The sequence below is a fragment of the Paenibacillus litoralis genome (assembly GCF_046244365.1).
Lineage (GTDB): Bacteria > Bacillota > Bacilli > Paenibacillales > NBRC-103111 > Paenibacillus_V.
Map to the genome: position 1 here is coordinate 6,529,079 of NZ_CP176395.1, position 115,343 is coordinate 6,644,421.

Sequence of the window (115,343 nt, forward strand, 5' to 3'; positions counted from 1 at the left end):
GCCGACCTCTTGTTGCCAAAAAAGACTATGCCGCCGGCTTTTGCGAGTGAAATACCCACAGACGGCTTCCCGCAAAATTTACGACCAGCGTACAAGCTGTCGCCACGATCTTTCCGAGCCCTGCGGGCATCCCCATTCGTGTGACCAGCACGTAAAGCAGGCCGATTGACAGCAGCAGCGTTGCGCCGTTCAGGACGATAAAACGCACGATTTGCTTCCGTTCCGACTTCGGATGGTTGCCGGCGCTTCCACCCGCTTGGCGGAACGTCCAGTTCCGGTTCCACAAGTAGCTGTTGAGCATCCCGCATGCGTAGGACAACGTCTGCGCAAGGATGTAACCGACTCCCAATCCGGTCAACGCAAAAAAAACGGCCATGTCGATTCCGGTGTTGAGCAGCCCGACGATGTTGAACTTCAAAAATTGCAGCAAGCCATGCCGCTTCGTCTGCGGCTTGTTAGAATCCATTGCGTCCATTGCGTCCCCTGTCCCTTTTCCCTTTTCCCTTTTTCCTTGCGCGCCGCCCCTCCCTCTTTGCTTTCGAAGACAGCGGCTTTTTCCCGATTTTCCCGTAACCTCAAATCAGTACATTTTCGACTTACTTTATCTTATATGAAACGTTGATGCAGAGCAAACGGCATTGCCCTCTTTTGCCTGTCCTCTTTAAGCAAAATGGCAAGCGATGATCACGACTGGCCGGAAACGACCGTAAAAAAGCCGCTCCTGCACATAGGTACAGAGCGGCCCTTCCGTTTGCCGTATCGAATCAGCGGATCAGCTATAGAAAAACCATGTCGGGAGCCACCGGAGCACGTACATCGCATACGATTTGCTTACGATCATCCCGGACAAAATCGGATAGAACAGGACAAAGAGCGCAACGGAGATGCCGACATAAGCGTAAACGGCTTTTTTCCAGCCCGGTTTCTTCTCGATCAGCGTCTTCAAGCAGTAGGTGATGCACAGGATCATGAACGGCACCATCGCGAAGTAATGATAAATGAACGTAAGGCGCGTCACCAGCATCCAAGGTACGTATTGCGAGAAATACGCGATCAGTACGACGATCATGCCCTTGTCCCGGCTCCGCGAGACCAGCCAGATCGTAACGGGCACCGCAATCAGCCCGACCCACCATACCGCCGGATTGCCCATCGATACGATGCTGGAAATCATGCCTTCCGGCAGCAGCGCCTGCCCGCCGAAATACCAGATCGGCTTGACGATGACCGGCCACTCCCACCACGGAGAGCCGAAGGAATGCGTCGCGACCAGCTTGCTGTGATAATCGAACATGCTTTTCTGAGCGTCGATCAGCCCTTTAAGGGTGTAATGCCCGCCGTCAGCCGTCAGCCATGGAATGAAGGACAGCGCATAAATGACGATCGGTATCGCCCCGAAAAACAGGCAGCACCAGCCGAGCGTCGCCAGCGTCCTGCGCGGAAACCCGCGGATCATCGAACGGCACTGCTCCAGCACCGATTCATCGTGCAGGGCCGTCTTCGCATAGGCGGACGCCAGCGCTCCTTTAGCCGCCTCGTATTCCCGGTACCTTTCGTACAGCGACAGGAACAACAAGAAAGCAAGGCCGGCTCCCCCGTAAATGACGATCCATTTAGCCGCGGCTCCGATTCCGAAAAACAATCCGGCCCAGAACAGCGGCACCAGCGTCTTCCGGAACGGCTCCCGGTAAAAATTCATCGTGAAGTAACGGTACATGAAATAGTACATCAGCATGATGAAAAAGACGCCGTACACGTCGATCGTCGCGATTCGCGTTTGCGCGAAATGCATGAAGTCGGCCGCCAGCAGCGTAGTCGCCATGATCGCATAAGGCGTGCGGCGGAATATCCGCTTGGCGAATACGTACATCAGCGGCAGCATGGCGATCCCGACGAGCGTGCCGACGATCCGCCAGCCGAACGGATTCATCCCGAACAGCCAAATTCCGACGGAAATCATCAGCTTGCCGAGAGGCGGATGCGTGTTCTCGTAAGTCGGCAGGCTGTTCAAATGCTCGAATGCCGTACGGGCATGATAAATCTCGTCAAAATACGTGCCGTCGAGGTAACTCGGCTTGTATTTCACTTTCGCCTGCTCGTCGAACATCTTCGCCGCATTCTCGTCAGCAGCCGCTTGGCCCTCTGCCGGCTTGACCGTCGTAAACGGCAAAGCCGCTTGGCCGTCCTTCTCGAAGAAAGCCAGCTCGTACAGCTCAAGTCCCGGAGATTCGACCGTCAGCTTGGCATAGCGGGCGTCCTGGCGGATCTGCAAGCTCGTCCAAGTAAATACCTTGACATAGTTGATGTCCGCCAATTGCGCCCCCGTCTCCGGCCAGGACGCCAGGGTCGGCGAAAACTCCACCTTCAGCTTGCCGTCGCCGATGCCGGTGTACAGGTTGACGCGCTCGATCGTTTTGGGAGCGCCGAAGTCGACGATAATCGTTTCGCCGCTTTTTTCGGGCTTCCACATCGTGGACGGAGCCGTCGCCGAGCCGAGATTGACGAAAGCGACGATCGCGTAGATGACCGTTATGACGGCCATCCAGAGCCCGTCCTTGCGCGTAAGCCTAATGTCCCCGCGGGAAGCGGAAGCCGGACCGGAAGGAGCGCCCGCCCCTTTCTCGCCTGCGGCCTTAGCCGGGGGACCGGCTTGCTTCTTCTCTTTGCGGCCGCGCTGGCCGGCTGCGAGCGAGCGTCCTTTGCCCGTTTCGTTCAGTTGAACGTCGCCTTGCGCCCTCGCCGCCCAGCCGTCCTCCGAAGGAACCAGCTGCAGCGGCTGGACGACCAACATGCGCCCTTTGACATACATATCGACGCACACATAGATGAGGTACGCATACAGCAGTACATTCGCCAGCGACGAAATCATCAGAATCCCGTTCAGCTTGTCGATGGCCGTTTGCTTCTGCATGCTGGCCTCCAGCACATACGCCACATTGACGAAATGGGTTAAGCCGAAGCCTAGGAACAGCTGCAGCACCCGCCTGTCTCGCGTGAAGATATAGAGCAGAGGCAGTAGAATGAGAGCCGGGAACATGTACCGCTCATGCATCCGGACGCCCAGGACGAACATCGTGACGATCAGGAGCAGCGCCCCCGCAAACATAACGGAACGGTTCGTGTGCAGTGCCCGTCCGCGGTACGTGACATATAGCGTAACCGCAAGAGCGGCCGCGATCGCGACATACCCCCAGGTCTGATACGACAAAAACAAGAGCTTCGCATGCTGATCGACCCAGTTGCCGCCGGTAAGAGCGAACAGGTTGAACGCATTAAGGGTTGCATACGGATAAGAGCTTAGCGTTTCGCCGTACAGCTTAAAAATCCAGCTGGCCGGCATATGAACCGCGAACGGCAGCGCGAGCAGCACGAAGGTGCCGAGCGAGAGCAGCCCGCAGCGAAGCAGTTTGCCTGCGGCATGGCGAAGCTCGTACCAGCCGAACAGCAGCACCGGGGTGAAGATAAGCGCCTGCGGCTTGATTAATACAGCCAGAGCAAACAGTATGGACGCACGCTCGTATCGGCGGTCGAACAAATCGCGAAGCGTCAGCAGCAGGAACAACGCGAAGAACGAATCCACCTGTCCCCAGACCGCCGAATTGACGCCTACGGCCGGCGCGAACGCATAGAGCAGCGCCAAGCCGAAGCCGATTCCGGCGGACAAGCGGCTTCTCGCGATCTTAAACAGCATATAAGCCGATAGAATATCGGCTATGATCGCCGGCAGCTTGATCAGCAGCAAATAAGCCGGCGCATCGAACCCGAAGCCGAACGCTTGGCGGATCGTGCCGATCACATAAAGAACGTACATATACCCGGGCGGATAGTCGGAAAATTGCTCGCCCGTATAGAAATGCGAAAGGCCCACTTCCGCAAGCCGGTCCGCCCAAGCGCGGAACGTCATCGTGTCTGTCGCATACCCGGTCGTAGTCGGCGCGATCAGAAGACGAATGAGGAATGCCGCAGCCAGCGAAACCGCGACGAGCGCATGAATGCGTCCCTCCGGCGCGGCTTCCAGCCCTTTGCGTCTGATCAGAACGATATATACGAATCCGAACAGCAGAACAAATAAACCGGCAAACAAAAGGATCGGCGTCAGCGACACCGAGACGTGATCATTCGGTCCCGTTTGCGAAACGGCAACCTCCTGCGGCTCGAACGAAACCGTCTTGAAGCCGGACGGAACCGAACGAACTTCCTCCAGCATGATGTCGTCGAACGAGGCCGTGCCGGTGTTCAAGCTGCCGTAGCCGCCAAGCCGCACCGCAACCTGAAGCTCCGTTTGCTTGGCGCCCGTTTTGCCGTACAGCGTCACTTGCTGCCACTGCCCGTTCGTATCCTTCACGTCCGCGGACGTATCCAGAACGCCGAGCACAGAGACGTTAGCCCCCTTGGCCGATGCGCCAACCTGCGACGCTTTCACCCAAGCCGACAGCTTGTACTTCGTATTTGGCTTGACGGCCTGCTTCTGGATGAGCTTGGCGTCGTTCGGCCTGACGTTCTCGATAACGGCGGAACGGCTCCCCGCATGGACCTGTCCGGTATCCATGCGGAATTTCGTCACATCCGCCCCCTTATCCCAAACGTCCTGCTCCCAGCCTTGCGGAGTTGAGGCGTCCGCAGCGCCTTCCTCGAATCCTGCGTTTAGCACCATGTTGGCCGTCGGAGACTCGCTGTCCGCAGCCCAAACCTGTTTCTCACCCGGCAGCGCCCCCATGCTTGCCGCCGTTCCGAACGCAACCGCCGCCAGAAGCAGCGACGCGAGTACGATCCGTTTAACGAATGTCATTGTCACGATTCCCTCTCACCTGTCCCGCATGAAACCGGTATATTTTTCTTTCTTTGTATATAGCCCTCGTTTCTTTCCCTATTATGCCAAATTCCGTCGTAATAGGATAGTAAAACCTGCTTAGAACATCTGACGCAGACGGAGCGCCTTTTGTTTCAGTCGCGGCCTCCGCAAAGCGCTGCCAAAAAACGTCCGAAAGCATGGCGCGCCCTCTTTTGATGTTCCGGATCCGTAGACTGAAAGCGGCTTAGGAACGGGAGAAGTTCCGGGTGCGGTTACGGGTGCCTGACGTCTGCCGGACGACTCCTACGACGATCCGTATGCCCGGGCATAGCGGATTTTTGAGGCGTTATTTATGGCAAATCGTCCTTTTCTCGTGGGATAGCGGATTTACGCGGTGTTATTTGACCGACTTGGACCGGACGTTCACCGGAAATGACGAAATAACGCCCCCGGAGTCCGTTATCGCATCATGAGTGAGAGTTCGCCGGCAATAACGACTCGCCAATCCGCTATCTCTCATTCGAGCGAGTTCGCGAGCGATGACGATCGCCGCTTCCGTCTCAGCCGCTGCAGCATCCGCCGAGACGATGCAGGCTCGATCGTTCTATGTATGCGGTAACGTCAAAAAGCCGACTTTTCAGTCGGCTTCGGATTTACAAACCTCGAACGCAGCAGCTTCCGTTCATTCCGGTAACGCCGCCGGCCCCAGCCGCAGCAGCTCCGTACCCTGTGCATAGTAGATCCGTCCGTACCGGTCGAGCGTCATGTTGCCGACGACGGAATCGTTCAGAATCTTATGCTCCATCGTCTCCGGCCTTACGACGACAAGACGCCTGCCGAGCGTCGTATACAAGAGACCGTCCGGTCCCCAGCGCAAAAAAATCGGTCTCCATTTGCTGTATCGGTACTCGCTTGGAAGAATCACTTTGCTTTTGACCACCCGTCTCGACGCCGGCTCCATCGCGAACAAGGTTCCGTCCGCCGCTCCCCAAATCAGGCCGTCAGGGCCGGCCGACAGCTCGCCGATCATCCGCGGCGGCATATCGATCCCGGGAATGTCCGGGACGAACTCGCCGATCTTGCGGTTCGCCTTCGCGTCCCACACGAACATCTTCGCCGGGCCGTCCGAAGGGGGAATGCCCAGCCCGCCCCAGAGCGTCGTCCCGCCGTATACGTTGCCGTTCAGATAAGCCAAGCCGATGACGCTCTGATCTTCCACGATGTCGGGATGTACGCTCCACTGTTCCGTGCAAGGATCGTACACGGACAGAGCCCCTCCCCGGATGCCGTAATCGGCGATCGTACCGACGAACAGCTTCCCGCCGCCGGAAGCGATGGCGAACGGCCGGTCCTGCCGATGACCGATAACCCCGATCCTGCCCGGATTGTGACGGGGCGTCTCCCCGTATCGGAACGGCAGCTCCGGATCGTACCGGTACATGCGCGCCTTCGTGTAAGTGCCAAGGTATACGTTCCCGTCCAGGAATCCGATTCCTTCGGTTTGAGGGAACGTTTCGACCGTCCGCTCGATCCGTTCCGCTTGAGGATCATAAACGGTGAAGCCCCGGTGATAGCCTCCGATGTACAGCTTGCCGTCAGGCCCCGTCTCCAGGCTCTGAATTTCGATCGGCTGCGCTTCCACTGAGAGTTTATATGAAATTGCCCGGCCTTCCGCTCCTCCTTGCGTCTCAGTCCACGCCGCTTCCGCGTGTCCCGTCACCAAGGCAAGATTGCGGTCTTCCCCTTCGAGCCACTTCATGGCTTTCACTCTGCCCTCGGGGAAAACGCCTAAGCCGGCCTCCGCGGTTTCCCCCGTGAGAAGGTTTCTCCGGTAGACGGACGTACCGGACTTGTAATAGACCGTTCCCGGTTCCTCCGGATGCTCGAGCAGCTCGTTGTCGCATACGAAAGCTCCCGCAGGCTCTAGCGTATGCTTGCGAAACACCCGCACCTCGGAGAAGTCGGACGACACGAGCAAATAATCCCGCAATGCCCAGATCCGGTCGACAAAGCCCTGCCGTCCGGTTATGCCGGGCAGCTCAAGCTCCTCCCTGGCTCCGGTTATCCGGTTCACTCTGACCACATGCCGGACGCTGCCGGTTCCCGCATAGATCCACTCCCCGTCCACCGTAAGTCCCCGAGCGTACTGCTCGCCGGGCATCACCGTTCCGTAATCCCGCACCTCACCGGACACGCAGTCGTACTCGAATACCGCACAATCGGGATAGGTCGCTCCGTAGACGCGTCCGCCGTCGCAGCGTAGCTGCCATACCCATCTGTCTGCAGGTGTCGCCCCTGCCGGCTCCAATTGCCGCTTATCCGGGCAGTAACGATACAGTATGCCGTCTTCGGTTCCGGTTACATAAACGGTTTCATCGGCGGCCGAACTTATTCCCCAGCAGCAGTCGGTATTCGGCACCGGAGCCCGGAATAGCGTTTCTCCCGTCAACAAGTCGAATTCCTGGAAAATCGCAGGCGCACCGTTGCTGACGAAGCATACGGTATGCCGTCCTCCCCTGTGCAGAATAACGGCAGCCTGCCCGAAGCGGGACTTCACCATCGTGCCTAACGTCTCGGGTTGCGGCATAACCGCCTCTTCCCCTTCCCGATCCGGCAACTGATACTGATTCATTGCCGCAGCCTCCTTTTTACTCTCGTTGCTTTCTATCCTAATAAAAAATGCCGCGGATCTTACTCCACGGCATGAAAAATCCGATCTTCCGAGTCGATGCTGCCTACTTCAACATATACAGGGCGATCAACGCCACATCGGCGATATCGATGCGCCCGTCCTGGTTGAGATCGTAATGTTTGTTGCCGTCGTTCAGCGGCTGCCCTACCGTTTTGGCCACCGCGGTCAGATCCGATAACGTTACGCTGCCGTCTCCGTCCACGTCCTCAAGCAGACCCACTTTGTAGGCATGCGTCAATGTTTGGCCGAGCGTATGGACCGTACCCGTTTGATCCGCGTCGTTCGCCGCGAGCTCGGATTGGCCCGATACCGTAATTTCGCTGGTACCGAGCTTGCCCTTCGGCTGAAAGACCAGGCGCGCCACGACCTCTCCCTCTTGGATGGCACCGCTTCCTGTCTTCGTCGCGATCAAGGTTACCTTGCCGTTATCGTCGCGCCAGGTAAAATAGCCGTTGCCGTCCGTCGCTATGTCCGATTTAGCCGAAGCCAGCTGAAAATACGCTGGATCGTAATTCACAACCGCTTTAACGGCATACAGACCGTTTACGCTAACCGCTTTGATAGCCAGCTCGGCCGGCTCGCTGCCGGATCCGGCATTCTTCATTTCCATCTTCAGACCGCCCGGCGAGGAAGGCTCCTCCAAATCGTCCGGAGATGTAAGCGTAATATCGTCATAGTAAGCGTCGATCAAGCTCCATCTCGAACTGTAAGCCATGATGGACAGATGAGTCGTTCCTGCAGGGGCAATCCCCGTCACGTTCACCTCGCTCCAGCGATTCGGCGTTTTATCGGAGAACGGACTGGATTTGGAATCGAGCTGCTTCCCGTCTTTATCGTAAAAATAAAGGAGCAGCGCAGCGTCGTCGGGTTGGCCTCCGTTTACGTACACGCTCATGCCGGCCGTATACGTTTTGCCCGGCTTCGCGGCTATTTTGTCGGATTGCAGGCCTCCGGAAAGCTCTCTTGCCGTATCGACGACTTTTAAGCTTCGCGTTCCGGTCCGGCTTTTTGCATCCGTGACGGTGAATGGAATGCCTTCCGGATAAGGATTCGTCCAGCCGGGAATGCTCCCGTTCGCGCCCTGCTCCTCAAAGCCGCCGTTTCTCACCGGAATTTGCCGCACAGGCTTTTCGCCTTTCGTGACCGGGATCATCATGAGATGAGCGGTATCCGTGTAGTACATATTTTCGTTCCCGTTCGCATCCTCCGCAATCGCGAAAAACGCGATTTCTTTCCCCGTAGGGCTTAACTGGACAAAGTCCATCGTCTTCGGATCGACGACCGTCACGATATCCGCCAGATCGACGTACAAGAGTCCGTCCTTGCCCCACCGCGGGTGATACGGCCGCCAGAAGCCGTAATTGTTTACGCCCGGATAAATGTCTTTGTAGCCGGCGATTTGGTACGTGTCCGGATTCATTTTGAACACGATGCCGTCCACCGTCCCCCACAACAGACCGTCCGGCCCGAACGTCAGCCCGGTAATCATCGGAGGCTTATCCAGCTCCGGCAGGTCCAGCGTGAATTCGGCGAGCTTCTTCTCCTGCGCGACATCCCAGACGAACATCTTCGCTTCGGTTTCCGTCTGCGGGATGCCGAGACCTCCGTAAATGGTCGTCGAACCGTAAATGATGCCGTTCCGGTAAGCCAGGCCGGTAATGCTCTGATTATGGACGATATCCCGGTACACCTTCTTCGTTCCGGTAGCGGGATCGTAGATCGTCAGGGCGCCGCCGAGCTTTCCGTAGCCCGGGATCGTCCCGATCATCAGCTTGTTGTCGGCTGCGATCATAATATACGGACGGTCCTGGTCTTCTCCGATTTGAAACACTTGTTCCGCTGCAGGGACGGGCGTGCCGACTTTGCTGCGGTAAACGATCGCGCCCGGATAAACGCCGTAGTACATATAGTCGCCCAGTCCGACCATCCCTTCGGACTGTCCTAACGTAAAGTTGACGAACTTCCCGTCTTTCGGGTCGTAAACCGCCCCGGTTCCGCCCGGATAACCGCTCATATACAGCTTGCCGTCCGGTCCCGGCTCGAGATTATGGAGCGGATTCGGCACACCTTTTACGACCGGCGGCATATCCTTCCGCAACTCGTCCTTCACGTTCAGGATCGTAATCTTCCCGCTGCTCTGAACGGTGACAAGCGACTTGCCCGGAAACTTCGGATCGTCCGTAAATTCGATCCACTCCGCTCCGCGCAAGGAAGAACCGTAGCTGATTTTGGTGGAGCGCGCTTCGAATGTCGTCATATCGAGCTCCGCCAGCTTACGGTTCCCGATAATATACAGCTTGCCGTTCATCGAAGTCAGCTGATTGAAGCCGAACACGCCGATTCCCGTTTCCCCGCTAATCGTGGAGCCGACCTTCTTGTTCAGCCAAACTTGATTTTTCAAATCGTAAAACAACAGCTCGTTAAGCGTGTCATAGGCGAACCGGACCATCAAATAGCCGTCTACGACCGCCATGTCGTACGCAAACGGAACTTTATCCGCAGCGAGCCCCATGATGCCGGGAACAGCCTGGGAAATGACCGTTTTTTCCCCCGTCTCCACGTTCAGCTTAACGACATTGCCGACCGATCCGATTCCGGTGTACAGAAAGCCTTCGTAGTAAGCCATAGAACGAACGTATTCCTGCCCTGGAATCATGGAGCCGTAGTCTCTGAACGTTCCCGCGACCGGATCGTATTTGAACACTTTGCCGCTTTGGAACGTTCCGCCGTAGACGTTGCCCTTCTCGTCCGTCGTCATCGACCAGAGCGATTTCTCCCCCGGAAGGGGCTCCCCTATTTTCCGCACCGACTTCGTCGCGGGGGAATAGCTCCATAGCTCGCCGCGGCTTCCCGTAGCGATACCTGCAATATAAACCGTGCCGTCGGGCGCAATCGCGTGCCGCCACGACTGCTGCACGCCAGTCAGCGTAAAGGACCGGAGCAGCTTATTATCGCGGACGTCCACGATATTGAAGACCGCGTTATCGGCTGACACGGTCATATACGCCACTTCCCTGCCGTCTTCCTTGCCGAATACGGCATCATTAATCGATATGGCGTACGTCGGAACGCCGAGGTCGACCGGGTCGCCGAACGTTTTGCCGTTCCACGATTGCGCGGCCTGAACCGGCGGCGCGCCTGCGGCCAGCAAAGCGAAAATGCAGATAAGGGCGGTCAGTAATACGATTGGCTTGGTTCGCAGCAATCCTCCCAATTGTTTTCCTCCTCACAAGATAATCTTCGAATCTTATTTCTGTTCCTTTGCGGGGAACACCGAAACAGGTATGGTTGATCGAAATAGTCGGGGCCGCCGCTACAGCCGGCCCCAGCAGGTACTCCTTCTATTGCAACAGCCTCAGCGCAAGCGCAGCCACGTCCTGTACGTCCGTCTTCCCGTCGTTGTTTAAGTCGTATTTGACGTTATAGGCCCCGCCGACCGATTTGGCCAAGACAACCAGATCGATCAGGTTCCGGCTTCCGTCTTCATTCACGTCATATAAATCTTTGATGATCGTAACTGTAGCCTTCAGATCGCTCTCCGGAGAATACGTCTTTTTGGTCTCGTCGGCATCGATTTTTGCCAATTGCGACGTCTTGGCCAGAACGATCTCGGTACTTCCGTCCGTTATCGCTTTGAGCTTGACGACGGCAATATCCGCATTTCCGCTGATCACATGCTGGCCGAGCTGCGAAGCCACGAGCTTCACTTTCCCCGGCGTTTCCGAGGTGTAGTTGAAGGAAACGTCATTCCCCGCTTTGAAAGAATCGCTGAGCGTCACGCTCTCGACCGCAAATTTCGCAGGATCGTAAGAAAGCTCCGCGACTACCGAATACAGCTGGTCGGCAGCCTCCACCCTTACGGTTACGGGGACGACTCCGTTCATTTCGGTTCTCGTTACGGGCACATTCAGCTTGAAGACGCCGGCAGGAACTTCGGCAGCCGGAAATTTTCCGGTCAAGTTAAAATCGTCGTAATAGGCCGTCGTTATATAAAGCTGCGAGACGGAGGCGAACAGTCTTGCCGTTTTGGCGTTTGCGGGCGCCGTACCTGTCAGTTTGACCTCCTGCCAAGTTTTAAAGGGACCGGAAGTAAGATGGGTGAGCACGTCGCTGCCTGTCTGCTTGCCGCTCTCGTCGAAAAACCTCATCAAGAAGCTCGTTCGGCCCGAATCGATGTACAATCTTACGGACGCCGAATACGATTCGCCGGGCAAGACGGCAATGGGATCCGCTCCCATCAAAATGGATTCCGTCGTAGACGTGTCGGTTACCTTCAAGCTCTTCTTACCGCTGAATGCCTGCTCGCTGCTGACGGAGAACGAGGTGTTCGGACTCGCTTGCGAAAGTCTGCTCCACCCGGGGATGTTCCCGTTGTCCAGCTCCGCTTCGAAGCTTCCGTTGCGAATGTTGAGCGCCGGAACGGTCGGGCCGCTGTTGTCTCCCGGCGTGACCGGAATCATCATCAGCCGGGTCGAGTCCGCATAATACATATTTCCGTCGTTGCCTAGCGTAAATAGCGGCGTCGCGATGTTCAGGCTTTTGAATTCCATCGTAAGCGGGTTGACGATCGTCAGCTTGCCGTAAAGATCCGTGTACAGCAGGCCGTCGGCGCCGAAACGAAGATGGATCGGACGCCACATGCCGTATTTTTGAACGCCGGGGTAGATCGTTTTGCTTTTGACCACCGCTTTGGTTGCCGGATCGACCGCGAAAATCGTACCGTCCGCAGCCGCCCACAGCAAGCCGTCCGGTCCGAATACGAGACCGCTGATCATGATCGGCGCCGTAGCGGAGCCCGGAATCGCCGGCGCGAATTCGGCGGTCTTCGTCTGCGTCGCCGTGTCCCAAATGAACATTTTGGCGGCGGTTGCCGTCGGCGTAGCGTCTAGTCCGCCCATGACGGTCGTCGAGCCGTAAATTTTGCCGTCCTTATAGGCGAGGCCGACGATGCTTTGGTCCTGCACCACATTCCGGTAAACGCGGTGCTTCGTTTCGGAGGCCGAGGCGGAATCGTATTCCACCAGCGCTCCGCCAAGCTTGCCGTAATCCGGAATCGTCCCCATATACATTTTGCTGCCCGCCGTCACGTTGACATAAGGGCGGTCTTGTTCTTCCCCGATGACAAAAAGCTTGACGGGATTGCCCGCGGCGATCGGTTTGGCCGTATCCAGTTCGTAAATTTCCGCATGGGGATACGTATTGAATATAATCTTGCCGCCGATATGCCCGATGCTTTCGGGCTGACCCATCGTGAATACCGTGTTTTGCTTCGTCACCGGGTCGAATGCGGCGGCGGAGCCTCCCGGATAACCGCCCATGTACAGCTTGCCGTCCGGCCCCTTTTCCAAAGAATGAATCGGAATCGCCTGGCCGGCTACAATGGCCGGTTTCTCGATCCGTTTCTCGGTTTGGATGTTGAAGAAGCCAATGCTGCCGTTAAACAACGTGTTGACGAGCGTCGGACCCGGCAGCTCCGGATCGTTCGCGAACGTCGCCCAGCCTCCGCCCTTCATGGAGAAGCCCTGCTCCATCGCGGTCGCTCTTGTTTGGAACGTAGCCAGATCAAGCTCGATCAGCTTGTTTGCGCCCGTAGCGTTCAATTTGAAATACGCTTTGCCGTTCATCGGCTGCGATACGCGGTTGCCGTGGAAATTCGGGAATTGCTCGGGCCTCCACTGCCCTTGCACCAGATCGTAAGCGATCAGCGTGCTGATCCCGCCGCCGCTCAGATGGGCGAACAAATAATCGCCGACGACATCCAAATTGTAAACGAACGGGTAGTTGCCATAGGTTACCCCCGTTACCGTAGGCAACGGTACCGGCGTTTTCTCTCCGGTCGCCGGATTCAGCTTGACGATGGCTCCGGCCGTGCCCAACCCCGCGTATAGCGAGCCGTTATGATAAGCGAGCGAACGGACATAGCTGTTCGTCTCCGACATCCGGCCGTAATCGCTGAACTTTCCGGTTGCAGGGTCGTATTTCCAAACGAGCGCGTTCGGATACGTTCCGCCGTACACGTTGCCGGCCTCATCCGTGACAAGTCCGTAGATGGCCGTCTCTCCGGCGCGAATGATGCCGAGCGGCTCGATTTCCTTCGTTGCCGCCGAATAACGGTACAGACGTCCGCCCGAAGAGGAAATGTATACGCTGCCTCCGTCCGGCGAAACCACGAGCGACCACGAGTCTTTACCTTGCGGCATCGGAATCGCCCGCAGCACCGCGTACGTGTCGAGATTGATGACGTTGAACTGTGCGGGCTCGCCCGCCAGCGCCGTATACAAGACGTTGCTTCCGTCTTCCTTGCCCACGACGCTGTCATAGATCGCGACCGACGAAACCGACTTGATCGGCTGGCCCAAATCGACCGGCTGCCCGAACGTCGTGCCGATCGCGGCCTGCGCCCGAAGAACCGGGAATAGCGATAACAGCAGCAATGCAGCAAGCAGAATCGCAGTCATTCTTGCCGTCTTAGCTTGAACCATTGGAAAAACCTCCTTCGTAGAATGGGTTACTTCTCTATACGCATGAGTAGCTTGTCGATCAGAACGGCCATATCCGCACGGCTGGACGCCTCTTGCGGAGCGAGGCGGTTTTCTCCGACGCCGTTGACGAGTCCGAGCTTTTTGGCCTTATATACCGAGGCTTTGGCCCAATCGCCGATCGCGTCGTCGTCGGCAAATTTCTCGTTTCCATCCGCTTCGGTTGCCGCTTCGTTACTCGCATACGCCCTCATCAGCAGCGCGATCATTTGCTCGCGGGTAACCGGATCTTCCGGATGGAAGCGGCCCTCATAGCCTTCCGCCACTCCCGCTTTATGCGCCGCTTCCACATAGCCGGCGAACCATTCGCCTTCCTTCACATCGCCGAACGCACCGCTGTAAGGAGCTTCCTGCCAATCGAATACGCGGGCAAGGAGCGTGACGAATTCTGCGCGCGTCATCGTCTTGAACGGCTCGAAGCGGTTTGCGTCCGTCCCTTCGACCACATGCCTTGCGCTCAAGACGTCGATCGCTTGCCGGGCTTCCGCGTAGACGGACGATACATCGTCATAATGCCCGGTAAATTCCATGACGGCATATCGGCTGAAGTGCGATACGTCCGCGGTAAACATGCGGTTTAGGCTGTCATGCTTGCCGCTGCGCAAATAATCCCACTGCCCTGCCGCCTCGTTGAAATGGTACAATCCGAGCTTGCGGGCCGAAAGAGTTCCAGGCTCATACGCCATGCTGACGGTAACCGGCGGCTCGAAGGAAGCGATACGCTGCCGGGACCCCTCTCGGACTCGCTCGGCTTCAAAGGTAAAGACGGCGGCCGGGCGGAGCGTATGTCTGCTGTCCTTCTGTTCCCATCCTTGCTCCTGCCTGACGGAGATGACGACGTCCTCGCGATCGCCGCGGATCGATTCGATCGGGAATCGCAGCCTTACGCCCGGAGCGACGATGCTCACATCCGTCTCCGCGGCAGCGAGCGCTTCGATCGCCAACGAGTCGATAAGCACCGGATGGATGGCCTGTTCCGTTACTCGAATGCTCACAGACTCCGGACGAGTTACGGCTATCCCTTTCCCCTCGGCCGCTTGCTTAAGAGCCATTATCGTTTGGACGGCGCTTCGTACGGCACTCTCGCTAATCGTCAAGAAAGTCTCTTGATTCCGCTCCGCCGTCACGGGAGTAAGGGTGAATAGCTTGGCCATAACCGCCTCGGCCAATTGAATCACATCCTGCTTTTCCTTCGCCGTTAACGATTGGGGCAGCTTTGCGATAAGATCGATCGCTTGCTCGGCCGCTTTCCGCGCATCTTGCTCCTTCAGGATGTCGCGAATGGCCTCAGCCAAAGGAGGTGCGCTCGGTGTCGGCGAAGGCGAATCCGTCGGTGCTGCGCTTGATGTCGGCGTCGGTGTCGGCGTCGGTGTCGGCGTCGGCGTCGGTCCCCCGCTTCCGTCGGAAATCGTCAGCTTAATCGGGCTACCCGGCTCGATTGGGATCGCTTCGAGATCGTCCCTCCCCGACTGGTTCACGAACGTTCGCGTCGAAACGGCTTTAAGCCCCCCAAGAGCGATTGCGGTCGTTCCCGGCTTGTTGGCGCGGAACGTAAACGTTCCGAGAGCAACCGTTTCTTTAAAGCCTCTATCCCCTGCATTTTCCCTTATTAAAGGGTATAGGGTCGGCAGCTCCGTATCCGGCCGAAAATCATTGTAACCGCTTGCAATCGATTTGCGGATTAACGTTAACGCTTCCGTATCGAACTGAAGCTCGAATTGAATGCCATACAGATCGGCGACGTTCTCGGCCTTCGCATCGATCGTGAACGTATCGCCGACCTTAACGGAACCGCTATCCCTGACGAGCGTTGTCGTTGGCGTTACTGCCGCCGCCTCCGCAAATGCGATTATCGGGGTGAATGCGTACAGGCACAGGATGATAGAGCATGCTGCTGCAAAAAATGTTCGGGTCAAGGGAACAACTCCTTCGTTTGGGTTATTCATGATTTAAGGGCTCGCTGTGCGACCCGCCCCCTTTCCGGCTATTCGTACGTCATACAAAAAAAACCTCTCACATGAGAAGTTTAGGGTAGAGGCCGTCTATCAACAATGAGGTGATTGTTCGATTTGCAGGGGGATGTTATGAAGATTGCGAAAGCTCGCTCTTTGCGGCAAAAACGGGTGCGATAACGCCCAGTAACTGAGCGAAATCGACAAAAAAAGCGGCCTTCCCGAAAGGCCGCAAGCATCCTTGCACGTGCGGAACTAGCTCTGCATCCGTTTTTTATATTCCATCGGGGTCAATCCGTAATGATCCTTAAACAGCTTCGAAAAATGAATGCTGTCCTCGTACCCTACTTGCAAAGCGATTTCATAGCTTTTCAGAGAACTGTTCAGCAGCAGCTCCCTCGCATGACGCATTCGAACGGAAACCAAGTAGTTCCATATCGTGTTGCCCGTTTCCTGCTTAAACAGGTTCGCCAAGTAGGTCCGGCTCATCGCTACCGCGTCGGCTACCTCCTGCAAATTGATTTTTTCGGCATAATGCCGCTGCAAATATAGCTTGACCTGCTCCACCGTACGCAGCGTACCGTTATTTTTGGCCCCGTTCATGAGCCGAAACATTTGCCGCGCTCCCTTTTCCAGCATGCCTACGCATACCAGACGGAAAAAAAAGCGCATTTGCTCCCTCGCGATGACCGCAGGCTCCAGCTCGAGCTCGATGTCCTCTTCGGGCGCCCATTCGGTCGTTTCCTGTTTCATCCGTTCGAGGACAAGCCCAAGCCAGGTAGCCGACAGTTCATGCAGCAAGTAATAATGAGCGCCTACCCAGCCTTCCATCATTTCCAGCGTGTCCACGACAAGCTGCTCCGTTCTCTCCATCTGCTGCGTCTGGAGCATGGACACCCATCGTTCCAGCATGGCCGTATGCTGCGGAAGCTTCTTCATAAGCAGCGCGACCGCCTTGTCCTTCCGCGTCTGCTTGATCCGCTTCACCGCCAGCTCGAGCGCATCGTTCAGCACGCTCTGCTCCACCGGCTTCATGACGTAATCGACGGCGTTCAGCTGCAAGCTTTTGCGGACGTAAATGAAATCGTCGTGACTGGAGACGACGATGCAGGTCATATACGGATATTTTTCATTGATCAAATGAATAAGCTCGAGTCCGTCCATATGCGGCATCCGCACGTCCGTAATGCAAATATCCGCGTAGTGCCGTCCCAGCCAATCGAGGCATTTTACTCCGTTGGCCGCGCTTCCTGCAGCGATTACGTTGCGGCATTCCTTTAATTTGTTCGTCAAGCTGGAACGAATCAAGTGCTCGTCGTCGACGATGACTGCGCTATAGTGCATCGGGAATTACCTCCTGCTTCGCATGGATTTGCATCGGAAACACGATTTCAACGACCGCTCCGCCTCCGTTTTCCGCATTGTATAAAGTCATTCCTGCGTAGGGGTCCTCCTGGTAATGCATTTTCAGCCGAAAATGGATATTGAGCAGCCCGATGTTCGACCGCTGGCGATGCAGAGGCGAGACGTTGATTTTCCGGATTTCGGCATCGATCCACTCGAGCTGCTCTTGCTTGAACCCTTTGCCGTTGTCCGTCACCCGCAGCATCATATAGGGCGCATCGCCCATCGTCACCGTGCCGACTGAAATGCCTATCCGCAGCGGCACGTCCATAACGTCGGCATGCTTGATGCAATTTTCGACGATCGGCTGCATGACGGCTTTCAAGCCGTAAGCTTCGCCCCGCTCGGGGTCGAAGCGAAGATCGTATTCCAGATCGTCGCCCAAACGTATTTTCATGATATTCAAATAATTGATCAGATGCCGCACTTCTTCGTTAAGCGTAACGACGGTGCTTTTGTAGTCCGAAGTGTAACGAAGCATCTTGGATAAGGCGATCGTCGCTTGTTCGATTTGCGGCTGGCCGGCCAGATTAGCGAGCGAATTGATCGATTCGAGCGTATTGTACAAAAAATGGGAATCGATCTGGGATTGCAGCGCCGACATGACCGCTTTTTGCTGAATCAGCTTGGACTCCGCCAGCTCATTCACCGTAAATTCCAGATCCTCCAGCATGGCATTGTAGGCCGCCCCGAGCTCGGCGACTTCATCCGTGCCTGCGATATCGACGCGAACGTCGAATTTTCCGCGCCCGGTTTTGCGCATGCTGCGGCGCAGCTTAGCAATCCGGCTCGTGAAGGACGACGAGATGCCGACGGCGGCGATAATCGCCAAGACCAGTGCAAGGAGGGCTGCCGCAACCGTAATCTCGCGAATGATGTAAATGCTGCGGGCAAATTCGCGATAGGGAACGACGACGACGGTTTTCCAAGCCGACGACTGGATCGACCCGTAAATAACGAATTCGTTCGTCCCCTTCCGAAAGAAGCTGCCTTCCGCTCCGCTTTGAATCGGCTCCCACAGATCGTTAGCGAGCTGCCGGGTGATCACAGCCTGGTTGGGATGCATGAGCACCCTGCCGTTTTGGTCGACAATCAGGCCGTAGCCGGTGTCTCCGATCCCCAGTTCGTTTACGATTTTGAACGCCGGGTTCAGATCGACGTCGATTTTCAGAAAGCCGGTGTTTTTCCCGTACCGGATCTTCTTCAGCATCGTCAGTACCGGTATATGGAGCTCGTTCCCGTTCGTGTCGACATAGTTCCGGCTGTACATGACGTCTACGATAAACGCTTCTTCATTCTCATATTCCTCCAGATCGGCCGTTGAAAATTTATAATCTTTGTTGAAGCCGGTCGTAAACGCCGTTCTCATTTCATTGCCGTTGCCGTTGTACAGCGTAATCGACAAAATCTCGGGATGCTGGAAGAAAAAAGACTGACCGTAGTTGACTTTTATTTTCTGAAACAGCTTGAAGGAATCCAAATATTTGCCTTCTTCGACTTGAAGCCATTCCTGCAATTCGGGAGAAAAAGAGATCATCAGAAATCCTTGCGTATAGCTCTTGACATACCGCTCCAGATTCAAATTGGCCTGCTTCAAAATTTGATTGCTCTGCTTCTCGATATCGCGCTTGATCGTACGCGAGGTTTGAAGATAGCTCACGGCGCCGATCGTGCTGACGACCCCGACAATCAATGCCGACAGCACGGCGATCAGCTTCCATTTCAGCGTGTTTCGAAAACGTTTCACTATACGCATGCCGCTCCGCTCCCAAAACCGTCACCGTTTTGCTCATTGTATCACGCCTGTGAAGCCAAAAAAACGAAGAAAACGGAAGCAAGGAGATCGCAGATCTCCTTTTTCCGTAACCGCCGCATTCCTTGCCGCTTACTTTTTCTTGTTTTCTTTTACCCACTTGGTCATTTGAGCGATCAGCTCCTGACCGCCCATAGCGCGCCAATCTTTCAGGAATTTGTCCCATGTCGCGTCGATCGGCGCGCCTTCCACGATGATTTTGGAAGCCGGCTCGTAAAACTCGTAGTACAGGTTGAACAAATTTTGGCTGACCGCAGGCATCCCCATCGTCAAGCTGGTTAACCCTTCCTTGTTCGAAATATCGATGGCGGCCTGCATTTTATCCCGCTGTTGACCGGTATATCTCGCGTTGAACGCTTTTTGATTGTAGGCGTGCATTTTGAACAAGGCTCTCCACTCGGTTTTCTGCTCCTGCTCCGACGCTTCCTTATAGAAATAATTGCCCGCTTCTTCGCCGTAATTGATTCCTTTGACGCCGAGCTCCGAGAAAATTTGCCCTTCCTCGCTGAACAGCCAATCGAAATATTTCACGACGGCTTCCGGTTCTTTGGAGCTCTTCATCACCAAGTACGTTTTGTTGACCGGGAAGTTGACCGAGCCGATCGGACCCGTGTAACCCGTCCCGCGAGGCGTCGGAATGGTGACGACGTCCACCTTCTGGCCCGGTTGCCCGTCTTGAACGACTTTATGATATTCGTAGCCGCCTTGCGGTGTGAAGCCCCATGATCCGGCCAAGCCCGATGCGATCTTTTGCTTCCAGATGGAGGATGAATTCACTAGGAATTCGGAGTCGAGCAAGCCCTCCTTATACATGGTGCGCATGAATTCGAGGCCTTTCTTGAAGTTCGGATGGACGAAGCCCGGGACGATTTCGCCGTTGTACTCGATTCCTTCGTACGGCGAGATCCCCCACATGCCCCAGATCATATCCCCCGTCCAGGAATATTTCTCGCGCATCGTAAACGCGATTTCGTCCTTCTTGCCGTTCCCGTTCGCGTCGCCGTCCCGGAATTTCCGGAACATGTCCAGCAGCTCGTCCGAGGTGGCCGGCGCCTTGGTAATACCGAGCTTATCCATCCAGTCCTTACGCACGTACAGCAGACGGGACGAAGGGGTGTTGCTCGGCTCCGGAATCCCCATGATTTTGCCGTTGATGGTCACGGCATCCCATGCATACTGAGGGATATTCTTTTTCAGATTGGGGCCGTGCTTCTCGATCAGCTCGTTAAGCGGAAGGATCAAGCCGTTGTCGAGCGCTCCGTCCCCTTGCGTCAGCCCGAAGCCCAGGAACACGTCGGGAAAGTCGTTCGCGGCGAATTTCAGCTTTAACTGGTCTACGTAATTCGCGTTCGGCAGGAACGAAATATTCAGATTGACGCCGGACTTCTCCGCCATATACTTGACGGTTGGATCCTTCATCGGGTCGCCGGCAGGCACCGCCTTTGCCAGGTCGGGCGCAAAAATTTTGATCGTTGACACTTTGGCTGCGGCCGGACTGGCCGCCGAAGACGGCGAGCCGGCCGCGGGCGAAGTCGATCCGGCTGCTTCGCTCGATGGCTTCGTATTGCCGCTGCATCCGGCGGTCGCCATGAGCGCCGCCATTGTCGTGAAGCTTATCCACATTTTCCCTTTTTTCATACGTGTTCCCCCTTTTTGATGGATACCTATGTCAGGCGCATCGCCGTTGACAACCCCGCTTGTGCTTTATTCCTTCAACGAACCGAGCATGGAGCCTTTGATGAAATGTTTCTGCACGAAAGGATAAATTAGCAGAATGGGAACGGTTGCAACGATGATCGTGGCCATTTGCAAACCCTGCGGAGAGACGTCCGAGCCGGTCAGATTGCTCATGAACGATTGCGAATCGTTCGCGTTGTACTGGGAAAGCAGCATATATAGATACAACTGCAGCGGTCTCAAATGCGTATTCGTGATGTAGAGCAAAGCGGACGAATAATTGTTCCAATGCGCAACGGAGTAGAACAAAAGAAGCGTTACGACAATAGGCATCGATAAGGGAAGCGCGATGCGCCATACGACGCGGTATTCCGACATGCCGTCCACGCGCGCCGCTTCGAAGAGCTCCTCGGGCAGGGAACGGAAGAACGTGATGCAGAGAATCATGTTGAATGCGCTGAGCGCACCGGGGATGATTAGGGACCACAAACTGTCGAGCATGCCCAAGTATTTGACCAGCAGATAGGAAGGAATCATGGGCGCTTGAAAAATCATCGTAAAAATGACGACTAGCATGAAAAATTTGCGTCCCTTGAAATAGGTCTTCGACAACGGATATGCGGTTAGAATCGTCAGCACCATGTTGAGAATCGTGCCGACGGCGACGACGTATACGGTCACCCCGAACGCCCGCCAGAACGTCGTATTTTGAAACACGAGCTTGTAGTTGTCCAGATGAAATCCGACCGGCCATAAGCTGACTTGGGAATGGATCAGGGCGTTCGTCGTGCTCAGGGAGCCGGCGAGTACGTGAAGCACGGGCAGGATGACCAGCATGCATGCGGCAACCAGGACCGCGACGTTCGCGACATCGAACGTTCTTTCGCCTAAAGACGATTTGATTCTCATGCATCGGCTCCTTTCTAGAATAATGCGTTTTTAGCGCCAACTTTTCAAACCTTCGCTAGTAAAGCCCTTCGCCGGTCGCCGCTTTGCTGGCCCTATTCGCGATAACGAGCAGCAGAAAGCCGATGACCGATTTGAACAAGCCGATGGCCGTGGTGAGGCTGTATTTGCCGCCCAAAATACCGACCCGGTACGCATAAGTATCCAGAACGTCTCCGGTGCTAAGCACGAGCGGATTCAGGAAGAGATAAATCTGCTCGAAGCCGAGGTCGAGAATATGGCCGATTTTCAGCAAAAGAAGGATCATGATGGCGGGCAGCATGCCGGGAAGCGTAATAAACAGCAGCTGCTTGAATCGGCTCGCTCCGTCGATTTTGGCCGCCTCGTACAAGGAAGGATTGATGCCGGCAATCGCCGCCAGGAAAATGATCGCACTCCAGCCCATTTCCTTCCAAATGCCGCTCGATATAATAATCGTCCGGAAATAATCCGCTTTCTGGAGAAAATTGACGGCCGTGCCGCCCATTCCCGTTATCGCCTGATTGACGAAGCCCGTTTGCACGGACAACAGCATATAGACAAACCCGAAAACGATCGTCCAGGACAAAAAGTGCGGCAAATACAAAACGGTTTGCACTACGCGCTTAAACGCCATTTGCTTGACTTCGTTCAGCAGGAGAGCAAGAAGGATCGGAGCCGGGAACGTAAAAACGATTTGATAAAGGCTGATCATAAGCGTATTCATCAGCAGCCGCTTAAGATTCGGGTAGGTAAGAAACTGCTCGAACCATTTGAAGCCTACCCAGTCGCTGGCCAGAAAGCCTTTGAAAATGTTGTAATCTTTAAAGGCAATCATGCTGCCCAGCAGCGGAACATATTTGAACACGAGAAAATAAAGCATGCCCGGAATAATCATGATATACAGCGCGCGATGCCGGACGACGAACTTTGCGGCCGCCTGCATCCTGTCCATCTTCATTCTAGCTCCGGTTCTGCGGGCTGAGCGATCTCCCGCGGCATAAGGCTGCATCAAGCGGCACCGCCCTTCATTGGGATATTGCTATTGTATAAGCTATGCCGCCTCTCCAACAATGAGGTGATGTTCGGATTTGCTGTTCGATGTTATGAAGTTGGGGCGGACCCGGAAATCGGATCGTCCCTCGGCAGCAGTCCGCCCGCGTTGATGTGGGGGAGGGATGAGCGATTGAGGGGCGGTCTGTCGGGCGGAGTGAGGCTCGGTTTGAGGAGCAGAGCATAACGGACTTTCGGGGCGTTACTTCAAGCAAATGGTGAATCACCTGAGAAATAGCGGATTTTCGAGTCGTTATTTCAAACGAAAAGCATAGAATCGGCACATGTGGGGTCGTGCGGAGAAAAATAGCGCCCCGAAAGGGCGCTATGATTAAAAATATCCGATTTTGCGAGGAAATAAGAACCTGAAAATCCGTTATGCAAACGGCTCGATTTATCAGAGTTCCTGCGGCGTCCATACTGTTCCGACCGAGCTTTACGAGTCCTAAAGTTTACTATTCTATTATTTCCACTACGAGTTTCTCGTTGGACGCCGATGACGATATCGCTGATCCCGAATGAAAAACGCTCGCACTATTGGCGGTGAGTCGATCACCGCCAATAAGCGCGAGCGCTATCGGCTTGCAAAGCTCGATTTTGCGTCAGGATGGCATGTCTGGCAGAGGCCTCGCCAGATAGGGTTAACACCCTTTCCGCTCCATCCATCCGCCGCAGGTTTATGGATGCAGCACCTTCAAGAGACGTTCCATGAACACGGCTGTTTCGGCGCGCGTAGCGTTGCCTTCCGGATTCAAGCGGCCGCCGTCTCCTTCGATCAAGCCAAGTTTAGCCAATTCGGATACGCTTTGGACTGCGTATTCGGCGATTTTACCGCTGTCCGCGAATGAGACATGCGGTGCGCGTCCCGCGTCCGCTTGAACGTTCGCTGCCGTTAGCGCCCTTGCCGCAATGGTAAACAAATCTTGGCGGGAGATGGCTTCTTTTGGCTTGAAAGTATTGGCGCCCGAACCTATGACGATGCCCAATTGCTTGGCGGTTCCCAGTGCATCGTAATAGTGGTCGCCTTTCATGACATCGCCGAAGCTTTCGCTGAAGGATGCCTTCAGCTCCATCGTTCTAACCAAGAGCGTAACGAAATCGGCTCTTGTGATATTCGCGGCCGGGGCAAACGTATCCGCTCCGGTGCCTTGAATAACCTCTCTCACCGCCAAAGCTTCGATCGCAGCTTTTGCCCATACATGGTCTCCGATGTCGGCAAACGTTTTGTTGACGAATGCGACCGCGTAGCGGCTGAAATGGGTAACCGTAAAACGTACGGTTCCCGTCATTTTGTCGTATTTGCCGTTCGGTACGGCTACGGCCTTGCCCGCTCCGTCAATATACCAGATGACGATGCCGTTCGGATTTTCTTGTTCCTTTGCCGAAGGCTTATACGGAATGGCGACTTGAACCGGTGCATCCGGATTGCTCCATGCGCGCGAAACGCCGTCCACTTTAATCTCCAAATCGATGACCGGACGATCGCCTATCCGCTCGCGTACATCCTGAGGCAACGAACCCTTGTCAGCCGTTCCTATTACTAGACTGAAGGATTGCGCCGACTTTGCCGAAGCGTCGTCCTGAAGGAATTGGGATGGCAGCGTGACGACCGCTTGCGCGGATACGATCTCGAATATCGAATCCGGCTTGCTTTGCGCAAGCGCCTGGGCGGGCAGCGAAATTTCCAGCTGCATCGCGTTCGAATCGCTTTTTACATCGATACGGACTTTTTTGGCGCCGCTAGCGCCAACGGTTGCCTCTTTCAGCGCCAGCGCAAGTGTATCCGCGTCAATGGCGGCTTTCGCCGTCGCATTCGACGCATCCGGTTTGACGGTAACCGTCACATTTCCTTTTTCCACTTTAGGAGCATCGGGAGTTTCCGGTTTTTTCGGCGGCTGCACCGTTTCCGGCTTTTCGTTCTCCGTTGGCGGCTGGACCGGCTTCTGGTCTTCCTCCACCGTAAGCTTGAAATCCGCAAACTTGGTCGCATCATACTTGCTGAGTGCGCGGATAACCGCAGTACCCGGCTTCATGGCGGTGACGAGTCCGTCTGCCGATACCGATGCCACGCCAGCCGACGAAGCGCTGTAGACCGACCAAGTTACGGTCTTGTCGCTGACATTTCCAGGAAGCACCACTGCAATCAGCTTCTGAGTGCCGCCGACTTTGAGCTTGCCTTCTTTATGATTGAGGCGGACTTCGTCGACTTGCGGTTCTTCCGGTTTCTCTTCTTTTACCGTGAGCGTAAAATCGGCATAAATAGTTGCATTCGCGTTGCTAGTTGCCCGGATGACCGCAGTCCCTGGTTTCAAAGCGGTGACGAGTCCATTCGCCGATACCGTTGCCACGCCTATCGGCGAATCGCTGTAGACCGACCATGTTACGGTCTTGTCGCTCGCATCCGCCGGAAGCACCGTTGCATTCAATTGCAGCGTGCCGCCGACTTTGAGCTTGCCTTCCGTATGATTAAGTTTGACTTTTTCAACTTGCGGCTCGGACGGAACATCCGACTGCTTTACAGTAAGGATCAATTCACCGTATTTCTCGGGATCCATGACGCTCGTGGCGCGTATTTTCGCGATCCCCGGACGAAGAGCCGTTATGAGACCGTTCTCCGTCACATTTGCGACGGCTTCCGAATCCGTGCCTAACACCGACCAAATGACCGATTTGTTGCTTACCTGCTCAGGAAGCACTGTCACTTTCAATTGCCGCGCTTCGCCTGCCTTCAATTCCAATTCCGTTTTCTCGAGTCGCACTTCCGACACTTGCGGCTCAGTCGGCTTGTCCTCTTCCTCCACCGTAAGCTTGAAATCTGCAAACTTGGTCGCATCATACTTGCTGAGTGCGCGGATAACCGCAGTACCCGGCTTCATGGCGGTGACGAGTCCGTCTGCCGATACCGATGCCGCGCCAGTCGGTGCGGCGCCGTAGACCGACCATATCACGGTCTTGTCGCTCGCATCCGCCGGAAGCACCGTCGCATTCAATTGCAGCGTGCCGCCGACTTTGAGCTGGCCTTCCGTGAGGTCGAGTCGCACTTCATCGACATTGACTGTCTGAAGCTTGTCGACGGTAACGATGCTATCCGCATACACGGAATCGATGACCGATTGCGCCCGAACGGTCGCTTGGCCCAGCCCGTGCGCCGTCACGAGTCCGTCCGTGCCGACGCTGACGATTCCTTCCGACGAAGCATTGTATACCGACCAGGTCACGCTCTTGTTGAATGCATGGCTAGGCATTACCGATGCATGCAGCTTAACGCTCTCGCCGACCGTCAGGCTGACCTTCGGCTTATCGATCTCCACGCTTTCCGGCGGTATTTTCATAAGCGTGAACTGATCCACGACCCGGTCGTTGATCGTCTTCACGACGAACCGCATTTCGTTGCCGTCGATCTCGCCGGCTACGTACATTTGCACGTTTTCGTCGTCCGTCACCTTATGCCAGCTGCGTTCGACGACCTGATAAAACTTCGGTCCGCTCGAGCCGCCGACGATGTAGGTGGTGCCTTCGCCATCGGGAACGATTTCGTTTCCTTTGAGCGGATAAGTCCGCAGATAAATATGATCGTGGCCGTTCATGACCAGATCGACGTTAAATTCGTCGAAAATCGGTGTCCACACCGTCCGAATATGCTCGGAATCGTAGATGCTGCCGTAAGGCCCACGGTGAAACGCTACAAGCTTCCACTGTTTATCCGTGTTGGCCAAGTCGTTGCGCAGCCATTCCTTCTGCTGCTCAAAGTCGTATTCGCTGTTCAGCACGACGAAATGCGCGTTCTTATAGTCGAACGAGAAGTTCGTGCCCTTCAGGCTGTCGACGCCGTTCTGCGGATGATTGAAGTGAGCCAGGAAATCGTCATTTTTCCGGGTACCCGTCACTTCGTGGTTGCCGACTACCGGAACGACCGTCGTCTGCATCAGCTGTTCCTGAGCGGCGCCGAACCACATGTTCCACTCGTTTTCCTTAAACCCGTCCTCGACGAGGTCGCCGCCCTGTACGACGAATTCCGCATCCGGATGGTCAGCCATCGCCTTTTTCAAAATATCGCCCCACAGCTTGAACCCAGGCTCGTTCGTCGCTTGGGAATCGCCGAGGAACAAAAATTTGGTCCGCTCGCCGGTTGCGGCAGCCGTTTGGAAAGAGCCCTGCGGGCTGTAGCTGCCGGCTCCGTTGCCGACGCGGTACACATAAGCGGTTCCCGGCTCCAGTCCTATCGCAGCCGCTTTATGGACTCTGACCGTACCGGTGTCCCATGTATTGAACAGGTAGCTGCCGCCGGTGAACTTCACAACATTCGCCTGGTTAAAATCCGTGAATTCGGATTTCTTGGCCACCTCCACGACCGTTCCTTCCGTCGCCGGATTCGTATGCCACGTAAAGGCGCGGGATACTGTCGGATCCGCTCCCATCGTCACGCTAATGTTGCTCGGGACAGGGCTTCCCGCCAGCTTCGACACTTTGAACTTTTCGATCGCGCTGTACATGGCGCCCTTGGCCGCCTGCAGCCGGTATTCCTTCACTTCCGCGGTAAGCGAACTTGTTTGCAGCACGCCTGCCGCATTCGTCACGCCGATTTCGGTACCGGCCGCATGCCGGATGCTCGCACCTTCTACCGGCGCGCCGCTTTCATCCGTAACCTTGAAGGTCGTCGCCATGCCTTCGACAATGCCGTGCTCGTCCCAGGCCAGCTTCAAATGGTTTTGAATCGTTGCGACAGCCGGCAATCCGAAAAACCCGAATTGCGTGTCGCCCTTGTCCAGAAACCGGATCGAACCGGACCGAAATGCCGAACTAAGCGTACCGGCCGCATCCGATTTGACACGGAAGCGAATTTGCCCCAGCGTATCCTGATCCGTCAGCCCTGCCTGACCGATATCGCTAAATTGGACGCGAACGACTCCAGATACCGCATCTACCGCGGACGTCAACTGATGTTCTGCCAGCTTGTCCCCCTTGATCACTTGCAGCCCTTCGACCTTCGACAGATCGAATCCGAATTCGATATGGCCGTCCCGGATATTAGAGGCTTTTACGGCTTTGAGTGCGAGTGAATACGTATTTCCCGCATAAACCTTCTCCGGACTTTCGTACGCCAGCTTCGACGAACCCGTATCGACGTTGAACGTCCAAACCTTCTCCGTCCGGTTTCCGGAAAGGTCGCTGATTTTGATTTTCGCCTGATGGACGCCGTCCGCCAGCGGAACGTTCGGCGTATAGTGAATTTGACCTTTAGGCGGATAAAGCGTATGCGGCACAAGCACGCCGTCTACGTAGAACCGGATTTTGTCGGGATCGATCAGCGTCGTTCCCGGATGGGCGGCAGGATCGTACCCGAAGTCTTCGCCGAACGCTTGAATTTTAGGCGTTCCGGTATGTACCGTACTGCCTTCGGCAGGCGTAATGTCCTTCAGCACCGGCGCATCCATATCGTCCTTGGTCGGTCCGTAAACCGCCCGGATCTGGTCGATATAGAGGACGCCGTCCGTCTTGTTGTCGTTCTTCGTCTCCATGTACCGGATCGGCTGGTCCATGCGCAGCGGCAGCGGCCTTCCTTTCGGCACGACGGCCTCCATATACCGCCAGCCCGTAAAATCGACCCCGATCGTCTGATCCACGAAATCGATGCCGACGGCGGAGCCATTGCCGTCCCGGATTTGTCCGCGAAGCCAGTGCTTTTTGCCGTCTCCGTATACCCAAGCACTTATTTTCTCGGGATATCCGGGAATTTGGATGTTCGTGCTCAAGTCCGTCGCCGTAATATAAGCGCCGGAAGTGCCGACTTGTTCCGTGAAGTCGTACTCCAGCTTGGCGGCTTTGTTGCCGAAACGGACAAAATCTTCGTTCGTTTCTTCGCTAAGCTTGACCGATTTGAACCTCGCGCCGGATGTCGTCATATATTGGCCTACGCCGTTTTCGAAATCCTCAAGGATGACCGGAGGAAGCCCGACGTTGACGTCCATTGACGTTTCGACGTTCTTGTACTTGACGTAAATTTTCCCGTTCTTCTCCGTTTCACCGGTTGCCGTGTACACGCCGTTTGCGTCGATCGATCCGATCGGCCCTTCCGTCCGCCATTCGAACTTGGCGTTGTCCGCACGAACCGCTTGTCCGTCACGCAGTGCCGCTACCGAGAGCTTAAACGACTGCCCGGATGCCAAAGTTTTCACCGCGTCGGGAAGCTTCAGCTCCGTCAATTCCTCGATTACCTCGACTTTGCCCCTTCCCGACAAGCTGCCCGCCGTTACGGTAATATCGGCGGTTCCCGACGCACTCCCCGCGGTAAAGGTACCCGTTCCGTCAATCGCGCCGAGCGCCGGATTAACCGTCCAGACCGGCGTTCCGTCAAGGGCGGCCGGATGGCCGTTCGCATCGACGGCAGCGGATTTGAAGGCGACGGACGAGCCTACCAGCACCCGCTCCATATTCGGCTGGACGACCAGCTTGACGGCAGGCCCTTCCGGCATTTTGTTCACCAGCAGAAGGCCGTTGGCCGTTTTCCGCTCGCCGCCGTCCGAAGGCCGGTTCAAAATTTTGCGCTTCGTTTCTCCCGGCAGCTTCGCCACGAAGGTCGAGGAACCGCCGCCGTCCAAGCAAAGCGCATTGACGACACCCATATCCTTCATGATTTTGCCGAGATCGTCGTATGAAACGCCTTCGCTGAAGCCGGGCGCCCGTCCGTCGATTTCGACCATGACGATCGAACCGTCGGCTTTCGTGCCGATTCCGACGCGCGGATAAAGCGCTTTGTCTTCATGCGTTTTGGCTACGCCATCCTCGACGAGCATAAACACGCCGCCGATCGCCATTTTCACGTCTTTCCACTTGTCTTCCAGCTCAAAGCTTGCCGTCAGCTCATCGCCGATCTGCACATTCGCCAGCTCCGCCCGGTATTTGCCCGAGGCCGACAGCACGACCTTCCCCGGTTCGAGCGGCGTATTTCCTTTGTCCTTATGAATGCCGGACACCTTCAGCCTCAAGCTTTGTCCGCTCTTCACTTCGCCTTCCAGAACGTCCAGCACCACTTCATCGCCCAGATCGTTCGTCATCGTCGAAGTATGAAAGGACGAGGTGTAAAGCATGAGCGCTTCCGAGTTTTCGCGCATCCGGTTGATGTGCGAGATGTTCACCGTTTTTGCCCCGATCGCGAGCGTTCGCTTCAGGACAGGACTGAGTCCGTATACGGTCGATCCGTCTTGTTTCAAGCCGAAGGCTAGCCAATCCGTCGGCGCCGGTGGGCTCGTCAATATTTCGCCGTCGCCCATGAACAACCCGAGCGGCACCCCCGTCGACATATCGTAAAAATCCCCGTTGATTGCGGCGATAACCCGATTGCCTTCTTTGTCGGCATCATCCGCCATTTTGGTGACGCCCGTCATGCCGTACACTTTGCCGTCCGTTTTGCCGGGCTGCAGGTCCAGCGCCGGATTTTTCGGATCGAACTCGATAGCGTGCACCTTCTCCAAGCCTTGCGCCAGCTTCATATCATACCAGGAATAGTTTGCTCCGGGACCGATCTCCATGCTGCGTTCGTCCAGCACTTGCCCGAAAGAAGGCTGCGCACCCGCGCCCAACGCCTCTCCAAGCGGAGCCACAATCGAGAAAACCATCCATATCGCCATAAATAAAGCAAGCCTGCGCTGTTTTCGTATCATTGCTGTCTTGAACCTCCTGCTTCTAGTAACCTGTATTCGATGATTGCAAATGCCAAAAACGGGGTTTCACCTCCTGAACATGTTTCAGTATAAAGTCGGGACAAACATAAGTAATGGAACGAAACGACTTTTTCTTCGCCGATTTTGCTCTTAACGAAATCTTAAAAAGCTGCATGACCGAAAAAAGCAAAAAAAAAACGTGCGGCGTTCCCGGAAGGAACGTGCACGCACGGCGGCTTCATCCGAAGCCATGGTCGGCCATAGCGGTGAGAAAAAAGAGCGGGAGCTGGCCATAAACGCCGAGCTTTTTGCGGAACTCGCCCGGCGTCATTCGGACGGCGTTCTTGAATATTTTGTTGAAATACTGCACGGTTGCAAAGCCGACCTCGTGAGCGACCTCGTACACCATCACATTATGCCGCATGAGCAGCTCCTTCGCCTTGCCAATCCGGATCGCATTCACGTATTCGATAAACGAACAGCCTGTCGTCCGTTTGAATTGGGTGCTGAAATACGACGCGCTCATCCCGAACCGTTCGCTGATTTCGGTCAGCGTGAACGAATCCCGGTAATGCTCCCGAATATAGTCGCAAGCCATTCGGATCGCCGTTTTACCCGTATTGGCCTCAGGCGCGTTCGGGGCTTCGATCCCCGCATCCGGTGGCTCTGCCAGCCGAGACCGCTCGTCGTGCGAACATCGGCATTCCTCTAATCGTCTGGCCGCGCGACGCAGCGCATAGACCAATTCGTCCTCGTGTACCGGCTTGGTCAAAAAATCGACCGCACCGCAGCGCATCGCCTGCCGGATAGCCTCGGGATCCGCCCGATCGCTTACGGCAATCGTGGCAACCGGCATATTTCGTTCATCGATCTGCCGAATCAGCGACAAACCGTCAAAAGTCCGTGATCCGATATCCGATATCAGAACGACCCGTTTGCCTTTCTCAACTTCCTCCCAAACTTCCGCAGAACCCCTCGTTTTGCCTTCGACGGCATGGCCGAATGCCTTAGACACCTTTGTAATCGTTTGTTGTACCGACCTGTCGTCGCTTGAAATCCAAATATGAAGCATCCTGCCCGCCTCCACGAACCGAACTTAGCATAGATCGCGAAACGAGAACACCTTCTGACGAGAATCTTCGCAATATCTTTACATTCATGAAGCGAATGGCAATCGATTGCACAAAAATAAACCCAATACCAGCCACGAGGGCGGGTATTGGGTTTGGTTCGTTAGCAGGGCGATCGCTCGTTTACATTTACAATCCGTCTTTCTCCGACTGATAGGACAACGCGATATCCAGCACGCCGTCCGTCATGCCGAGCAAGCCCAGATCGCTCTTGCCGTTGCCGTCGAAATCTTTCACGACCAGACGTGCCCCGTCTTTGCCCCAAGGGCCGAACCGCGACACGACGCGGTACTTGCCCTCGTCGTCGCGCTCCATGATGGCAGCCGTCTTCTCGCTATCGTTCCAGAACAGTATATCTTCCTTGCCGTCTCCGTTGAAGTCGCCGAGACGCAGCTCGCCGTCATCCTCGGGAACGTCCAGCTTCTCCCGATTTACCTTCCACTGAAGCGCAACCGGATCGAACTCGAAATCGATGTAGCTGTTCGAAGCGGTTTTCGGCATCCACAAATGCTCGGAGGTTCCTGGTCCTCCCGCTTTGCTGATCAGCCACTTTTTGTCCGAAACCGACCGGATTTTAAGCGGCGCCGTCGCTTTCAGCTCGCCCTTGGACAAATACAGTCCTTGCAGCTCGCTCTTCGCTTTGGAAACGCCGGTAACGACCCAGCTCCCGTCAGCCTGACGGAGCGGATATACGTCCAGCCAATCGATCGGCCCGGCTGTTTTCCAGGTATGGTCGATAACGAAAGAATCCCCAGTCGAACGATAAGCCTCCACCTGTCCGGTTGCCCGCAGCAGCCATAAATCGCTCTTGCCGTCTTGATTATAGTCGAATAGCGCGACCTGATCGCCCTTGTTGAATGCGACGTTCAACCAAGCCTTAGCCGCCTGCGGCTGTTCGTTCCGGCTTCCGCGGTAGCTGCCACTGGTTACGTTAAACGTACCGTTCTGGAAATCGCGAACGACGATATCGCATTGCCCGTCCCCGTCCGCATCGCCCAGCCTTACGAGCGATTCTTTGTCATTGCGGAAACGGACGCTTTGCGCCGGCGTGAACGGAACGTAATCCTGAAGCGAATAGAACGAAAAACCCTCTTCCCGCACGCTTCCGATCAGCTTCTGCAGGATCGACTTCGCTTTCACCGGATAAGTAAATTCGGGCAGTCCGTCCCGAAGAACGGGGTTGCCCTCTCTGTCCAGCACCGGCTGCAAATGCTTGAATTCCAGGAACGGGTGATAAAAGAACGACGCCAGCCGCTTTCCCTTGCCGGTCTGGTTCAAAATAAGCTTCTCGTCCCGATTGTAAGGGATAAACGAGAACGGTGTCGGCACATAGGCCGCTCCGAGCGTCTGCGTGCTCAATCCGGTATTGCGGACGTTTTTGTAAAAGGCCGTTTGCTGGTTCGGCTTGCTCTTGTCATTCTCGTAAATGATACCGAAAAAAGAACGGAACATATCGTCCTGTCCGACAGCCGAATGATAATGCGGCGCCTCCCAAAATTTAGGCGAAATGTCCGCAGCCTTCAGGATCTGGAGACCCGCTTCCAGACGTTCCTTGGCATACGCGGGCTGGCTCGTTTCCGGCAAACCGGCGACGTCGAATTCATTGCCGATTCCCGATTCCTGATGCCCGTCGGAGCGGCGCGTTTGGCCGACTTGATGCGTGTAGCCGTGCATGCCGATGACAGCGCCGTTCTGCTCGGCATTCTTAAGCACGCTCGTGAACGAACGGATATACGGAATGTCCTGGCGGTCGAGCGATTGGTCATATACGGTCATATCGGGCAAGAAATCGAGCCAGCGCGGAATGACGCCGATCTGGTAGCGGACATGCTGCTCCCCCAAATATTCAAGCACGCAACGCAGCTTCCCCAGCTGCTCAGGCGTATCGTACTGCCCGCCCGGTCCAACGTCCTCGAGACGCATCAGGACGACTTTCGGTTCTCCGGATTCGCCCTCCACAGTAAAAAAACGGTCAAAAAAGCTGAGCGTAACCACTACTAATAATAGGGCCATGCTGTAACGGGCCCATGCGCGCTTGTTCATGCTTTTAGGATAACCTCCGAGAAGTAAAAATAAATATTAAAATAAATGAGGAGATGATACGAAGGGGTAGTTAAACGCTTTCATAAGTCGGTATACATTTTATTGTAGCATTTAAAAGCGGTTGTGCATACGGGAAATCCCTTGACGAATCAGGAAAAAAGAGGTATTTACCGGGTCGCATCGCTCAAGAGGCTGTTATCGGAATCGTGCAAATTTTGATGATCCGAATCCATTGGATTTGGCGGCGGAATCATGTAAGGTTAGAAAAACGCATTCGATATAACGCGGAAAGCGAGCGAACGATATGAAGCCATCCGGAACGAAGCTCCAAAAATCCATTACCTGGCTCGAGGGCAGCGCCATGACCGTCGCCGCCGTGGTCGGCACCGGCGTGCTTATCCTGCCGGGACTTGCCGCGCAGCTGGCGGGACCCGCATCGCTTCTCGCCTGGCTCGCCATGGGCATCTTGATCATTCCCATGGCCGTCACGCTCGGCATGCTTGCCGCCCGCATGCCGGATGCAGGCGGCATCGCCGCTTACGCCAGGCGCGCATTCGGGCGGCGGGCAGGCGCCGTTACCGGCTGGCTGTACCTCGGCACCGTGCCGATCGGAGCGCCGATCGCCGCACTGATCGGCGTCAGCTACATCGGGACGGTGATCGACTTGTCGCCGCTAGCCGGATGCATGATCGCCGCTCTCATGATCGCCGCATCCGCGCTCCTGAACATGCGCGGCATTCAGCTTGCCGGCTGGGTGCAGACCGGCATCGTAGCCGCTATCCTGCTGATTCTCGTCTCCGCTATCGCGGCAGCTTTTCCGCACGTGTCGGGCGAAGCATTCCGGCCATTCGCGCCGAACGGCTACTTGCCGGCGGGCTCCGCCTTAACCGTACTTTTCTGGGCGTTCGTCGGCTGGGAAATGATGTCCCATCTGACCGAAGAATTTCATAACCCGCGGCACGTCATGACAAGCGTCTGGGTGACGATCGTGCTCGTCAATGTCATTTATTTCGGCGTCGCTTTCGTCACCGTCGGCACCGGCGTGTATAGGGGCGACAATCCGGCGTCGCTAGCCGGGCTCATCGGCTACGGCTGGGGAAAGCAGGCCGGCGCTATCGTCGGCGTACTCGGCTTTCTGCTCAGCTTCGGCTCGATCCATACGTATTTCGCGGGTTTTTCGCGGCTTATTTACGCGCAAGCGCTAAACGGAGACTTCCCGCGCTATTTCGGAACGCTGCATGCCCGTTTTGCAACGCCGCACCGCGCCCTTGCCGCCGTCGGCGGCGCGGGAATCGCCGTACTGTTGGCCGCATACGCGCTCCACATCGATCTCGTGCCGCTCATGCAGCTCCCGAGCTCGGTGTTCATTTGCCTGTACGTTGTCGCCATGGCAGCCGGAGTCAAACTAGCCCGCGGACTGCTAAGTCCCAAGCTGAAGCGGCTCTCCTTCTTTGGGCTAATATTGTGCCTCGCGATCGTCCCGTTCGCAGGCTGGGTCATCCTGTATCCGGCGGCCATTGCCGGAATCGGCTACTGGTACAGCCGCAAACAAGCTGCGAAAATAGCGGTGCGGGAAAGCATGGAACGCTTGCAGTGAAACGCGGTCGCGATAAGCGGGAAGAGCAAGAGAGTATTCCCGTGATTCGTTGGCGGCGTGGTTGCGGTAATTGCCGCTGCGTGAAGATTAAGAGCCTTTCGGGGCTTCTAAATTGCTCGTTCTCGCCTAAAACGAGCAAATAGGAGCCTCCACGGACTCTTAATCCCGCCGCTTTGCCGGATTTAGCCGGCTGCGTGAAGACTAAGAGCCTTTCGGGGCTTCTAATTCGCTCGTTCTCGCCTAAAGCGAGCAAATAGAAGCCTCCAGGGGCTCTTAATCCTGCCGCTATGCCGGATTTAGCCGGCTGCGTGAAGATTAAGAGCCTTTCGGGGCTTCTAAATCGCTCGTTCTTGCCTAAAGCGAGCAAATAGAAGCCTCCAGGGGCTCTTAATCCCGCCGCTATGCCGGATCTAACCGGCTGCGTGAAGATTAAGAGCCTTTCGGGGCTTCTAATTCGCTCGTTCTCGCTGTATAGGAGCCTCTAGAGGCTCCTATTCCTCTTCGAGCCCCTATACCGCTGCACGCACGCTACGCCGGGGCACCGTCGCGGCTCGATCAAGCCGGCTTCTCCGCGACGATGCGCAGCCGCTTGTAGTCGGCGGTCCAGACGCCGGACGCGGCGTCGAACAGCTTGCTTCGCGCAGCTTCTTCCGCGTTAGCGTAAGCTTCCCGCTTCGCGGTTTCGCTCATGCCGGCGAAGAAAGCCCCGGCGAAGGCGTCGAGCCAGTCGCGGAAGCCGTTCTCCCCGTCGGCGAGCTGCGTCGGACGGTCCCAGTGGAGCGCCATGCGGACGATGAAGCCAGCTTGCCCCAGCAGCGACGCGTATTCGCCCACCGTCGGAAAGTACCACGGGCATCTCGCAGCAGCATCAATCCCCTGTGCGGCGAGCGCATCCCGGATCGAGTGCCGGATAGCCGCAACGTTGCCGGCGCCGCCGAATTCCGCCACGAACCGTCCGCCTGGCTTCAGCGCCGCCATTACGCAGCCGATCACATCGGCGGGCCGCTTCATCCAGTGAAGCGCCGCGTTCGAAAACACCGCATCGACCTTTTCCTCAAGCGCGAACAGCTGCCCGTCCGTCGTTTCGAAGCGCAGCCCCGGATATTTATTACGGGCCCTCGCAATCATTTCCGGCGACGCATCGATGCCGTATACGAAGGCGCCGCCTTCCGCGAGACGCTGCGCCAAGTCGCCCGTGCCGCAGCCCAAATCGAGAATCCGCTTCTCCTCAAGCGGGCCCAGCAATTCGATCAGCTCCGACCCAAGCTGCGAAACGAATGCCAGCTTCTTATCGTATTGCTGAGCATTCCATTTTTGTCCTAAAGGATGTTGCGATTTCATATCTCCCACTCTCCTTTGCCGCTAATTATCCTCCTGCATCAGTTATAAGTCCAATATATAATTAAACTCGACATAATAGTTATTACCTATATATTTAGCATAAGTACTCTAAAAACAGTATTTTTCCTATGACTACATCACAACCCTTTATTCGGTTAGTTTGTACGCCAATACGCCTCGATCGCATCGCAGCATCGCAGCATATGCCGCCCCCAATTCCACACCGAAACGGCCTATCACCGCAAAAAAACCTCCAAAACCGCTAAAAAGCGGGAATTGAAGGTTAATTTTTGCAGATCCTATATCCAATCCATTAACTAACGGACTTCAGCACGCCGTTCCTCCTTACACGAACCAAACGGATTTTACAATATGTTTTTCATTAATTTGCAAGTTAGTTGAGAAAACGGCAGGCGATCTTCTGGCCGGCTGCTGTTTTGTTATTATTTGAGCTATCGTTCCTCGTCAGCGTAATAGGATATATCAACGTTATTTATCAAACAATCCTCTGCCAATCAAGTTTGCAGTAACCGGCTTCTTTCCGATTTCTCGTGACCATATAGACAATTGACCGATGTGGTTGTTAAGAGATAATAAAGAAATAGACCGGGACACCTTGTACATAGGCAGCCCCGGTTTATTTAATCGCCTAGATAATATATAAAATTGTGTTAGACTCAATGCCATATTGGATTACTTCCCAAGTTTAAATCGAATAATTAATTTGTAGACTGCCATTCAACTATCGATACCCGTTAAATCCCTTGCTTTCCATCTTGATATGGATATCTACGCAAGAATACCCCCTGCAACTGCTTCTGCATTCATCTGTTTAAAGTCATCAAGTGAAAGCAGACCTGCATCTACTTCATTCACAATAAATCCTAATTCAACCAGTACAGACGCGCCTTTAAACTCTCGAACCATGTGCAGATTCGCTTTTTTCTTTCCACGATCTTTACGCGCATTTCTGGTCCATAGTTGAGCACCAAGGGTATGAATATCATCTTGCAGTGCAGCAGACTTACTATCTGATCCATCCGTTGTATAGATAAATGTTTCAAAGCCGTTTGCACTTGGATTTGTTGCACTATTGATATGTACAGATACAAGGCCCGCAGCACCTTGTTTATTTGCCCATGATGTACGTTCTGATAGGCTCATAGTTTTATCGATATCACGCGTCAAGCGTGCATCAATACCATGTGCTTTTAAGATATTAGCAATGCGTTTGCTAATATCTTAAGTTAAGTTTTTCTCTTGCAGACCATTTCCAACGGCACCTGAATCTGTACCACCGTGACCAGCGTCAATAATAAATGTTTTCATGATTGTTTTCCCTCCTGATTATTTAGCAACTACTTGCCAAGATAATCCATTCACATTAGAGATACCGTTATAAGTTAAATCTATATCCAACAAGTATCGAGTAGTTGCTGATGTAACTTCAAGCACAACATCAAACTGTAATACTGTAGTGTTTAAAGTGTTTCGAGTGGCATTAGTGGCAGTTGTTAAAGTACCTGTTGTGACTACTTTAAGATGTCCAGCCATATTACTTGCGTTGTAGTCCATCGCGGAGCTAATGAGTATCTGCCCTGATTTCTCATTTGTGTTATTACCACCTTTGTTGATTGGTAATGCAGTAACTACCGCAGCAATCATGTTGCCTTGTGACAAACCTTCTGATAACAATCCACCAAACAAAACAAGTTTTTGCGTGGTTGGGTCAATCAGTGCTTTCCCTTTTCGGGTTTTAACACGTGGGTATGAAATCGAATTAGCACTTAATGTTAGACCAACTTCACCTGACCTTCGTGTATCAGAACCAACAGAAACATTGTCGATCTTTGCACCAACAGCAGGTAGTTCAACAAGTCGTGAAAAAGCTCGGTTATTCATTTGAGGATTGTTTAAAGACACTCCACTTCCGTCACCACTGACAACATGAATCTCTTTATCCGTACTGACTTTTAGATCATTAAAAATAACCGATCCAAACGGTGTATTCGGCTTCTTAATAATTCCAAGCAACGTAGTATCGTTATTTGTAATATAAACCGCATAATTTTCAACAACAACGTTTACAACGGAACTAGCAACTATATCAGAGAAGTCAAATATGTACTGTCCCTTCGGACGTTCACCGCCCATAGTTTCAGTTGTGATGCCAGCACAACGCCCGAATTTAAATAGAGAACCGTCTGCACCACAATCATCGGCTGCATGGCTACTGAGGTGAGAGTAAGCATAAGGGATGCTAGGGATAGATATCACACCATTTGCGTCGGCAGCGTACCCAATCATAAAAGGGCTTGTGCACCCATTCGCATAAGGATTGTTAACATCTGTCGATGTACCATACATTGAATAAGGGTATTTACACGCTCGAAAAACTTCACTCTTAAATGATGAATTCCACGTATGAGACGAACGACCAATTAACCAACCGCGATAGCTCACAGATTCAAAATTGATTTGTTCTGCACCACCAGATCCAATATAAAACCCGATTCCAGTTTGATTGTTATCTTTATTTACAATCTGCAAATTTCCTAAAACAAAGTCACGGAAGAATGTATTTGATGCAGAATAAAAACCTTGACTACAACCAACAAAATCGAAATAAGATGATTCAGTTCCATCGCCTGTGATCGTAATACCTAGGGTTTGTCCGACTTTAAACTGATCAATATTAATTGGTGAGAGACTGAGAATTCTTCCAGAAAAGTGGATATTTTTTAAAACTTTTAGTGCTGCAACAATAGCTGAGTAATCATTTGTTGTCCCATCTAGTAATGCGCCAAACCATTCAAAATAACCTTCTTTTGAATCATAAAGACGAGAAAAAACACCACCATCTACACATGAAATAATTGTCCCGTTGTTGTCAGTATCTGTTGAGTTTTCAATATAAATAAAATCTCCACCGCCCTTATTTGTTCCAGCCTTATGTGATTTTAATGTAATGACCTGTCCATCTTGACGAGGCTTAAATAAACGTAATGCAGATACAGATTCAACTACTTGTGTGATTTTATTGTTAACATTTTGATTAACCGTTCGATTGTCACTCGGATCGGCGTATGCTTTCATGACCGTCCCGTTAGCAATCGCGCTCGCGGCGACAGCGACTCCCGCCATCCCCAGTGAAGCTAGCAGCTTCCTTCTGCTTATAATGCTTTTTTCTTGCTTTTCTTCTTGCAGTTCCGTTACATTCGTTCTTTTTTCCTCTAACATGTCAGATTCCTCCTCGTATACTGATAGCCTCTCGGCATTCGCCGAGGCTTACGGGACAAGGCTTTGCCTTATCCATCCAAACGGCTTTCCTCCTACTTTCGCAGGGGGATTTTTTCATTCAGCCACAACCCGAACTGGAAAAAAACCTTTCAGAATACGGCTGATTTTTTGTCGAAATCACTTGACTTTTGGAAATTGCCCCAATAATCGCGCGGGAGGGATATGTATTCCCTTACTACCGACTGCGGGGTGTTTTTTTGAAACCTGACTTTATTCCTCATCGTCTTTATCAGGATTTCGAAGTGGAACAGCTTCAGACCCATTACACTGGCGGCATCCTTGTCATTACTAATAACCAATGGGCACTCATTTCCAAGCTCTGGATTACCGACTTCTCTCGCATGACAACCATGCTTCGTCCGCTTTATGACGATAAGGGACCTAAGCCTCGCGACCCGGCTTCCATGCTTCGTTCGTATCTCTTAAATCTGCTTATTCGTCCCCAACTAAGCGTCACCAAGTGGGTGGACGAAATGCATACCGTTCCGCTTTACGCTATTCTTAGCGGTTTTGAACCTGGCGATATTCCTGGCGTCGGCACCTTCTACGATTTTTTCCGGCGTCTTTGGGCAGCTGAGCGAAAACACTACACGCCCAAAAGGAAAAGTGCCGCCCGAAAGCGCAAACCCAAGAAGGGAAAGAAGGGAGAGAAAGCCCCTACCGCCACACCCGGTCGCGTCAAGCGAATGGTCGAGTGGATCCTGCCTCGGCTTGATCAGAAGAAGCCTTTGCCGTCGGATCGCCTGTTTGATTTTTTTCAATCCCAAATCCTTGCGGTTTCGGCGAATTTAGGTTTGCTGGGGGACATGAGTCGTCTGAACGCTGCCGGTGATGGAACACCGGTAGTCACGTCCGCCCGTCCCCGCAGCAAACCGTTGGTACACGCACCGCAAGGACGGACTCAAAACATTACGAGAACGAATCTTCACACAAGTTGCATAACGCGTTTTAAAAAATACCCTTCAAAAATTGGGATAGTCTGCCTTTTTTCGAAAATGGTTTTCAACATCCAGTTTTTCCAGCCCATCTCTCCAATTTTTCAGCAAACCCGCCCCTTTCAGCCCAAGTAATCCCGAGAGGCTATGAACCTAGCTTCCGCCGCTCCGTACGGACGCCGGTCAGTTCGCTGCCGTCCTTCGCCGCCCTACCATCAAGCTTGCAGTTCGGACAACGCGATTTTACGCACCTTCAGACGCGTTAAGCAAATGCCGTCGTCCGCTTCGCCCGCACAATAAGCAAGCAGCACGGCGCTGCCGGTAAAATGAATCGATACATAGCAGCAGCCGTTGCCGTCCTCTTCCCGTTCCACGGCGAAGTGGCCGCTCCACGTCCTGCCCTCATCCTTGCTGACCGCTCCGATCAGAGGCGTCCGGCCCCAGCTGTGCTTCTCCAGCTTGCGCGTATTATAGACCGGAATCGGGTTCCATACCGCGAGGAGCTCGCCGTTAAGCGGATTGCGCTTCATGGACAGCGGCGAGCAAGGCGAAGTAAAGGCCGACGGCATAGGCACGCTCCACGACTCGCCTCCATCATGGGAGAACGTCTCGTACTGGCAGCCGAGATCCGTGCGCGCCCAACCCCAGAGCGTTCCGTTCGCAAGCTCGATGACGCCCGGCTCCTGCATGTCGCTCCGCGAATTTGGCGATCCGATCGAGCAAAAATTACGCGCCTCGCGCCAAGTTGCGCCGTCGTCGTCGGACAAGAAGAAGAACGTGATCGCTCTCCCGTCGAATTTGCCCCATTCGGTATCGCTCGTTTTCATCCGGTGCATGCCGGCAGGGACGACAAGTCTTCCGGATGATAAACGCACCACCCTGTCGTTATTCGTCACGTAATAGCCCGCTCCGGGCACGCAGCATACCGGATCTCCCCAAGTCGCTCCCTCGTCGGACGAATGGCGCAGATGCAGGCGCATATCGTGCCAGCCGAAGCGCAGCAAGTAAAACAAGCCGATGCCGCCGTCCGACATCCGCAGAAGCGAAACGCTCATAATGTTGAGCGCGTCATGATCTTCCGGTTGCGCGATGACGGTATCGTCCGTCCAAGTATCGCCCCCGTCGGGCGAATAGCGGACTGCTATGCACGCTTTGGCGAAGTCGTCATGCGAATCTCCGGTAAACCGGCTGTACGCGAACATCAGCCTGCCGTCCAACATGTCCAGAAAAGCGCCTTCGCTGTTCCGCGGATTTCCTGCGCCGGGACGCAAATCAAGTACGATCGTTCCTCTTTGTTCCATCTTTTTCTCCACTCCCTCGGGTTAATAAATGATTTAGCCTTTCAGCGATCCGGTAAGGACGCCTTTGACAAAATGCTTTTGCAAAAACGGATAGACGAACAAAATCGGCAAAGTCGTCACCACGATCATCGCGCCCCGCAAGCTTTGCGCCGTCGGCTTGTTCGCCACGCCGTTCATCATCTCCGCATCGAGATCCTGACTGGAGAAGGAGAGCACGATTCTCCGCAGCAGCACCTGCACAGGCATCAGTTTGGAATCGTTGATGTAGATGGTAGCGTCGAACCATGCGTTCCAATGCCCGACGGCGTAGAACAAGCCGATCGTAGCGAACGTGGGCAGACTGAGCGGAAACACGACGCGCGTTAGAACGGTCAGCGGCCTGGCTCCGTCGATCGTGGCTGATTCGATCAGGCTCTCCGGAATTTGCCCGAAAAAGTTTTTCATGATGAGCAAGTTCCATGCGCTGATAAGCCCCGGCACGATCATGACCCAGAACGTATTGGTCAAATGCAGGTACTTCAACAGCAAGTAAGTCGGTATCAAGCCGCCGCCGAACAACATGGTTATAAAGACGACCGTAATGAACCCATTCCGTCCCGGCATATCCTTTCTGGACAAGCCGTAGGCGAGCATCGACGTAAAAAGCAGGTTGAGCGCCGTGCCGACTGTGACGCGCAGGATCGTAATGCCGTAAGCGTGATACAGCATCGACCCTTCCGACAGCAGCACCTTATACGCGCTCAAATCGAGCTTTTCGGGTATAAGAATGAAGTTCCCTCTGCGGATAAGCTCGCTTTCCCCGACGAACGACGTAGAAACGATCGCCAGAAAAGGAACGATAAACGCAAGCGACAGCAGGACGAGAAAGACATAATTGAAAGCTTGAAACGCCGTTTCGCCGCCGCTCTGGCGGCTTCGGACCTTAAGTACCGCCATACTACCAAATCCCTTCCTGACCGAACTTTTTGGCCAAATAGTTGGTGCCCACAACGAGAATGAAGGCGATCACCGATTTGAATAAACCGACTGCAGAGGCAAACGAATAGTTGACTTCGACCAAGCCTTTCCGGTATACGTAAGTATCGATAATATCGGCGACCTCGTATACTGGCGGCGAGTAGAGCAGGAATACCTGCTCGAAACCGGCGTCCATAATATGCCCGATCGATAAAATCAGCAAAATGATCGCGATATGGCTTATGCCCGGGAGCGTAATATGGCGAATTTGCCGGATGCGTCCGGCGCCGTCGACCTTCGCCGCCTCGTACAGCTGCTGGTCGACGCCGGCGATCGCGGCCAAATAAATGATCGTGCTCCATCCGACTTCCTTCCAGATGCCCGAAACGACGAGCACCGAGCGGAAATAAGCGGAATCGTTCAAAAACGGAATCGGCTCGATGCCGAGCTGCTGCAGCAGTCCTTTAATAAAGCCGTCGTCGGCGCTAAGCAGTGCGGTCAGCAAACCGGCCACTATGACCATCGACAGGAAGTGGGGCAAATACGAAATCGTCTGCACGACCCGTTTGAATACGGCGTGCCTCACTTCATTGATCAGCAGCGCCAGCAGGATTGGAGCGGGAAATCCGAAAACGATCCGATAAAAGCTGATCGTCAGCGTATTCCCCATGATGTCCCAGAAATAATACGACGAAGCGAAATCGCGAAAATGCTTGAGACCTACCCATTCCGAAGAAAAAATACCCTTCAGGCCGTCGAACGGCGCTACTTGCTTGAACGCGATAATGACGCCGTACATCGGTCCGTAATGAAAAATCAGGAAATAAAGCATACCCGGAATGACAAGCGCGTAATGCAGCTTATGCTTCTGGATTAATCGTAACGTCTTAGCATTCAATGGCTGACCCTCTCCGTTTCCTCCCGTCGGAGCCGGCAAAATCCCGTCCGGGGGAGCGCCGCCGATCGCTTGCGCCCCCTCCGAACGAGGCGTTATTTGCCTTTCACCCGGTTATTCTCCGCTGTATAGGCATCGATCCACTTGTCGAGCCCTGCTTTATAGAGCTCCTCGATAAACTTGTCGTATTCGCCGATCGCTCTTGCCCCGGTAATGAACTTGATCGTTTCTTGCTCGATCATGCGGGTGATGTCTCCGGATGTCGGCACCTTCTCGTTGATCGCTTTCGTGTCGAACTTGTAATCCACGTCCGCGAGCCCGATCTTTTTCACCCGGTCCATGTTCGTTATATATTTGCGGATGAAATCGAATTGCGGTGTGAACGAAGGGTCGTTCTTCTCGTACTGAACCGTGTAGGCGAACGACAAGCCCGGAATGAGATCCCCCATGTAGTCGGTATTCAAGCCTTCGATGATCCGTTTCGCTTTGTCCGTATATTTCCAATGCTTGCCTTCGATGCCGAAAAACAGCGTGAAATAATTTTCGATATCCGAATGCACCCAGTCGATCAGCTTGATGGCCGCTTCGGGATTTTTCGCGTTTTTGTTGATCATGATGCCGCTCGTGGCCACGCCGCCCAGCGTCGTCACGTTGCCTGTCGGCCCCTTCAGCTCCGCGGCTACGCCGTATTTCGCCTCCGGCACGTTCTGTCTGAGCAGATGCTCGTTGGCGGTTATCGTCGTATTCCAAACGATGCCCGAAGCGACGCGGTTTTGTTTCACCAGCTCGATTTGACGAGTACGGTTGGAGGAGAACGCTTCCTTGAAAAGGTAGCCTTTCTTGTACCAATCGGCCATTTTCGCGACAAAATCGCGGTATCCCGGATGCAGCTGCGGCGGCTTCACCTTGCCGTCCTTGTCGACCCAGTTGCCGTAGCCCACATCCATGAAGCCTGCGGCGAATCCGCCGTTCAGGGAAGCAAGATCGGTCAGCAGCGGAATCGTCTGTCCGGAGCCGGCCGGGTCCTGATCCTTGAACGCCTTTAATACGTTCTCGAATTCGTCGATCGTCTTCGGCATTTGCAGGTTAAGCTTCTTCAGCCAATCTTCACGGAGAAGCACGCCGTTGCCGGCAACAGGCGCTCCGGTCGGAATACCCCATATTTTCCCGTCCGACGTAGACAGAGCGTCCCACGCCATTTTCCAATCGGAAGGCCACAGCTTGCGGATGTTGCTCCCGTATTTGTCGAGCAAGTCACCGATCGGCCGGGCGGCTCCGTTCGCCTGATGGGTCGCCATGTTGCCGGTGAATATGTCCAGCGGCTCGTTGGAGCTGAGAAGCACGTTTAGCTTATCCGTCTCCGACCCTTTGGGCGGAATGATCGGCACGATTTCGATGCCGATTTTGTCCATGACGACTTTCTTGATTTCTTCCACCGCTTCCGGCTTGCTGACCGTATTGCTGCTGGCGAGATTGCCGAAGTTCGCGTATACGTAAACCTTTTCGATCTTTTTGGCCGCGCTCGGACTCGCCTCGTTTCCTTTACTGTCCGCCTTGCCTTCTTCTTTGGAGGAACAGCCGGCGACGGCTCCCGCTAGCAGCAGAGCAGCCGCGGCCGAAATCCCGATTTTTCTTTTGAACACGTTCGTAGCCCCTTTCGTAATCGTTTTCAATCGATCCAGCGATGCGTTCCGCGACAACGCACAGTGCACTGTGATTGCAAGTATAGGCTTACAGGGCTACAAATAGGAATGCCGCAGCTATGACACGCACCTCACTGCGGTGACATTTCTCATCATATTGGTATGCACGTCATCGTTGTGGTATCGCCTCTACATGCCGCTTCGCGCCTTGCGGTACTCGCCGGGCGTCATGCCGATGCACTCGCGAAACAGCTTGATGAAATAGTCGCTTTTTATATAACCGACCCTTTCGCCGATTTCCTTGATCTTCAAGTCCGTTTCGAGCAGAAGCTCCTTTCCTTTCTCCATGCGAACCTTCGTCAAATAATCCGAAAACGATTGTCCGATGTTCTCTTTGAATATCCGGCTCAAATAAGACGGATTCAGGCGGAGCCGATCGGCGATCTGAACGAGGGAAAGCGGCTTGTCAAGCTCGCTGCGGATAATCGCAACCGCCTGAACCACGTACCGGTTGTTTTTCTCCCGAAAAGCCGTACCGAATCCCGAAGCCAGCGTCATGATCAGCCTCCGCAGCCATTGCACCGCTTCCTGCAGATCGTCTTTATGGAGCAGCGCCTCATACAGATTGTTCTTCTCCCCCGTCAGTGCGGAAAAATCGATGCTCATCCGGCCGGAGGTCGCCACCAGGCTGCCCAACAGCCGCATAAGCGCGTATTGGATTTGACGGACATGCAATCTGCCCTTCTCGCCGCCGATGTCCCTGACGATCAGGTCGAGAATATGCAGCGCCTGCTCCGTATCCCCGTTCACGATGTACGTGTTCAGCGCCTCTTCTTTGTCGGAAGGATAATGAAGCGCGGCGGTTCCTTCCAGCCTGACGTCCTCGATATAAATGACTTGACCCGTACCGAAAATCCCGCGATACCGCAGCGCTTCTATCGCCTCGGCGTACGCTCTGTCCAGTTCGCCCGCATAAGCGCACGGCTTGCCGATCCCGATGGAGCAGCCGATGCCGGGACGTTCCCCGATCGTACGAATCAGCTGCTCGGCGCAAGCGAACAGCTCGGATAATTCGCGCGGCTGGCCATTGACGATTACGACGAACGTCCCGTCGGCAATTTCGCTGACCATTCGCTTCCACGTGGCCGGGAGACCGGCGCCGATCGAATCCGTAATGAGAACCTTGTTCAAGCTTTCGCTCTCCGCATCGGCCGGCTGACCGTCCGTCCGCTCCAGCGAGACGACCATCAGCAGCAATTGCTCCAGTTCGATATCGAAGCCGAGATAGTCCAGCCTCTCTATAAGATAGTCCCGCTCGAACGAATGGGGGCGAAGCAGCGAGCGCACGAACGTTTCCTTGTAGGCGGGCAAGCTTTCCTTCAGCCGGTGGCGCAAGCTCCAGCGGTCCTCGAACGCGTCCTCCAGACTGCTGCGGATGACGTGCCATTCGCCCGTCGTCGCGCCGGCATACCGGTCGTCTGTGCTCTTAATAAACTGCAGCATGCGGCGGATCGGCGCATACAGATTCCGGGCGAGCAGCAGAGCGAGCAGGCATGCAGCGGCGGCAAGCACGCAGCAGTATAGCACGATCATGCTTTTGACCTTGGCGACGCTGCCGTATAATTCGCCTAGCGGAGTGGCAAAAACGAACGTCCAGCCGAGCCTCTCCGATTTGACCCATGTCACGAACAGGCGCTCTCCCTCCACGCCCTCCTCGAAAAAGCTTTGCTCGCCGCGATTTTGCTTCTGCCAGATCGGATTTTCGCCGATACGCACGTTCATGGGATTGGCCGAATCGTAAAGCATCGGCTTCCCGCCCGAGGACATAACGAAAAAGGGCCGATCCGCCTCGCTGCCCGTTCTGCGCACGAAGCTTTCGTATATTTTGTCCGCATCGAGATTGATGACGAGCACATTGCCTTCAATCGACGTTTTGTAAACGAGCGGGATTACATTTAGAAAGCTGCCTTCCGCCGTCTTTGCGCTGCGCATATCGAGAATCATCGGCAGCGCAGGATCGCTGCGGGAGAATCGGTTCCAGCCTTCGTCATAGAAACGGTCCGGCTCGTAAACGAGCAGATCGGACGTCAAAATCAATTTTTTGACGCTGTCGTAATAATAGACCGAGTTGATGAAGTCATTGGAAAGCTTCAAGGCCCGCATATTGCTCAGCGCCTGTTTTTTACCATGCAAATAGGATTCGAGGGCAGGCAAATCCTCGTCCTTGAGCTCTCCCGTCAGCATCTCGTAATACGATCCGCGGGGAAACAGCTCGAATTGGCGCATCGTCGTGCCCTCCAGCGTCAGCTGGCGGAAGCTGCTGCCGATCTGATCGATCATCATTTCCATGGCGTTGGCGGTCTGGTTCAAATAATTGCCGTTCGCCTCGCGAAGCTCCTGCTGAACCGTGGCTTTTACGTTCTGGTAGTACACGATACTGGTTGCGAGCATGGGCAGCAAAGATAAAATCAACGCGATGATGATCACTTTGTAGTAGAAATGTCGCTTTTGAACGGTATGAGGCCATTTCATGCGCATAGACGTCACCTCGAATCGGATTTGTATGAAATGTAAGCGTTTACAAATAGGGCGATACCTGTTGGCTTTCATGAGAATCGTTGCTTCTCATGTGCGCTTTTTCGTAATATGGTATGACCAAAATAGCTCTAGTATTAGTGTAGCCGATAGCCTCTGCGGAATCAACCCGGTTCTTTCAATATTACTACCGGCCGACATACGTATCAAAGGGCAATATCCCCTAAAAAAAGGCGTATTGTTACAGAAACGTAACCGTCCCTTCATCTTGCCTTAATATTGCTGCTTCATAATAGGCAGTGACCCCTATTTGATATATATACTTAACGGCCTGCTCCGATCGGAGCAGGCTACTTTTTTTGGGGGCATCGCAGCTGCCGCGACACCGATACGGACAGCGTCTTGCGGTCACCGCTTTGCAAAAAGCAGCGATCGGCATCGGAGACATCGCGGAATCGCTCGGCTACTGCGGGCTTCCTTCTTCCACTGTACGTTCAAGAGTCTGACCGGCCACTCAAAAAGCAGCAATCGTCATAGCCGCCCAGCAGCTTTGCAACCTCCGCTCAGGCGGACGGCAGCTGCTGGAATGATGTGATCGGGATAGCGGTCTCTCGAGCGCTTATTTCCCGTTAATCAGCCCCGTTCGGAGCAATAGCGGATTTCGAAGGCGTTATTTCGTCATTTCCGGTAGAGGTCTGGTCTAATCAGTCGAATAAGACCGCGAGAATCCCTTATCCTTACTCATATGGGTGATGAACCGTAAATAGCGCCTCCAAAATCCGCTATCCGTCCGATTGATCCTGCGGCTGTAAAGCATACTGCGAGAATCCGTTACGTTGTCAGCCAACACGTACCGCCCCGTCTTGCACGGAGAGCTGCGCGCAGTGCAGCATCCCCCTTGTTGCTTATCGTGTGAAACATATAAATTCCTATATTTTAAACAAACGGCCAGCCGCAGTAGGCTGACCGTTCTCGCACGCATTACTTTTTGGCTGAAAGCCAATCGCCAAGCGCTTGAATTTCTTCGTCCTTCAATTTGCTCTTGTAGCTTGGCATGCCGCCGCCGCCGTTTTGGATTTTGGCCGTAATTTTATCTTTATCCAGCTTGCCGCCGACCTTCTGCAGGTTCGGCCCCATTTTGCCGCCCAGATCCGCGCCATGGCAAGAGACGCAATTCTGCTTGTAAATCGATTCGGCGTTCGCAGCCGCAGTGGTTGCCGCCGGACTAGCCGACCCGGCCGCCGGTGCGCTCGATGGAGACGGCGAAGCGCTCTTGTTCCCGCCGCCGCATGCGGTAAGCGCAAGCGTCAAAGCCGCCGCAGATACGAGCATCGCTATTTTCCTTTTCATTCCGGTACCCTCCTTTAAATGAATCCGATAATAAGGCTTGGATCGATGCTTGGATGAATCATCCAATTGGTTCTCTTCTAGGGTACACTTCGGGACATGGCCTAGCAAGTGACAAATCGATGAACCCTCAGCCGATCCGCTCATATACCCGGTCATTTCCGTCTTTAGACGCCAGCTTGTACGCACCGGACGCGACCTGGCCGTCGATTAGCCGGCAAACCGCCGAGTAAATAACCGGCTTTTGCGTCAAATACCGGCCATCGGGCGCGCCTTCATTGCGGATAAGCAGCTCGCAAATGATTCTTGCGCTTTGCACGCCTTCCTGCAAATAGCGAATGACTGCCTCGCGCTGGCGCTCGGTCAGCTTGTCGCCGCTCTTCGCCGATCCGGCCGGTGCACCGTACATTGCCGAAAAGTCGAACGTCATGGCGTTCGGTTCGGCGGCAGCCCCGCTCCTTGCCTCGGGCTCTTTCGCCGCGGGAGGCTCCGCGAACAGATCGAAAGTAAGCTGGTCGCCGCTATCCGCGAACAAATCCAGCTGCTGCAGGCCCGCGACCGGCTTTGGCTCCTGCCTCGCCGGCTCCGGCTTCTTCAGCAAGACGGAGCCATCCGGGCGGACGCCGCTCGCTCCCTCGGCGTCGAAAGTCCTGGCAGCTCCCGCTCCCCGCGGTACCGCTGCGCTTTGCTTCTGCCGCGGCGTCGCGTCCAGATGCTCGCGGATGAGCGCCTTCAGCTTCGCCACTTGACGTTCCAACAGCGGCAAGCCCAGCTCTATATGCTCGGCAATGTCCGCGGTCAGCTCCAAGCCCGCCGGTATGTCCCGGACGACGTCTTGCCATTTCCAGCCTTCGGTTACTTTCCTTAATATTTCCGACAGCTCGTAATCTATGACGTTAAAGCCCTTCAAAATGGCTTGTACCGTACGCGCGTCGATTCCCGTATGCATTTCCAGATGGTCGATGCCGAACCGTTTCACTTCGCCGGTCGCTTTGTTCTGTACCGTATGCTGGTAGCGGAGCGACCGTCCGCACTCGCACGGATACGCCTCGCTGACATGCCCGGCGTCGATATATCCGACGTAGATCCAGTCGCTCAGCAAGCTTTCGATGTCCTCATAGGAGGCCGATTCCGGTATGACCGCGCCTTTTTGCTCCGCCATTTGCCTGGCAAACTGCGTTCTTCTTCCCCGCTTCATGCGTTCTTCCAAGAACGCCCGCTGCTCCTCGGGCAGCGTCCGAAAAACCGCATCTCTCTCCTCGACAGACAGCAGACTTTGCTGCTTCATTGCACTCGCCTCCGTCCCTTGCCGCTCATCCGGCGCTTATCCCATTATAACGCATATCCAAGCGACGGTCAGCCCACGAACGAAAAGCGGTTGACGCCCATGCTGGGCACACAAGAAAAAAGCCCCTTGAGGGAGGGCTTTTCAATTTCATAGTCAAAGCGAGCGCACTAATTTCGGTTAAAAACAACCAGCTTCATTTCAGTCAGTTCTTCAATGGCATATTTGATGCCTTCACGCCCCAGACCGCTTTCTTTCACCCCGCCATATGGCATATGATCGAGTCGGAACGTCGGAATATCGTTGATCATGACCCCGCCGACATGCAGCTTCTCCGCAGCGTTCAGAGCGGTATGCACGTTATCCGTGTATATGCCAGCCTGCAGGCCGTATACGGAATGGTTCACCAAATCGATAGCTTCGTCCACAGAGCGAACTTTATTGATCAACACGATCGGAGCAAACACTTCTTTGCAGGATACTTGAACCGTTGAGGGAACATCGAGCAGTACGGTAGGCATAAGAATCCCATTTTGGGCAGTCCCCCCGAAAGCAACGGTCGCGCCGCTCCCCCGGGCTTCCTCGATCCAATCCAAGGCACGCTTTACTTCCCGCTCCGAAATCATGGCAGACACATCCGTCTCCGTATCGAGCGGATCTCCAAGCTTCAACCTTTTCGCAGCCGCAATAAATTTCTCTGTAAACTCCTCGTATTTCTCCTCCAGGACATAAACGCGCTGCAAGGAAATGCACACCTGGCCTTGGAACGAAAAGGCGCCTGCGACACAGCGGGATATAAGGGAGTCCACATTTACGTTTGCATCGACGATGACTGCAGAGTTCGAGCCAAGCTCCAGCGTAACCCGTTTGAGCCCCGCTTTGGCGCGAATTCCGATTCCGACCGTAGGGCTTCCTGTAAAAGAAATCACATTGACGCGAGGATCCGTAACGATCTGGTCGCCAATTATTTTTCCGTCACCGGTTATAACATTCAAGGCGCCTGCCGGAAGCCCGGCCTCCATGAACAGCTCTGCCACGAAGAAGGCTGAAAGCGGCGTCAATTCCGCAGGTTTCAGAACGACCGTGTTGCCCGAAGCGATGGCTGGACCCAGCTTGTGAGCGACCAGATTCATCGGAAAATTAAAAGGCGTTATGGCCCCGACCACCCCTATCGGTTCCCGCATCGTATAGGCAATGCGGCCTTCTCCGCCGGGAGCTGCATCCAATGCTATCGTTTCGCCGTGTATCCGCTTCGCTTCCTCGGCAGCAAACTTATACGTTTGAATCGTTCGATCGACTTCCGCATACGCTGCTTTTAACGGCTTAGAGGCTTCGGATGCAATGACGCGGGCAGCTTCTTCGCGACGATCCTCCAGCAAGCGGGACACGGACTCCAAAATACGGGCCCTTTGGTGGGCCGGCATATTCCGCATGACCGGTTTACAGCGAACCGCCGCCTCGATGGCCAGATCCGCCTCCGCAAGGGTAGCGGAAGCGATTTCTCCCAGTACTTCTTTAGAGTAAGGAGAATATAGCAAGGAATAGTCCTTCGTCTGCACCCATTTCCCGTCAATCAGCAAATGTTTTTTCATAAGGGTTGCTCTTCCTTTCCAGCCCTAAACCGTTGTTGTACAGAGTTCGTTCATCGCTTCGCTGATGATGTCCAAACCTTCCTGCAATTGTTCGTCCGTGATCGTCAACGGCGTCAAGAACCGAATCACATTCCCGTGAACGCCTGCACTTAGCATAATCACGCCTTTTTTATAGCTAGCCTTGATTAACTCCGAAACAAATTCCTTGTCGGGCTTGCCTGTGTAAGGATCAACGAACTCAATCGCGCACATGGCGCCTAAACCGCGGACGTCCCCGATGCCCGGGAACTCCTTCCGCAGCGAAAGAAACCGGTTTTGTATGGTTTCACCTATAACCCGAGCTCTTCCCGGAAGGTCCTCGCGCAGCATCTTCTCGATAACGGCAAGCGCCGCCACACAACCGAGCGGGCTTCCGCCATAGGTACCGCCGATTTCGCCCGGATTCGGGGCATCCATAATCTCAGCTCTGCCAACGACTGCGCTTATCGGAAAGCCGGCCGCCAGCGACTTGGAAAGCGTCATCAGATCGGGTTCGATCTCAAAATGCGTGGAAGCAAACATTTCCCCCGTCCGTCCAAACCCGGTTTGAATCTCGTCGGCAATAAACAAGATGTCATGCTTCTTGCAGATGTCATAAACGCCTTTCACAAACCCCTTCGGCGGAACGATAAAGCCTCCCTCGCCTTGAACCGGCTCCATGATGACGGCCGCCAGCTCTTCCGGAGCGGCTTCGGTCAGAAGGAAATCCTCAAACTGGCTCAGGCAAAATTGCGTATACTGTTCTTCCGTCATGGAAGAGGGACGATGGTAAGGATATGGAAACGGCGCTTTGTAAATACCCGGAGCAAAGGGGCCCATTTTAAATTTATAAGGCTTCACTTTGCTTGTCAGGGACATGCCGAGCAATGTTCTGCCATGAAACCCCCGTGTGAAAGAAACGATTCCTGTTTTTCCTGTGTATTTACGGGCGATTTTAACGGCGTTCTCGACGGCTTCCGCACCGCTGTTCAAGAACATCGCTTTTTTCGGAAAATGTCCCGGCGTCATTTCGGCGAGCTTCTCTGCCAGTGCTACATATGGCTCATACATCCCTACATGAAAACAGGTGTGAATATATTGATCCAGTTGTTGCTTTACGGCCTCCACTACTTCCGGCGGGCAATGACCCGCGTTTATGGTTCCGATGGCCCCGACAAAATCAAGAAATACGTTATCGTCCACGTCCAATAATAGTGCACCCTTCGCTTTCTGGACAAACAAAGGGAAATTGTTGCCTACCCCTTTTGCGACAGCCTGCTCCCTTCTTTCGAGGAGCACTCTCGTTTTGAGACCGGGCAATTCCGGAGAAACCCTTACGAATTTCCGTTTATTTTCCATCCTTATCTTCTCCTCTTCCCCAAATAAACTTAGCGGTTATCCAATATGCTCCTTTATCTATCCGTATCCGTTACACCGCACCAATCGATAACCGTTAACGCAATGATTTCTGCCGCTTCGATAACTTTTTGGAGCTCGATATACTCATTCGGATAATGGGCCACACCCGTGACTCCCGGCCCGAAAACGATGGTCGGCGTGTTCCCTGCCTGCGTCAGCAAGCCGCCGTCCGTTCCCCATGGCGATGCTTCAATGACCGGATCTTGACCGACGACTTGACGATACCGATCCGCTAATGCGTTCATCAGCTCATGCTCCGTATCGATGGATCCCGGAATCCAGCGGGCGCCGAACCATTCCAGTACCGGGGGATGCTCCGCAAACCACGAATCCGTCTCCGATAGCCGGTTCATGAACTGTTCCATTTCGGCTTTGGCTTTCTCCATTGTTTCATCGGGAGCGACGCCCATCCGCCCCTCCAGCTTAAGCAGATCCGGAACGGAAGAAGGCCAATCTCCGCCATGAATGACTCCTACATTGATCGGTATCGGAATGGGGGTGTTGCGATAAAGGGGATCGGTAATTCGGGCATTTCGCTTCTCTTCCAGATCCCTTATCTGTTTGATGACAAGCATGCTTTTCTCAATCGCACTGACGCCTTCATATCGCGTTCCGCCATGAGCGGATCTGCCTTTGACTTGGATGCGGAACCACATCGAGCCCTGCTGTTTCGGGAAAATGCGCATATTGGTCGGCTCCGGAATGAGCGCCGCATCCGCTTTGTATCCTTTCAGGACAGCAGCCAAGGTCCCTGCGCCGCCGCTCTCTTCTTCGATTACGCTTTGAAAGATGACATCGCCTTTCAAGTGGAGACCGGATTCCCGGATGGCTTGAATGGCGAGGAGCAAGGATACGTTACCGCCTTTCATATCCGTTACGCCGCGGCCGTACATCCTTCCATCCCGGATATTTCCGCTGTAAGGGTTCTCCAACCACTGCTCCCGGTCACCTTCGGGAACGACATCGATATGCCCGTTCAAAATAATCGATCTGCCCCCGCCGGAGCCTCGTAAAATACCGACAACATTAGGACTTCCGGTGAATGCTTCGCGCGGTGAGCAAAAACAGGGATGCTTCTTCAATTCCTTCCCGTCCGGCTCCCATATATCAACTTCCAAGCCTATCTGCTGCAGCTTGCGTGCGACTAAAGCCTGCGCCTCCGCTTCATTGCCCTGTGTGCTTGGAGCCTGCACCAATTGTTGAAGAAAGGCTGTCGCGTCTTCACGCAGCTCTTTGATCCGCTGTCTTATCCGTTGTTTGCTTTCTATCATTTCATCCACCCTTGCTTGCGATTGTGATCCTCTACAGCTTGCTTGTATTCTCGTAGATGACGGCAATCCCCATTCCTCCGGCCATACAAAGCGTAACCATGCCGTACTTGACTCCCGACCGCAGCATTTCGTGCATCAGGGTAACCGTTAGTTTGGCTCCGGTCGCCCCGACCGGATGCCCCAATGCGATCGCGCCTCCATTGACATTCACCCGTTCCGGTTTTAGCTCCAGTTCCCGGATGACGGCCAGCGCTTGTGCCGCAAAGGCCTCATTCAGTTCGATCAGTCCGATATCTTCTAAAGAGAGCTGAGCTTTTTGCAATGCCTTCCGAACGGCGGGTACCGGTCCGACTCCCATGACATTCGGCTCAACGCCTGCGCTTGCAAAGGCTTTCACTTTCAATAACGGTTCGACTCCTTGTTGAACCGCTATTTCCCGCGACATGACGAGCACGGCTGCCGCACCGTCGTTCATCGGACACGCGTTCCCTGCCGTTATGGTGCCTCCTTGCTTAAATGCCGCCGGCAGCTTTCCCAGCTTATCCAGTGAAATGTCTTCGCGTACCGATTCGTCCTGATCGACCATACGCGTCCCTTTGCGTTCTACGACCTTAACCGGCATCATCTCTTTGCTAAACCGGCCGTTACGTATCGCTTCGTTTGCTTTACGGTGGCTTTCAAAGGCATATTCATCTTGCTCTTCCCTGGAGATCCCGAACCGTTCCGCCAAACGTTCGGCCGTCATGCCCATATGCTCATTCCCCAGCGAACAAATCAGCCCGTCGGCCAGCAAGGCATCTTCCATTGCTATATTTCCAAACTTGCCGCCCCAGCGATTTCTTACCAGATAGGGGACGCTGCTCATACTTTCCACGCCGCCGGCAACGACAATATTCTCCTGACCGGCAGCAATGGTTAGAGCCGCACCCGTGATCGCTTTCAGTCCGGAGCCGCATGCTTTAATGACGACATGTCCCGGAACGGCACTCGGAAAACCTGCCAATTGGGAACTGATTCTTGCCGAATTCAAGCCTCCGCCATGCACATAGCCGTGGCCGAAAATGACTTCATCCACCTCTTCCTTCGAAACGGACGTTCGGCTCATCAATTCTTCCAGCACTTGGCGTCCCATCTCCGCTGCAGACACGTCGCGCAAAGATTTGCCAAAGGCCCCTGCTGCGGTTCGGACACCCGCGACAATGACAGCTTCTTTCATGGATGATTCCCCTCCTTTATTCGATACTTGCGACAACGGAAGGGATGATCAGCTCCGCTTCCGTATGCTTGATGACGGCTTCAACCGTATAGGGAGCCATGACTTCTCTCAAGATCAATCCTTCTTCGCTTACTTCCATGATGGCCATTTCCGTGATGATCAGGTCGACGCTGCTTTTCGCCGTTAGCGGAAGGGAGCATTGCTTCAATATTTTCGATTCGCCTTGCTTATTCACGTGATTCATGAGGACGATCACTTTTTTGGCCTTCTGAGCCAATTCCATCGCTCCGCCCATCCCCGGAACCCGTTTCCCGGGAATGATCCAATTTGCCAAATCCCCTTTTTCGCTAACCTCGAGCGCACCAAGAATCGTGATATCCACATATCCACGGCGAATCATACCGAACGCGGTAGCACTGTCGAAATAGGAAGATCCGGGCACTGTCGTCACGGGAAAGCCTCCGGCATTGCATAAGGCGGGATCTTCTTCCCCCCGTGCAGGACTTGGCCCTGTGCCCAATATGCCGTTCTCCGCATGAAACAGGACATGAATGTTATTCGGAAGATAGTCGGCAACCAACGTAGGAATGCCGATCCCCAAATTCACGATCATACCGTCTTGTATTTCTTTTGCCGCCCGTTTAGCGATTCGATAACGGCTGTCTACTCCCATGCCCATTTCCAATTCACCCCTTGACTCGGTATCACCATATCCACAAAGATCCCCGGCGTCACGATACATTCCGGATCCAGCTCGCCGATCGGAACGATCTCATCGACCTCCGCAATGGTGAAAGCGCCGGCCATAGCGACGAGCGGATTGAAATTCCGGGCGCTTTTGTCATAGATCAGATTCCCGTAAGGATCCGCCTTCTTGGCATGAACGATGCTGACTTCCGCCGTTAGCGCCGTTTCAACCAAATACGGTTTGCCTCCGATGACGATCTTGTCTTTCCCCTCTTCGGCTATGGTACCGATTCCGACGTCCACAAACACACCGCCCAATCCGACACCGCCGGCCCGGATTCTCTCGGCTAACGTTCCTTGCGGGCAAAATTCCACCTCTAGCACGCCCTCATTCATAAGTTTGCCGGCGTTAGGATTGGAACCGATATGGGAGGCAATGACTTTCTTGGCCCGGCCATCCGTTACGAGACGACCGATTCCGACATCCGGGAACCCCGCATCGTTGCCGATCAAAATCAAATCGCGAACCCCTTTATCCAATAGCCCTTGAATGAGCGAGGGAGGATTGCCCACCCCGCCAAAACCTCCGTACATCAAGATGCATCCATCATGGATATGCGCGAGAGCGTCCTCCAAGCCGGCTGCTTTGCTTCGTGAATTTACCGCACGGTTCATTCCGGTATCCTCCTAAATGGTCTGCATGCTTCCCAAATGACCTTCAACCTGCAATTCCGCTTGGACTTCGACGATTGCGCTCTCCAACAGCTGCACCAAACGATCGATTTGCTCTTTGGTTATAATCAGCGGCGGCGAGATGATAATCGCATCCCCGGCTGCTCCTTCAATTCCTCCTGCAGCGGAATAAACCAGAAGCCCTTTCTCGAAAGCCCGTTTTATGACCCGCGTCGTAACGCCCAGAGACAAAGGGAATAGACCGCGCGTATGTTTATCGGAGACGAACTCGAGGCCGAGCAGCAATCCTTTTCCTCGAACATCCCCTATTATGGACAGACGATCGGCAATCGACCGTAATTTTTCCATAAGATACTGCCCGTTTACTTCAGCTGCTTGTACCAGATTATGTTTGTCGATATAGTCCAAGACGGCAAGGCATACGGCAGCCGATTGCGGGTTTGCACTGTACGTATGTCCGGCCATCACCGATTTGGAGCCATTCAAAATCGGTTGCATGACCCTGTCGCTGACCAAGGTTGCCGCCATCGGCGTGTAGCCTGCGCTCATCCCTTTTCCCAAGGCAATGATGTCGGGCGCAACTCCCCAATGCTCCATCGCAAACATTTTCCCGGTTCTTCCGACACCCGTCATCACTTCGTCGGCTATGAACAGGATATCGAACTTCTCGCAAATCCGTTTAATCTCCTGATAGTATCCGTCCGGCGGCGTAACGGCTCCTCCGGATGCACCGATAATCGGTTCGGCGATAAACCCGGCAACGTTCTCCGGACCGATCCGAAGGATAGAGGTTTCAAGCTCCCTTGCGCACATCAGGCTGCATCCGGGATAGACGTTATTCAAAGGACATCGATAGCAATAAGGCGCGGAAACGGACGGATAATCTTCCAGCAGCGGGACAAATCGTTTGCGGCGCTGCACGTGGCCGGACATGGATAAGGCTCCCATCGTGATTCCGTGATAGCTCATCCAGCGGGAAATGAACCGGTTTTTGCGCTCATGCCCCTTCTCCTGCCAATGCTGAATGGCAATCTTCATCGCCGTTTCCGTCGCCTCCGAGCCGCTTCCGACGAAAAACGACCAATTCAAGTCTCCTTGCGACAATTCGCTTAGCTTCTTGGCGAGCTTCTCGGCCGGCTCGTTCGTAAACTGCGAACGGTAGGCAAAAGACACTTTGCCTGCTTGCGCCATCATGGCCTCGGCGATTTCCGGAACCCCGTGTCCGATACTTGCCGTAACCGCTCCGGAAGATCCGTCTATATATTGTTTTCCTTCCGTGTCATACAGGTAGATCCCGTTTCCGCTGGCCACCGTGGGGTAGTTATAATCCAGAACAGGTTTAATCAGATGTGTGCGGTCCATATTGGTTCCCCTCTTTGCCTTTGTGTTAAACCCAGCCTCTCCACCGTGCAGCTTCCGCGATTTTTTTCAAACCGGCTATATAGGCAGCCAATCTCATATCCACCTTGCTTACAAGAGAGATTTGGTAGACGGTTCGAAACGATTTGACCAAAATTTTTTCCAGTTTCTCGTTGATCTCTTCTTCAGACCAATAATAGCCTTGATTGTTTTGAACCCACTCGAAGTAAGAAACGATGACTGCGCCCGTACTCGCCAGGACGTCCGGAACAATCAGCACGCCTCTTTCGCTGAGCATTTCCGTTGCGATCTTCGTTGTCGGCCCGTTCGCAGCTTCTACCAGTATTTTAGCTTTGATCATGGAAGCGTTCTCAGCCGTAATTTGATTTTCAATGGCTGCAGGGATTAAAATGTCGCACTCCTGAACCAGGAGTTCCTGATTGGTTATCAGGTTCCCGAACAGATGGGTTACAGCGCCGAAGGAATCCCTTTTTTCCAGCAAATAATCGACATCCAGACCTTCCGGATTGTATAAAGCGCCGTTTGCATCTGATATCCCCACTATTTTCGCGCCGGAATCATGCAGAAATTTTGCCAGAAAACTTCCCGCATTGCCGAACCCTTGAATAATCACTTTTGCCCCATCCATCCGCACTTTGGCCACTGTCGCCGCTTCGCGCAAGACAATGGTGACCCCTTTGGCCGTCGAGGAATCTCTTCCGACCGAGCCTCCCAATACAAGCGGCTTGCCTGTAATAAATCCGGGCGAGTCGAGCTCGCGGATACGGCTATATTCATCCATCATCCAGGCCATGATTTGAGTATTGGTATACACATCCGGAGCAGGAATATCTTTGGTCGGACCTACGAGCTGGCTGACAGCCCGTACATATCCGCGGCTTAAACGTTCCAATTCTCTGGTGGACATGGCACGCGGATCGCACCGAATTCCGCCCTTGCCCCCGCCATACGGGAGATCGGTCAGACCGCACTTGATACTCATCCACATCGATAGCGCTTTCACTTCCTCTTCCGTAATTTCCGGATGAAAACGAATGCCGCCTTTGGTCGGTCCTACCGCATCATTGTGCTGGGCGCGGTAACCGGTGAATACCTTGATGGACCCGTCATCCATGCGTATGGGAATCCGAACCGTCAATAAACGAAGCGGTTCCTTCAAAAGTTCATAAAACGACTCTTCATAGCCCATATGTTCTAACGCTTTCTTGATCACCTGCTGCGTTCGATCCAAAACATCGACATTTTCCGTTTGCCGCTCCATCGTATTTGCCTTCATGATTGTCCTCCGGCTTCTGCGTATTTTCCAGCATCGAAAGCATGTGTTACCTGTATTTTAATATAGGCAACACCCCTCATCTATTCGCCGCGCGAGTCCAAAATACAATTGCTTTTTTATACATCATGTACAAAGATGATGTTGCTGAAAATAGATGCCCGTGATATAACTAACTCAAACAACCATGAACGCAAAGGGGCATGAATGATGGGAATTAGTATCCTCGAGGCCATTCAGCTTCCCGTAATGTCTCAGACGAAGTTGGTCGCCGGATTAGACGGTCTGAACAATATCATTAAATGGGTAACGATCGTGGAAGTGATTGATGATATCAACCGGCTGCAAGAAGGCGAATTCCTCATCACTACTGGCTTCGGCCTGATGGAGAGCATGGAGAAGCGGGAACAATTTCATGCTCTCTTGGCCAACAGGAAATTGTCGGGAATAGCCCTGTACACCGGTTTTTATATCCGTGAAATTCCCGAATCGTTTATCGAAATCGCCAACCGCTCTGCACTTCCGTTAATCGAAATTCCGATCGACATCAACTTCTCCATGATCACCAAAGCGATTTTGGAACAAATCGTAAATAAACAATTCGCCATGTTTGAGCATTCGATCAACATCCATAAGGAATTCACGCAGCTCGTACTCGGCAACCAAGGAATCCAAGCCATTACGCAAACGCTTTCTCGCCTCACGGAAGGAAGCATTATTCTGTTTAATCAAGATAAATCGGTTGTGGGCGATTGGTTGATTCACGATGATGTGAAGATGGCGAATAAAGACACGCTGGAGATCCTTTCCCGGGAAGTCCCGTTACCCTTCGATCAGCAAGTATCTCAATTGCTTGATTTGGACAACCCGTACATCATGTCCCTATACGCCATCATTGCCAACAATGTAAACTACGGATGGATTTTAACCATCAAGGATAAGCAGCGATGGAAAGAAATCGATCAGATAGCGATTGAACATGCCGCAACCGTATACGCCATCGAGTTTTTGAGGTATAAAGCGATAGCGGATACCGAGATTCGTCTTCAAGGCGACTTTCTCGATCAGATTCTTCATGGAAACTTTACGGACATAAGCGAAGCGATTGAGCGCGGAAAGAAGCTCGGATTCGATTTGATGTTGAGCCAAGCCATCTTGCAGATTAAGGTGGAGAACCTTCCGCCGAACTTCGAGCGGCATACCTTAAATGAGATGCTGGAGCGGCTTTATCGAATCGTAAGCCAGGTTATGCTGAACAATAGCCGTCAATTTTTATTGCGCAACCGATTGGACGGTTTCATTATTCTTATGGAAACGAATGAAGACGCGCATCCGTCATCGAAGCTATCCAAAATGGCGATCGTTCAACAGATTGACGAGAAATGGAAACTTATTTACCCGCAATTCCCGCTTAGAATCGGGATCGGCAGGAGCTATAACGAGATTTCCCGTTTATCTCAGAGCGCCAAGGAGGCGCAGCATGCATTAACCTTCTCCAAGCTGCTGTTCAAACCGAAATCCCTCGTCGAATACGACGATTTGGGCCTTTATCATTTTCTGATCCAGATGCAGGAATTAGGCATGAATGTACGGGAGTTCTCGGAAACCCATATCGGAGCCTTACTGCAAAACAAACGGCAAAGCGCCGACATGATTCTTACTTTGGAAACGTATCTGTATAACAACCAAAGTATCCATGCTACGGCGGCAGAACTGTATATTCACCGTCATACGCTAAAGTATCGGATAACCCAAATTGAAAAAAAGACCGGCTACAGCTTACAGTCTCCGGAAGACCGTTTCCATTTGCACCTGGCCATTATGGCTTATAAACTGCTCGCTTCCTCCAACGATTGATTTCGTTTGATAGCCGTCTTCTGCGTAGAAATAACAAAGAGGGGCAAGTGCTAACGCCCGCCCCTCTTTGCTTGCTTCTATAGGAGAATTCTATAGGTGGCTGATTCTGGGGTGATGTTCCCTTTGTTGGAATAACTCTATAAATTCCACAAGTCCCTCAACCGCGGCATTTAGCAGCAGCTCCCCTTTTTCTCTCGTTGCTTTCGTAGGGTCACCTAAGGTTCCGGTTTCCGAAATCGCGCTCCAATATGGCATCATGATGACGGGCTTCCCTTCGCCGGGTCCAATCAGATCCAGCCAAAAATATTTGGATTGTTTAAATTTATCCAAATCCCGAACCGCTTTATCCATTTGAACCAAATCTTCTTTGATCGCCAGATACATCGACGTTTCCAGTTCGCAAGCATGATTCATGCCGCCGGGATTTTCCGACTCTCTAACCTTCGCTACACATGAAATCAACGGCTCCAAATCCCAATGGGAAATGGAAGCGCACATAACGTCCGGGTATTCCAAAATCGTTTGACGGGCGGCAACCTGCAGCAAGGATACATTGCTTCCGTGACCGTTCATCAGAAGAATTCTTTTAAACCCTTGATGCGCCAGACTTTTACAAACATCGACCACATATCGAATGAAGGTTTCACCGCTAATCGAAATGACTCCCGGAAAATCCATCTGATGAGGCGCATAGCCGTGATTGATCGGAGGAATGACCACCATCCTATGCGGGATTTTGGCGCCGGCACGAACGCATACTTCATTCGCCAAAACAAGATCCGTATCCACAGGCAGATGGTGACCGTGCTCCTCGATCATCGCAACCGGAACGACGGCGACCCGCTGTTCTTGTATCACTTGTTTAATTTCCGGCCAAGTCATCTCGGCAAAAAGATGTTTATCGACGCCCATTGTATTTCCTCCTATTTTTTATGAATGATTGAGGCTGCAATCGCACTTATCCATTTCTTGTCGGTCACATTTTTTTTGTTTGCTTTTGAATGAATATCAAGTCTTGCTTCCAGCTTGTTCACCAGATAGGTAAAGATCAATACGAGAGCCAGATAATACAATCCGACAACCATATAGGTTTCCAATTGTTTAAAATTCGAGGCCGCTTCGCTTAAAGCGGAACCCCACAGATCCGACATTCCCACGTAAGCGACGAGGGAGGACTCTTTAAGCCCGCTTATAAACTGGTTTCCAAGAGCGGGAATTGCCCTCTTGAACGCTTGCGGCAAAACGATTCTTCTCATGGCGAGCGGATAAGACATGCCTAAAGAGCGAGCCGCTTCCATCTGACCGCGATCGATCGATTGAATGGAACCGCGAAATATTTCCGCGATGTAAGCGCCTCCATGGACGGCAAGCGCCAGCACTCCCGCCCAAAACTGCGACAACACAACTATGTTGGAAATGCCGAAATAAAGAACGGCTATTTGCACGATGAGCGGCGTTCCGCGGATGACCGTAATATAAACGTTCGCGATAACGTTCAATATTTTGCTCTTGGAAAGTTTAAAAAAAGCAAATATGAGACCGATTCCGCTCCCCAGTAAAAGAGAGACGACCGTTAGCCTTAATGTAAGCAGAGTCGCTTTCAGAAAAACCTCATAGCTTGAGATCATAATATCCACCATGATGTTCACCTCATCCTTATAAATGCGAAGACAGGGTGCAGCGACACCCTATCCTGTTTTTTATTATTTTCGCAAAATGCTTTTTCCGAACCATTTTTGACTGATCTTCTCGTACGTGCCGTCCTTAATAATGTCGGCTAGAGCTTTATTCAGCTTATCAAGCAGCTCTTTGTCCTCTTTTCTTACCGCAATTCCGGCTTTCGACAACGTTAAAGGCTCGCCGATTTCTTTGATGGCTACCGAGCTTTCCTTCATCATTCGGAATCCTACCAAATCGTCTGTAATGACCGCATCCACCCGGCCGCTGGGCAGGTCCATAAGTGCCGTTAAATCGCTGTCATATTCCGTAATTTTATCCGTCTGCTTGGTAGCTAATTCTTTAAATGTACTCGCCTTAAGAACACCTAGCTTTTTGCCTTTCAAATCCTCGACGGATTTAATGCTGTTATTCGTATTGGCCACAAAAATTTGCGCCCCGGAATTGTAATAAGGAGTCGTGAAGCTGACCGTTTGCTCGCGTTCCGGCGTAATCGCCATGCTGCCCAATATTGCATCGTATTTTTTGGAAATCAGCCCTTGAATGATCGTTTCCCAAGGATTGGTTACCGGAACCGCTTTCATGTTCATTTTGTCTGCCAAGGCTTGTCCGATTTCCACGTCAAAACCGACAAGCTGTCCGTTTTCCTTAAAATTGAACGGCTTATACAGCCCGCTCATGGCAAAGTGAAATTCCTTTTGCTTCTCGGTTTGTTTCCCTTCGCCGGCAGACGCCTTCTTGTCCGATGCGCACCCTGCGAGCAGCATGGATCCCATAACGATCGATAGTATAGCAATCAGCCACTTCTTCATGTTTAACCCTCCAATGATTTTTATCGTATGCTGCGTAAAAATTGCTGCGCCCTCTCCGTTTTCGGATTGGCAAAAAACTGCTCCGGATGAGCTTCTTCCATAATCCGTCCATCCCCCATGAAGACGACCCGGTCGGCAACCTCGCGTGCGAAGCCCATCTCATGGGTTACGATTACCATGGTCATTCCTTCTTTGGCAAGCTGCCTCATGACCTGAAAAACCTCTCCGACAAGCTCAGGGTCAAGGGAAGAGGTCGGTTCGTCGAACAGCATGATCCGCGGCGCCATAGCGAGTGCCCTGGCAATGGCGACACGCTGTTTTTGGCCGCCCGACAGCCTATCGGGGTACTCGTGCGCCTTGTCCTTCAAGCCTACCTTCTCAAGCAAATCGTAGGCGATTTCGGTGGCGTCTTTCTTTTTCATTTTCTTGACATGTATGGGTGCCTCAATAATATTTTCCAAGACCGTTTTATGAGGAAACAGGTTAAAATGCTGAAACACCATGCCCACTTCTTGGCGAACTTGATTCAGGTTTGTTTTGTGGGGATCGCATTTTTCTCCGCGAATGTAAACTTCCCCATCGTCATAAATTTCCAGAAAGTTTATACACCTTAGCAAAGTGCTCTTTCCCGATCCGCTTGCGCCTAGTAGAACAACCACCTCCTTTTCTTGAACGGTTAAATCAACGCCTTTTAAAACGCTTACATTTCCGAATGACTTAACCAGGTTCTTGACTTTGATCATGAGTGGACCTCCTAGTAAAGGGTTGCAACCAAGTTTTAATACACACCGTCTAATTTATAAGTTGTTGAAGTTTAGTATCATTCTAGCGTGTAGCCTTGAATAAATAAATCTTAATACAGAAAGTGACAACAAACTATTCGCCGCCATAACGAAAAAAGCCATGTCATTTTTATACTCGACGTATATAAATGACATGGGCATATAACGTTTAATAGGAACTCGGAAAGCAGCAGCCGCAAGCGTGAAAAGGCCGATAATAACAACTATATTATCCCTGACGGAGGGGCTCGGCCGATACCGGTAATTTTATACTTCTGCCATCAAAGCTCCAATTCTCTGTTATTCCTGCAGCAAGGAGTTATAAAGGGTCAATAAGAGCGGCGAAAGCGGATAAAAAATCGTACTTTCGCAAGTATTGCACTTCATGACGGAGCGGTCCTTAAGCGGTTTTAGATCGTTTTCGCATATCGGACAGCAAGCTTCCGAAATCGTTTCGGCACCTGTCGGTCTCATCGGTACACTCTCCTTCGTGATTGATCTATAAGAAATCATAGCCCGGCAATGTCAAAAATTCATGAAAGTCGCGTGAAGCCGTCATTCGGCCGAAAAGCTCCGTTGCCAGCTGAAATCTGCCCTGTTCATACGCGATTTCACCGATCCGGCTCTTGATCTTGAGCAGTTCTTCTTCCGACAGCCGTTGAAACAATTCAACCGTTATTTTGCGCCCGTCTTCCAAAATTCCCTTCGGATGATGAATCCACTGCCATAATTGCGCCCGGGAAATCTCCGCCGTTGCCACATCTTCCATAAGATTATGGATCGGAACGGCGCCATGGCCTCTGAGCCAAGCTTCGATATACTGTATGCCTATGCTGATGTTGGCCCTGACTCCCGCTTCCGTTATCGGACCGGCGGGAACTCGCAGCAGGTCGGCTGATGTAATGGCCGGCTGCGTAATTTGTTTGCAGATTTGATTCGGTGCAGGCATATGTTCATCGAATACCTGCTTCGCGATCGGAACGAGCCCGGGATGCGCCACCCACGTGCCGTCATGTCCGTTTCGGACCTCGCGAAGCTTATCGAGCCGTACTTTATTCATCGCTTCTTCATTCGCTTGCGGATCGTCCTTGACCGGAATTTGCGCGGCCATGCCTCCGATGCAAGGCGCCCCGCGTTTATGGCAGGTTTGAATGGCCAGCAGTGAATAAGAAGCCATAAACGGCGATTCCATCGTGACAAGTCCCCGGTCCGGCAAAATGACGTCAGGCTGATTGCGCAATTTTTTGAGATAACTGAAAATATAATCCCAACGGCCGCAGTTGAGTCCGGCGCTGTGCTCGCGAAGCTCATAAAGAATTTCATCCATTTCAAATGCGGCAAGTATCGTTTCAATGAGTACCGTGGCCTTGATCGTGCCTTGTGCAATGCCGAGCGCATCCTGCGCATAGACGAACACGTCGTTCCACAAACGCGCTTCCAAATAACTTTCCAGCTTCGGCAAATAGAAATACGGTCCGCTTCCTTTGCCGATCAGCGTCTTGACGTTGTGGAACAAAAACAAACCGAAATCGAATAAACTTGCGGAAACGGGATATCCGTCAATAAGGAGGTGCTTTTCTTCCAGATGCCATCCGCGGGGCCGAACCTTCAAAATAGCCGTGTTTTCGTTCAGCGTATATGTCTTGCCGCCGGGATTCTCAAAGCGGATCGTACCGTTTACCGCATCCCGCAAATTCAGCTGTCCCTCCACCACATTGGACCACGTCGGCGAATTCGCATCCTCAAAATCGGACATATACAGCTTGGCTCCGGAATTGAACGCATTGATGACCATTTTCCGATCGCCAGCAGGTCCCGTAATTTCCACGCGCCGGTCGTTAAGATCGGCAGGAATCGGAGAAATCGTCCAATCCCCTGCGCGTACCGCTTCCGTTTCCTTCAGAAAATCCGGCAGCTCCCCTGCATCGATTCTCGCTTGACGCTCCTGCCGCTTCAGCAGCAGTTCTCTGCGTCTCGTACCGAATTGTCTTTCCAGATTCGCGATAAACGCTAAAGCTTCGGGCGTCAAAATCTCCAAATACGATTGATCTTTCATCTCGCCTTTCATTTCAATTCCTTGCGATATCGTTTGACCCGCCATCTTCCCCATTCCCTTCTCCGCCGCACTGTTCGGCTGTATTTAATGAGCAAACTGTTCCTTCTCCGTAGAACCGGAGAGCGCTGTCGTAGCTGAGCTTCCTCCGGAAATGACGAGCGACACCTCATCGAAATATCCGGTTCCTACCTCGCGTTGATGGCGAGTCGCCTCGTAGCCTTTGGCTTCGCTGGCAAATTCGGCTTGCTGAAGCTCCGAGTATGCGGCCATTCCACGGTCTTTGTACCTGCTGGCCAGTTCGAACATGCCGTGATTGAGTGAATGGAAGCCGGCCAAAGTAACGAATTGGAATTTGTAGCCGATTGCTCCGAGTTCCTGCTGGAATTTAGCGATGGTTGCGTCATCCAGCTTCTTCTTCCAGTTAAACGAAGGCGAACAATTGTAGGCGAGCGGTTTGCCGGGAAACTTGGCGTGGATCGCTTCGGCAAATATTTTAGCCTCCTCAAGATTCGGCTCCGATGTTTCGCACCAGATCAAATCGGCGTAAGGCGCGTAAGCCAACCCGCGGGAAATCGCTTGCTCCAATCCGTCGTTGACGTAGAAAAAACCTTCCGGCGAACGCTCGCCTGTCAGGAACGGACGGTCGTTGTCATCGATGTCGCTGGTGATCAGCTTCGCCGCGTTCGCATCGGTTCTGGCGATCAGAACCGTTTCAACGCCCGCTACATCGGCGGCGAGCCGGGCTGCGACCAAATTGCGCACTGCCTGCTGAGTAGGTAGCAGTACTTTACCGCCCAAATGTCCGCATTTTTTCTCCGAAGAGAGCTGGTCCTCGAGATGGACGGCGGAGGCTCCGGCTTCGATCATCGCTTTCACCAGTTCGAATACGTTGAGCGGTCCCCCGAAGCCGGCTTCCGCGTCGGCAACGATCGGAAGGAAGAAATCGATGTCGCCTCTGCCTTCGGAATGTTGGATCTGATCGGCGCGCTGCAGCGCTTGATTAATCCGTTTCACCACGTTCGGCACACTGTTGGCCGGGTACAAGCTTTGGTCCGGGTACATATGTCCGCTTAAATTGGCATCGGCCGCAACCTGCCAGCCGCTCAAATATATAGCCTTCAAACCCGCTTTGGCTTGCTGAACGGCTTGATTGCCCGTCAATGCGCCAAGCGCGTGAATATACGGTTCCGTGTGGAGCAGCTTCCACAATTTCTCGGCGCCTTTTTGAGCAAGCGTCTGCTCTACCAGAAGCGAACCGCGGAGACGAAGCACATCCTCCGGCGTATACGGACGTTTCACGCCTTCAAAGCGTTTGGAGTTCCAGCCGGCTTGCAGTTGTTCGATTTGATTTTGCTTTGGATTCATTTCCATCATCTCCCCTATGTTCATCTCGAATCGTCCAAATACCCGCTCCCGCCGCATACGGGACAGGTGTAGGGCCAATATCCGTCCCGGGCTGTTCCCTTATCCGTCCCTTCCATTCGATCCTGCTCTTCGCCGCTGCGATTATTGTCCAATTCCCCATTCCCGTGACAGATTAGACAGTCCATTACGATCACCTCCGAGCGTCTGTATTGATATATTGTAATTATAATTTATATATTGTATAACATTAATTATTCTGTTATGCAATATTATTTTTATTTTTCATTTGTATTATAACATTAAATCTTTCGTATGATTGCCGGACGGCACTTTCGGCCGTTCGAGAGAAAGAACACCGATCGCACGAATACCGATATGTCAAAAAAACCCGCCAATAGATGGCGGGCTTCGCATAATAGGTATTTTCCGGATTTACAGCTGTCTCCATGTTATAGAATACGTGCAGTAAACATAGCTCTCGCAACTCGCGTATCTTTACAAAAAATCTCGATATCGATCTTACAAAATTTACGGCTAAGTTCCACAATCGTCGGAACGATATCGATGACGTCGTCGATCTGTAACGGCACCAGAAAGTAGTTCGAGGAACTATCCAAAATTAAATCGCCCTTATTATGATCCTGAACCGTTCGATATGCCGCTCTGGTCATTAAAGTAGACAGGATACCTTCGGATACCATTCCTTCAAAATTGGTCATTTGCGGCGTAACCGTTCCACGAAAACGTAACGACCCTTCCTTATCGCGCTGCTCCTCGAAACCCGACCATATTTGAGCCTCGAATATTTCTCCATTTTGCGGTTGCTGTTGGGTATATTGCATGGCTTTCATGACATCTTTTCGGCTGATCACCCCGATCATTTTTCCCGTCTCATCGGTTACCGGCAGCATTTCGATTCCTTCCCATACCATCGTATGGACGGCCGATGCAACGGAAGTTTTGGCGCTGATCGTCATTGGATTTTCGGTCATTAGCGTAGTGATTTTTTGGTTAAGTTTGGCCCCGATAATGTCTTTCGTCGTAATGATACCGATTGGTTGGGAATCTCCGTCGATAACAGGATAGCGGGTATGGGTCGTCTCCTCCACCAGCTTTTGCATATCCTTCACCGTGCTTGATTCATGTAAAGAAAAAACCGGAGTTTCGTTTCTAATAATATCTCCGACCAACTTAATATGTTTTTTGATCATTCTGTTCGCGATGGCGCGATTGATCATGGTCGCCACGGTAAACGTATCGTACGCACTGCCGATAATAGGCAAAGCAAGCTCGTCCGCCAGCTGCTTCACTTCCGGAGACGTATCGAACCCGCCGGTAATGAGCACCCCCGCACCTTGGCCGAGCGCACACATATGCGCTTGTACGCGATTCCCCACGATCAGAAGGTTCTCGGGTTCGATGTATTTCAACATGGCTTCGAGCTGCATAGCGCCGATCACAAATTTGTTTAACGATTTATGCAGTCCTTCCGCCCCGCCTATCACGACGCCTTCCACAACGTGTACAATTTCTCCGAACGTAAGCTTATCGATGTGATGGTCTTCTTTTTTTTCAACCCGAATCGTACCGATTCGTCTTTTCGTACTGACGATTCCGATATTTTCGGCTTCTTTAATTGCGCGATAAGCGGTCCCCTCGCTAACATCCAGGTCTTGAGCGATTTGTCGAACGGACAGTCTCGTTCCGACACTCAAAGACTCGATATAACGGGTGATTTGTTTATGTTTCGTATCAAGATCCGGATTATCCCAAGGCATCATTTGTCACCTCATCCAACCTGTTATATACTGTATCAATAATTATATTACAACAGCATAACAAAATACAATTTTGAGTCCACTCCCCCGGGAGCAGTCAAAACGCTAGTAAAGATGCCGGAACCCGGATTTCCGTCCGGAGATGCTTCGGGAGCTGCTATACGAGGATCGGGCGCTGATCGACGGCTGGGATAAAAACATGTCGATCTACCGGCTGGAGGATTGGCCTTACTTCAACCGGATTTGGCATGGCTCGGTACTTAGAAGGAATTTGAGCGGGAATCATTCTTCGAAGCTTAAACGGCGCATCCCCTTGTTCTAAGGAGATGCGCCGTTTCTTTTACATGCTACATGACGATATCTTCACTAATCTGTGAATCTGCATTACTAAGCTCACTGTAGGCTTCACTATCTTTTTTACTGTACCACTCTTCAGGCGAGTAGCCGCAAATTTGGCTACACGCCCCACTCCTTGCGCGCTTCCGCCACCGGCTTGAACGGCGTTAAGCCCCATGCGTAATGGCCCTTCGGCTTTTTGCCGACCCAGCGCTCGTCTACCGGCTCCGAAGCCAGCTGGTAGCGCGTATCGGAGCTGATCCGGAACCGGTTGGTCGTGTTGTTGAGCGAAGCATGCATCATAAACATGCCGAATATGATCGCATCCCCGGCTTGAAACTCCGTCGTCGCCCATTGTCCCCCGTAGGTGTCCACGATTTCCACCGGGTCGTCGGAGAACCAGCCGGTCGCCACGTTATCGCGGTCGACGTCCATTTGCCCGTACGTTTGCTTGATTTTCTCGTAAGATTGCGAACCTAAGAGCATGGCAAGCGTTCCGAGCTCGAGAGGAATGTCACTGAAAGGCGTCCACATCGTGTATACGTCCTTCGTTCCGCGTCCCATGTAGACGATATCGTAATGAGCGCCGGTATTGCCGCCTTTGGCGATCGCCCGAGGCCATTTGTAGTCGTACGTCATGGCCGGTCCGCCAAGAAGCCGATCGAAGAACGCGAACACCTTCGGCGAGTTGACGACGTTCAGAAAATGCGGGAATTCCTCCTGCAGATCGTCTGCGCTTTTGCCCCACATGCCGCCTTTGTTTTCGGGCCCGATTACGCCGTCCTCGATCGGCGCTTCAGGATCCAGCTTGCCTGACGCTTGCAGCGCGCGCAGAAACTCCATTCTGGCGGAAAGCACATCTTCGCGATTATGAAAACCGCGGATAAGCAAGTAGCCATCCTCCTGCAAACGCCGGCGAAGCGCTTCCGTATCCTCCAAAATATCGTTCGAGCTGCGAAGCTCCGTCATGTATTTCCCGCCCATTTCGAGCTCGCGGTTACCGATTTGCACTTTCATCGTCGTTTCCCCTTCCTCAATCTGAAGTGTTCTTGCTTACTTCAAGAATAAAGAAACGGCGGACCAAAGTCGTTAGCGAAAACCGGACACCATTTACGCAAAACCGTACCGTTTGCCGCAGACGTCTACGGTCAATGGTGGAACAGCCGCTGATTTTTGCGCCAGTCCGACGGCGACAGGCTCTCCAGCTTTTTGAACCATGCGGAAAAGGAGTGCAGCTGCGTAAAGCCGATCGACTCCGCGATCGCCTGCATGTCCTTCTCCGTCGAGCTAAGCAGCCACTTCGCCTCCGTCAGCTTGCACTGCTGCTGAAATTGCTTGGGCGTCATGCCGAACACCTTGTTGAACCTCTTGCGGAAGCCTTCCTCCGATAGTCCGGCCATTTCCGCCAGATCGGCGATCTGCAGCCCGCTATGCAGATGTTCTCGGATATAATCCGCAATATGCGCTATCGACAACGCCTGCTGATCCGCTTGGGAATGCTCCGAAATGAACAGAAGCAGCATCCTCAGCCATGCCGTATAATTAAGCTCCGGCTCCTTCAGAGGAGAAGCCGTCACGCGAAGCCATTGCCGAAAAAGCAGCTCATACTGCTCCTGATTGAAATGCGAGAACGTGATGATCGTCGGTTCCGCATTCCGGATCAGCCGGTCAAATAGTTTGCGGATGTCCGCAGGCAGCCCGTCCGCAAGAATGACGCCGAAACGGATCGGCGTCACGGCATGAAACGAATGCGAAATGTCCGAAGGGATAAGGACGGTTTGCCCTGCGCTTACTCCTATTTCGCAGTCACCCGTGCGGAAGACGCCGCTTCCTTCTAGTATGTTCGTAATTTCCAGGCTGGCATGCCGAAAAAAATCCGGGTCCCCCCAGTCTTTTCCATGCGTGCCGATAAAGCTTCTAATATTCAGCCGCTCCGTCGCCGTCACCAGGCTTCCCTCCAGCCGGTTCTTTTGGACTCATGGTAGCATATCCCGGGCCGGCACGCCAACGGCAACAATGGCAATCGTCCGTTTGCGGCGTGTGCAGCGAGCGTCTCAGCAAGAAAATCCCCGTTCAGCCGAGGCCGGACGGGGATTTTGATTGCTTGTGCCAAGGAATCTGCAGTAACCGGAACCGGAACGTTCTCCAATCCGCAAGCAGCCGTTATTCCGATACCCGAAACGTCGTTACGACAGCCGCATGATCGGACGGAAAACTGACCGGATGCGTATCGATCACCCGGGAGCCTGAGGCTTGCAGCTTCGCGCCTTTGTAATAGATATAGTCGATTCTGTCCTGCATGCTCTCCTTGAAACGAGGCGACCAAGTAAAGCCGGGCTCTTGCACAGGATCGTCATGCACTTCCCGGAACGAATCCTTATAGCCGCTGTCCGCGAGCAGCTTGCTGACCGGCCATTCCACGGCGTAGCCGTTGTGATGCGACGCCGACGCTTCCGTCCAATCGAGGTGAGAGCCGTTGTTGTAGTCGCCGCATAGAAGCACCGGCGTATCGTCGGCTTCCCACGTAACGGCGCCGAGCTCTGCGAGAATCGCTTGCATCTCGGCAAGCCGTTTGTCCCGTTCGCCTTCCATAATGGCAGCAAGCGGCATCCGCTCCGGCTTCAGGAAGTCGCTCCAGTAATCGGGCAACCAGTGCAGCCACAGAGACGAAACGACGATGCGCTGCCGATCACTTAGGCGAATGCCCGCCAGCCCGCAGTGGAACGACACGAACACCGGCCGCGTTTCCTCGATCGGGTAGCGGGACAGGATCGATAGATTCGTGCTGCTCAAGTACATATAATACCCGAGCGCATCGGCGATGCGCGGCCCGGAGCCGTACGTTTCCTGCAGGCAAACGATATCCGCATCCACTTCCCTGATCAGGTCCACGACCCGCGCTGGGCCTGTCTCTCTGCCCGTCTCGTTGCCTCCGTGCCAAATGTTGAAGCTCATCACCTTCAGCTCCGAGACGATGCCGTCCTGCTTCGAGCTTGCCTCGCGTCCGGCAGCCGCGAGCTCCCCGTTTGGCTCCTCCGACCGGGCGGCGGCAAAATCGCGTTCTACCTCGTCGTCCGTCAACCGGCAAGCGTAAACGTCCATCGGCCCGATCATGCCGTTAAACGTATGCCATTCGCTTAAATCGCCTTGCGGCTTGCCGCCGATCGACAGCTGCAGAGACGCGTTTATCGCGGGTACCTTCTCCGTGTTATAGATCGCGACGTTGCGGCCGTCATAGTACAAGCGGGCCTCCTTCGTTCGGCCGCCATAGACGAAGGCAAGCTGATGCCACCCGCCGTCCCGTATGGATTGCCGAACCGGTGTCGGCCGATAATCGTAACGCTCTGCCCCGTTCGAGGCCGTCCAATACCAGGCGCCGTTTTCTTGAATGCCCAGTTTCCAGCCCGATTCCTTCTCGTCCCGTATGTCATAGGCCGCAACAAACTCATAGGCTTCCCAGGAATCGGGAGCGCCTTTCACCCATATCCTGACGGAAAAATCCGCTTCGTGTCCCTCGATTGGATTGTCTACGGCTAGCGGGATGCGGTTTGCCACCTCCAGTGTAAAATCGAGCGCGCTACCGCCGGGCGCCTCCTCTTGCACCGCCTGTTCGTATGAAGCAGGGTCAAGCGCAAAAGCCGGCTCCGGTGTTGCTTTCTTTGGCATCATGGTTTCCTCCAGCCTCCGGTTTCCTGCGGTTTCCTTACGGATGAACGATTTCGATTCCATGTTCCCCGTACGCTCTCACTATATCCTTATTGATTTTGGAGTCCGTTACGAAGCATTCCACCTCGGCGCAGTCGCAAACCTTTAACAGCGAGACCGTATCGAATTTGCTGCTTGCTCCCAGCGCGATGGTTTTCTGCGCATTTCTGTGCATCGCCTTCTGCAGCGACACCTCGCCGATCCCGTAGCTTGTAATTCCTTTGGCTAGCGACACTCCGCCCATGCTCATAAAGAAGGTATCCACATGGAATTGCGAAATGAACGCTTCCGCCATGTCTCCGACAATGCTGCGCTCGTCGCTCCGCACAAGACCGCCGGCTAAAATAATCCGGTAGTGCGGCATGTCGATCAGCTCGTTCAGGATGCGGAGCGAGTTCGTCACGACGGTCAGCCGTTCCACCCTCGACTTGAGCGCCTTGGCGAAACGTTCGTTCGTCGTGCTTGCGTCCAGCGCGATTGAATCGTCCTCGGAGACGTATGTGACGGCGATTTCGGCCAGTTCGTTTTTTTCCTCCAGCTGTTCGATTTCGCGCTCCGCATAGGGGATTTCCTCTCCCAGCCCCGGTTCGGCGGCGACTGCCCCGCCATGGACCCGCTTCAACAAGCCTTCGCACTCGAGATGTTCCAAATCCCTTCTGATCGTCTCCGTCGATACTTCGAACAGCTCAACGAGCTCGGACGCCTTAACCGATTGCTCGCGCTGCAGCTTCCGTACGATGGCTTTGTGCCTCTCCTGAGCAAACATGCTTCACACCTCCGCAAAATTCCTTTCATCCGTCACAATCCCTACACATAAACACAATTACACACATTTTACCACACATATACACAAAAAAGCACCCGGAGCGCCCCTTTTTTTTGGGATACGCACGGATGCTTGGCATCATGCCTCTATGGCTTCAAATCCAGTATGAACACGAGCGGCCGATGATCGGACGCCACGGAATCCGGAATGACATAACTCTCGCGTACGGCCCAGTTTCCGGCTCCGCAGTATAGAATATAATCGATTTGATGGACAGGCTCCGGGGATGGCTCCGTCAGCAGCGATTGGCCTAGATCCTGGAGCGTCCATCGCTTAGTAAACGCATTCAGCACGGGGCTTGCCGGCAGGTCGTTCAAGTCCCCGCCAAGCAATGCAGGCAGAGCCGGCAACCCGTCGATGCAAGCTTCCATGTCGGCAACCGACCGGAATCGCGCGCGTTCGTCCTGCCAGTCAAGATGAACGGCTATGAGCGTAATCGCCTGCCCTTCGCCACATACCGCGGATAGGTCGGCCTCGGCGAACAAGGCCGCACGCGGTTCTTCGCCGGGCAGCGCCAAGTTATGAATAACCCGCAGCGGGTATTTGGATAAAATGGCGTTCCCGTATTCGCCCCCGTCGTAATGCATCGCTCTTCCGAAGGCATATTCGCTCATGCCGGACATTTCAGCCAAAACGGCTGTTTGATCCACGCCGCCCGAGCGCTTCGTGTTCTTGTCAACCTCTTGCAAAAACACGAAATCCGGCTGCTCTTTTGCAATAACGTCGGCGATGCGCGATAAATCCCTTTTTCCGTCCGTGCCTACGCCTGCATGAATATTGTAAGTCATCGCTTTCCATGCGGACGATTCATTAGCATTCCGCTTCAGCTCCATCACACCGGACACCTCCCCATTCGATTACAAATCCATTTGCTCGATCCATGCGGTGCGCTTCGTTCTCATTCCGGCGAGTGCCGATTCGGCCGCCGAATGTTCCGTCTGAAGCTGGTTGACGACCGTTCGCACCTGATGAATCGCGCCAAGCACCTGCTCTTGCGAATTACGGATACGTCCCTGGACGATCCAGTCCGTGATCAGACCGTCGAACCAATAATCGGCCATTTTGAGAAGCTCGCTGATATCGATGTCGATGTGGATGCTCCGCTTCAGGTCGGTCAGCTCTTCCTTGAATCCCCTCATAAGATGGTTCGCTTGATAGATATACTGTTTGGCGTCATCCACATTGTTGTGCTTCAGATGTGTACTGATCGCGCCGCCGCCGAGCATGTCCCATTTCCCCCAGTTTTCCGCCTTGTCCAGGCTTTCGGAGGCAACCGTAAGCGATGCCAAAACACGTTTTCCCGCCGTCCATGCTTCGGAAATTTCTTTGACGAGAACCGTCTGGTCCGCGAGCTGCTCCTCCATCTCGGAGAGCGTCTTGGCCGCCTCCGGCAAGTTCCTAAGCGCCGACTCCTTCTCCGCCATCAGCTTGTCATATTCCCGCTCCGCACCGCCGTACTTCGCAAGATCGTCGCCGAGACGCTTCAGCTCCGCATCGATTTCGTCAAGCTGCCCCTTCGCTTCCTGCAGCTTCATTGCGGCGGCAAGCGCTTGCTGCCGCTCCATTTCGAGCTGCTCCTCCTTGCTCCGAAGAATCGTATGAAACAGGTTGGTTAGCGACATGCGCGTCAGCTTGTCGACATCCTCCTGCTCCATCTCCAGCTGTACCTCGAGCCGCGCAACAAGCCGCTCCTGCTCATGCAGCCGCTTTTGCAGCTCCTCGCGTCTGCGCTCCGCTTTATGGAGCCGATATTTCCGTTCCTTCGCTTCGGTCAATCGGGGATGAAAGGTATCGGACACCCGCACTCACTCCTTTTCGTCTTGTTGCCGAATCCTGTGAACCTCTGTCGTCGTGTTTTATTACGCACGCCTTACGTTCCCGGTTTCACGTTCTCCGCTTATACGTGTGTATGCATGGCAGCCCGCAGGGGAATAAGACGGCGGCGACGCCTTGCTCCTTGACCGAACTGCCCCAGCCTGCCGCTGTTCTGACCGTCGCCAAACGGCAACTAAATTCGTTTAAAGTAGGCCCCGCTCCTAGCAGCAACCGCACTACCGCTAGAGCAGGCTAGCAAAAGAGCTGAGGGATCTTCAAAAAAAAGGAGCTGAGGCACATTTCAAGAATAGCTGACATGCAAAGTATTGGTGCTAGCGTACACTTCAAGAACAGGAGTTGACATGCAATCAAAAAAAGGAGCTGTCGTTTCATTCAAAAAAGCTGACGTTCAATCGTCGGTTTCCACTAACATGCCGATTTGATCGGCCAAGGGTAACACACTTAGGCTTCCGGGTGGTAAATAGTGAACATTGGCTCACTATTAGTGAACATAAATTCACTATTCCCCTCCTATCATCCTCTTTTTGAGCAGATAGTGAACCAGACCGGACTATTCGGCCATAAAGTTCACTATTAGTGAAGTTTAGTTCACTACTTCACTTGGAAGCATATCATTGAGCGCAATTAGTGAACTTTAGCTCACTATTAGTGAATGTGAGTTCACTATCCGCCGATACAGGCCTATGAACTAATCTTTGAAGCGGTCATACATGGTACCGTTAAAGTAGAGATGTAAATCAATACTATCAAAATTCTCCTCCCTCAGTCCGAGAAGATTACATAAAAAGAAGCAGCCCCTCCGCCGTATTTCCCGGCCTTCGAGACTGCCCCTGTATATGCTATGTTGCTATGGACTCGTCACTTGAATCAGGCACGTGCCTTAACGAACCGGCCGTAACGCTTGCAGTACGGTTTACCAATGCCCTGCAAGTCCGCCAGCTTTACCGTTTGCCACCAGCTCGTTCTGCAAGTCCGCCAGCTTTACGCTTGCTAGCTAGCCTTACGCTCTCTCGCCAGCTTGCCCTGCTCTCCAGCCAGCTTTACCGCTCGCCCACCAGTTTGTCCTGCATGTCAGCCAGCTTTTACCGCTCGCCAGCCCTAAGCTCTCCAGCCAGCTTTACGCTTGCTAGCTAGCCTTACGCTCTCTCGCCAGCTTGCCCTGCTCTCCAGCCAGCTTTACCGCTCACCCACCAGCTCGTTCTGCAAGTCCGCCAGCTTTACGCTTGCTAGCTAGCCTTACGCTCTCTCGCCAGCTCGTCCCGCATGTCCGCCAGCTTACTGCTCGCCCGCCAGCTTGCCCTGCTCGCCCACCAGCTCGTCCTGCATGTCCGCCAGCTTTACCGCTTGCCCGCCGTTCAGCCTCGATTGCTCCGCTGCGAACGCCATCAGATGGCTTTGCAGGGAGGCGCTTGCGGAAGTCAGACTTCCAGCCGCGCTGCGGTCAAAATGTCGAACGTCCCTTAAAAATTGAGCGACCATGCGCGCATCGCCGCCTCCGTGCCCGTCGCCCCCGGTAAACCGGTGCGTGTCGACCTTCTCTCCGGTCGCAAACCGGAATAGGGTGAACATTCCCTCTTCCATGTCGCCGCGAATTTCGCCGTGCGTTCCCATGATCTGCACCCTTCGCGTACCGCCCTGCGTAAAGCCGGACATCGTGAAAGTGGCATTGGCGCCGCTCGCAAACTCCATATTGACGACCTGATGATCGACAACATTGTTGTCGCACCGGTACACGCACCGCCCGAAAGGCCCTTCCTGAAGCGCCCTCATGATTCCCTCTTGCGACAAATCCGGCGTCATATACCGGGCCCACGGATGATGCGGCGGCTGGATGTACATTTTGAGTGCCGAGAACGGACAAGTCTTCTCCGCCTCGCAGCCGTCGATGCAGCGGTCCGTCGCCCCTTCCGGCGCGTTCTCCGGTTTGAAATGAAGCAGCGACCCGAAGGAATGGACGGTTGTGCAGGTTTCCCCCATCAGCCAAGAAATGATGTCGAGATCATGGCAGGATTTGGCCAAAATCATCGGGCTCGTTTCTTCCGCATTGCGCCAATTGCCGCGAACGTAGCTATGGGTCATATGCTCGAAGCCGACGTTCTCGGTCAGCTGAATCGTTGCGACTTTGCCTAGCTCTCCCGCTTCGATACACTTCTTGATTCCCGCCCAAAAAGGCGAATAGCGCAGCACGTGACTGACGATAAGCAGCCGTTCGTGCTTTCTCGCAGCTTGCTCGAGCAGGATGCACTCTTCCGGTACGGGCGACATCGGCTTCTCCAACAGCACATGATAACCCAGCTCGAGCGCCTTCATGGCCGGAACGAAATGCATCCGGTCCAGCGTGCTGATGATCATCACATCCGCTATGCGTCCCTTTTCGAACGCCTGCTCCCAAGAAGAGTACGTATAGGCCTCCGTGATTCCGTGAGAGTCCGCAAATTGTTTTCTTCGTGCTTCGTCAGGCTCCGCTACGGCGACGAACTTCAGCTCGTTCGGGTACTTTTCCGCGTAGGGCCCATAAATGTACCGGCCTCTGCTGCCGGCGCCGAGCAAAACCGCTGTAATGGCTTGCAATACTTTCTCCCCCTTGTCGTGTTCGGCTACTGTTCTGATTGTACTTGGCCGAACACACGGTCAAAAGAGATCGTTGATTACATTCCATATACTTTTGTTGACTTGGCTCTGAATAAGGAACGGTTACGGGTTTAACCGAAGCATTCTGTACTCCTGCGGCGTCGTTTCGTTCTGTTTCTTGAAAAAACGGATAAACGCCAGCGCGGAATTATAACCGAGCACCGCAGCAATTTCATTCACCTTCATCGTGCTGTCGAGCAGCAATTCCTTCGCCTTCAAATTCCGGTAATCGTTAATGTAGTCGGATAGCGCGATTCCCGTCATTTGCTTATACAGCCTGGAAAAATAGGACGGATTGAGACCAACGTGATCCGCGATCGCGTTCAAGGAAATATCCGTGGAAATGTGCGTTTCGATGTACTTATGCGCTTTTTGCACCACTTCCGAAGGCAGCTGGGCCCCCTGAGCCGCGTTCCAGTCAAACAGGCAATCGGCCGTTTGCAAAAAATATTGCTTCATGGAAAGCCAAGAGTCCTGTTCCCCGAGTTTGAACAGCGGCGCCAAATCGTGTACGGCATTCAAATAAGCCCGCATCTCCGTGCTTTTGTTGATATATGCGAGAAAAACGGCAGCCATGGCATGATAGAGCTCCTTCTTTCGCTCATACGGACAATTCTCGTCGGTCCATACTTCCGCAAACTCCATGTAGAGCTTGTAAAACTCTTCGCGATGGCTATTCTCGAGACATTTAGCAAGGAGCTGTACGCGGGTATGATGAAAATAATCGTTCTTCTTATCACCCTTTAGGCTTTCCTCCGAGCGCCTGATGTCGGAATCGCTCAAAATAACCTCGCTGGACAAGCCGATCCCGTATACAAAGCCGTATTTCAAAGCATGGAACCGGTCGAAAACGCCGCCCCACGCCACGGGCTCGCTGCCCAGCATGAACGATACCGGAAGCTGCAGCAGCTTCTTGCACGTACGCTGGATCGTCTCCAAAATGCCGCTCACGTAGGTGGACGTTTTTTTCCATTCGGCCTCGGATGCATGATGCTGCGTTTGCGACTCGCTCCCGCCTCCTGGCTGAATGAACCAGACGATCTTGGACTGATCGTAAACATAAGAATAACTGCATACGAACGGCGACAAAAATTCTTCGGTAATATTTTGCACGGCGTAAATAAGCAGCGCTTTATCCGGCGCCGTTATCATATCCTTCCAGCCGTCGACACGTCCAAGCAGCAAAAAAATCGGCATGTCCGCCCGCAGCGGCATATCGATATCCTTGAAATGGCGTTCCAATTGGTTGTCCGTCACCTGCTTGCCTTGCAACAGTCCGGAAACGTATTCTCTTTGCAGCGACGGCAGTGCCTTCCGCATCCGGTCGTTCGCTCTTTCGAACATTTGCCTCTGGCCGTATTCGTCCTCGAACTGCTCGATCGCGCGCTCGACGGATCGGATGATTTTTTCGTCGCTTTCGATCTTCAGAATATATTCGAAGCTGCCGTATTTCACCGCGCTTTGCACGTAATGAAAATCGTTATAGCCGGTCAGGAAAATGACTTTGCAGGCCGGCCACTGGGCTTTGATTTCCTGCAGCAGCTCGATGCCTTCAAGCCCGGGCATTTTGATGTCGGAAATGACGATGTCCACCCGGTTGCTCTGGAGCACCTCCAATGCCTCTTCGCCGGAATACGCTTTCAAGATGTCGAGCTCCAAGTGAGCGGTTTGCTCGAAAAGCTCGAGCAGCCCGTCCACGATGATCGGAAGATCGTCGACGATCAGCAATCGGTACATGTAAACCCCTCCTCAAGCGTTTCTGGAAGTCGTGCTGCTCCGCATGCAGCAAGCCCACCGACTTGCTGCCGCTTCTAGCGGTTGCCGAAATGAATCCGTACTTTCAGGCCGCCAAGCTCGGAACGGGTCATCGTGATCCCGTATTCGGCGCCATAGCGAAGCTGGATTCGGCGATGGACGTTGACCAGCCCGGTCGTCTCCTCGATCCGGCCCTCGGACTGCCGCAACCGGTTATTCAGCCGGTTGATGTCTTCCTCCGTAACGGCGTTCCCGTTGTCTTCCACATAGAAAGCGAAACCGTCCGCATTCCGTTCGCTATGCACCCAAAGCTCGCCCTCGGTGCGCATATTGCCCAGCGCATGCTTGTAGGCGTTCTCGATAATCGGCTGCAGCACGAGCCTAGGTACGAACAGCTCCGGCACGTTGCCGTCAAACCTGACCTGGATGCGGTCTCCGTAGCAAACCGTCTGCATATCCACGTACGTGCGGGAATGCTTCACTTCCAGCTCCAGCGGAATCTCGTCCTCGTCGTTTCGGGTAATAAAGTGAAAATACTCCCCGATGTACAAACAAAACTGGTATGCCTTCTCCTTCTGCCGATCCGACTTGATCAGCCGGCACAGGACGAAGAAGCAGTTGTACAAAAAATGCGGATTGATCTGCGCTTGCAGACGCTTCAGCTCCGACCGCTGGTTGCGGATTTGCTGCTCGTAGTTTTCTTCGATCAGCGTTCGCAGCGATTGGATCGTATCGTTGAACGCTTGATACAAGTACCCGAACTCGTCATGCCCGCGGTCGATCGCGATCGGCTCCAGCCGGTTCTGCTGTACGCGGCGGAACGAATGAACGAGCCTCATAAGCGGGCGGTAGATAAGCCGGAACAGAGAGTAAGAGAAGAACAGAACGACGAGCACGGCCAAAGCGCATGCCCACCAGAACCATACCCGGTACTTCTGGATCGGACCGAGCACGTTCGCTTCGGGAATGAGGCTGACCGAATACGAATTCCAGAGCGGGGAGTACTTATAAACGGCCAGATAGCTGCTGTCTTCGTACCGCACCGTCTCGTAGCCTTCCTGCTTCCCTTCCGCTTGATTGCCCTTGATAAAAGACTCGACCGTCGCAAGGAGCGCCGGATCTTGGTCGCTCTGGATATGCCAGCCGCGGTCGACATTGATCAGCACGCTTTTGCCTCCGATCGAGCTGCCGATTTGCGCCAGCGATTCTTGAATCTTGGCTTCGGAAAGCTCGACCGCGATGACGAAAAGCGGTTCGCGCGGCGTATTCGCCGGATACTGCATCGAGATGAACAGCCGGTCGTTCCAGTAAATGAACGGTTCCGCGTACTGCAGGTTTTTCGTCTGCATCGCCGCATATTCCTGCCGGTCGATCGTCGTTTCGTATTTGATGCTCAGCAGCGTTCGGCCGATCAACGGCACATACGCCTTCGCCTCCTGAATAAACGGACTCGAATCTTTCATCAGCGCCAGCCGCTTTTGAATGTCCAGAATTTTTTGCATCCGTTCGTAGTAGGACAATTCGTCACCGGCAGCGGCAATTTCCATCAGGTCGTCGTCCGTAACATATTTCGGCAAATACCGGACGATTCGGTCCGCTTCCTTATCGAGCGACTCCAAATAATAGCGGGCCGTATTCAAGGTCGACTGCGATATTTCCTTTCGGATGCTGTCCGAGCCTTTGTCGTTGATCAGCCAAGTGATGGCCATAAGGGGCAGCAGCACCGCCAGAAACGCGGCCATGATTTTTTTGAAAATCGAAGAATCCCTCAATTGGAAAAAGCGCTTCATTGTCCGTTCACCCGCTATGCTTTGGTAGAGAATCCTGAATACTTATTCTTTGACACTCCCCATCACAATTCCTTTAATGAAAAACCGCTGCAGGAACGGATAAACGATCAAAATCGGAAAAGCCGCTACGAATATTTGCGCCGCCTTGCTCGTGCGGTCGGACAGCTTGATGATCAGCTCCGCATCCTGCGTCTTCAGGAAGCGGAAATCGAGGTTGATAATAATCGTCTGCAGAAACGTCTGAAGCGGATATTTGTCGGGCTGATTCATCAGGATCATGCCGTCGAACCAGCTGTTCCAATGGCCGACCATCGTGAACAGACCGGTAGTGGCAAGCGCAGGCAGGGACAGAGGCACATATATTTTCCATAGCGTAGCAAAATGTCCGGCTCCGTCCATTCGAGACGACTCCTCCAGCTCCTTAGGCAGGCTGCGGTAAAAATTGAGCAGCAAAATGACGTTGAACACGGCTAACGCTCCAGGGAGCACGAGCGCCCAAATCGTATTGATCAATCCGAGCGACTTGACCGTCAAGTACCAAGGGATGAGGCCACCGCTGAACAAAATCGTAAACACGAACAGCCACACGTATACCGTACGCAGCCGAAGCTGGCTCGTATCCTTCGACAGCGGATATGCCGTCATGATGGTCAAAAACATGCTGATAGCCGTTCCGAGTATGACACGTTTCAGCGTAACCACGAAGGCGCGTAAATATTCCGGCTTGCCGAACACGTTGTCATAAGCGGCGGTCGTAAAGTCGACGGGCCACAGCACGACCTTGCCGGCCGAAGCCGCCGCACCGGAGCTGAACGATAAAGCCAGTATATGAATAAGGGGCATCAGGCAGGCAAACGAGATCGCCGCCAAGAAGATAAGGTTGCCGCTTAAGAACAACCGCCGGCCCAGTGACATTTTGTAATGCATACGAACACCTCGTCAGTTCGATTTCAAGGATAAACGCGTATGGCGATTTTTAAGGAAGCTGGCGATTACCGATGAAATATCAGCTTTTTATAATGTGAAACTATCCATTGTGATTTTCAAAAAATGCGATAGTTTGCGAAACGGTAGGCGAGAAAATATGAAACCGAGAGGAAAAGGAAAGAAACGACCGATTTTAGCAGCCCGACTGCCGTAGCGAACCCGAACTGGGACTGCTGAACGCCCATCCGATAAACGAACGTATCGATAATATCGGCGCTTTCGTATACTTGCGGACTGTACAAGTTGAATATTTGATCGAAGCCGGCATTGAGCACGTTGCCGATGTTTAACGTAAGCATCAGCACGATGATCGGCATCATGCCCGGTATCGTAATGTTCAGCGTTTGCTTCCAGCGTCCTGCGCCGTCGATCTCCGCCGCTTCGTACAGCGACGGGTTAATGCCGGTTAATGCAGCCAAGTAAACGATCGTGCCGAATCCGAACTCCTTCCAGACGTCCGAGACGACCATGACGTAAGGGAACCAGCGGTTATCGCCCAGGAAAAAGATCGGCTCGATGCCGAGCGAACTGAGCACTTGATTAAGGAGCCCGCTGGACGGGGAAAGCACGTCGATCAGAATGCCGCTCAGTAGCACCCACGACAAGAAATGCGGTAAGTAAACGAGCGTTTGGAACGTTCGTTTGATCCATTGCCTGCTCAGCTCGTTCAGCAGGATGGCGATCGAAATCGGAAAGAACAGCCCTGCGAGTATTTTCATGACGGCAATGTAAATCGTATTGAAGAAAATACGGCCGATATCGGGATAATCGAACAGAAAGCGGAAATTTTTGAGTCCGACGAACGGAGAACCGAACAGCCCTTTGGTCGGAATATATTTTTGAAAAGCCATCAAGATGCCCGCCATCGGAATATAGCTGAACACGATGACGAAGACCAGTCCCGGAATCAGCATCGCATGAAGCGGCCATTCCCGTTTCCACATGCGCGAGATCGATTTCATCATGCAACACCGCCTATACTTAAATAAACTTATATTTTAAAAAAAGAGGGATCGTGCTTGATCCGATCCCTCCCCTCTGCAAAGATCTATTTGTTCTTCGCGTACCAGTCGTTCACTTCTTTGGTAATTTGATCGCCGCCGAGCTTCTTCCAGTCGGCTACGAATTTGTCGAATTCGTCGATCGGCACTTGGTTCATAATAATCTTGAAGAACACTTCGTCGCGCTTTTTCTCGAGAATCGCATTTTTCTCGACCATCGTCGGCGTCGACGCTCCGATAAATTTCGTTTGCTCGAACTGATTGTTCTTTTTCATGTCCGGAACGTACGAAACCGCTCCCTTAGGACCCGAAATCAAATATTCCCACCACATGCTCGTATCGCCGTTTACATATTTCATGGCGCGCTCGTACCGCGTTTTCTGGTCCTTCGTCTTTGCCAGGCTCGCGTCTTTATTGGCGATCGCCTTCGGAAGTACCTCTCCGTTCGTGTTAGATTGGTTGTACACCGTCAGCGGATTGAGCAGCCAGTAGTTGTTGCCTTTTTCCTTGCGGTCGTTGCCGAACTCGTAAACCTTGTTTTCTTCCGTCTGGTTGTTGTCGACGACAATCCAGTTGTTGAGCAGCCGGATGACCGCTTCCGGATTTTTGGCCTTCTTGGACACGACGTAGTACTGGTCGGAGCCCAGTCCGATTTGCATCTTGGCCGGTTTGCTGTCGCTGGAGAGAAGCGGGAATACGCCCCATTCCTGCACGACCTTGCCGTCTTTCACTGCGCCTTTTGCCAAGTGTGCAGGCGCCCATTCGGCTCCGTAGACGATCCCGATGCTGTCGTTAAAGATGAGCTCCGACGCCTTTTGCGTATCTTTGACGCCGAATTCCGGGTCGATCAGCCCTTTTTTGAACATATCCTGGAGCGCTTGCAGCGCGTTTTTCATTTCAGGCTGCACGTAGCCGAGGACAAGCTTGCCTGTGCCGTCGTCGATCCACGTATCCGTATAGGCATGGAACCCGTTCATGAAACCGATCATGCCGGTCACGCCGTCTTTAAAGTCCTTATTGAACGCGATGCCGTAAGCTTTGCCGGTGCCGCCCGGATCCTTCGTCTTGAACGCTTCCGCGATGCTGATCAAATCCTGCATCGTTTTCGGCTCGGGCAAATTCAGCTTTTTGAGCCAATCGGTACGAAGGTACACGAATTGCGCGTTGAACGGATTGGACGTTCGCGGAAGGCCCATCAGCTTGCCGCCAATCGTTGCCGACTTCATTTGAAGGCCGCCGTCCATCTTCATAAACTTTTTCGTATTGTCCGTAGCATATTTGTCGTAAACGCTTGTCAGGTCCAGGATCATATCCGCTTCGATCAGCTGCTGGAGTTGGGCCGCATCGACCGGGAAAAAGTCGGGAATATCGTTCGAGGCAATGGCCATTTTCAGCTTTTCCTTGAACTGGGCGTTATCGGCGGCAATCCATTTGTTCGTCACTTTGACTCCGGCGTCTTTCTCGTATGCGTCGTATACCGCATTTTTGTCGAAGCTTTCGCCTGCGTCAAACTTCAGGTACGGATCGCTTTCACGGATCGTCGATACCTCAAGCACCTTTTTCGTATCGGGCGATGCGGATGCCGAAGCCGATGCCGATGGGGATGCCGATGCAGCCGGCTGCGGGTTGTTTTCCGTTTTGCTGCTGCATGCCGTGGCGGCAAGACTTGTGATTAGTGCTGCGGCGAGAACGCCTTTCCCTTTCCATTTCATGTTCATACGACCCCTCCTAAAAAGAATCAAATTATTCATCAGGATGCTGTACGCGTTTCAGCTCCTTTGATAGCTTTAGTATAAAGAGCGAGGCGACCGCCTACTATATACTAGTCTTTACTTTGATATACACCTCTTGAGGCGGCAACGGGAATACAAAAAAAGCACCGGATCGGTGCCGATGCCGGTGACACTTTATTCGTCCGTTCAGAAGAGTTGTCCCAAATTCGGCCTCGCTGCAGATCGCCTATTTCCGGTAAGCGCCGAGCCGAAAGACGGCAATCTCCGGTCTGCTGCCGATGCGCAGCGGGATAAGCACGTTGCCGAGTCCGCGATTGATATAGAAGCTGCGGTTCGGGTCAAGCTTTCTATGGCCGATATGGAAATGGTCGTATTTTCCTGGCGGAAAGCCGAACAGCTTGATTTGTCCGCCGTGCGTGTGGCCGGCCAGCAGCAAGTTGTACTCGATTCGTCTGCGCTGCAGAAAATCGACGATTTCGGGCGAATGCCCGAGCGCTATCGTGTAGGCGATGCTTTCGTTAGCCGGCGGCCGGGCTTCCCGCTCGTTCCCGTAGAACGAGTTATCGTAGCCGCAAACCGCGATTTGGCCGCCCTTTAGCGGAACGAGGGCGCATTCGTTCTCCAGCACCATAACGCCCGTCCGCCTAAGGCGGTTCATCGTTTCCGCGTACTGCTCCCCGCTGTACATTCTTTTCCGAAGCCACATGTAGTCATACCACTCGTGATTGCCGGGAATGAAATAAATATGCTTGCACCTGATACGGCCAAGCTCGCGAAGGACATTCGGCAGCTGCCACAAATGGTTGGTCAAATCGCCGGTGACGCAAACGATATCGGGCTTTATCCCATTGACGATGCCGCTTACGGATCCGTTCAAAAATTTCGTTTTGCCGTGGAGATCGGAAAGTTGCACGATCGTTGCATCTTGGGTCAACGCAGACGGGCGTTTAAGCATGGTTACCGTTTTTTGCACAACCCAGGTTTGATGCAAATAGAAGGCCAGCGCAAGCGCGAACAGCAGCAACCCAGCGACAATAAGCGTTCCCGCTTCCATCATCCAACCTCCCTCTTTACTCTTCGCAGAAGAAACGGTTTCCCGTCCCCTGTGCGGCGCAGCCAACTTATAACCATACGAAGAAGGCTGCCGATTTATGCATCAACAGCCTTCGCCTCTTGCAAGCCTATACGTCTATACTTCAAAAGAACTTTTCAGCGATACGATCAGGTTGAACACCGGCTTCTCCGCAGTCGTCAGCTTCGGATCGACATTGAAATAGCCATGACGGAAAAATTGGAATTTATCCTGTCCCTGCGCCTCTCTCATATTCGGCTCCACGAAGCCTTGCACGACTTCAAGCGATTTCGGATTGAGGCGGCTCAGGAACGAGGCGTCCACATTGCCCGCTTCCGTTTCCTCTTCCTCTGCGGAAGCCTGTTCGGGAGCAGCCTGCTCGGCAGCGGCGCCCGCATCCGCATTTTCCGCGAAGAGCGGCTCGAACAGCCGGAACTCGGCCGGTACCGCCTGGCTCGCTTCCACCCAGTGAATCGTCCCTTTTACCTTGCGGGCGTTGAAGCCCGAACCGGACTTCGTAGCAGGATCGTATGTGCAACGCAGCTCGATCACATGACCCGCTTCATCCTTGACGACTTCTTCGCATTTGATGAAGTAGGCGTGCTTCAAACGCACTTCGTTGCCCGGGAACAACCGGAAATATTTCGGCGGCGGATTCTCCATGAAGTCGTCCCGCTCGATATAAATCTCGCGCGAGAACGGAATGTCACGGCTGCCCATCTCCTCGTTCTCCGAATTGTTTTCGGCCGGGAGCATTTCCACTTGCCCTTCCGGATAGTTGGTGATGACGACCTTCAGCGGGTTGACGACAGCCATCGTACGAGGCGCCTTCAGCTTCAAATCTTCTCGGACAAAATGCTCCAAATACCGCCAATCGACCACGCTATGGCTCTTCGTTACGCCAATTTCACGGCAGAACGTGCGGATCGCTTCCGGCGTAAAGCCTCTGCGGCGAAGGCCGGAAAGCGTCGGCATGCGCGGATCGTCCCAGCCGTCGACGATGTTCTCCTGAACCATCAGTCTCAGGTAACGCTTGCCCATCACCAGGTCCGTCAAGCGGAGCTTCGCAAACTCGTATTGACGCGGGCGGTAGGTGGTTTCGCATTCCTCGATCACCCAATCATAGAACGGACGCTGATCCTCGAATTCGAGCGTGCAAATCGAATGCGTCACGCCTTCGATCGCATCCTCGAGAGGATGGGCGAACGCATACATGGGGTAAATGCACCATTTGTCTCCGGTGTTATGGTGATGCGCGTGAAGCACCCGGTATATCGCCGGATCGCGCAGATTGATATTCGGCGAAGCCATATCGATTTTGGCGCGAAGCACCTTCGAGCCGTCCTGAAACTCGCCTTTGCGCATCCGCTCGAACAGGTCGAGGTTTTCTTCCGCAGAACGGTCTCGGTAAGGGCTGTTTTGCCCCGGCTCCGTAAGCGAGCCGCGCGTTTGGCGCATCTCCTCCGCCGTCAGGTCGCAAACGAACGCCTTGCCTTTCTTGATCAGCTTCACCGCGTAATCGTACATTTGCTCGAAATAGTCCGAAGCGAAGAAGAGCCCGTCCCAATCAAAGCCGAGCCACTTCACGTCCGCTTTGATGGCTTCGACGAATTCCAGATCCTCCTTGACCGGATTCGTATCGTCGAAGCGCAAATTCGTCCGTCCACCGTATTCGTCCGCAAGCTCGAAATTCAGGCAGATGGACTTGGCATGACCGATGTGCAAATAGCCGTTCGGCTCGGGGGGAAACCGGGTGACGACCGTATTTACTTTGCCTGAATCCAAGTCTTCCTTTACGATTTGCTTAATAAAATTCGTAGCCGTCGGCTTGTTTTCCATTTGTTACCTACTCCTATCCGCTAATTCGTTTCCGGCTATTATAACATATTACCCAAAAGGGGAAAAATGAAAAACGCTCTCCGTGCTGGCCGGCTCGTTATCTTCGTCTATGTTAATACGTTTTGCCGCGAAAGGAAATAGTTAGCACGCAAATCAGGCTTCTTTATTAGCGATTCGCGGACGGGCAAAAATAGTAAGGCACGTATACAAAATTTTCAACGATAATGAAGAGGACAGCATTAAGATCGTTTTTGTGCAAAAAAAATCCTCCGTTAGGAGGATGAGATTGTCGCTTGGATTAAACCGTACTCTCTCATCCCTCGTCAACGGGGGATTTTTTTATGTTCAGCGATTGTATTCCCAGTAGCGCAGATGGTTGAACGGATCGATCGTCGTCCATGGCGAGCTGTTAGTCTTGTAAATGCCGAAATGCAGATGCGGCACAAATTGATCGTCCGTGCCTTCCGGACCGTAGCCGGTGCTGCCGACATAGCCGATTAGCTGGCCTTTGGCGATTTTGGCGCCTTTGCCCATGCCCGGCGCATAAGCCGACATGTGTGCGTAGTAAAATACCGTCGAGCCGTCCACTCTTACCGTCAACCGCCAGCCGCCCATCTGGTTCCAGCCGTAGTTGATGACTTCGCCCGCCGCGGCGCTGTAGATCGGCGTGCCTTTAGGCGCAAAAATATCGACGCCCTCATGCTTTCTCTCCTCATAGCCGTTACCGGTCCAATAACGCTCGTCCGCGTAATTGTTTGACAGCGTCTCATACGTGCCCTTCGGCAGCGGGAAGAAGCCGTCCGCAAACGTTTGCGGCTTTGCCGGCGCCTGTGTCTGCGATTGCCCGGCGGAACCGCGGGAAGGAATGTTGAGAATATAGCCGGCTTCAATGTAGTTGGGATTCCAAATCTGCTTGTTCGCTGCAATAAGCGCTTCCAAGGATACACCCAGCTTTTGGCTGATGATCCACATCGTTTCCCCGTTACGCACCGTGTATGTACCCGGTCCGGATACGTTCAGCACTTGGCCGGGCATAATCATATCGGAAGTCAGACCGTTGTCCGACTTAAGCTTCGTAGTGGTCGTCCCCTGCTTGGCCGCGATTTTATAAAGAGAATCTCCCGGTTGAACCGTGTAAGACGCCCCCAAAGTGGTTGTAGCGAACACAGACATGGAGGCAACGGCAACGATAGCGCTTGATAACAGTTTCCTTTTCATCCATTCAGCTCCTCTATGATGTTATGAATCTATCATAGGCGAAGGAAAGGGAAGGATGAAAGCGATAAATATTGGTAACACTAAAATAAATTCCATGATATGGATGAACATTACCTTCCCGAACGTCTGAACAGGCGGTACCCTCTGCGCACCCCATTCAAGATGAAATCAGGAAGCGGAACAGGCCGGCGAAGCAGCAGCGGAGTATATAAGGCATGGTAGGCTTTCTTGAAATCATCCCACATTTCGCAAGATTCCCGCTTCAAAAAATCCGATACGTCGACCACTTTGCCGCGTCCTTGCTCGACCATTACATTTTTCCCATGAATATCGTGCGGATGCAGACCGCGTTTCCTTGCATAATCGAGCGCTTCGTCTATATCGCGGATAGCCTGTTTGGGGATGCGGATCCCCCTGCGCAAGCAATCGTATAAGGTGATGCCATGAAGCCTTTTGAGTATCAAGTAGCGCTCATCGGCGTGATAGCACTCGGAATAGGCCGGATGACTGCCCAGCCTTCGGTACACCTCCGCTTCTTCCCTCAGCCCTCTCCGGCCCGGCGCATACACCTTCACCGCCCTATCCGGCGCGCCCGGATGGAAGAAGACGGCCGCATAATTGCCCGTACCCAGCAGCTTCCATGGCTGCGGCACGAAGCCGACGGTCACCGGATCTTGAGTGTGCGGGCTTTCGATCTCGAGCTGCGGCAGCAGTTCGTCTTCGACAGTTTGAACCAAATTGTGCATCGTCCGTTCTCTCCCAGACTTCTTCATTACTGCCAGTATATCATCTTAGAAAAACGAAGATAACCTCTGAGGCCGCAATGCTTGGCAGAAAATAACTTTGGGAAGCTTCCTCGTAAAGCTTCGTCCAAGCAACTAATTCATCCGCGGAAACGTTATATCGTGTAAACGATGCGAATTGCGATGGAGGTAAGGAAGCCATGAAACGATCGTCCGTTTCCGTTCCGATTCTATTGACTCTGTTCTTCTTGCTTCTTGCCGGATGCGGCAAAGACGATGACTCGACGGAACTAATCGGCTACGTCATTAAAGAGAACGCAGCCTCGATACTCGTTATCGGCGATGCCAGCAGTAACATGCAAAACAGCCAAGCGCCGGAGGCCATGTCCCTTGGAGTCACAAACGCCAAATGGAAAGGAATTACAGCCGGAAAACTGCAAGTGGGGCATAAGGTAAGGGTCACGATTCATGGACCGATTGCGCTGTCGTATCCCGCCCAGGCTAACGCCGCCAAAATCGAACTGCTGGAACAAGCGCCGAAGAAGCCCGGTATCCTTTCCGAACAGGAAGCGGTCGAAAAAGCGCTCTCGCAGCACGCCGATAGGAACAGCTTGTACGTAAACCGCGCAGAGCTCTTGCCAAGCGAAAAGGTTTGGCGGATCGAGCTGGACGACTACCTCCGTCCCGGCAACCCGACCGAGGTGCGGATTGATGCCGCTTCCGCTCCCTGATGCGGCACGAATGCAGGCTGCCTTGCGGCTGTAGAAGAGAGCGGCAAGGCAGCTTGCGTGGATATTTTAGAAGGCCATCGGTTTGTTTCGATGCTGTTTGTGTGGCTCCGATTGAGTGGTGCCGTTTGATTTAACGTTGATTGCCGGATGGCATTGTGTGGACGGAATCATTTTGCTTCAGAAATAGGACATTTTATTGGAAATATATAATAATTGTTACCGGCTAGTACCAGGTAGTAATTTTGGCAGCTAAAGTCACTTTCGGTGGCGGGAGTCGGCTGTGGGTACTGGAGTACTTTTAGGGGCTGGAGTCGGCGGCGATTATTGGAGTCACTTTTGGTGCTGGGAGTGGCTGCGTAACTTGAGTTACTTTTAGTGCTGGAAGTGGCTGCGGTTACTGGAGTTACTTTTGGTGCTGGGAGTGGCTGCGTAACTTGAGTTACTTTTGATGCTGGAAGTGGCTGCGTAACTTGAGTTACTTTTGATGCTGGGAGTGGGCGGGGTTACTGGAGTTACTTTTGGTGCTGGAAATGGCTGCGTAACTGGAGTCACTTTTAGTGCTGGAAGATGGGCGGGGTTACTGGAGTTACTTTTGGTGCTGGAAGTGGCTGAACTAACTGGAGTTACTTTTGGTGCTGGGAGTGGCTGCGTTATCTACCATCCCTCCCCCACTCTACTCCGATTTGCCTGTATTGACCTCATTCCAGCCGATAATGAACCCAAGTTCACTATTAGTGAAGCAAAGTTCACTATCTCCCCCTTTTCTAGCCCCAATGTCTCGTTTAGTGAACCAAACCGGACTATTTGGCGCTAAAGTTCACTATTACTGAACTTACCTTCACTAACCGGCTCACAAGCCCGTTTCCTGGAAATTTAGTGAATTTACGTTCACTAATAGTGAAGCCAGGTTCATTATCTCGATATGCAGCTTTACTATATGCCAATATGTACCTTCACACAGCGTCACACCACGCAAAAAAAGCCGCAATCGCGTTGCGGCCTCAGGCAGTAACTCCCTTTTCCACGCCTCGACTTACGGCCCCGCTTAGCTCCCCTCGGCGTTACGGCGACAGGCACACGTTCCACTCTAGTCCCCTCAACGATTCGCAACTAGCGACGTCCCTCGCCGGCCTTCTCTGCGACAGGCGTCCGTCCTTCTTACCGGGACAGCCGCTGCCGTTCGGTTAATCGGTCGTCCTTCTGCAGCGACGCTTCATCCTCCCAGCTTACGAAAAAATCTTCCCAGATCACATGGCACAGCGGCAGCTTAACCTCCATCACGATTCCTCTCGCCCCATCAAGCGCAAAGATGACGCAATCGCCGATTTCCAGCATGCCGATCACCCCAGTCTGAATACGATTCCGTGGCCGCCTTTCGGGTATTCCCATTTGATGTTCTGGTGCGGACAGCCGATCCGGCAGCTCCCGCATTCGTGGCAGCCTTCGTAGCCGACATGCATGCGGATATCCTCCCATTTGTACACTTCGGCCGGGCAAAAAATCGTGCAAATCTTATCCGGGCAGCTAGTCAGGCAAACGTCCGCGTCCATAACGGTCAAATGCGACTTCGTATCGGCGTTGAAACGGAGCAAATACTGCTTCTCCTCGATCGACTGGCCTTTGCTTCCATCGGTCGTCATTTGATCACCTTCCAGGCCCGGTACAGGTCCCGAGCGATTTTGAACTTCTGTTTCGCGGTGCCGAGATCGCGCCAAATCTGCTTCTGCTTCTCCCATTTCGATTTCCCGTCTACCGTAAACATTTGGCTGGCGGCGCGGCTCATCATCGGAATATATTGCTCGAAATATTGCGGAAACTTGTCAAAATGATGCGTAGAATCCTTATACTTCTTCAGATCCTGTCCGACGAAGCCGGCCATCAGCCGCTCCCGGTAATGACCGAGCGTCCGTTCGGAGAAGTCGCCCGCCGCTTTGGCCAGCAGAACGGTCTCGGCGGCAATCCGTCCCGACGTCATCGCCATATTCGAGCCTTCGCGGTGAATGGCGTTGACGAGCTGCGCGGCGTCCCCGGCCACAAGCACGCCGTTCCCGACGATGCGCGGCATGGAATGGTATCCGCCCTCCGGAATCAGGTGCGCCAAATATTCCTGCGGCTCCGCCCCCTGAATGAGCTTGCGGATCATGGGATGCTTTTTTACATATTCCAATAATTCGTACGGTTTTATTTTATGCTTGATAAGGCCGGATAGTAACGTGCCCACTCCGAGACTGAGCGTATCTTTATTCGTGTACAGGAAGCCGGTTCCCAGAATGCCCTTGGTCGCATCGCCGAACAGCTCGATCGTACAGCCCTGATTTTCCTCCAAATTGAACCGGTCCTCGATCACCGCTTTGTCGAGCTTCAATATTTCCATCGTCGCGAGCGCCACTTCGTCCGGCTTGAACTCCTTGTGGAAGCCGAGCGACTTCGCCAGCAGCGAGTTGACGCCGTCGCAAAGCACGACGACATCCGCGTACACGTCCCCTTCCGGCCTATCGGTGCGCACGCCGACGACGCGGTCGCCTTCGGTGATGCATTCGAGCGCCACCGTTTCGCATATGAGGAGCGCCCCCTGCTCGACAGCCTTTTGCGCGAACCACTGATCGAATTTTGCCCGCAGCACGGTAAAATTGTTATACGGCTCCTGCGCCCATTCGAGCCCTTTGTAGCCGAACGTCAACGACGATTCTTTATCGAGCATCATGAACCGCTGCTCCACGATAGGCCGCTCCAGCGGAGCTTCCTTATAAAAATCGGGAATGATATCCTCCATCATTTTCCGGTACAGCACGCCGCCCATGACGTTTTTGGAGCCCGGGTATTCGCCCCGCTCCATCAGCATCACGCTCGCGCCGGCCTTGGCCAGCTCATATGCGCAGGCAATGCCCGCAGGACCCGCCCCAACGACGATACAGTCGAATTTGTCAGGCATGTTTGGCCTCCTTCCCGCGAAGCACGCTCTGTACCGGCTCGCTCTTGAACCGTTCGATCAGCATCGGAACGATTTCGAAAGCGTCGCCGACGATGCCGTAGTGTGACGACTGGAAAATTGGCGCCGCCGGATCCTTGTTGACGGCGATAATGAGTCCGGCATTCTGCATCCCGACGATATGCTGAATGGCGCCGGAGATGCCGATCGCAAAGTAGATTTTGGGCGTTACCGTTACGCCGGTCTGCCCCACTTGGTGGTGGTGCTCGACCCAGCCCGCCTCCACGACGTCGCGGCTGGCTCCGACCGCCGCGCCTATGGTCTGCGCGAGCCTGTGGATCAGCCCGAAGCCTTCGCGGCTGCCGAGACCCTTGCCCCCTGCCACGATTATATCCGCTTCATCTATCTTGACCTTCTTCACCGTTGCCCGGACGATGTCGAGCACCTTCGTGCGGACGTCCTCCTCCTTGAGATCGATCGACTCCTCGACGATCTGCCCGGTCCGCAGCGGATCGGGGGGCAGCGCTTTCATGACTTTCGGCCGTACGGTCGCCATTTGCGGCCTGTACTTTTTGCACAGGATCGTCGCCATAATATTGCCCCCGAACGCAGGACGGCTGGCGAGCAGCAGGCCCGTATCCTCCTCGACGTCGAGAATCGTCGTGTCCGCCGTTAGCCCGGTCGGCAAATCGGTTGCGACCGCGCTTGCCAGATCTTTGCCGGTTGACGTGGCGCCGTACAGCAAGATTTCCGGCTTATGCTTATTCGTGCAGTGCAGCATCGCCTGCATGAACGTTTCCGTCCGGTAATGCCGGAAAATCGGAGCGTCGTATACGTAAACCGTATCCGCTCCGTGAGCAAACAGCGAAGCCGCGAGATGCTTCACGCCTTCCCCGATCAGAACGCCGGCCACCTCGGTTTTGCGCTTATCCGCAAGCTGCCGGGCCGCGCCAAGCAGCTCCAGCGACACCGGCGCGATGCCGCCGTCCCTGATTTCACTGAACACCCATACGCCGCGGTAATCGTCGAAACTCACGCGCCCCCACCTCCTTCTTCGATCGCCTGAAACAATTCCTTCCGCTCCAGAAGTATGCCGAGCAGCCGGTCCACTTGGTCGCCCGCCCCCCCGTCCAGCATCGTGCCGCCTTGCGGCTTCTGCGGCGCCCATACGGCCGAAACGATCGTCGGCGAGCCCTTGAGTCCCAGCTGGGTGCGGTCGATCTCGCCAAGGTCGGCTACCGCCCAAATGTGCGGCTGATAGCGCGCCGCCTTGATCATGTTGGGCAGAGGCGAATACGGCACCTCGTTAATTTCCTTCTCGACGGACATCAGGCAAGGCAGCGTCGAGCGAATGACTTCATGACCGTCCTCCAGCTTGCGGTGGATGATTGCGTAGCCTTCCTCGCGGTTTATTTCGACGATCTTGTTGACCGACGTCAGCGGCGGGATATCCAGCCTTCTGGCGATCCCGGGTCCGACTTGGCCGGTATCGCCGTCGATCGTCATTTTGCCGCAGAGGATAAGATCGATCGGCTTGATTTGTGCGATCTTGTCCAGCGCTTTCGTCAGCGAATAGCTTGTGGCCAGCGTATCCGCACCGGCGAACGCGCGGTCCGTGATGAGATAGCCTTCGTCCGCGCCGATCTCGATGCATTTGCGGATCGCTTTGACCGCAGGAGGCGGCCCCATGGTCAGCACGGACACCGTCCCGCCATACCGCCGCTTCAGCCGCACCGCCTCCTCCACCGCATGCGCGTCGTACGGATTCAGAATGGCCGGGGCGCTGGACCGGTCCATCGTGTTCGTTTTGGGATTCATCTTGATGATTTTCGTGTCTGGCACCTGCTTGATGCAGGCAACGATATGCAGCATAGGTATCCACCCCGCTAAGGCTTGGCTACCTTTCGCACGCTGGAACGGACATGCCCGGCCCATGCAGTGCGAAAGCTTCACCTTCGCCATGTAGTCCAATTACTTAACTATATTGGCGTATGCGGGATAACATGTTTGTTTTTTGCTCGCCGGTCAAAATAACCCTACAAATGCAGCCGCTGGAGCGTATTCCTAATCGTTTGTGCGAATACTTGCGATCCGTACGTTCCAAGTTAGCCGTTACGGCTAGAAGCAACGAACTTGATGGACCGCCGACGCCGCTAACGCGACTTGGCCGGCATGCTCCTAGCCGCTCGATTTTGCCGTACGATAAAAGCCTCGCCCCGGCTCGTTTTTACCGAGTCAGGGCGAGGCTTTTTACTCCCTCTTACTTACGAAAGCTCAGCTTCACATCCTGCGGGCTGTTGCCGAACCGGCTGCCGAGCAGGTTAAAGCCTCCCCGGTTGACCGCATCCGCTTTCACCTCGAAGCGCACCGTAATCGGGCGGTCATCCTGCAGCTCCAAATCTTGCAGACACACTTGAGAACATGGCTGTCCGTTCAAAAGCGATCCCTTATGGTCGATCTGCCATTCGTTCAGCTGCCCGTACTGCGTGCCGCCCACCCACCATGCCGGGGTAAGCACACCCTTAACGGCCCCGAAATCGCCCGGACTGGTCCAGGTTCCGATCTCTTTCCCGTTGACGGACAGCGTAATGTCCGAAGGCCAATCCTCGCGGTAACCGGGGGCTTCCGAGCACAGCTCGGCGCTGACCGCGATCCCCTTCAGCTTCTCTCCCTTAGGCACAGGATTCGGGAAGCGGTATTCCACGTAGCCCGAATCGCTGAGCCACAGCAGCCAAGCATTCGACCGCTCCGGCAAGTAGAAGGAACGCGGATCGTCGGCATCCCCGATCAAGCCGTCCGGACCGACGAGCCCGCAAGGAGCGGCGACCGCTATATCCGAATACATGCCGACCGGCATCGAAACGGACTCCAGCGAGGATAAGACACCGCCCGGCTTTCGCGGAATTTCCAGAAGCAAAGTGTCGTAGAAGCGCGAGCATAGCTTCTCCCTTCCGCTGCCGGGAGCCGTTTCGATCAGTCCGGCTTGCTCCAGCATTTGGAGGTTGATGGAAACCGTCGGCTGGGCGACGCCGAGCATTTCGGTAAGCTGCGAAACGCTTAGCGGCTCCTCGTCCAATATCTCTAATATACGAAGCCGCAAATCGCCGGACAGTGCCTTCGCCACCTCTTGGATTTGCGGCGGCGGTACGCGTTTCGTCGTTTCCTCTTGCATCGTGGATACCCTCATTTCAGATCCCGTTTCTTTTTTTCAGTTTACACTGCCCTTTTAATATTGTAAAATTCATATGTACATTGTAATTATACAATATAAGGTAAGCTACGGAGGCGAAATCATGGCAAGAAACGATTATCCAAGACCTCAATTCGTTAGAGACAGCTGGCTAAACTTAAACGGCGAATGGGAATTCGAGTTTGACGACGATGACGACGGAGAACGCGAGCGCTGGTATGAAGGACGAACGCTCGGGCGTACCATCGTCGTTCCGTTTTGCTACCAGAGCAAGCTCAGCGGAATCGGCGAAACGGATTTCCACGACATTGTCTGGTACCGAAAGAAAGTCACGCTGCCGGCGGAATTTGACGGAAAGCGGACGATACTCCATTTCGGCGCGGTCGATTACGAAGCGAAGGTTTGGGTAAACGGCAGACTCGCAGCAAGCCACGAAGGCGGTCACACGCCGTTTGCCGCCGACGTCACGGACGCCTTGCAGGCCGGCAGCAATACGATCGTCGTGCGGGCGCAGGATTACAGCAAGGATCTGACTCTGCCTCGCGGTAAGCAGTATTGGAAGGAAAAATCGGCCAGCATCTTCTATACGAGGACGACGGGAATTTGGCAAACCGTATGGATGGAGCCGGTGTCGGACATTCATCTTGGCAAGCTGCGGCTGACTCCCGATATCGACAACAACGAAATCGCCGTGCAATCCTCGCTTTCCGGCGCGATCGGCCAGAATGACGTCAGGCTGACCGTTACCGTCTCCTTCAAGGGCGAGATCGTGGCGGAGGACGAGATTCGTGTTCGCGGCACGGAAGCTTATCGCTCGATTCGTCTCGACGACAGGCATGATCTCGCAGCTCGCCGGTTTTGGACCCCCGCCAACCCGAACTTGTATGACGCCGAGTTTACGCTGCTGGTAAACGGGCAAACGGTCGACCAGGTGCAAAGCTACTTCGGCATGCGCAAAATCAGCGTGGACAACGGGAACATTTGCTTGAACAACCGGCCTTATCGGATGAAAATGGTGCTCGATCAGGGCTACTTCCCTGACGGTATTCTGACGCCGCCGAGCGACGAGGCGATTCGCCGCGACGTCGAGCTGACGAAGGAAATGGGCTTCAACGGAGCCAGAAAGCATCAGAAGGTGGAGGATCCCCGCTATTTGTATTGGTGCGACAAGCTGGGCTTGCTCTTATGGGGGGAAATGGCCAATGCCTACCATTACTCGCCGAGGTACGTCAGGCGCATCACGCAGGAATGGCAGGAAGTCGTGGAGCGCGACTACAACCATCCGTGCGTGGTCGCCTGGGTGCCGCTCAACGAGAGCTGGGGCGTGCCGAACATTTTGAACGACAAGCAGCAGCAGCAGCACGCGCTGTCGCTGTACTACTTGACGAAGTCGCTCGATCCGATGAGGCCCGTCATCTCCAATGACGGCTGGGAGCACGTTAAATCCGACATTTGCACGATTCACGACTACGCCTGGCAAAAGGAAGTGCTGGAGCAGCGCTACTCGACGGCCCATAACGCGGTGACCTCCCTCCCTGCCAACACCTGGATTTACGCCCATGGATTTGCGTACGCCGGAGAGCCGATCCACGTTTCGGAATTCGGCGGCATCTCGTTCCGCAAGAGCGACTGGGAAGGCTGGGGCTATTCGTCCGCCAAGGACGACAAAGACTTTGTCGAGCGTTTGGCCGCGGTCGTCCATCCGCTGCTGGCTTCCCCGGTCGTGCAGGGCTTCTGCTATACGCAGCTCACCGACGTCGAGCAAGAAATCAACGGCTTGCTCACCTATGACCGTCAGCCGAAGGTGCCGCTCGAATGGATTAGAGCGATCAATGAAGGCAAAACGCCGGAGGTCGAACCTTCCGCAGCTGAGGCATCCAAATAGCCATTTCGAAATTGAAACCGCCGAGAACCCATTCACAATTGGGCCTCGGCGGTTTTTTTACACGGAATCTTGACACAAGCCCCACTTTAAAATATAGTAAACCCATCGGATTTAAACTAACTGACTCGTCAGTTAAGAAGAAAAGGGGTGTTGACACTGCCTGCAACGCCGGATCAAGAACAAGATCGCCGCCGGCAGCTGATGAGCTGCGCTCTTGAGCTGTTCGCCCGCAAAGGCTATCACAGTACGAAAATTTCCGATGTGGTTAAATCCGCCGGGGTGTCGCAAGGAACGTTTTACTGGTATTTTCCCAGCAAAGAGAAGCTCGTCATCGATCTGATCGGGGACGGCAAAGAGATGCTGACGAAAGTGATCGCGCAGGGCTACCGCCAGCATGCCGGCACGATCGACGATATGGTGAGCTCGTCCGCGAGGCTGCTCGCCGACTTGTTCGAATTCGCAAACGAAAACCGGTATTTGATGGCCCTTCTGCTGATCAAAGGCCAGGGGACGGATCCGCCTGTGCAGGAAGCCGTCTCGCAAACGTGGATCGCGTTCGAGGAAGCGTTCAAAAGCAACGTCAAGCGCGCCATCGAGCTGGGGATGCTGCCGGGCTCCAAAGATTTGAATCTTCGGGTTAACATACTGGTCGGTTTATTTACGGGCGTGCTGTCCAAATGGCTGTTCGGGCCTATGCACGACGTCGATTTCAAGTCGCCCTACTCCCCTTCGGAAATGGCTGAAGAAACAGCCAGGTTTGAAATTCGCGGATTACTCGGATCCTAATAAGGATCCATCCTTATTCAAAACAACTAGGAGGCCATTTCATGCACACGAAAACCAAACATCTTTTCAAAACCGTTTCTCTGGTCGGCGCCATCGTCATCGCGCTTGCGGGCTGCGGAAGCAAATCGAACGAGCCCGCCGACAAAAATGCGGCAAACTCGCCGGCCGCATCGGCTGCCCCGTCGAATCAGCTTGAGACGATCAAGAAAAACGGAAAAATCAAAATCGGCTTGATGGGCACTTACGCTCCTTACAACTTTTTGAACGACAAAAAAGAAGTGGACGGCTTCGACGCGGACGTGGCCAAGCAAGTTGCCAAACGTTTGGGCGTTCAGGCCGAGTTCATTACGGGCGAATTTTCCGGTCTCATCGAGGGCTTGCAGAAGGATAAATACGACGCGCTGATCAGCCAGGTGACCATTACCGACGACCGCAAAAAGACGATGGATTTCTCGTCTCCTTACATCAAAAACTCCGTCAACATCGTCGTGAAGAACGACAATACGACCATCAAATCGCTGGAAGATTTCAAAGGCAAAAAAGTCGGCGTAGGCCTCGGCACGAACGACGAAAAATATTTGCGCGACGTGGCTCTGCCTAAAGTCGGAAACTTCGAAATCGCAACGTACAACGACGTCATCACTTCGCTTACCGACCTGAACGTCGGCCGGATTGACGCGACGATCAACAACACGTTTGCCATCAAGCCGCTGGTGGAAAAAAACAATTTTAAAATCAAATCGGTGGGACAGCCTATTAAGGAAGATTATGCCGGAATCGCGATTCGCAAAAACAATCAAGAGCTTCTAGACGCTCTGAACAAAGCGATTGCCGACATGAAGGCAGACGGCACGTTCAAAGAAATTTTCCAAAAATGGTTTGGGGTCGACCCGACGATTTAATCGGCCGGAACGGGAGAGGACGTAACGCATGGAACTGGTATATGACAACGTAGACTTCCTGCTGAAGGGCGCCTATTATACGCTTCTGATCACGATCGTCTCGATGATTTTCGGTTTGATCATCGGGTTGATCGTGGCCGTCGCCCGGTTAAAAGGAAACTGGCTGATTCGCAACGCGGCCAAAGGATATGTTTCCATCATCCGCGGAACTCCGATCCTGGTCCAAATTTTTATCGTGTATTACGGGCTGCCCGACTTCGGCATAACGCTCGGGCCGCTAACCGCGGCCTACATATCGCTTAGTATCAACATCGGGGCTTACTTGTCCGAAACGTTTCGCGGCGCGATTCTTGCCGTGAACAAGGGCCAAACGGAAGCCGCCTTGTCACTCGGCCTGTCTCCTTGGCAAACGATGACGAAGGTCGTGCTTCCGCAGGCCGCCCGCGTAGCGATTCCCCCGATGGGCAATACGTTTATCGGCATGCTGAAGGAAACGTCGCTCGTATCCGTCGTTACGGTAACGGAGCTGCTGCGATCCGCCCAACTGCTGATCGCTCAGTACTATGTGGCGATGCCTTTCTTTATCGCGATCGCTCTCATGTACTGGATTATGAGCATGTGCTTCTCCGCCGTTCTCGACCGTGTCGAAAAAAAATTGGCAAAAGCTTACTAAGGGCGTGTACGTATGATAGAAGTAAAAGGGCTAGGCAAACGATTCGACGATCTCGAGGTACTGAAAGGGATCAACGTCAGCATCCGTCCGAAAGAAATCGTCGTCCTGATCGGCCCGAGCGGATCCGGCAAAAGCACGCTGCTGCGCTGCCTGAACGGCCTCGAGGAACCTACGGAGGGCACGGTCCGTGTGGGCGGTGCCGAGTGGAATCCGTCCATGAGTCCAAAAGCGAAAAAACAAGCCATCCGGGAGATCCGCAATCTGACCGGGATGGTTTTTCAATCTTTTCATTTATTTCCCCACATGACGGTCCTGGAAAATGTTATCATGGCGCCGATGACCGTCAAAAAAATGCCTAAGGAGCAGGCCGTTCAGCTCGCGGAAGCGCTGCTGTCCAAAGTCGGCTTGCTGGAGAAAAAGAACGTCTATCCGTCCAAGCTGTCCGGCGGCCAGCAGCAGCGTGTGGCGATTGCCCGTTCGCTTGCCATGCAGCCGCAAATCATGCTGTTCGACGAGCCGACATCGGCGCTGGACCCGGAATTGACCGGCGAAGTGCTGGCCGTTATGAAGCAGCTTGCCTTGGAAGGCATGACGATGATCGTCGTGACTCACGAAATGAAATTCGCCCGGGAAGTGGCGAACCGGGTCATCTTTATGAGCGACGGAACGATTCAGGAAGAAGGCATTCCGGAGCGTTTTTTTGCTCAGCCGCAAACCGAGCGTGCGCGCAAATTTCTGCGGCAGCTGGATCAGCAAGAAGACTGACGGCAGCTTATACGAAGGAAGCGCGATTAATCAGCATGGGGATTCCCCCCGGACAGTAAAATCGTTCTGCGGAAGGCTCATAGGTTTCATGCAAGTGGGTAACGATAGGAGGAACGGACATCATGATCGTCACACAAAACGAACATTTGCATAACGTCGCCGAAAGAGCCGGCCTTCTCATGGAGAAGGAGCGGCTCGATGCGCTGGTCGCCGTTAGCTGCGAAAACTTTTATTATTTATCCGGCTACCAGAGCGCCTTCATGTATACGCTGCGCATGAATGAAGTGGCTTTGGCCGTCCGGTTTCGGGACCCGAACCTTAAAACGGTCCTGCTCATGAACGAATTCGAAGCCGCCGGCGTACCGGACGAACTGGCCGCTCATTGCGAAATCCGGACGTATCCGACATGGGTGGATGTGGACGATCCTTACGGTCTCCGCGGCGGCAAATATGAAGGGAAACGGCCGGTCGCGCCGCAAGCCGAAGAAATGTTCGGCATGCTCGGCCAAGTGCTTGCGGAATACGGCATTTCGGATGGCGGCAAAATCGCGGTCGAGCTGAGCGCCATGCGCTATCCCGCAGTTACGGCATTGCGGCGAACGGCAGGCGCCTTCGACTTCGTCGAAGCGAACCCCGTGTTTACCGAGCTGCGTGCCGTGAAAACGCCATGGGAGATCGAGCAGCTGCGCAAAGGCTGCGCCTTTGCCGAAACCGGCATTGCCGAAACGGTGCGCGCGATCGGCCCGGGAAGCTCCGCTGCGGAAATCGTGAACGTTTTCCGGAGGGCTTTGATGGACCATGCGGAGGGTCATGCCGCCCGCTTTCATATGATCTCGGCGGGCGACCGTTTCGCGCCGGTGCACCGGTTCGACACGAGCCCGTCCAAGCCGGGCGACCTCGTCAAGTTTGACGTAGGCGTCGATGTGCTGGGCTACGGCTCGGATATCGCCCGTACGTTCGTGTTCGGATCCCCGTCCGATACGGCCAAACGCGTTTACGATGCGCTGCGCGCCGGACACGACAGGCTCTTGCAGCTGATCGAGCCCGGGATGCCGATGCAAGCCGCGTTTCACGAGGGGATGGACGTGATTCGCCGGACCGGACTGGACAACTACAACAGAGGGCATCTCGGACATAGCGCGGGCCTCAGCCTTGCCGCCGAGGAAGCTCCCTTCATCAGCCCGTCCGAGGCGGCCGTTTTCGTGCCCGGCATGGTCGTTTGTCTGGAGACGCCTTACTACGGGTACGGCGTCGGCTCGATCATGATCGAGGATATGGTGCTCGTCACCGGGAGCGGCTGCGAGCGGCTCAACAAGCTTTCGCGGGATTTGATTTCGTTGTAGATGTGGTGTGCTGCTTTGACCCTATGGTGCAGCTTTTCGGCGGAATAATCAGTCAGCGTTCGGAAAGAGTCAATGACAACCTCATGCAGAAAAGAGCCCCCTTGCTAGGGAACTCGCCATGACATAGCCTCCCTTTCCTGCGGTTCTACCTTTAAAGTTGCTAGTTTAACGCGCAGTCTGCATTCTCGGCCGGTTAGGCCGTTCTGGTGATAATGAGCAAAAATATCTCCCTCATTCGAATGGGGCTGTCTCAGGTCTTTTTTGACCTTTGAGTCAGCCCCTTTGTTTTAAGCCTACGAGAGGACTCTATCGAGGCCTTAGTGAACCTGAGTTCACTATTTATGAACCTACGTTCACTATTTTTACTTCATCCCCCCTTTTTCAGGCGGATAGTGAAGCAAACGGGACTATTTGGCCGAGAGGTTCACTAATAGTGAACTTTTCTTCCCTATATCGCTTGGAGGCACATGTTTGAACTTGGATAGTGAATTTTGGTTCAGTATTAGTGAACTTATGTTCACTATTTTTCCATTTCGGAGTTAGTTTCCATTAACTTAGTGTTCGGAACTCGTTGTGCGGGGCCGGTGTGCGGAGCTGGTGTGCGGAGCTGGTCTGCGGGAGCTCGTTGCGCGGAGCTTGTGTGCGAGCTCGTAATAAGAGGCTGTCTCGATAACCATTCTGATGGTTATCGAGACAGCCTCTTCGTCTTTCATTCGTCAGCCGCTAGTTCGGCGTCGTCGAAAAGCTCCCGTCATTGTTCCGGTTGCCCGCTCCGAACAAGGTGGACGTGTTCGAGTTTTTGACGCCGTTTACCGTTCCGCCGTTGCGGCAGTCGTTGTTCGTCAGCACGTTCGCGCTTCCCGCCCCCTTCAAATAGATGCCGTAAGCCGGTTTATTCGTCAGGCTTCCTCTGCGGCAAACGTTGCTCTGCACCGACGAATCCGTGCAGCCGTCCAGGACGATATTGCTGTAGGTCGCGTTCAAGTTTACCCCGTTGCCGGTGCAGGAATTGCCCGCTACGAGATTGTTCGCTCCGCTGTCGACCCGTATGCCGTCTTCTCCGTTCCATTCCGAGATGTTGTTGCTGATCGCGTTGTCGCTGGAATTGACGGAAGCGATGATGCCGATCTTGTTTCTCGTCGTCTTGTTGCCGGACACGATATTATGAAGGGCCGTATACAAATAAATGCCGTAATCCGTATTCCGGTCGACCAGATTGCCGACGATCTGGTTATACGAGGAGCTGATCAGGATCCCCCAATAGCCGTTCGCTTCCACCACATTATCGGCAATGAGGTTATCTTCGCCCGACATGATAGACGTCCAGGACGCATTCGCGCCTACGTAAATCCCCTGAAAATTGCCTGCACAGCGGTTTCCGACAATTTGGATGCGATTGCTGTTCAGCGCGCTTATCGCATAATTGGACTGATGGCCGTTAAGCGAGTTCCCGCTTACGGTGCAATCCTTCGCCAGAAAGATCGATACGCCTCTGCCTCCGTTACCGGTAAACGTATTGCCGCTGATTACGAACCCTTCGTTATACCGGTTCATTTGAATGCCGTCGCCGACATTGCCGATAAATTCGCAGCCGATTATTTTGACGTTCTTGTTCTGCTGGCTTAGCGCCGCTTCCGGCTCGAAATCGATGCCCGATTGCGGTGCGGTGCCGTTCGTATTGCGGAAGCTGCTCCCCTCCACGTACATCCCGTCTACGGCAAGCACACTCATCCCCTGCCTGCGGTTATTGTCGCATGTAATCCCGACGATTTTGACGTTCGACGATGGCGCTGTCGTCGCGATGCCCTGATTGATGAAAATGCCGTCGCCCCAGCAATTTTTGATGATGACGTCTTCAATGGTGACGTTCTTCGCTCCGTTCAGGCAAATCCCGTAGCCCCATTCCCCGGTCGTTCCCGTATGCGTGCTCCGGTCTCCCTCGATCGTACCTCCGGACAGCTTGACATGGGTTCGGTCTTGAATCCGAATGACGGTATAGGCATCGGAAGCATTCGTTTTCATCTTGAGCACCGCTTTGGGAGACAGTTGCAAATGCGTATGATCGGGAATGTCCAAACCGCGGTTTGGCGCAATGTTGAAGGGTGCCGTTACGACGCCGTCGATGATGTACGTGCCGTCCGGAACGAACGTTGTGCCCGCTCCCGAATAGAGTGCCGCCTGAACGGCAGCCGTATCGTCCGTTACGCCGTCTCCTTTGGCTCCGAACCATTTCGCGCTAACCGTCTCGCCTTCGAATACGCGTTTGAAACGCGCCCCGGAAGAAGACACGACAATCGTGCCCGTATTGTCTGCCGAAGCCGTATCCGCCGGATCGTACAGAAAAAGGCCTTCTTGACCGCGGTCGGTCACGACATAAAGCGTGAGCGCGCTGGGGCTCGCCGTCGCCCTTAGTCCGGCCAGCGAGGTCATGTCGACGGCTCCAGCCGCCGCTTGCGCGATGCCCGTCACCTGCATGAAACTTCCCACTGATAGAGCGGCGCCCGCCGCCCCTATCGCGGCCAGCAGCTTTCTGCGCGAGACCGCGTTTCCATTGCGTTCGGCAGAGCCGGAAACGGCCCCGGGCATCGTCTTCTTCTCCTGAATGCTGCCATGCTCCGAAAATCCTTTACCATCACTCATTCCGTCAGCCTCCATCAATTCATTTTTCCTTGCCTAGCAAGCAACAATGACCGTAAAGCAGCTGCAATTTGGAATATGGCTAATGTTTGTCGAAAGAGGAACAGGGAGACGCGCTGCCCGGAATGTGGCATTTCGGTGGGAGCAGGGAGCGCTTTAAACGCCGGGCAACCCGCCCTTCTCCCTAATCATCCGCGTCATTCCGCACCGTTCTACCGCCCTGAATCCTCGCCTTTAGTTTTCCAGCGTCATCGGGTAAAAGCCCGCGTCATTCCGCACCGTACCGCCGCCCTGCAATCCGCGCCTTTAGTCGGCTGCCAGCGTAATCGGATAAAAGTCCGCGTCGTTCCATACCGTACCGCCGCCCCAGCCGTAAAATTCGGTCGTCGTCGTGCCGTGATACATTCGGAAGAAAAACCCTTTCAGCGTCTTGGTCACGTTCGGATCGATATTGATGCTGGCAAACGGAATGACCTTGATCGCATTCCAGCGGTCCGTTCCGACATGGGCATAAGCTTCCCACTGGCCGTTATAGCCGCTAGTTTGGACGGGTCCGCTGTACTCAAACTTTATCGCGTTCGAGTTGCTGAAGAATACGTAGTAGGAAGCTCCGCTCGAATCGCCCGTTATGAACGTTTCATTGTCGTCATCCGTTCCTTTTACCCACCACTCGCCCGGCGCCGTTTCGCTCACGACGATCTTGGACGGGTCGGCGTCGAAATTTTCGTAGCCTATGTACAAATTCTCGTCGTCCCATAGCAGCCGCACCTTCGTTTGCACCGCAGGCTGGTTTTGCGTACCCATGACTTTGAACTCGGTGACCGGCTCCGCATCGGCCCAAGGCCCTTGATCGAAGTAGACGGCGCTTGTGACGGCCGCTTTGCCTGCATTCGTTTTCTTCGCCGTCGCTTTTAGCTTCGGAATCGAGCTGTATTTCTGCGTCAGCGTTTCGAAAGTCGATTTGATCGGCTCGATCCGCGCCTTCTGCTGGTCGTTCGCAAGCTGCCATGCTTCGTTGAGGGCGGTTTGCGCAGCATCTTTAACGCCTGCCTCGATAATCAGCTTATTGATATAGGTCGACTCGCTGGCGTTGTAGCCGATCGGCGAATTGTCTGTTTTCCAGCCCTGCTCGATCAGGCCGTAGTAACGTTTCATCGGCTCTGCCGCATTGCCGTACGCCTTGCGGATAAACTCGCTTTTCAACTGCTCGAGATCGGCGTCCGGATTCCAAAACAGCTTCTGGATCAGCCAAAATTGCAGCGCATTGATTCCCCAGAACGGACCTTTGGCATCGACTTTATTTTCCGGCGTAACGCCCGTAATGCCCAGGTCGCGGTAATATTTCATATCCGCTTGCACCTTCTCCGCTATCGGCCTTTCGTAGACCTCGGAGAGGAAGCTGCCGTAATAGTTGTACAAGACGATATGGTTCGTTTTGGTCAGCCACTTCTCGAGTTTGAGCTTGTAACCATAGTTCATGCTGCTCGTATCGGTCGTATTCAGCGGTAGCCGCTCATCCTCGGATATCGGCGCCATGACGATGACGATGTTGTCCTCGAGCGCCACTCTCGGCGGCACGTCCGTGAAGAAGTAAGCGAACGTGACGATTTTCGTATTCGGATTCGTCTGCTTGACCTCGGCCGCCACCTTGTTCAGGAAAGTAAAGAACACGGTCGACTTGTAGTCCGGTTCGTCCGGCTGAATGACGATGCCGTCCTGCGTCGTAAACGGCGAGCGGCTAAGCTCCCCTTGGTTGAAATTATGCGTATCGTTGATGCCGATGCCGACATATTCGATCGGATGTTGGGCCAAAAATTGCTTGACGCGTCCGGCTACCGCGCCAGGCACGTCCGGGTGGTAGAAATTGATTTGCGTCTCTTGCGATTCCGGAATATAATTGCCGCTCGCGTCCTTATTGTAATAATCCGGATGCGAAGCGAAGAACACATCGTTCGGCAGCCAGTAGCCCAGGTTATGGCCAATGTTGAACGCTTTGACCCCTATGCTTTCGTGACGGCTCCACTGTTCCATGTTCTCGAATTCCGCCAGCTTGGCGTTCAGCTTGTTGCGCGCCATCATCGCTTCCGTTCCCGGATCGGCGTGGTACTCCCCGCTCGCTCCGTACCAGGTCGTATGCCAACCCCGAAGCTGGAACGGGGATTTCTCGCGGTAGTCGGGCTTGTCGGCTTTGATCGTAGGCAGCGGATCGTATAAGGTTCCGATATCCGTCGAACGGGTCCATAGGACGCCGGCATTTTTCTCCAGGAAATCGTAAGCGCCGTTCAGCACGCCCTTCGGCTCGCTGCCGATGATATACAGGCGGTTGCCCGACTTCCGGACCGCAAAGCCGTCGGATCCCTGCAGAAACGCAATGTCGTCCGCATATGGCCCGGCAATCGCCGGCAAGGAATCAGGCGTGGCCAGCACGATCTGCAGCCTGCCGTTCGTTTCGCCACCCGGCGCATTCAGGCTCGCCGGCGCGTCATTGATCGAAAGAGCGGCTGCCGCGTTCTCCGGAGAGGCTGGACTGCCGGACTTGTTCAACACGACATCGTCAACCCAGAGCGTACTCGTTCCGCCCACGATATAGAAGAAGAACCAGTTGAAATCGAACTGCGCGGAGGAGGAAGGCGTATAGCGCAGCTCCACCTGCGTCCACTGGTCCGTCACCGGCAGTACCAGCTGCCCCGTGCCCGCTTGCGATCCGCCGCTCAGCGTCATCTCCATCGCCTGCAAAACGACCGATTGTCCGGTTGCCGCCGTTCCTTTCACCCAAGCTTGCAGGACGTATTCTTGATCCCTCTCGAGCTTCAACTGTTGATCCGTGCGGGCATAAATGTACGATGCCCCGCCGAGCTCCATCCGCAGCGAATGCGTTCCGCTTCGCGCCACTTGATTGTCCAGCACGCCTGAAGGCACGTTCCAGCCGGCCGGAAGCCCGTTCGAAGCCGCCGTTTCAAACCCGGCGTTATCGATCAAGTTGGCTGACGGCTCCGGCTGCTTCCCGGTATCCTTTACCACGACATCGTCGATCCACAGCGTATTCGTTCCGCCGACGATGTAGAAATAGAACCAAACATAATCGAACTGCGCACCGGCAGCAGGCTTATAGGTCAGCTCCACCTGAGTCCACTCATCTGTCACAGGCAGCACCAGCTGGCTTGTGCCTGCTTGCGATCCGCCGTTCTGCGTCATCTCCATTGCCTGGAGAATAACCGATTGTCCGGTTGCCGCCGTTCCCTTCACCCATGCCCGCAGCGTATATTCGCGGCCCCGCTCCAGCTTCAGCTGCTGGTCCGTGCGGGCGTAAATGTACGGCAGGCCGCCAAGTTCCATTCGCAGCGAATGCGTTCCGCTGTGCGCCGTTTGATCGTCCAACGCGCCGGAAGGCACGTTCCAGCCGCTAGGCAAACCTCCCTGGGCAGCCGCTTCGAATCCTCCGTTCTGGAGGAGGTTCCAATCGACATTTACCGTCAGCGTCATCGAAGCGACGGTTTCGCCGCCCGCGTTAACCTGAATCTTGACGGCATTCAAGCCGTCCGCCGCCGTTTCCGGAACCGTTACGGAGGCGTCCACCGTCTGACTCTGCTTGGCGCCGAGCTCGACCGGTTGGACCGCATTTACGGCAATCGGTTCGCCGCCGCTTTGCGTCAAACCGAGAGTGACGGCTTGATCACCATTGTTCATTAGCGTGAAGCGGATCGGATACGTACCGCTTTTCTTCACGTCCAGCCGGCTGTTCCACAGCTGGGCGCTGACGCCGATTCCGTCCGGATTTCCTTTATAAATCGGCAGCTCCGCCCCGCTGACCAGCTTGATCGTCTTCTGAAGCTCCGATGCCGCGAGGCTTTCCATCTCGCTTGCGAGCGGACTCATAACGATCTCCGCATTCGCCAAGCCGTCCTTGGTCAAATACGCCGATGTATCCGGTGTCGACGTCGGCACTGGCGTCGGAGTCGCCGTCGAACCTGGCGTCGGAGTCGCCGTCGAACCTGGCGTCGGAGTCGCCGTCGAACCTGGCGTCGGAGTCGCCGTTGAGCCTGGCGTCGGCGTGGCCGTTGAGCCTGGCGTCGGCGTGGCCGTCGAGCTTGGTGTCGGCGGGGCCGTCGAGCTTGGTGTCGGCGTGCCTCCCGTTTCCGCAAGCGGCCGGCGCTCGAACGTGGACTCGCCTCCCTTTTTGCCGAATGCCGCTTTTTCGATGGTCGCTTGCCCAAGCACCTTAATCACGGCTTCAAGCACCAAAGACATAACGGTCGATTCCTTATCGGCCGTAAGCGTCGTGCCTGCGGCACGTTCGGAAACATTCAGCTTGCCGACGTTCGCTCCCGCAAGCGCCAGCCTCATGCCTCCGGCTTCAACGTTTACCTCTTGAAACTTCCCTTTTAGCTTCACTTCCGCATTTGCCGAAAGCCGCTCGGCTATTCGGACAAGCAATACAGCCGCATGGTCCGCAGTTCCTTCCCCCGCTTCTATAATCGCACCGGAAGATACGATCATTTCGGCGGCGGTCGTCTTGCCTTCCAGCACGACGCGTACGGTTCCCGTTTGTTTGTCGATCAACACGACGTTAAGCTTGGCGTTCTCGAAGTGAATGCTGTTTCTTCCCCCGCCGTTCACCTTCGTCTCTCCCTTCACGTCAACGCTGCGAAGCCGAACATCGCCCTCGCCGACCGATCCAGCCACGGTCAAGTCTCCGGCAACGATCATGTTGCGTAGCGTGACGCCCGGAGCGTTAATGACGATATTCCCCTTAACTTCCTGCATGCCGGTCTCGGGTCCGTATGTACCCGCTTGGTCGTATACGATAGTTCTCGCAGCTAGCAACCGCTCCAAAATGACGACCGCTTCCGCTCTGGATAAAAGACCGGACGGTCTAAAACTTCCGTCCTCGTAGCCCTTCATCAGGCCTTTCGCAGCAGAGGCTCCGATTGCACCTTTTGCCCAGTCGGCCATTTGTCCGGCATCGGTAAACGCTGCGGCTGCTGTTCCAACCGATAAAGTATCCGCTTTCAACAATCTGGCCAGAACGACGGCCGTTTCTTGCCTGGAAATCGAACGGGAAGCGCCGATCGTCCCGTCGCCGTCCCCTTGCAAATAGTCCGCTTTAACGGCGACCGCGATATCCCGGTACGCCCAGTCGGTCTCCGCCAGATCGGCGAAGGAAACGGCAGCCTGCTCTTGAAAGCCGAAGGAACGGTTTATCAGAACGGCCAGCTCTCCCCTCGCGATCGCTCGGTCCGGACGAAACGTTCCGTCAGGGTCCCCTTGAATACTGCCCTCTTCCAGCCATTCCGCAATCTGCTTTTCCGCCCAGTGGCCTTTGATATCGGCTGCGGCGGCGTGAACGCTTCGCTCCTCTGCACCCGCTGCTGCGAACGCCGATTGAAAGGAAGAGAGTACCAGACAAAGCATCGTAATGAGTGCGGTAATTTGCTTAACGGAAAAAGAATGGTTTGTATGCTTGCCAAGCCTACTCATGAATACGCCTCCTCGTTGCGAAAAAATCGCTCTTTTGCTCGGATACGGCAAAAATGCCGGCGAATACGTAAACTTTCTTATGCGTTATCCGACTTTACAAACGATTTGAACAAAACGTTCAAATGGTCATAAAAGCACTGCCGGAATACATCACCTTTGTGAAACTGGATCAAGCAGCCGTTAACACGGCCTCTGGCATCCAATCGATCACAAGGAAACATTGTCTGGATTGACGTCTCTTGACGCACACCGTCACTCTCTTGATCCCGTCGGGCAGCTTTCCTGCCCATACGGCGGTCGACCACCCCCCTGCGGTTTTCGCAATGCGCTTCGCGACCGGTTTTATGCTTCCGGCATAATGATCCAGCTGAAGACGAATGGTGCCGCTACCGCGGATCCGAGAGGCGAGTAGTAGGCTGCCGACATCCCTTATGCGCTTTCTTGAACGGAAACATTCTTAATAATCCCGCCAAGCTTGATCCCTTCCGCCAGAATCGAATAATCTCCGGACTTGCTGGCTTCCCCGCTTCTCTTCATCTCCATGCCGTCGCACAGCCAAAAGCTGGTCGGCGGCATCGGATTGTCATTTCCTCCGCCGGCAGAGAGCGGAGAGTACGAGCCGTTTTGCTTTTTGCGCGTATTCTCCGTTACGGCTTCCGAAGCGATGGTAGCCGATACCCCGGCAGCAAAGCTTACTTCATCTGGCCATCCGTCCAATGTGACACCGCTTACATTATTGGAAGCGCGTTTAACCTTTCCTTTCCATTGCCCAGCAACATCGAGTACCAAACTCCCCGCGATCGAGCCGAACCCTAATTCGAAGCGGGCGCCTTTCCTAGTACTGACAGCAAGCGCTTTAAGCTCCGCTTCACGCCCTTATCCTCTCCTCATGATTCATGATTCATGATTCATGATTCGTGCATCCGATCCAACCATACATGCAGAGCCGCTTCGAAAAGATTCTAATCTGGCCGCTCGAATCATTTCCCCATGCCGACAGCCCCCTTCCCTTTCAATTTCCCCTCAGACGATGGTTAAATTCCCCACTGCTCCCTATATTCCTGAGGCGTCACCCGGTTCTGCTTTTTGAAAAACCGGATAAACGAATGCGAGGAATTGTAGCCAAGGGACGCGGCAATCTCATGCACTTTCAAATGGCTGATTTGCAGCAGCTCCTTCGCCCTCCGGTCGCGGTATTCCGTCAAATACTCCGACAGACCGCTGCCTGTGATCTGCTTATAGAGCCGCGACAAATACGACGGGTTCAAGTGCACGTGATCCGCGATATGAATAAGCGAAATATCCGTCGAAATGTTGCCGGCGATATATTCGTGAACCTTGCGGACGATATCGTTCGTGCTCGCTTCCTGCTCGCTCTTGCTCCATGCGAAAATATGATAAGCCAGCTGAAGGAAATAATGATTCCAGTCGGCCCAAGGCACATCGTCGTCGAAAACGACGAGCTTCTCCCATTCGATCCGCCCGCCCAGCTCCTTCTCCAGCTCGTATTTGTTTACGAAGGTCAGGAACATGTAAGCCAGAGCGTGATACAGCTCGACCTTCTGGAGGCGGGACACCGTTTCATCCGAAAAAAGAGGCGCAAGCTCCTCATACAACCGGTAAAACTCGTCTTCGCTGCCGTTCTCCAGCCCATGCAGCAGCAGCGGTATTTTGCTCTGGAGCTGTACGTTTCGCTTTCTTGCGGAAGGTACCGGATGCGTCTGCTCCTGCAAGGAACCGCTTTGCTCCGTCAGCAGCGATCCTTTGCGCCCTCCCAAGCCGCGCACCAGCATGAATTTTAAGGAATGGAACCGGTCGGACAGCTCCGGCCATGCCGCAGGCTGGCTGCTTAGCACGAAG

78 protein-coding genes and 3 pseudogenes (1 of these 81 cut by a window edge) are annotated in these 115,343 nt (G+C 53.8%); 13 read left to right on the forward strand and 68 right to left on the reverse strand.

Translation table 11 applies throughout. The annotated features are described in order from the left end of the window. Positions 1–25: 25 nt before the first annotated feature. A complete protein-coding gene (locus ACKGJP_RS27605; protein ID WP_409341994.1) occupies positions 26–466 on the reverse strand; it encodes a GtrA family protein in 441 nt (146 codons plus the stop codon). Between the two features lie 306 nt (positions 467–772). Continuing rightward, positions 773–4,789, reverse strand: coding sequence for a phospholipid carrier-dependent glycosyltransferase (locus ACKGJP_RS27610; protein WP_409341995.1), 4,017 nt, complete (start codon positions 4,787–4,789; stop codon positions 773–775). 269 nt (positions 4,790–5,058) lie between these two features. On the opposite strand from ACKGJP_RS27610, the gene ACKGJP_RS27615 reads away from it, so the two are divergent. Next, positions 5,059–5,265 carry a hypothetical protein gene (locus ACKGJP_RS27615; RefSeq protein WP_409341996.1) on the forward strand — a complete coding sequence of 69 codons (207 nt, stop codon included), beginning with the start codon at positions 5,059–5,061 and terminating at the stop codon, positions 5,263–5,265. A gap of 209 nt (positions 5,266–5,474) precedes the next feature. Here the strand turns inward: ACKGJP_RS27615 and ACKGJP_RS27620 are convergent, their stop codons facing one another. The 12 genes from ACKGJP_RS27620 to ACKGJP_RS27675 form a co-directional block, all read right to left on the reverse strand. Next, entirely contained in the window at positions 5,475–7,424 is a 1,950-nt protein-coding gene (locus ACKGJP_RS27620; protein WP_409341997.1) for a hypothetical protein, read from the reverse strand. Positions 7,425–7,527: 103 nt separating this feature from the next. Then, positions 7,528–10,698: a cohesin domain-containing protein gene (locus ACKGJP_RS27625; RefSeq protein WP_409341998.1), complete on the reverse strand. Its 3,171-nt coding sequence runs from the start codon at positions 10,696–10,698 to the stop codon at positions 7,528–7,530. Between the two features lie 127 nt (positions 10,699–10,825). Further along, a complete protein-coding gene (locus ACKGJP_RS27630; protein WP_409341999.1) occupies positions 10,826–13,966 on the reverse strand; it encodes a cohesin domain-containing protein in 3,141 nt (1,046 codons plus the stop codon). A 26-nt stretch (positions 13,967–13,992) separates the two neighbouring features. Then, a complete protein-coding gene (locus tag ACKGJP_RS27635) occupies positions 13,993–15,939 on the reverse strand; it encodes an S-layer homology domain-containing protein (RefSeq protein WP_409342000.1) in 1,947 nt (648 codons plus the stop codon). 291 nt (positions 15,940–16,230) lie between these two features. Beyond that, on the reverse strand, positions 16,231–17,319 hold the full coding sequence (locus ACKGJP_RS27640; protein WP_409342001.1) for a response regulator: 1,089 nt from the start codon (positions 17,317–17,319) through the stop codon (positions 16,231–16,233). Next, positions 17,309–19,135, reverse strand: coding sequence for a sensor histidine kinase (locus ACKGJP_RS27645; RefSeq protein ID WP_409342002.1), 1,827 nt, complete (start codon positions 19,133–19,135; stop codon positions 17,309–17,311). The genes ACKGJP_RS27640 and ACKGJP_RS27645 overlap by 11 nt, the downstream gene beginning before the upstream one ends. 129 nt (positions 19,136–19,264) lie before the next feature. After that, on the reverse strand, positions 19,265–20,830 hold the full coding sequence (locus ACKGJP_RS27650) for an extracellular solute-binding protein (protein WP_409342003.1): 1,566 nt from the start codon (positions 20,828–20,830) through the stop codon (positions 19,265–19,267). Between the two features lie 66 nt (positions 20,831–20,896). After that, a complete protein-coding gene (locus tag ACKGJP_RS27655; RefSeq protein ID WP_409342004.1) occupies positions 20,897–21,778 on the reverse strand; it encodes a carbohydrate ABC transporter permease in 882 nt (293 codons plus the stop codon). Positions 21,779–21,833: 55 nt separating this feature from the next. Next, the gene (locus ACKGJP_RS27660) at positions 21,834–22,748 is read right to left on the reverse strand and encodes an ABC transporter permease (protein WP_409342005.1); all 915 of its coding nucleotides are present in this window, start codon (positions 22,746–22,748) and stop codon (positions 21,834–21,836) included. A gap of 775 nt (positions 22,749–23,523) precedes the next feature. Then, entirely contained in the window at positions 23,524–30,507 is a 6,984-nt protein-coding gene (locus ACKGJP_RS27665) for an Ig-like domain-containing protein (RefSeq protein WP_409342006.1), read from the reverse strand. Between the two features lie 238 nt (positions 30,508–30,745). Continuing rightward, the gene (locus ACKGJP_RS27670; protein WP_409342007.1) at positions 30,746–31,579 is read right to left on the reverse strand and encodes a helix-turn-helix domain-containing protein; all 834 of its coding nucleotides are present in this window, start codon (positions 31,577–31,579) and stop codon (positions 30,746–30,748) included. A gap of 187 nt (positions 31,580–31,766) precedes the next feature. Beyond that, a complete protein-coding gene (locus ACKGJP_RS27675; protein ID WP_409342008.1) occupies positions 31,767–33,680 on the reverse strand; it encodes a DUF2334 domain-containing protein in 1,914 nt (637 codons plus the stop codon). Positions 33,681–33,984: 304 nt separating this feature from the next. On the opposite strand from ACKGJP_RS27675, the gene ACKGJP_RS27680 reads away from it, so the two are divergent. Further along, positions 33,985–35,277 (forward strand): amino acid permease, encoded by a 1,293-nt coding sequence (locus ACKGJP_RS27680; RefSeq protein WP_409342009.1) that lies wholly within the window; start codon positions 33,985–33,987, stop codon positions 35,275–35,277. 555 nt (positions 35,278–35,832) lie between these two features. Here ACKGJP_RS27680 and ACKGJP_RS27685 read toward each other — a convergent pair. From ACKGJP_RS27685 to ACKGJP_RS27700, 4 genes and pseudogenes are all read right to left on the reverse strand, one after another. Then, entirely contained in the window at positions 35,833–36,618 is a 786-nt protein-coding gene (locus ACKGJP_RS27685) for a class I SAM-dependent methyltransferase (protein ID WP_409342010.1), read from the reverse strand. A gap of 489 nt (positions 36,619–37,107) precedes the next feature. Continuing rightward, a pseudogene (locus tag ACKGJP_RS27690) lies at positions 37,108–37,200 on the reverse strand (damage-inducible protein DinB); the annotation flags it as partial. Between the two features lie 207 nt (positions 37,201–37,407). After that, positions 37,408–37,947, reverse strand: a pseudogene (locus ACKGJP_RS27695) (N-acetylmuramoyl-L-alanine amidase). 18 nt (positions 37,948–37,965) lie between these two features. After that, the gene (locus ACKGJP_RS27700; RefSeq protein WP_409342011.1) at positions 37,966–39,858 is read right to left on the reverse strand and encodes a hypothetical protein; all 1,893 of its coding nucleotides are present in this window, start codon (positions 39,856–39,858) and stop codon (positions 37,966–37,968) included. A 257-nt stretch (positions 39,859–40,115) separates the two neighbouring features. Here ACKGJP_RS27700 and ACKGJP_RS27705 point away from each other — a divergent pair, with 257 nt between their 5' ends. Then, the gene (locus tag ACKGJP_RS27705; protein ID WP_409342012.1) at positions 40,116–40,988 is read left to right on the forward strand and encodes a hypothetical protein; all 873 of its coding nucleotides are present in this window, start codon (positions 40,116–40,118) and stop codon (positions 40,986–40,988) included. Between the two features lie 80 nt (positions 40,989–41,068). Here the strand turns inward: ACKGJP_RS27705 and ACKGJP_RS27710 are convergent, their stop codons facing one another. The 5 genes from ACKGJP_RS27710 to ACKGJP_RS27730 form a co-directional block, all read right to left on the reverse strand. Then, positions 41,069–42,154 carry a sialidase family protein gene (locus ACKGJP_RS27710; protein ID WP_409342013.1) on the reverse strand — a complete coding sequence of 362 codons (1,086 nt, stop codon included), beginning with the start codon at positions 42,152–42,154 and terminating at the stop codon, positions 41,069–41,071. A gap of 33 nt (positions 42,155–42,187) precedes the next feature. Then, a complete protein-coding gene (locus tag ACKGJP_RS27715; RefSeq protein ID WP_409342014.1) occupies positions 42,188–43,090 on the reverse strand; it encodes a carbohydrate ABC transporter permease in 903 nt (300 codons plus the stop codon). 1 nt (position 43,091) lies between these two features. Continuing rightward, positions 43,092–44,009, reverse strand: coding sequence for an ABC transporter permease (locus ACKGJP_RS27720; protein WP_409342015.1), 918 nt, complete (start codon positions 44,007–44,009; stop codon positions 43,092–43,094). A gap of 92 nt (positions 44,010–44,101) precedes the next feature. After that, positions 44,102–45,649, reverse strand: coding sequence for an extracellular solute-binding protein (locus tag ACKGJP_RS27725; protein ID WP_409342016.1), 1,548 nt, complete (start codon positions 45,647–45,649; stop codon positions 44,102–44,104). A 189-nt stretch (positions 45,650–45,838) separates the two neighbouring features. Beyond that, a complete protein-coding gene (locus ACKGJP_RS27730) occupies positions 45,839–48,181 on the reverse strand; it encodes a helix-turn-helix domain-containing protein (protein WP_409342017.1) in 2,343 nt (780 codons plus the stop codon). Positions 48,182–48,543: 362 nt separating this feature from the next. On the opposite strand from ACKGJP_RS27730, the gene ACKGJP_RS27735 reads away from it, so the two are divergent. Next, the gene (locus ACKGJP_RS27735) at positions 48,544–48,690 is read left to right on the forward strand and encodes a hypothetical protein (protein ID WP_409342018.1); all 147 of its coding nucleotides are present in this window, start codon (positions 48,544–48,546) and stop codon (positions 48,688–48,690) included. Positions 48,691–49,165: 475 nt separating this feature from the next. Here the strand turns inward: ACKGJP_RS27735 and ACKGJP_RS27740 are convergent, their stop codons facing one another. From ACKGJP_RS27740 to ACKGJP_RS27785, 10 genes are all read right to left on the reverse strand, one after another. Next, entirely contained in the window at positions 49,166–49,534 is a 369-nt protein-coding gene (locus tag ACKGJP_RS27740) for a c-type cytochrome (protein WP_409342019.1), read from the reverse strand. 127 nt (positions 49,535–49,661) lie between these two features. Further along, a complete protein-coding gene (locus ACKGJP_RS27745; protein ID WP_409342020.1) occupies positions 49,662–50,819 on the reverse strand; it encodes a DUF3895 domain-containing protein in 1,158 nt (385 codons plus the stop codon). Between the two features lie 167 nt (positions 50,820–50,986). Then, a complete protein-coding gene (locus ACKGJP_RS27750) occupies positions 50,987–52,408 on the reverse strand; it encodes an aldehyde dehydrogenase family protein (RefSeq protein WP_409342021.1) in 1,422 nt (473 codons plus the stop codon). A 24-nt stretch (positions 52,409–52,432) separates the two neighbouring features. Beyond that, a complete protein-coding gene (gabT, locus tag ACKGJP_RS27755) occupies positions 52,433–53,785 on the reverse strand; it encodes a 4-aminobutyrate--2-oxoglutarate transaminase (protein ID WP_409342022.1) in 1,353 nt (450 codons plus the stop codon). Between the two features lie 53 nt (positions 53,786–53,838). Then, positions 53,839–55,116: a peptidase gene (locus ACKGJP_RS27760; protein WP_409342023.1), complete on the reverse strand. Its 1,278-nt coding sequence runs from the start codon at positions 55,114–55,116 to the stop codon at positions 53,839–53,841. Positions 55,117–55,147: 31 nt separating this feature from the next. Beyond that, entirely contained in the window at positions 55,148–56,332 is a 1,185-nt protein-coding gene (locus ACKGJP_RS27765; RefSeq protein ID WP_409342024.1) for a thiolase family protein, read from the reverse strand. 16 nt (positions 56,333–56,348) lie between these two features. Further along, positions 56,349–57,011, reverse strand: a complete 663-nt coding sequence (locus tag ACKGJP_RS27770) for a 3-oxoacid CoA-transferase subunit B (protein ID WP_409342025.1) — start codon at positions 57,009–57,011, stop codon at positions 56,349–56,351. Continuing rightward, entirely contained in the window at positions 56,996–57,694 is a 699-nt protein-coding gene (locus ACKGJP_RS27775; protein ID WP_409342026.1) for a CoA transferase subunit A, read from the reverse strand. The genes ACKGJP_RS27770 and ACKGJP_RS27775 overlap by 16 nt, the downstream gene beginning before the upstream one ends. Positions 57,695–57,706: 12 nt before the next feature. After that, on the reverse strand, positions 57,707–59,074 hold the full coding sequence (locus ACKGJP_RS27780) for an aspartate aminotransferase family protein (RefSeq protein WP_409342027.1): 1,368 nt from the start codon (positions 59,072–59,074) through the stop codon (positions 57,707–57,709). 25 nt (positions 59,075–59,099) lie between these two features. Continuing rightward, positions 59,100–60,368 (reverse strand): Glu/Leu/Phe/Val family dehydrogenase, encoded by a 1,269-nt coding sequence (locus ACKGJP_RS27785; protein ID WP_409342028.1) that lies wholly within the window; start codon positions 60,366–60,368, stop codon positions 59,100–59,102. Positions 60,369–60,572: 204 nt separating this feature from the next. On the opposite strand from ACKGJP_RS27785, the gene ACKGJP_RS27790 reads away from it, so the two are divergent. Beyond that, entirely contained in the window at positions 60,573–62,222 is a 1,650-nt protein-coding gene (locus tag ACKGJP_RS27790; RefSeq protein ID WP_409342029.1) for a PucR family transcriptional regulator, read from the forward strand. Positions 62,223–62,312: 90 nt separating this feature from the next. Here the strand turns inward: ACKGJP_RS27790 and ACKGJP_RS27795 are convergent, their stop codons facing one another. The 9 genes from ACKGJP_RS27795 to ACKGJP_RS27835 all read right to left on the reverse strand — a co-directional run bounded on the left by ACKGJP_RS27795 (position 62,313) and on the right by ACKGJP_RS27835 (position 70,695). Continuing rightward, positions 62,313–63,134 carry a creatininase family protein gene (locus tag ACKGJP_RS27795; RefSeq protein WP_409342030.1) on the reverse strand — a complete coding sequence of 274 codons (822 nt, stop codon included), beginning with the start codon at positions 63,132–63,134 and terminating at the stop codon, positions 62,313–62,315. Positions 63,135–63,145: 11 nt separating this feature from the next. Then, positions 63,146–63,862, reverse strand: a complete 717-nt coding sequence (locus tag ACKGJP_RS27800; protein WP_409342031.1) for an amino acid ABC transporter permease — start codon at positions 63,860–63,862, stop codon at positions 63,146–63,148. A gap of 63 nt (positions 63,863–63,925) precedes the next feature. Beyond that, on the reverse strand, positions 63,926–64,711 hold the full coding sequence (locus ACKGJP_RS27805; RefSeq protein WP_409342032.1) for an ABC transporter substrate-binding protein: 786 nt from the start codon (positions 64,709–64,711) through the stop codon (positions 63,926–63,928). A 20-nt stretch (positions 64,712–64,731) separates the two neighbouring features. Next, positions 64,732–65,454, reverse strand: coding sequence for an amino acid ABC transporter ATP-binding protein (locus ACKGJP_RS27810; RefSeq protein ID WP_409342033.1), 723 nt, complete (start codon positions 65,452–65,454; stop codon positions 64,732–64,734). A gap of 339 nt (positions 65,455–65,793) precedes the next feature. Then, the gene (locus ACKGJP_RS27815) at positions 65,794–65,967 is read right to left on the reverse strand and encodes a hypothetical protein (protein ID WP_409342034.1); all 174 of its coding nucleotides are present in this window, start codon (positions 65,965–65,967) and stop codon (positions 65,794–65,796) included. 25 nt (positions 65,968–65,992) lie between these two features. Further along, on the reverse strand, positions 65,993–67,603 hold the full coding sequence (gene aceB / locus ACKGJP_RS27820; RefSeq protein WP_409342035.1) for a malate synthase A: 1,611 nt from the start codon (positions 67,601–67,603) through the stop codon (positions 65,993–65,995). A gap of 30 nt (positions 67,604–67,633) precedes the next feature. Further along, the gene (gene aceA / locus ACKGJP_RS27825) at positions 67,634–68,914 is read right to left on the reverse strand and encodes an isocitrate lyase (RefSeq protein WP_409342036.1); all 1,281 of its coding nucleotides are present in this window, start codon (positions 68,912–68,914) and stop codon (positions 67,634–67,636) included. 20 nt (positions 68,915–68,934) lie between these two features. Further along, positions 68,935–69,099: a hypothetical protein gene (locus ACKGJP_RS27830; protein WP_409342037.1), complete on the reverse strand. Its 165-nt coding sequence runs from the start codon at positions 69,097–69,099 to the stop codon at positions 68,935–68,937. A 264-nt stretch (positions 69,100–69,363) separates the two neighbouring features. Then, a complete protein-coding gene (locus tag ACKGJP_RS27835; RefSeq protein WP_409342038.1) occupies positions 69,364–70,695 on the reverse strand; it encodes a DRTGG domain-containing protein in 1,332 nt (443 codons plus the stop codon). Between the two features lie 124 nt (positions 70,696–70,819). Here ACKGJP_RS27835 and ACKGJP_RS27840 point away from each other — a divergent pair. Beyond that, positions 70,820–71,014 (forward strand): annotated as a pseudogene (locus ACKGJP_RS27840) (hypothetical protein); the annotation flags it as partial. A gap of 134 nt (positions 71,015–71,148) precedes the next feature. On the opposite strand, the gene ACKGJP_RS27845 reads toward ACKGJP_RS27840, so the two are convergent. The 16 genes from ACKGJP_RS27845 to ACKGJP_RS27920 form a co-directional block, all read right to left on the reverse strand. Beyond that, the gene (locus ACKGJP_RS27845) at positions 71,149–72,045 is read right to left on the reverse strand and encodes a phytanoyl-CoA dioxygenase family protein (protein WP_409342039.1); all 897 of its coding nucleotides are present in this window, start codon (positions 72,043–72,045) and stop codon (positions 71,149–71,151) included. A gap of 131 nt (positions 72,046–72,176) precedes the next feature. After that, positions 72,177–72,974, reverse strand: a complete 798-nt coding sequence (locus ACKGJP_RS27850; protein WP_409342040.1) for a helix-turn-helix domain-containing protein — start codon at positions 72,972–72,974, stop codon at positions 72,177–72,179. A 217-nt stretch (positions 72,975–73,191) separates the two neighbouring features. Continuing rightward, positions 73,192–74,757, reverse strand: a complete 1,566-nt coding sequence (locus ACKGJP_RS27855; RefSeq protein WP_409342041.1) for an endonuclease/exonuclease/phosphatase family protein — start codon at positions 74,755–74,757, stop codon at positions 73,192–73,194. After that, positions 74,732–75,499 (reverse strand): DeoR/GlpR family DNA-binding transcription regulator, encoded by a 768-nt coding sequence (locus ACKGJP_RS27860; RefSeq protein ID WP_409342042.1) that lies wholly within the window; start codon positions 75,497–75,499, stop codon positions 74,732–74,734. Before ACKGJP_RS27860 ends, ACKGJP_RS27855 begins: the two co-directional genes overlap by 26 nt. Before the next feature lie 146 nt (positions 75,500–75,645). Beyond that, positions 75,646–76,392, reverse strand: a complete 747-nt coding sequence (locus ACKGJP_RS27865) for an endonuclease/exonuclease/phosphatase family protein (protein ID WP_409347267.1) — start codon at positions 76,390–76,392, stop codon at positions 75,646–75,648. Between the two features lie 24 nt (positions 76,393–76,416). Then, entirely contained in the window at positions 76,417–77,358 is a 942-nt protein-coding gene (locus ACKGJP_RS27870) for a hypothetical protein (RefSeq protein ID WP_409342043.1), read from the reverse strand. A 1,312-nt stretch (positions 77,359–78,670) separates the two neighbouring features. Continuing rightward, positions 78,671–79,966, reverse strand: coding sequence for a Gfo/Idh/MocA family protein (locus ACKGJP_RS27875; protein ID WP_409342044.1), 1,296 nt, complete (start codon positions 79,964–79,966; stop codon positions 78,671–78,673). Between the two features lie 123 nt (positions 79,967–80,089). After that, entirely contained in the window at positions 80,090–81,763 is a 1,674-nt protein-coding gene (locus ACKGJP_RS27880) for a response regulator (protein WP_409342045.1), read from the reverse strand. Positions 81,764–81,837: 74 nt separating this feature from the next. Continuing rightward, positions 81,838–83,571 carry a sensor histidine kinase gene (locus ACKGJP_RS27885; protein ID WP_409342046.1) on the reverse strand — a complete coding sequence of 578 codons (1,734 nt, stop codon included), beginning with the start codon at positions 83,569–83,571 and terminating at the stop codon, positions 81,838–81,840. A 42-nt stretch (positions 83,572–83,613) separates the two neighbouring features. Then, positions 83,614–84,498, reverse strand: coding sequence for a carbohydrate ABC transporter permease (locus tag ACKGJP_RS27890; RefSeq protein WP_409342047.1), 885 nt, complete (start codon positions 84,496–84,498; stop codon positions 83,614–83,616). A gap of 116 nt (positions 84,499–84,614) precedes the next feature. Next, the gene (locus ACKGJP_RS27895) at positions 84,615–85,520 is read right to left on the reverse strand and encodes an ABC transporter permease (RefSeq protein WP_409347268.1); all 906 of its coding nucleotides are present in this window, start codon (positions 85,518–85,520) and stop codon (positions 84,615–84,617) included. A gap of 86 nt (positions 85,521–85,606) precedes the next feature. Next, on the reverse strand, positions 85,607–87,271 hold the full coding sequence (locus ACKGJP_RS27900) for an extracellular solute-binding protein (RefSeq protein WP_409347269.1): 1,665 nt from the start codon (positions 87,269–87,271) through the stop codon (positions 85,607–85,609). 247 nt (positions 87,272–87,518) lie between these two features. After that, positions 87,519–88,349, reverse strand: a complete 831-nt coding sequence (locus ACKGJP_RS27905; protein ID WP_409342048.1) for a metallophosphoesterase — start codon at positions 88,347–88,349, stop codon at positions 87,519–87,521. Positions 88,350–88,481: 132 nt separating this feature from the next. Beyond that, positions 88,482–90,203 carry a glutamine--tRNA ligase/YqeY domain fusion protein gene (locus ACKGJP_RS27910; protein WP_409342049.1) on the reverse strand — a complete coding sequence of 574 codons (1,722 nt, stop codon included), beginning with the start codon at positions 90,201–90,203 and terminating at the stop codon, positions 88,482–88,484. A 345-nt stretch (positions 90,204–90,548) separates the two neighbouring features. Then, complete coding sequence (locus tag ACKGJP_RS27915; protein ID WP_409342050.1) at positions 90,549–91,421, reverse strand: LysM peptidoglycan-binding domain-containing protein; 873 nt, start codon at positions 91,419–91,421, stop codon at positions 90,549–90,551. A gap of 110 nt (positions 91,422–91,531) precedes the next feature. Next, on the reverse strand, positions 91,532–92,167 hold the full coding sequence (locus tag ACKGJP_RS27920; RefSeq protein ID WP_409342051.1) for a serine/threonine protein kinase: 636 nt from the start codon (positions 92,165–92,167) through the stop codon (positions 91,532–91,534). Positions 92,168–92,364: 197 nt separating this feature from the next. Here ACKGJP_RS27920 and ACKGJP_RS27925 point away from each other — a divergent pair, with 197 nt between their 5' ends. After that, positions 92,365–92,895 (forward strand): DUF3221 domain-containing protein, encoded by a 531-nt coding sequence (locus tag ACKGJP_RS27925; protein WP_409342052.1) that lies wholly within the window; start codon positions 92,365–92,367, stop codon positions 92,893–92,895. A gap of 1,158 nt (positions 92,896–94,053) precedes the next feature. On the opposite strand, the gene ACKGJP_RS27930 is transcribed toward ACKGJP_RS27925, so the two are convergent. The 6 genes from ACKGJP_RS27930 to ACKGJP_RS27955 form a co-directional block, all read right to left on the reverse strand. Further along, positions 94,054–94,230 (reverse strand): hypothetical protein, encoded by a 177-nt coding sequence (locus ACKGJP_RS27930; RefSeq protein WP_409342053.1) that lies wholly within the window; start codon positions 94,228–94,230, stop codon positions 94,054–94,056. Positions 94,231–94,235: 5 nt separating this feature from the next. Then, positions 94,236–94,535, reverse strand: a complete 300-nt coding sequence (locus ACKGJP_RS27935) for a ferredoxin family protein (RefSeq protein WP_409342054.1) — start codon at positions 94,533–94,535, stop codon at positions 94,236–94,238. Further along, positions 94,532–95,827, reverse strand: coding sequence for an FAD-dependent oxidoreductase (locus ACKGJP_RS27940; RefSeq protein WP_409342055.1), 1,296 nt, complete (start codon positions 95,825–95,827; stop codon positions 94,532–94,534). The genes ACKGJP_RS27935 and ACKGJP_RS27940 overlap by 4 nt, the downstream gene beginning before the upstream one ends. Continuing rightward, positions 95,820–96,860, reverse strand: a complete 1,041-nt coding sequence (locus tag ACKGJP_RS27945) for an electron transfer flavoprotein subunit alpha/FixB family protein (RefSeq protein ID WP_409342056.1) — start codon at positions 96,858–96,860, stop codon at positions 95,820–95,822. Before ACKGJP_RS27945 ends, ACKGJP_RS27940 begins: the two co-directional genes overlap by 8 nt. Next, positions 96,857–97,696: an electron transfer flavoprotein subunit beta/FixA family protein gene (locus tag ACKGJP_RS27950; RefSeq protein WP_409342057.1), complete on the reverse strand. Its 840-nt coding sequence runs from the start codon at positions 97,694–97,696 to the stop codon at positions 96,857–96,859. The genes ACKGJP_RS27945 and ACKGJP_RS27950 overlap by 4 nt, the downstream gene beginning before the upstream one ends. 388 nt (positions 97,697–98,084) lie before the next feature. Next, complete coding sequence (locus ACKGJP_RS27955) at positions 98,085–98,996, reverse strand: ArsR/SmtB family transcription factor (RefSeq protein WP_409342058.1); 912 nt, start codon at positions 98,994–98,996, stop codon at positions 98,085–98,087. 121 nt (positions 98,997–99,117) lie between these two features. Between ACKGJP_RS27955 and ACKGJP_RS27960 the strand changes: the two genes are divergently transcribed. The 6 genes from ACKGJP_RS27960 (at position 99,118) to ACKGJP_RS27985 (ending at position 105,368) form a co-directional block, all read left to right on the forward strand. Continuing rightward, on the forward strand, positions 99,118–100,899 hold the full coding sequence (locus ACKGJP_RS27960) for a glycoside hydrolase family 2 protein (RefSeq protein WP_409342059.1): 1,782 nt from the start codon (positions 99,118–99,120) through the stop codon (positions 100,897–100,899). A 201-nt stretch (positions 100,900–101,100) separates the two neighbouring features. Then, positions 101,101–101,685, forward strand: a complete 585-nt coding sequence (locus ACKGJP_RS27965) for a TetR/AcrR family transcriptional regulator (protein ID WP_409347270.1) — start codon at positions 101,101–101,103, stop codon at positions 101,683–101,685. A 41-nt stretch (positions 101,686–101,726) separates the two neighbouring features. Beyond that, the gene (locus ACKGJP_RS27970) at positions 101,727–102,587 is read left to right on the forward strand and encodes a transporter substrate-binding domain-containing protein (RefSeq protein ID WP_409342060.1); all 861 of its coding nucleotides are present in this window, start codon (positions 101,727–101,729) and stop codon (positions 102,585–102,587) included. A 28-nt stretch (positions 102,588–102,615) separates the two neighbouring features. Next, positions 102,616–103,260 (forward strand): amino acid ABC transporter permease, encoded by a 645-nt coding sequence (locus ACKGJP_RS27975; RefSeq protein ID WP_409342061.1) that lies wholly within the window; start codon positions 102,616–102,618, stop codon positions 103,258–103,260. A gap of 12 nt (positions 103,261–103,272) precedes the next feature. Beyond that, the gene (locus ACKGJP_RS27980; protein WP_409342062.1) at positions 103,273–104,025 is read left to right on the forward strand and encodes an amino acid ABC transporter ATP-binding protein; all 753 of its coding nucleotides are present in this window, start codon (positions 103,273–103,275) and stop codon (positions 104,023–104,025) included. Positions 104,026–104,147: 122 nt separating this feature from the next. Beyond that, positions 104,148–105,368 (forward strand): M24 family metallopeptidase, encoded by a 1,221-nt coding sequence (locus tag ACKGJP_RS27985; protein ID WP_409342063.1) that lies wholly within the window; start codon positions 104,148–104,150, stop codon positions 105,366–105,368. Between the two features lie 723 nt (positions 105,369–106,091). On the opposite strand, the gene ACKGJP_RS27990 is transcribed toward ACKGJP_RS27985, so the two are convergent. From ACKGJP_RS27990 to ACKGJP_RS28005, 4 genes are all read right to left on the reverse strand, one after another. Then, a complete protein-coding gene (locus ACKGJP_RS27990; RefSeq protein ID WP_409342064.1) occupies positions 106,092–108,008 on the reverse strand; it encodes a right-handed parallel beta-helix repeat-containing protein in 1,917 nt (638 codons plus the stop codon). Positions 108,009–108,311: 303 nt separating this feature from the next. Beyond that, complete coding sequence (locus ACKGJP_RS27995; protein WP_409342065.1) at positions 108,312–113,483, reverse strand: DUF4838 domain-containing protein; 5,172 nt, start codon at positions 113,481–113,483, stop codon at positions 108,312–108,314. A 429-nt stretch (positions 113,484–113,912) separates the two neighbouring features. Continuing rightward, positions 113,913–114,200 (reverse strand): hypothetical protein, encoded by a 288-nt coding sequence (locus tag ACKGJP_RS28000; RefSeq protein WP_409342066.1) that lies wholly within the window; start codon positions 114,198–114,200, stop codon positions 113,913–113,915. 317 nt (positions 114,201–114,517) lie between these two features. Further along, on the reverse strand, positions 114,518–115,343 hold the 3' end of the coding sequence (locus tag ACKGJP_RS28005) for a response regulator (RefSeq protein WP_409342067.1). 827 nt of this gene lie beyond the right edge of the window; 826 of the gene's 1,653 nt are visible here — the last part of the coding sequence; its start codon lies beyond the right edge, outside the window; it ends in the stop codon at positions 114,518–114,520.

What these genes read in the sequence shown, in the direction of transcription:
- ACKGJP_RS27605 (WP_409341994.1), bottom strand. Translation starts at nt 466, where the DNA reads ATGGATTCTAACAAGCCGCAGACGAAGCGGCATGGCTTGCTGCAATTT.
- ACKGJP_RS27610 (WP_409341995.1), bottom strand. Translation starts at nt 4,789, where the DNA reads ATGACATTCGTTAAACGGATCGTACTCGCGTCGCTGCTTCTGGCGGCG.
- ACKGJP_RS27620 (WP_409341997.1), bottom strand. Translation starts at nt 7,424, where the DNA reads ATGAATCAGTATCAGTTGCCGGATCGGGAAGGGGAAGAGGCGGTTATG.
- ACKGJP_RS27630 (WP_409341999.1), bottom strand. Translation starts at nt 13,966, where the DNA reads ATGGTTCAAGCTAAGACGGCAAGAATGACTGCGATTCTGCTTGCTGCA.
- ACKGJP_RS27640 (WP_409342001.1), bottom strand. Translation starts at nt 17,319, where the DNA reads ATGCACTATAGCGCAGTCATCGTCGACGACGAGCACTTGATTCGTTCC.
- ACKGJP_RS27645 (WP_409342002.1), bottom strand. Translation starts at nt 19,135, where the DNA reads ATGCGTATAGTGAAACGTTTTCGAAACACGCTGAAATGGAAGCTGATC.
- ACKGJP_RS27650 (WP_409342003.1), bottom strand. Translation starts at nt 20,830, where the DNA reads ATGAAAAAAGGGAAAATGTGGATAAGCTTCACGACAATGGCGGCGCTC.
- ACKGJP_RS27655 (WP_409342004.1), bottom strand. Translation starts at nt 21,778, where the DNA reads ATGAGAATCAAATCGTCTTTAGGCGAAAGAACGTTCGATGTCGCGAAC.
- ACKGJP_RS27660 (WP_409342005.1), bottom strand. Translation starts at nt 22,748, where the DNA reads ATGGACAGGATGCAGGCGGCCGCAAAGTTCGTCGTCCGGCATCGCGCG.
- ACKGJP_RS27665 (WP_409342006.1), bottom strand. Translation starts at nt 30,507, where the DNA reads ATGATACGAAAACAGCGCAGGCTTGCTTTATTTATGGCGATATGGATG.
- ACKGJP_RS27670 (WP_409342007.1), bottom strand. Translation starts at nt 31,579, where the DNA reads ATGCTTCATATTTGGATTTCAAGCGACGACAGGTCGGTACAACAAACG.
- ACKGJP_RS27675 (WP_409342008.1), bottom strand. Translation starts at nt 33,680, where the DNA reads ATGAACAAGCGCGCATGGGCCCGTTACAGCATGGCCCTATTATTAGTA.
- ACKGJP_RS27680 (WP_409342009.1), top strand. Translation starts at nt 33,985, where the DNA reads ATGAAGCCATCCGGAACGAAGCTCCAAAAATCCATTACCTGGCTCGAG.
- ACKGJP_RS27685 (WP_409342010.1), bottom strand. Translation starts at nt 36,618, where the DNA reads ATGAAATCGCAACATCCTTTAGGACAAAAATGGAATGCTCAGCAATAC.
- ACKGJP_RS27700 (WP_409342011.1), bottom strand. Translation starts at nt 39,858, where the DNA reads ATGTTAGAGGAAAAAAGAACGAATGTAACGGAACTGCAAGAAGAAAAG.
- ACKGJP_RS27710 (WP_409342013.1), bottom strand. Translation starts at nt 42,154, where the DNA reads ATGGAACAAAGAGGAACGATCGTACTTGATTTGCGTCCCGGCGCAGGA.
- ACKGJP_RS27715 (WP_409342014.1), bottom strand. Translation starts at nt 43,090, where the DNA reads ATGGCGGTACTTAAGGTCCGAAGCCGCCAGAGCGGCGGCGAAACGGCG.
- ACKGJP_RS27730 (WP_409342017.1), bottom strand. Translation starts at nt 48,181, where the DNA reads ATGAAATGGCCTCATACCGTTCAAAAGCGACATTTCTACTACAAAGTG.
- ACKGJP_RS27740 (WP_409342019.1), bottom strand. Translation starts at nt 49,534, where the DNA reads ATGAAAAGGAAAATAGCGATGCTCGTATCTGCGGCGGCTTTGACGCTT.
- ACKGJP_RS27745 (WP_409342020.1), bottom strand. Translation starts at nt 50,819, where the DNA reads ATGAAGCAGCAAAGTCTGCTGTCTGTCGAGGAGAGAGATGCGGTTTTT.
- ACKGJP_RS27750 (WP_409342021.1), bottom strand. Translation starts at nt 52,408, where the DNA reads ATGAAAAAACATTTGCTGATTGACGGGAAATGGGTGCAGACGAAGGAC.
- gabT (WP_409342022.1), bottom strand. Translation starts at nt 53,785, where the DNA reads ATGGAAAATAAACGGAAATTCGTAAGGGTTTCTCCGGAATTGCCCGGT.
- ACKGJP_RS27760 (WP_409342023.1), bottom strand. Translation starts at nt 55,116, where the DNA reads ATGATAGAAAGCAAACAACGGATAAGACAGCGGATCAAAGAGCTGCGT.
- ACKGJP_RS27765 (WP_409342024.1), bottom strand. Translation starts at nt 56,332, where the DNA reads ATGAAAGAAGCTGTCATTGTCGCGGGTGTCCGAACCGCAGCAGGGGCC.
- ACKGJP_RS27770 (WP_409342025.1), bottom strand. Translation starts at nt 57,011, where the DNA reads ATGGGCATGGGAGTAGACAGCCGTTATCGAATCGCTAAACGGGCGGCA.
- ACKGJP_RS27775 (WP_409342026.1), bottom strand. Translation starts at nt 57,694, where the DNA reads ATGAACCGTGCGGTAAATTCACGAAGCAAAGCAGCCGGCTTGGAGGAC.
- ACKGJP_RS27780 (WP_409342027.1), bottom strand. Translation starts at nt 59,074, where the DNA reads ATGGACCGCACACATCTGATTAAACCTGTTCTGGATTATAACTACCCC.
- ACKGJP_RS27785 (WP_409342028.1), bottom strand. Translation starts at nt 60,368, where the DNA reads ATGAAGGCAAATACGATGGAGCGGCAAACGGAAAATGTCGATGTTTTG.
- ACKGJP_RS27790 (WP_409342029.1), top strand. Translation starts at nt 60,573, where the DNA reads ATGATGGGAATTAGTATCCTCGAGGCCATTCAGCTTCCCGTAATGTCT.
- ACKGJP_RS27795 (WP_409342030.1), bottom strand. Translation starts at nt 63,134, where the DNA reads ATGGGCGTCGATAAACATCTTTTTGCCGAGATGACTTGGCCGGAAATT.
- ACKGJP_RS27800 (WP_409342031.1), bottom strand. Translation starts at nt 63,862, where the DNA reads ATGGTGGATATTATGATCTCAAGCTATGAGGTTTTTCTGAAAGCGACT.
- ACKGJP_RS27805 (WP_409342032.1), bottom strand. Translation starts at nt 64,711, where the DNA reads ATGAAGAAGTGGCTGATTGCTATACTATCGATCGTTATGGGATCCATG.
- ACKGJP_RS27810 (WP_409342033.1), bottom strand. Translation starts at nt 65,454, where the DNA reads ATGATCAAAGTCAAGAACCTGGTTAAGTCATTCGGAAATGTAAGCGTT.
- ACKGJP_RS27815 (WP_409342034.1), bottom strand. Translation starts at nt 65,967, where the DNA reads ATGAGACCGACAGGTGCCGAAACGATTTCGGAAGCTTGCTGTCCGATA.
- aceB (WP_409342035.1), bottom strand. Translation starts at nt 67,603, where the DNA reads ATGGGGAAGATGGCGGGTCAAACGATATCGCAAGGAATTGAAATGAAA.
- aceA (WP_409342036.1), bottom strand. Translation starts at nt 68,914, where the DNA reads ATGAATCCAAAGCAAAATCAAATCGAACAACTGCAAGCCGGCTGGAAC.
- ACKGJP_RS27830 (WP_409342037.1), bottom strand. Translation starts at nt 69,099, where the DNA reads ATGGACTGTCTAATCTGTCACGGGAATGGGGAATTGGACAATAATCGC.
- ACKGJP_RS27835 (WP_409342038.1), bottom strand. Translation starts at nt 70,695, where the DNA reads ATGATGCCTTGGGATAATCCGGATCTTGATACGAAACATAAACAAATC.
- ACKGJP_RS27845 (WP_409342039.1), bottom strand. Translation starts at nt 72,045, where the DNA reads ATGAAAGTGCAAATCGGTAACCGCGAGCTCGAAATGGGCGGGAAATAC.
- ACKGJP_RS27855 (WP_409342041.1), bottom strand. Translation starts at nt 74,757, where the DNA reads ATGGAATCGAAATCGTTCATCCGTAAGGAAACCGCAGGAAACCGGAGG.
- ACKGJP_RS27860 (WP_409342042.1), bottom strand. Translation starts at nt 75,499, where the DNA reads ATGTTTGCTCAGGAGAGGCACAAAGCCATCGTACGGAAGCTGCAGCGC.
- ACKGJP_RS27865 (WP_409347267.1), bottom strand. Translation starts at nt 76,392, where the DNA reads ATGGAGCTGAAGCGGAATGCTAATGAATCGTCCGCATGGAAAGCGATG.
- ACKGJP_RS27880 (WP_409342045.1), bottom strand. Translation starts at nt 81,763, where the DNA reads ATGTACCGATTGCTGATCGTCGACGATCTTCCGATCATCGTGGACGGG.
- ACKGJP_RS27885 (WP_409342046.1), bottom strand. Translation starts at nt 83,571, where the DNA reads ATGAAGCGCTTTTTCCAATTGAGGGATTCTTCGATTTTCAAAAAAATC.
- ACKGJP_RS27890 (WP_409342047.1), bottom strand. Translation starts at nt 84,498, where the DNA reads ATGCATTACAAAATGTCACTGGGCCGGCGGTTGTTCTTAAGCGGCAAC.
- ACKGJP_RS27895 (WP_409347268.1), bottom strand. Translation starts at nt 85,520, where the DNA reads ATGAAATCGATCTCGCGCATGTGGAAACGGGAATGGCCGCTTCATGCG.
- ACKGJP_RS27900 (WP_409347269.1), bottom strand. Translation starts at nt 87,271, where the DNA reads ATGAAATGGAAAGGGAAAGGCGTTCTCGCCGCAGCACTAATCACAAGT.
- ACKGJP_RS27905 (WP_409342048.1), bottom strand. Translation starts at nt 88,349, where the DNA reads ATGATGGAAGCGGGAACGCTTATTGTCGCTGGGTTGCTGCTGTTCGCG.
- ACKGJP_RS27910 (WP_409342049.1), bottom strand. Translation starts at nt 90,203, where the DNA reads ATGGAAAACAAGCCGACGGCTACGAATTTTATTAAGCAAATCGTAAAG.
- ACKGJP_RS27915 (WP_409342050.1), bottom strand. Translation starts at nt 91,421, where the DNA reads ATGAAAAGGAAACTGTTATCAAGCGCTATCGTTGCCGTTGCCTCCATG.
- ACKGJP_RS27920 (WP_409342051.1), bottom strand. Translation starts at nt 92,167, where the DNA reads ATGCACAATTTGGTTCAAACTGTCGAAGACGAACTGCTGCCGCAGCTC.
- ACKGJP_RS27925 (WP_409342052.1), top strand. Translation starts at nt 92,365, where the DNA reads ATGAAACGATCGTCCGTTTCCGTTCCGATTCTATTGACTCTGTTCTTC.
- ACKGJP_RS27930 (WP_409342053.1), bottom strand. Translation starts at nt 94,230, where the DNA reads ATGCTGGAAATCGGCGATTGCGTCATCTTTGCGCTTGATGGGGCGAGA.
- ACKGJP_RS27935 (WP_409342054.1), bottom strand. Translation starts at nt 94,535, where the DNA reads ATGACGACCGATGGAAGCAAAGGCCAGTCGATCGAGGAGAAGCAGTAT.
- ACKGJP_RS27940 (WP_409342055.1), bottom strand. Translation starts at nt 95,827, where the DNA reads ATGCCTGACAAATTCGACTGTATCGTCGTTGGGGCGGGTCCTGCGGGC.
- ACKGJP_RS27950 (WP_409342057.1), bottom strand. Translation starts at nt 97,696, where the DNA reads ATGCTGCATATCGTTGCCTGCATCAAGCAGGTGCCAGACACGAAAATC.
- ACKGJP_RS27955 (WP_409342058.1), bottom strand. Translation starts at nt 98,996, where the DNA reads ATGCAAGAGGAAACGACGAAACGCGTACCGCCGCCGCAAATCCAAGAG.
- ACKGJP_RS27960 (WP_409342059.1), top strand. Translation starts at nt 99,118, where the DNA reads ATGGCAAGAAACGATTATCCAAGACCTCAATTCGTTAGAGACAGCTGG.
- ACKGJP_RS27965 (WP_409347270.1), top strand. Translation starts at nt 101,101, where the DNA reads ATGAGCTGCGCTCTTGAGCTGTTCGCCCGCAAAGGCTATCACAGTACG.
- ACKGJP_RS27970 (WP_409342060.1), top strand. Translation starts at nt 101,727, where the DNA reads ATGCACACGAAAACCAAACATCTTTTCAAAACCGTTTCTCTGGTCGGC.
- ACKGJP_RS27975 (WP_409342061.1), top strand. Translation starts at nt 102,616, where the DNA reads ATGGAACTGGTATATGACAACGTAGACTTCCTGCTGAAGGGCGCCTAT.
- ACKGJP_RS27980 (WP_409342062.1), top strand. Translation starts at nt 103,273, where the DNA reads ATGATAGAAGTAAAAGGGCTAGGCAAACGATTCGACGATCTCGAGGTA.
- ACKGJP_RS27985 (WP_409342063.1), top strand. Translation starts at nt 104,148, where the DNA reads ATGATCGTCACACAAAACGAACATTTGCATAACGTCGCCGAAAGAGCC.
- ACKGJP_RS27990 (WP_409342064.1), bottom strand. Translation starts at nt 108,008, where the DNA reads ATGAGTGATGGTAAAGGATTTTCGGAGCATGGCAGCATTCAGGAGAAG.
- ACKGJP_RS27995 (WP_409342065.1), bottom strand. Translation starts at nt 113,483, where the DNA reads ATGAGTAGGCTTGGCAAGCATACAAACCATTCTTTTTCCGTTAAGCAA.